This is a genomic window from Herbidospora solisilvae (assembly GCF_009901565.1).
GTDB classification, from domain to species: domain Bacteria; phylum Actinomycetota; class Actinomycetes; order Streptosporangiales; family Streptosporangiaceae; genus Herbidospora; species Herbidospora solisilvae.
Genome location: NZ_WXEW01000002.1, coordinates 228444 through 338101, shown reverse-complemented (window position 1 = coordinate 338101; position 109658 = coordinate 228444). Strand labels below are relative to the sequence as shown.

Genomic DNA, 109658 nt, shown 5'->3' with positions numbered 1-109658 from the left:
ACCGGCCAGGGCACGGCCAGCCCCACCGTCGCGACGTCGCCCGGACCACGCCCGATCGACCCGGCGAGGTCGGCCACCGCGCCGGCCGCGGCGTCGATCCAGGCCCCGCCGTCGCGCAGCCCCCGCCCGAGCGAGACGAGCCGCACCTGATCCCGGGGCCAGTGGGGTAACCGCGCGGCCACGGTGACGTGCCGGGCGCCGACCTGTATCCCGACCGCCACCCCGGTCACCGGGCGCAGCGCGACGGGCTCCTTCTTGCCGCCGTGGGCGATGTCGTCGTCGAGCAGCCGCTGCACCGCCGTGCTGACCGACGCGATCGACAGGCCGGTGCGCCTGGCCAGCTCGGTGCGCAGGCCGGAACGGCACATCAACGCCCTGATGACCTGGAGGACGCTGTCGCTCCTGGCCTCCGGGTCGAGTAGGTCACGTGTCTCGTGCACGGGCACCCCGCCGCCGAATTCGAATTACGAGTCGTGCCGCCTCGATCGTGACACAGCCCCTTCACATCGAAAAGCGATCACCATGCGCATCCGAGTCATGACATGTCGTGGTCATGAGTGTTTCGGTGTGGTTTCACCCCTTGACCCTCCCCGTAAAACGGGTGTAATCACAGATAAAACAACACACCCAAGGATAAAACCAACATCATGTACGCCGAGGAGCGACAGCAGGAGATCCTGCGCCGGGCCCGCGCCGCCGGGCGGGTCGACGTGGTGACCCTGGCCGAGGAGTTCGCCGTCACCACCGAGACCGTGCGCCGCGACCTGACCGCCCTCGAGAAGGCCGGGGTGCTGCGGCGCGTCCACGGGGGGGCCATCCCCGTCGAGCGGCTCGGCTTCGAGCCCGCGCTCGCGGCGCGCGACGAGGTCATGACGTCCGAGAAGGAACGCATCGCCAAGGCCGCCCTCGGCGAGCTGCCGCAGGACGGCGCGATCATCATCGACGCCGGGTCGACGACCCGGCGGCTGGCCCAGGAACTCCCCGCCGACCGCGAGCTGACGGTCATCGTGAACTCGCCGCCGCTGGCCACGATCCTGGCCGCGCGGGCCAACCTGAACGTCATCATGCTCGGCGGCCGGGTCCGCGGCCGGACCCTCGCCACCGTCGACGACTGGGCACTGCGGCCCCTGGCCGACATCCACGTCGACGTGGCGTTCATGGGCACCAACGGCATCTCCGTGGCTAAGGGCCTGACCACCCCCGACCCGGCCGAGGCCGCGATCAAGCGCGCGATGATCGCCTCCGCGCAGCGCAGCGTCCTGCTGGCCGACCACACCAAGTTCAGCGACACCTACCTGGCCCGCTTCGCGGCCCTGTCGGAGATCGACGTCGTGATCACCGACACCGTCCTCGACCCCCAGGTGGCCGCCGACCTGGCCCTCCACGGCCCGGAAGTGGTCCGCGCATGACTCCCCCACCTCCCCCGAAACCCGAGGTGACGCGCGCATGATCCTCACGCTGACCCTCAACCCCAGTCTCGACCGCACCGTCGACGTCCCCTCGCTGGCGCGGGGCGAGGTCATCCGGGCCGCCGCCGCGCACCTCGACCCGGGCGGCAAGGGCGTCAACGTCTCGCGTGCCCTGCTGGCCAACCACGTGCGCTCGTGCGCGGTGGTGCCCTACGGCGGCGAGGAGGGGCGGCGGCTGATCGAGCTGCTCGACGCCGAGGGCATCGACATGATCACGGTGCCGGTCGCCGGGACCACCCGGTCGAACATCACGCTCGCCGAGCCCGACGGCACCGTCACCAAGGTCAACGAGCCGGGCGCCACGCTCAGCGGGCGCGAGCTGGAGGAGATCGCCACCGCCGTGCTCGGCGCCGCGCACAGCGCGGACTGGGTGGTCGCCTCGGGCAGCCTGCCGCCCCAGGTCCCCTCCGACGTGTACGCCACCCTCTGCCGCCGCTTCCGCCAGGCCGGCATCAACGTGGCCGTCGACACCAGCGGCCCGGCCCTGCTGGCCGCGGTGCAGGCCGGTCCCCGGCTGGTCAAACCCAACCGCGAGGAGCTCGCCGAGGCCACCGGCTCCCCCATCGAGACGGTCGGCGACGCCATGGAGGCCGCCGCGAAACTGCGCGCGATGGGGGCGGAGACCGTACTGGCGAGCCTCGGACGTGACGGCGCCCTGCTGGTCGACGACGGAACCGTCTGGCACGGCGAGTGCGCGGCGGAGGAGCCGCGCAGCTCCGTCGGGGCCGGCGACGCGTTACTGGCCGGGTTCCTCGCCGCCGGGGCCCGCGGGAAGGCGGCCCTCGTCGAGGGGCTGGCCTGGGCGACCGCGGCGGTGCAGCTGCCGGGCAGCCGCATGCCGGGGCCCGGCGACATCAGACGTGATCGGGTGACCGTCAGCGAACCCGATCCCACGCGGCCGCTTTCGGGGGGCTGATCGCGGCCCGCTCGCCTGTCTCCGGGAGGCAGGTTCACACCGCGAGCCACGGCTCGCTCTCCCCTTTCCACCCCCCGAGCTCCCCGGAAAGGAGCACACATGACCACCGACTACACCCCGCCCGTCGAGGGCACCGGGATAAAGGCCACGATCCAGAGGTTCGGCGGCTACCTGGCCGGGATGATCATGCCGAACATCGGCGCGTTCATCGCGTGGGGCCTGATCACGGCCCTGTTCATCCCGACCGGGTGGATCCCGAACGAGATGTTCGCCGCCCTGGTCGACCCGATGATCAAGGTGCTGCTGCCGGTGCTGATCGGGTACACCGGCGGCCGCATGGTGCACGGCCAGCGTGGCGCCGTGGTCGGCGCGGTCGCCACGATGGGCGTCGTGGTCGGCGCCGAGGTGCCGATGTTCCTCGGCGCGATGATCATCGGCCCGCTGGCCGCGTTCCTGCTGAAGCTGTTCGACGGCGCGGTGAAGGACCGCGTCAGGGCCGGCTTCGAGATGCTCGTCGACAACTTCTCGGCGGGCATCATCGGCGGCGCCGTGGCGCTGCTGGGCGTGTGGGGCATCGGCCCGATCATCGAGAAGATCACCGAGGTGGCGGGCGACGCCGCCAACTGGCTCGTCACCCACAACGTGCTGCCGCTGGCCTCGATCATCATCGAGCCCGCCAAGGTGCTGTTCCTCAACAACGCCATCAACCACGGCGTGCTGACCCCGCTCGGCGCCGCCCAGGTCGCCGATGCCGGCAAGTCGATCCTGTTCATGCTGGAGACCAATCCCGGACCGGGTCTGGGCCTGCTGCTGGCGTACTTCTTCTTCGGTCCGCGCGCCCTGCGGCCGAGCGCCCCGGCGGCCATCATCATCCACTTCTTCGGCGGCATCCACGAGATCTACTTCCCGTACGTGCTGATGAAGCCCCGCCTGATCCTCGCCATGATCGCCGGTGGCGCCTCCGGCATCCTGGTCTTCATCGCGACGGGGTCGGGCCTGGTGGCCTCCCCCGCGCCGGGAAGCATCTTCGCCTATCTGGCCGTTACCCCGGCGGGCGGCTACTTCGGCGTACTCGCGGGCGTCCTCGTCGCCACCGGCGTGACCTTCGTGGTCGCCTCGGCGCTGCTCGGCTTCGGCCGGGGCGAGAAGGAGACCGCGGCGGAAGAGACCGAGCCCACCACCACTCCGCAGGAGGCGTGATCCCCATGGCCGGCATCGAGAGCGCGGCAGTCAAGAAGATCGTCATCGCCTGCGACGCGGGGATGGGCAGCAGCGTCATGCTGGCCTCCACGCTCCGCAAGCAGCTCAAGGGCAACGGCATCGAGGTCGTCCACTCACCAGTCGACCAGATCCCGGCCGACGCCGACGTCGTCGTCACCCACGCGGGCCTGGCCGCCCGCGCCCGCAAGTCGACGCCCGAAGGGGCGGTACTGATCCCGTTCCAGGTGTTCATCGGCGACCCGGCGGTGACGAAGCTGGTGAACGCCATCAAGAACGGCGGCGTGGTCGGTGGCTGACATCCCGCTCGACCCGAGCGCCATCAGGCTCGACTGCGTGGCGAAGGACCGCGACGACGCGATCCGCCAGTGCGGGGAGACGCTCGTGGCGGTCGGGGCGGCGGCGGAGCCGTACATCGCGGCGATGCTGGAACGCGAGCGCACGCTCTCCACCTACGTGGGCGAGGGCGTCGCGATCCCGCACGGCACGGTGCAGGCCAAGGAGGTCGTGCACCGCGACGCGGTCTGCGTGCTCCGCTTCCCCGCCGGCGTCGACTGGGACGGCGAACAGGTCAACCTGTGCGTCGGCATCGCCGCCAAGGGCGACGGCCACGTCCGCCTGCTGGCCAAACTGGCCGAGATACTCATGGACCCCGACGCGGCCGAGGCTCTGCGCGAGACGGCCGACGAGGCGGAGGTCCGAAGGCTTCTCATGGAGGGAACAGAATGAAGGTCGCGCGTTTCCACGCGCCCGGCGACATCCGGGTCGAAGACGCCCCGGAGCCGGTGGCGGGTCCGGGCGAACTCCTGATCCGGGTCCGCAACTGCTCCACCTGCGGCACCGACGCCAAGATCCTGAAGTTCGGCCACCACCACATCCGGCCCCCGCGCGTCATGGGCCACGAGATCGCCGGTGAGGTCGTGACCGGGACGGGCGCGTTCGAGCCCGGTGACCGCGTCCAGGTGATCGCGGCGATCCCGTGCGGGGAGTGCGGCGAGTGCAGGCGGGGCCGGATGACCGTCTGCCCCAACCAGGAATCGATGGGCTACCACTACGACGGCGGCTTCGCCGAGTACATGGTGGTGCCCGCGAAGGTCCTCGCCGTCGACGGCGTCAACCGCATCCCCGCCGGGGTCGGCTTCGCCGAGGCGTCGGTCGCCGAGCCGCTGGCCTGCGTGCTGAACGGCCAGGAACTCGCCCGGGTGGGCCCCGGCGACGACGTGGTCGTGATCGGCTCGGGCCCGATCGGCTGCCTGCACGTCCGCCTGGCCCGCGCGCGCGGAGCCCGGCGGGTGATCCTCGCCGACCTGAACCCCGACCGCCTGGAGATGGCGGCCGTCCTGGTCAACCCCGACGCCGCCCTGCACGGCGACGACGTGACCGAGGCGGTGCTCAAGCTGACCGAGGGCCGCGGCGCCGACGTGGTCATCACGGCCGCGGCATCGGGCGTGGCCCAGGAGCAGGCCCTCGGCATGGTCGCCCGCCAGGGCCGCATCAGCTTCTTCGGCGGCCTGCCGAAGGACAACCCGATCATCCGCCTCGACTCGAACCTCGTCCACTACCGCGAACTGACCATCGTCGGCGCGAACGGTTCGAGCCCCGCCCACAACAAGCAGGCCCTCGAACTCATCGCGACCGGCGCGGTCCCGGTCGCCGACCTGATCACCCACCGCCTGCCGCTCACCGACGTCCTGGAGGGCATCGACATCGTCATGCGCGGCGAGGCCATCAAAGTCACCGTGGAGCCGTGATGCCAGAGAGAACAGTGACCGTGGCCTCCTCGACGGGCCTGCACGCCCGCCCGGCCAAACTCTTCGTCCAGGCCGCGGCCGGAACGGGAGTACCGGTGAAGATCCGCGTCGGAGAGGGGAAGGCGGTCAGGGCCGACAGCATGCTCGCGGTCCTGTCGCTGGGCGCCACCCACGGAACCGAAGTGACGTTGTCGGCGGAGGGAGAGGGCGCGGAGGCGGCCTTGTCGACCTTGGCCGAACTGCTGGAACGGGACCTCGACGCGGAGTAGATCGAGGGGGACGGCCGGGCACCCATTCGGGGGGCGCCCGGCCGTCGGCGTTCAGTGCTCCTCGAGCCGGTCGTCGATGTACGTGACGACGTGGGTCCGGCAGGCGGACCATCTGCTGTCGTCGCGAGCCCTCACCGTGTAGACGGGGGTCTCAGGACAGGCGCCGCTGACCTTCCCGCTTCCCCACGTGCACCGCTTGGTGCTCTCCGCCCCCTCCGAGTAGTTGCGAGGGCTCCACTTCTTGATCTCGAGGACCGCCATGGGGGTTCTCCCTTCGGGTTGTGGTGTGCTGCCGAGCCGGGCCGCGATCCGATCGAGCAGCGCCAGGTCGTCATCGGACAGCTGTGTCATGGCACCGGCGCGCCGGGAATCCTCCGGCTGTACGTCCGTCGCGCCGGTGCCGTACCAATCCGCGGCGATCATCGCGGCCACGTCGTCCTTCGACGTGCCGAAGAGCTTGGCGATGCCCTCCCATGTCTCGGGCGCCGGCGGGCCCACCCGGGCCGACTTCGGTCCACCCCAGGCACCGTGGAGGGCGACGCTGTTCCACCATGAATCCGATCGCACGCGCTCGCAGCCCAGATACATGTCGACATAGGACATACCGGCTGCTTTCAGCGTTTGCACCCTCGCCCGGAACGGCTCGGGGGACTTGTTCACCATGCCCCCATCATCCAGAATTCTCATCAAGATCGCCAGAAGTAACAGCAAATTTCCATGGCGATCACCCAGGATTCTTGGGAAAGCGCAGAACGGCCGGGCACCCATTCGGGGGGCGCCCGGCCGTCTTCTGCATTGTCCGCCGATCAGGGCGAGGTTTCCCATAGAGCCGACATCGGCACCGCCCTCATCCCGTCGCCGAAGGGGAGCACGTCTCTGCCCGCGTACATCACGAATCCGGCGACGAATCGTTCGCCGGCCTTCCTGGAGAGGCTGCGGAGACCCTGGAAGTCCTCTGCCCGCACCGTCTCGGCCGCTTTGACCTCGATGCCGACGATCTCGCCGGACGCCCGTTCGAGGACGGCGTCGACCTCGACGCCGTCCCGGTCACGGTAGTGGTGGAGCCGGACCGGTTCTTCGCTCCAGGTGAGCTGGCGGGCCAGTTCCCCGAGGACGAAGTTCTCCATGAGAGGGCCGACGGGCGCGGTGATGTCGGTGACCCTCGACGGCGTCAGGCCGGCCAGGTGGGCGCCCAGTCCTGAGTCGACGACGAGCAGCTTCGGCGTGGCCACGGCCCTGGTGGTGGCGTTCGACGACCAGGCCGGGATACGCCGGACGAGATAGACCAGGTCGAGAAGGTCGACATAGCGCTTGACGGTGCTCCGCGGGAGGCCCAGATCGCGGCCGATGTTGTCGAGCACGAGCAGCCCGCCCATGCGGCCGCACAGGACGTTGAGCAGCCGCCGCATGTCCAGGGGCCGCTCGATGTCGGAGATCTGTTTCACGTCACGGTTGATGAGGTCGGAGACGTAGGACTCCAGGAACCGGGCCCGTCTGCGGTGGGTGGGGCGGTGGACGGCCTCTGGATAACCGCCGCGCAGGGCACGGTCGAGATAGTCCATCCGGCGGAGCGACGACGGCGGGAAGACGGTGTCGGCCCCTGAGCGGAAGACGGCGTCGACGAACCCGTCGGGGCGGCCGTCGATCTCTCCCTGGGAAAGCGGCCACAACTCGATGGTCTCCGACCTGCCGGGCAGCGCGTCGGGAAGGTCGTGCAGCCCCAGCAGCCGGGCGGAACCGGTGAGGAGATAACGGCCGGGACGCGGATCGGCGTCGACCTCACGCTTGATCGACAGCAGGAGATCGGGCACCCGCTGGATCTCGTCGATGACCAGCAACCCGTGATGGTGGACGACCCCGTCGGGGTCCTGACGTGCGGCGGCCCGGACGGCGGCCTGATCGAGGTAGATCTCGCGGGAGCCGGGGGTCCGCTGGGCGACCGAGAGGGCCAGGGTGCTCTTACCGACTTGCCGGGCACCGTTGATCACCACGACCCGGGTATCGGCGAGCGCCTCCCAGACCATCGCTTCGGCCCGCCGCGAATAGAGGGCGAGTTCATCCGTGTCCACTTGGCCGATGATATGGCCAAACGCCAATCTTGTGGCGGATCTGCCGGTGGTTCGATGGTCGATCTGCCGAAGGTGGTGTGGTCATTCTGCCGAGGCCGGCATGGTGGATCTGCCGCAAGCTACGTAGCTGATCTGCCGGACCTCCCACGGTCATCTGGCGGGACCTCTCGTGGTGGAGCGGAGTCGATTCCACGGTGGGGCCGCAGGGCCGCTGTGGGTGATCGCCGCACTGCTCCCAGCGAACCCGCCGCGTCAGTATTCGATCTACCGAGGCGACGGCGAGTCGCCTCAGGCCCTCGCCCCCTGGGCGGTGAGCTGGTCGAGGTTCCAGATCGTGATCTCGTACTGGTCGACCGCGCCCTCCCACATCGCGATGACCGCCTCGTTCAGCGCCTGGGGACAGTAGGCCAGGTCATCGGACACCGGGTCGGAGAACGCCTCGAGGTGCGCGAGCACCGCCCGCTCGTCAGGCTCGTCAGACGGAGGGATGAGGCTCCGGGGTGAGTCACCGATCGCGGTCGCGGCCTTGAGCGCCCCGAGAAGGGTCCCGTCGGAGGCGATGCGCGCCTGCCACAGTTGCCATTCCGGCTCCCCCGGGTGCCGGTCGAGCAGCGTGGCCAGATCGGCCCCCCGCACGATCCCCGGCTTGGCGAACACCGACACCGACGCGACCAGGCCGTCGTCGAAGTCGGCCGGGTCGACCTCGAAGAGGGAGCCGCTCGCGTCGAACACCAGGTCGGCGTAGCCGTCGAGGAGGATCAGCACCTGGGGATGGCTGACCGTCTCCTGCCCCGACAACGCCTCCCGGCGCACCCAGCCGGGGTGGCGGTCGAGCCCCGTCTCGTAAAGCCAGTTGCCGCCGTAGAACGCCCCGTAGGTCGCGGTGGCGTCATGGTCGGCGAGCGGGTGGCCGAGCAGGTGCCCGAAGGCGTGCGTCAGCGCGGATTCCCAGGCGGATGCCACAGTGATGAGGTTCCTATTCGTCGTCGCGGAGCCGGTCGTCGATGTATCAGAGCACAACCCACCGGCGCTTGACCCGGTCGGTCACCGTGTAGGCCGGCGGGCCGGCGGTGCACTGGCGGAGAAATCATCTTGCCGCCGCGTCGTGCCCTTTCAGGAGGAGGGGTAGAGCTCCGGCCACAACACGATCTCATGGCTTTCGACCAGGGACTTCGGGGCGGTCATGCACCACGCCTCGGTCACCAGCTCGAACAGCTCGTCGGCCTCGATCCGGTCGAGGTGGACGACCACCCACCCCGTCGACTCCGTGGTGAACTGCACCTCGAAGACGTCGGGCCGTTCGGCCACCAGGGCGGCCTGTTCTTCGACGGTCGACTTGAGGCCCACGGTCTGGGTGCGTTCCCACAGGTAGCCGAACCCCTTGCCGCGCACCTTCAGCGACACCCACTCGCCACCGAAGCCCTGTTTCACCTCGGGCAGATGGTCAAGCATCTTCAGGAACTCGTCCACGCTCACCGCCATGCCCCCTAGGCCTACCAGACCCCACCGACATTCTCAGCCGTCGAGCAGGCGCAGCAGGGCCGACAACTGCCGGCGCTGTTCGTCCGAAAGTACGGAGAAGACCTCCGCGGCGGCCTCCCGTCGCGCCACGCGCGCCTGCTCGTGGACGGCCAGGCCGGCGGGGGTGACGGAGACGAGGGTGGAGCGCCGGTTGGTGGGGTCGACGGAACGGGCGAGCAGGCCGGCCTCCTCCAGGGCGTCCACGACCGAGGTCAGGGAACGGGGGACGATGCCGAGCAGTTCGGCGAGCCGGGCCATGCGCAGCGGCTCTCCGGCGGAGACCAGAGCGCGCAGGGCGCGCGACTGGCCCGGGTTGATGCCGAGGGGTTCGAGGCGTTCGCGGAAGCCCCGCCGGATGCGGTGGTCGACCCGGTGGAGCAGCTCGAACAGTTCTCCGTCGGACAAAGCACTCGCCTCGTGGAATGAATGTGAGCTAACCTCCGTTTGAGTGTACATCATGGATAATGAACCCCGAGCGCCGTTGGGGCGCGTCATCCGCCTTTTCAGGCCCTACCGCCGCAAGCTGGGCGCGGTCGGGGCGCTGATCGTGTTGTCGTCGGTGGTGTCGCTGGCCTCGCCGTTCCTGTTGCGGGAGATCCTCGACGTCGCCCTGCCGAACCGCGACGCGCGGCTGCTGTCGCTGCTGGCGCTCGGCATGATCGTGATCGCCGTGACGACCAGCGTCTTCGACGTGCTGCAGACGTTCATCTCGACGACGGTCGGCCAGCGGGTCATGCACGACCTGCGCAAGTCCGTCTACAACCACCTCCAGCGCATGTCGCTGGCCTTCTTCACCAAGACCAAGACGGGTGAGGTCCAGTCGCGGATCGCCAACGACATCGGCGCGATGCAGGCCGTGGTGACGACCACCGCGACCTCGTTCATCTCCTACCTGACCTCGGTGCTCGCCACGATCGCGGCCATGGTGGCGCTCGACTGGCGGCTGACGCTGATCTCGCTCGGGCTGTTGCCGGTGTTCGTGGGGATCAGCCGGAAGGTCGGCAAGGAGCGGCGGCGGATCACCACGCAGCGGCAGGTCAAGATGGCGTCGATGGCCTCGATGGTGCAGGAGTCGCTGTCGATCAGCGGGATCCTGCTGGGGCGCACGATGGGACGTACCGGCACGCTCACCGACCGGTTCGCGGCGTCCTCCGACGACCTCGCCGACCTGGAGGTCCGGTCGTCGATGGCGGGGCGGTGGCGGCAGTCGTCGATCCAGATCGTGATGGCGGCCATGCCCGCCGTCGTCTACTGGGCCGTGGGGTGGACCGGCGCGGTGTCGGTCGGCACGCTGGTGGCGTTCACCACCCTGCAGACCTCGATGTTCCGGCCGTCGGTGCAGCTGCTGCAGCTCGGGGTCGAGGTGCAGAGCTCGATGTCGCTGTTCGGGCGGATCTTCGAATACCTCGACCTGAAGGTCGACGTCCACCCCGGCGACCGCACGCTCGACCGGGTCAAGGGCGAGGTGCGGTTCGAGAACGTCGACTTCTCGTACGGCTCGGCCCCCACCCTCACCGGAATCGACGTCGCGGTCCCGCCCGGCACCCGGCTCGCGATCGTGGGCGAGACCGGATCGGGCAAGACCACCCTCAGCTACCTGCTCCCCCGCCTCTACGACGTCACGGGCGGCCGGGTCACCATCGACGGCGTCGACGTGCGGGAGCTGACCTTCGAGTCACTGGCCGAGACGGTCGGCGTGGTCTCGCAGGAGACCTATCTCTTCCACGCCTCGGTGGCCGACAACCTGCGCTTCGCCAAGCCCGGCGCGACCGACGAGGAGCTGCACGCGGCGGCGCGGGCGGCCCGCATCCACGACCATCTCATGTCGCTGCCCGAGGGGTACGACACCCTCGTCGGCGAGCGCGGCTACCGTTTCTCCGGCGGCGAGAAGCAGCGCCTGGCGATCGCGCGCACCCTCCTGCGCAACCCTCCGGTGCTGATCCTCGACGAGGCCACCAGCGCGCTCGACACCCAGACCGAGCGGGCCGTCCAGGAGGCCCTCGACGAGCTGGCCGAAGGCCGCACCACCCTGACGATCGCCCACCGGCTGTCGACGGTCCGCGACGCCGACCAGATCATCGTGCTCGACGGGGGCCGCATCGTCGAGCGCGGCACCCACGAGGAGCTGCTCGCCCTGGGCGGCCACTACGCGGCCCTGGTCAACCGCGACGAACTCAGCCTGACAACGACTGAAGCGGCAGGTTGATCACCACGTAGGCGAGACCGGCGAACGGCACGGCCACCGCCAGCGTCCAGAAGATCTCCCGCACCGCATTGGCCAGCAGCGGCACGAGCAGGAACACCGCCAGGCAGGCCCACGCCTGCGGGGCGTACCCCAGGTTGAACGCGTAGTGCGCGGCCTCCATCCCGAAGACCCCCGCCAGCGCGGCCAGGCCGCAGACCCGCTGCCACCGCGCCACGCCGCGCCGCCACCAGAGTCCCGCGACCCCGAACACGGGCCCGGCCACGCAGGCGACGACCACCCAGACCAGCGGCCAGAACAGGCTCCCCATCCCGCCGCGCCCGAACTCGGCGAAGCCGTAGTACCCGGCGACGAGCCCCAGCTCGGCGGCGAGCCCGGCGAGAAGGGCACGCGGCAGAGCGGAGGGAGCGGGCGGCACCAAGCGGAGAAGCCCGGCCGGCGTGATGCCGTCGCCATGGGGCAACGATCCGGGCCCCGAGCCCGCGGCCCCCGCGCCGTGCTCCGAGGGCCCGAGGCCCCGACCCGTTCCGGCGGAACCGCGGCCCTGACCGAATGGTCCCGGCCCATACGAGGTGAACTCCCTGCCCTCAGCCCCGTCTCCCGGCCCGTACATGGTGAATCCCCGGGGCAGGGCCCCCGCCGCCACCGCTCCCGCCACGAACGCCGCCACCGACCACACGGCCCCCGAATTGGCGAGGTTGTTCCAGGCCCCCGGCAGCCAGCCCTGCGCCAGGTTGGTCAGCACCCCCAGCGCGAGCCCCGCCACCAGGGCGGTCGCCGCCGCCCGCCACCATCGCATCGGTGTCCCCCTCGGTCGTCCGTCGAGGCCGGAACTGTAGCGAAAGCGCCCCGAGATCTGCTCATTTGCCCCGCAAAATGGGATAATTCGGATGGTGAAGTTACGTCACGCTCTAGTCGTCCGAGGCGGCTGGGAGGGCCATGAGCCCGTCGCCGCCACCGATCTCTTCCTCCCGTACCTCGCCGAGCAGGGCTTCTCCCTCACGGTCGAGGACTCCCCCGCCCCCTACGCCGACCCCGATCTGATGGCGGGGGTCGATCTGGTCGTCCAGTGCTTCACGATGGGCACGATCACGCGCGAGCAGAGCACCGGCCTGTCCCAGGCGGTCGCGGCGGGCACCGGGTTCGCGGGCTGGCACGGCGGCGTCGTCGACTCCTTCCGCGCCGAGCCCGACTACCTCCACCTGACCGGCGGGCAGTTCGCCTGCCATCCCGAGGCGGGCGGGGAGACCTTCGTCCCCCACCGGATCGAGATCACCGGCCACGACCACCCGATCACCAAGGGCATCGCCGACTTCGACCTGGTCACCGAGCAGTACTGGGTGCTCACCGACCCGTACAACACGGTTCTGGCCACCACCACCCACGCCGCGCAGGGGCCGTGGAGCAGGCCGGTCACCGTGCCGGCCGTGTGGGTCCGCGAGTGGGGCGAGGGCCGCGTCTTCGTCGCCACGCCGGGCCACGACCTGGCCACCCTCGAGCACGACAGCGTGCGGACCCTGATCGAGAGGGGGCTGGCATGGGCGAGCCGGTGAAGGTCGGGATCGTCGGCTGCGGCAAGATCTCCGAGCAGTACACCGCGACCCTCACGAAGCTTCCCGGGCTGGTCCTGTACGCCGTCGCGGACCTCGACCCGGCCCGCGCCCTGGCCACCGCCACCGAAACGGGCGCGCGCTCGCTCAGCGTCGACGACCTGGTCGACGCCTGCGACCTGGTCGTCAACCTCACCATCCCGGCGGCGCACACCGAAATCGCGCTGCGGGCCATCGCCGGGGGCAAGGACGTCTACGGCGAGAAACCCCTGGCCGCCACCCTCGACGAGGCCAAGACGATCGTCGCGAAGGGCTCCGGGGTCAGGCTCGGCTGCGCCCCCGACACCGTGCTCGGCACCGGTTTCCAGACCGCCCGCCACCACCTCGACGCCGGTCTCGTCGGCCGCCCGGCGGCGGCCGTGGCGACCATGGTCACCGCCGGTCCGGAGCCGTGGCACCCCGATCCCGACTTCTACTACCGGCCGGGCGGCGGCCCGCTGCTCGACATGGGGCCCTACTACATCACCGCCCTGGTGACGCTGCTCGGGCCGGTCGTGTCGGCGATCGGGGCGGCGAGCCGTACCCGGGACGAACGGGTGATCGGCAGCGGCTACCGGCAGGGCGAGCGGCTCCCGGTCACCACCGACACGCACGTCACCGGGGTCCTCACGCACGCCTCCGGCGCCCTGTCGACGCTGATCATGTCGTTCGACGGCGCGGCCTCCCGCGCGCCCAACATCGAGGTGCACGGCGAGCTCGGCACGATGATCGTCCCCGACCCCAACCGGTTCGACGGCGACGTGCTGGTCCACCGGGTCGGCGGGGCGTGGGAGACGCTCCCGGTCACCGCCGGCTACCGGGACACCGGCCGCGGCATCGGCGTGTACGACCTCGTCACCGCCCCCCGCCCGCGCGCCTCCGGGGAACTGGCCCTGCACGTGCTCGACGTCATGGAGTCGCTGCTCCGCTCGGCCGCCACGGGGCGGGCGGAGACGGTGGAGAGCACCTGCGAGCGGCCGGAGCCGGTCGCCCTTCAGTCCCTCGTGTGATGGTCGGCGGCGAGTGACTGGTATTCGATGATGTCGTCGGCCGTGATCAGGCCGTCTTGGATGGCGCGGGCCAGCAGGGTCGTCTTCGTCGGGGCGGCCCTGCCGGTGCTGGCGTACTTCACCCGCGCGCGTTCGATGTACTGCTTCACGGTCGCCTCGGAGATGCCCATGCGGAGCGCGACCGACTGCTTGTTCATGCCCTGGAACCAGAGCAGCAGCGCCTCGCGCTCGCGGGCCGACAACATCGGCCGGGAGGTCTGCCCGTCGGCGGCGACCAGGGCCCCGGCCATCACCGGCGGCACGTAGGGCCGGTCGCGGCCGACGGCCACGATGGTGTCGACGCAGTGTTCCCTGGTCTCGGTCTTGGCGATGAACGTGGCCGCGCCCGCCCGGAGCACCGCCATCACGGTCGCGTCGTCCTCGTGCACCGAGTAGACGACCACCCGGCGCCCGGCGGCGACCAGTTCGGGGATGCGCGGCAGCGAGTTGACGCCGTCGAGTTCGAGGTCGAGCAGGATCACGTCGGCGTGCGCGCCCTCGCCGCCGAGGACGGAGTCGACGGTGTTGCCGCTGGCCACGATCTCCACCCGTCTCCCGGGGTCGGCGGCCACCCACGACCGGATGCCCTCCAGCACGACCGGCGTGTCCTCCACCACCGCGAGGGTCACGGGGCGGTCCAGCGGCTCTCTATCCACAGTTGGGTTCCTCCGTTCTCCGCCTCGACGCGGGTGGCGACGTTGGCGGCGCGGGACCCGTCGGCCGAGGGCAGCGACGGGGCGTCGGTGAGGACGCTGACGATGACCTCGCGCGGGGTCGCGACGAGGGTGACCCTGGCCTGGCTGCGGGCCCGTGCCATGCCCTCGATGGGCGCCTCGACCAGCGCGCGGCGGACCTCCAGCGGCAGCGGCGGCACCGTGCCGGCGGTCAGGAAGAGCACCACGACACCGCGCCGTTCGACGTCGAACGCGCAGGCCCGCAGTGTGTGCAGGAGCGGGTCGGGGGCGTCGTCGGTCTCGGCGATCAGGCGGCGCAGGCGGGCCGCGCCGACGGCGCTCTCGTGCCGGACGTCGGGGTCGGCCGGGTCGGCGCCCTCGGCGAGCAGGGTCAGCACGGGCGCGACGGCCGCGCGCACCTCGGCGTAGCGGGCCAGCCGGTCGGCGTGGACCTGGTCGGCCGCCTTCCGCGCGGCCTCGGCGCCGGCCGTCCGGTTGGAGTTCTCCACCGCCCACCGGGCGGCCAGGTCCAGGGCGTGGCCGCCGGCGCTCGCGCCCGCCTGGAGGAGGATCGCGCCGACGCTGACGACGAGGAACTTGCTCAGCGACCGCGCGTCGAGCGCCCCGGCCGACGCCAGCCCGGCCAGCGTGACGACCACGTTGGCCAGCAGGAACCCGCTCAGGTCGCGCAGCCAGGTCGGGCGGGGCCAGAACAGGATCATGGCCAGCCAGCCCACCGAGCCCCACCCCCAGTCGGCGGCGTTGACGACGTCGCCGGGCTCGCAGGCGGCCATCACCATCGCCGACACGACCAGCGTGACGACCGCGAGTGGCCACACGCCGGCGCCGAGCGGCCGTTCGCGCAGCAGGGCGACGCCGGCCACCACGCCGATCGCGGCGTACAGGACCCAGGCGAGCCCGGCCAGCCACGGGAACCGGTAGGACTCCCAGGTGCCGACGGTGCCGACGAGGTCGAAGCCGAGATGCCAGGCGGCGACGATCGACACGGCGGCGCGGCGCGCGCCCAGGCTGTAGTTGCGGCGGACGCTCGTCTCCGACGCGCTCACGGCGCCCACCGGAGGGTGACCCTGGTGCCCTGCGGGCCCGACTCGACCACGCCCCGGCCGCCGACCATCTCCATCCGGGCCAGGATCGACACCCGCAGGCCGTAGCGGTGGTCGGGCACGCGGGCCAGGTCGAAGCCCATCCCGCGGTCGCGGACCTCGACCACGACCTCGCCGTCGGTCTCGGTCAGCGTGACGACCGCGACGGTGACGTTGGCGTGCCTGACGACGTTCGCGATCGCCTCGGCGACGGCTTCGAGGAAGGCCTCGGCCACCTCCCACGGCACCGAGGCGGGCGTCAGCCGGGTGTGGACGGTCAGCCCCGACCGGGCCGCGACGGCGGTCAGCCGCTCGTGCAGCGGCACGTGGTCGGGCCCGGTGCCGCCGCCCTCGGACATGCGGTCGAGGTCGGCCAGGTGGCGGGCGGCGGTCTCGCGCAGCATGGGGGAGGTCGCGCCGATGCCGCCGGCGCCGATCATCATGAGGGTGGCCAGCACGCTGCCGTGCATGCGGCTGTTCTGGGCGCGTTCGTCGCGGCGGCGTTCGCGTTCGACGGTGGCCTTCTCCTCGGCGTCGCGGGCCGCCGCGAGCTCCCGGTCGGCGTCGGCCGCGCTCTTGCGCAGCAGGCTCATCAGCACGGCGGTCGCGCCCACCTGCAGCACGTGGATCCCGGCCACCGCGAACGCGCCGGAGCCGCAGAGGTGCGCGACGACCACCACGAGCCCGGCCGGCACGGCCGGACCCGTCCGCCACGCCAGGTTGACCACCACGATCGTCATGGTGACCAGCCCGCCGACCCAGCTCGCGCTGTCGCCGATGAGGGTGCCCGCGACGAGCTCTTTCTGGAAGAGGCACAACGCCGAGGTGATGAGCACCTCGACCGTGATCACCCAGGGCAGCAGGCCGTAGGTCCAGCCCGCCCAGGTGAAGAAGACGCTCCAGCACAGCAGCCCCGCCATGACCGGCACCAGCACCGTGGAGTCGACCGGCGGGGCGAGCCCCAGCAGCGCCGCCGTGACGGCGACGAGTCCCGCCACGCCCCGGATGACGGACCCGCAACGCGCGGTCACGCGGTCGAGGGCGGCCGTCGCGGGCATGCGGCCACCTGCGTCGAGCCGAACACCCAATGCCATCAGACGCCCCACTCGGAAGGCCGGATCATGACCGCGCCCTGAGAGTGTAAAGCGGTTCGTCCGGCTGTCAGCCGAATGACCGTCATAGGTACGCGTCTGTAACCCGGTCTAATTGAGACGATATTCGTCACCTGTGGAGGGCCGGGGAGCATGCAGTACGCGACGGAGAGCGAGATCCGCTCGACGATCACTTCGGCGCGCGTCACGGATCCGGGCATCGCGATCCAGTTCGACGACCGGGTGAGCCGCGGCGACCTGCCCGCCCTGGTCAGCCTGATCTCCAGCATCGTCCGGCTGTTCCTGGGCCTGGCCAAGAAGATCGACGACGAGACGGCCTCGCGGGTGGCGCGCTCCTACCTCGCCTGATACGCATGGGTTCATGACGCTTCACCCCAATCTGGACCCTGACCTGCGCGCCGCTCTGGAAGCGCTCCCGCCGCTCTCCTACGACCTGAACACCGCCGATCTGGCGGAGATCCGCCGGGCGCGGGCCGCCGCGTGCCTCCCGCCGGGCGCCGGGACCAAGGTGAGCGACGTCGACGCCGACGGCCTGCGGCTGCGCGTCTACCGCCCGGCCGGCGCGGGGGACGAGCCGCTCCCGTGCCTGTACTGGATCCACGGCGGCGGCATGATCATCGGACTGCCGGAGATGGACGACTCCCGGATCTCCCGGTTCGTCGAGGCGCTCGGCTGCATGGCGATCTCCGTGGACTACCGGCTGGCCCCCGAGCACCCCTACCCCATCCCCCTGGACGACTGCTACCGCGGGCTGCTGTGGACGGCCGAGAACGCGGCCGCGCTGGGAGTGGACCCCGACCGGCTGGCGATCGGCGGGAACTCGGCGGGCGCCGGCCTGGCCGCCGGGCTCGCCCTGCTGGCCAGGGACCGGGGCGGCCCCCGCCTGCGGTTCCAGCTCCTGCTGTGCCCGATGCTCGACGACCGCGACGACACGGCGTCGGCGGCCCAGTTCGAGGAGGCCGTGTCGTGGCCGCGCGGCAACAACAGGTTCGCCTGGAAGGCCTACCTGGGCGACCTCACCGACGTGCCGGTCTACGCCGCCCCCGCGCGCGCGACCGACCTGTCGGGCCTCCCCCCGGCCTACGTGGACGTCGGCGACCTGGAGGTCTTCCGCGACGAGGACGCCCTCTACGCGCTGCGCCTGGCGGCGGCCGGGGTGCCGGTCGAGTTCCACCTGTGGCCGGGCGCGTTCCACGGCTTCGCGGGCGCGCTGCCGGACACCCCGATCGGGCGGCGTTCGACGGCCGAGCAGATCGAGGCGCTGCGGCGCGGTTTTGTCGGTGGCGATATCTAGGCTGCCCGTGTGAACCGTACGGATCGGCTTTACGCCCTCGTCGAGGAACTGCGGGCCGTCTCGCCCCGGCCCCGGTCGGCCCGTGAGCTGGCCGAGAGGTTCGAGGTGAGCGTGCGCACCATCGAGCGCGACGTCGCCGCGCTCCAGGAGGCCCGCGTCCCCATCTACGCCGAGTTCGGCCGCCGCGGCGGCTACGTCCTCGACAAGCGCATGTCGCTGCCGCCGCTCAACTTCACCCCCGAAGAGGCGGTGGCCATCGCGGTCGCCCTCAGCCACGAGGAGCTGCCCTTCGCCGAGCAGGCCAGGAGCGCCCTGCGCAAGGTGATGGAGGCCATGCCCGACGGCGAGGGCGACCGCGCCAGGGCCCTGGCCGAGCGCGTGCAGCTGATCCGCGACGACGAGCGCCCCGCCGACCCGATCGCGACCGTCATCGACCAGGCCGTCCTGTCGGGCGGCGTGCTGCGCATCGGCTACGCCGACGCCAAGGGCGTGCCGACCGAACGCGAGGTCGAGCCGGGGGTGTTCGTCGGCAACCGGCGCGGCGAGTGGTATCTGGTGGGCTGGTGCCGGTTACGCGAGGCGGTGCGGGTGTTCCGCCTCGACCGCATCGCGGGCGCCGAAGCCACGGGCGAACGCGCCCCGGCCCGCCCGGCGGCGACCTTCGCCTCGGAGACCGGGATCTTGCGCCAGCCCGTCCTGAGCTGAACAGGCTCAGACGGCGAGAAGCGGCAGTCGGACCGTCACGATGAGCCCGCCGCCCTCCCGGGGCCGGGCCTCGGCCGTGCCCCCGTGGGCGCGCGCGATGGCCCGCACGATCGACAACCCCAGCCCGGCCCCGCCCGCCGACCCGGTCCGGTCGGGGTCGAGGCGGATGAAGGGGTCGAACAGCCGGCCCGCCTGGGCGGGGGCGATCTCGCGGCCGGTGTTCTCCACGGTCACGTACGCATGGCCCCCGCCGCTGCCGGTCCTGACGGTCACCTCGCCGCGGTCGTCGTTGTAGGTCACCGCGTTGTCGACGAGGTTGCGGATCATCCGCTCCAGCAGCACCCCGTCGCCCGCCACCGGGGCCGGGAACTGCCGCGCCACCGTCAGGCCGTGGGCCAGCAGCGACGGCCGGGCCAGTTCGGCCAGGTCGCCGGGCTCCCGCCCGGACAGGTCGCGTTCGCTCAGCGCCAGGGTGAGCAGGCCCTCGATGAGGCGCTCCTGCCGGGAGTTGGACGCCAGCAGCTCGTCGCGGACCGGCCGGAGCGCGGCGGGGATCAGCTCGTCCGGCATGGAGACCTGGAGCAGCGCGCGGTTGATGGCCAGCGGAGTGCGCAGTTCGTGGGAGGCGTTGGCGACGAAGCGGCGCTGGCCGTCGAAGGCGTTGTCCAGGCGTTCGAGCATCGAGTCGAACGTGTCGGCCAGGTCCTTGATCTCGTCGTGCGGGCCGGTCATCGAGATGCGCCGGTGCAGGGTGTCGGTCGACAGGCGGCGGGCCGTCTCGGTGACGTGCTGGAGGGGGTCGAGGGCACGTTTGGCGACGTACCACCCGACGGCCAGGCCGACCAGTCCGACGAGCACGGCGGCGAGCAGCGACCACCACACCAGCGAGCCCAGCACGGTCTCGTGGTAGTCCTCCACCTGCTTGTTGAAGAAGAACAGCTGCTTGTCGCCGGTGAGCGGCGGCAGGTCGTCGATCGGGAGCCGGATCGTCACGCGCCGCGTGAGCTGCCTGCTGACGACGATGTAGTTGATCATCACGAGGACCAGCGCCGCCGCGAAGAACAGGCTCCCGTAGACGAGGGTGAGCCGGGCCCTGATCGGCATGCGGTTCACAGGCGGTACCCGGCGCCGGTGATCGTCTCGATGACGGGCGGGTCGCCGAGCTTCTTGCGCAGGGTCATGACGGTGACCCTGACGGAGTTGGTGAAGTAGCTGATGTTCTCGTCCCAGGCCTTCTCCAGCAGGTCCTCGGCGCTTACCACGGTCCCCTCGGCCCGCAGCAGGATCTCCAGCACGGCGAACTCCTTGGGGCTGAGCGCGACGTACCGCCCGTCGCGGAACACCTCGCGGCGGGCGGGGTCGAGCCGCACCCCGGCCCGCGCCAGCACCGGCGGGTGCGCGAGCGGCACCCGCCGGGCCAGCGCCCGCAACCGGGCGACGAGTTCGGGGAAGTCGAACGGCTTGGCCAGGTAGTCGTCCGCGCCGATCGACAGGCCCTCGACCTTCGACCGCAGGTCGCCGGCGGCGGTGAGCATGATGATGCGGGCCGGGACACGCCGGGCGACCAGCTGGCGGCACACGTCGTCGCCGTGCACCGCCGGCAGGTCGCGGTCGAGCACGATGACGTCGTAGTCGTTGGTCAGCGCCCGTTCCAGGGCGGCGTCGCCGTCGTGCACGACGTCCACCGCCATCGTCTCCCGCCGCAGCCCGGCCGCCACGACCCGGGCCAGCACCTTCTCGTCCTCCGCCACCAGCACCCGCATGGTCCGCATCCTGCCGGTCCGGGGGTAAACACCGGTTAAGCGCCCTGTGTCATGCGCTCAGGGCGAGGGTGGGCGACATGCGGGCGGCCCGCATCGCCGGGTAGAGCCCGGCGACCGTCCCGACGAACAGGGTCGCCGTGAGCGCCCCGGCCGGCGCCCAGGCCGGCACCGTCGGGGGCAAGTCCATCCAGGTCGCGTACGCCACCGTCACCGCCGCGCCCAGCACCGCCCCGGCCACCCCGCCCAGGCCGGACAGCAGCAGCGACTCGGCGAGGAACTGGCCGCGCACCTGCCCCCGGGTGGCCCCCAGAGACCGGCGCAGGCCGATCTCCCTGCGCCGCTCCAGGACCGAGATGACCATCGTGTTGGCCACCCCCACGCCCCCGACGAGCAGCGCGACCGCGCCGATCCCCAGCAGCAGGCCGGTGAACGCCGAGTCGGCGGCGGCCCGCGCCGCCAGCGCGTCGGACGGCCGGCTGACCTCCACCTCCTCCGGGCTCTCCGGCGAGGCGGTGGCCGGGAGGACCGCCCGCACGGCGTCGACCTGGGCCGGGTCGGTCCGCGTGTAGATCGTGGTCGGGTGCCCGTCGAAGTTCAGGTACGTCCCGGCGGCGTCGAACCCGACGAGCGCCGACCGGTCGACCTCGGGCGCGAGCGGCGAGGGGGCGAGGATGCCGACGACGGTCCACCACCGGCCCCCGATCCAGAGCTGCTCGCCCACGGCGCGCACCCCGAGCCGCTCGGCGGCCACCGCGCCGAGCACGACGGCCCGCAGGGAGTCCGTGGCCTCGTTCAGCCAGACGCCCTTGGCGACCGGGGTCTGCAACGTCCGCAGCAGCTCCGGGGAGGCCGCCCGGGTGGTCAGCCCGCCGGTCGACTGCGGGTTGATCCGGTCGGTGCGGTAGACGGGTGTCCCGGTGTCACCGGTCGCGCCCGCCACCTCGACCGGCCCGACCGCCCCGACCATCGCGAGCGCGGTCTGCGGCAGCGCGGTCTGCTCGCCGAACAGGCTCTGGCCGGGGGTGACCCGCAGCAGGTTGGTGCCGAGCCGGTCGAGCTCGGCCAGCAGTTGCGCCTTGGACGACGACGAGATCCCGACGACGGCGACCATGGTCGCGATGCCGATGGCGATGCCGAGCGCCGACAACACCGCCCGCGCGGGCCGCACCCGCAGCCCGGCCGCGCCGACCCTGACCAGGTCGCCCCAGGTGAGCCGGGCCGGACGCAGCTCAGCCATCGGACACCACCAGGCCGTCGCGCAGCCGGATCCGGCGCGGCGCGGCGGCGGCCACGTCGGCGTCGTGCGTGATGATCACCACGGTGGTGCCGGCCGCGTTCAGCTCCCCGAGGAGGGTGAGCACCCCCGTGCCGGAGACCGAGTCGAGGTTGCCGGTCGGCTCGTCGGCGAGCAGCAGCGCCGGTTCGCCCACGACGGCGCGGGCCACCGCGACCCGCTGGCGCTCGCCGCCCGAGAGCTCGTTCGGGCGGTGCTCCAGCCGGTGGCCGAGGCCGACCCGGGCCAGCGCGACGGCGGCCCTCTCCCGGCGCTCGCGGCGGCCGACCCCGGCGTACAGCAGGCCGTCGGCGACGTTGTCGAGCGCGGTCACGCCGTCGGCCAGGTGGAACTGCTGGAACACGAACCCGATGCGCCGGGCCCGCAGCGCCGACAACTCCCGGTCCGACAACGTGGCGACGTCGTATCCGGCGATCGTGACGGTGCCCTCGGAGGGCCGGTCGAGGGTGCCGATGAGGTGCAGCATCGTCGACTTGCCCGATCCCGACGGCCCGGCGATGGCCACCAGTTCGCCCTGCTCGACCCGCAGGTCGACGCCGCGCAGGGCGCGCACGCCCCCCGGATAGGTCTTGGCCGCGCCGGCCAGCTCGATGACGGCGGTCATTCGGCGGGCACCTCGACCTTCATGCCCTCGGCCAGCCCGGCGCCCTCGATCTCGACCCGCCCGGCGGCGAACAGCCCGGTCGTGACCTTCGTGACCGTGCCCGCGATCCGCACGCCGTAGCCGCCCTCACGCAGCGCCAGCAGCGCCTCGACCGGCACCGAGAGCACGTCCTCGCGGGTCTCGCCGGTCAGCCCGACGTCGACCGGGGCCTGGTCGAACCGGCCGAGCCGCCCCTCGGCGGTGATCTCGACGTCGATCGTCGCCTCCCCGCCCTCCTGCGCGGGCGGCCGGGCGACGGTGCCGATCGAGGTGATCCGCCCCTTCCCGGTCCGCCCGTCGGGGGTCTCCAGCGTCACCGATGCACCGAGCCGGGCGAGCTGCTGGTCGGAGGCGGCGAGGTCGACGTGGACGACCCGCTTGGTGCCGGTCGTGGCGATGACCGACCGCCCGGCGGGCATGCCCGCCTCGGCGGTCACCTGGGCGACCCGCACCGCGCCGGAGGCGACCACCACCTCCTCGGGCCCGACCGTGCCGGTCTCGTCGAGGTTCAGGTCCTCCTGCCAGTCCTGTACGGCCTCATACGTGGACCAGGTGAAGTCGTCGTCGACCGTGCCGGGGTCGTAGCCGAGCGCCTTCAGGTTGCGCTCCAGCTGCCGGACGTCGCGCCCCGACGTGGTGGTGTCGAGGCGGCGGTACATGGGCGTGGAGCCGTACATCAGCACGACGGGCTTGCCGTCGACGGAGTAGAGCCGCTTGCCGCGCCGGACGACGGCGCCCTCCTCGGGCGTCCAGGTGACGGTGCCCCGGGCGGCGTTGGGCAGGTCGCGCCGGTTCTCGTAGCCGAGGGTGCCGCCGACGGTCTCGGCGTCGGCCAGGTCCCCGCGGGTGATCTCGGCCGTCGTCACCGCCGCCGGCGCGGGCGGCGGTGGCGTGTCGAGCGTGGCCGCCGCGACGCCGCCCCCGGCCAGAGCGGCGACCGCCACTCCCCCGGCGAGCAGCCCCTTCCTCACTTCGGGCCCCCGCCGGGCAGGTGCTTCTCGCAGATCGCCTGCGCCTTCTCCGCCTCCGGGGAGTCCATGACGTCCTTGGGCGCCCGGATGAGCATCCGGCCGCCGTCAACCTTCGGGTCGGGCATGTCGACGCCGTTGTCCCGCATGCAGTCGGTGTACTTCTGCACGGCGTCCGCGAACGCCGCGTCGCCCATCGGCGGCCCGCCCCCGATCGGCCGGAACTCCTCGCACTCCGCGTTGGCCTTCTCGACGGTCGCCGGGTCGACGCCCTCCTTGATCCGCACCCGGACGGCGTTGCCGCCGGGCTCGGGGTCGGGCACGTCGATGCCGTGCTCCCGCATGCACTGGGCGAACTTGACGGCGTCTCCGGACGCCGCCGGGCTGGGCGCCGCCGCCGCGGAGGCGGACCCGCCTCCGGCGGTCGCGACGCCGCTCTGCTGACCGGTTCCGCAGGCGGCCAGGAACAGCGGGACCGCCGCGACCAAGGCAATTCTGAATCGGGTCATGCGTGATTTCTAGCGAGACCCCGTTAAACACCCATTAAGCGAATTCGCTTATCCCATGTTTATGCAACAGAAAAGGCCCGTGGGGAAGACGGGCCTTTCTCTCGATCCTCGTTACTGCTGCGGCCGGTTGCCGAGCTGGCGGCGGAGCTGCTCCAGCTCGCGCTCCAGGTCGGCGACGTTCCGGTCCTGCGGCTGCTGAGGCTGGGGCTGCGGCTGCTGGCCGTAGGGCTGATGCTGCGGGATCGGTCCACCACCGTGCTGCCCGTGCTGCCCGTACTGGTTGCCCGGCTGCTGCCCCTGCTGGCTACCGTGCTGACCGCCGTGGGCCTGCTGGTAGGCCTGGTAGGGCTGCGACGGGGGCCGGTAGCGGGTCGTGCTCTCGGCCGGGGGCAGGGAGTGGGCGGGCGGCGGCTGGTAGGCCGGGATCTGCTGGGCCTGCGCCTGGTAGGGCGGGACGCCGTTGTAGACCGGGATCTGGGGGCGCTTCTTGCGCTTGGCCCTGCGCACCACCAGGCGGAGCAGCACCAGGCCGAGCAGGATCGCCACGAGCACCCCGGCGCCGATCAGCACCCAGAAGCCCGTCGACTGCGGCGACTCGTCCTTGCCCGCCGTGATGGCCTGCTGCGAGTTGGTGATGTACTCGGCGACCCACGGGTGGGTCGGGTGCAGCGCCTGGACCTCGCGGAAGATCGGCAGCGCCTCGGAGTAGTGCTTCAGGAAGAAGGCGTCCAGCGCGGTGTTCCAGCGTGTCGTGGTCGCCGACGCGGTCGGCTTGATGCCCTTCTCGTTCAGCTTCTCCTTGATCACCGAGATCGGGAGCACGAAGGACTCGTTCTCCGACGCCTCCCCGCCCTCGGAGACCGTGCCCGCGATGAGCATGCCGATGACGTCGCCGTCCTTGGAGAACACCGGCCCGCCGGAGTTGCCGTGGTAGGAGGGCGCCTGCGTCTGGATGTACGGCACCCCCTTGTCGGTCGTCCGCAGCGCGTTGTACGGCCCCTCGGTCAGCGCCGGGTCGAGCTTCGACTCCAGGCTGAAGAACGGGGTGTTGGTGACCAGCCCGGGGAACCCGCTGATGTACAGCGTCGAACCCACCTGCACGTCGGCGTCGTCGCCCAGCGGCACGGTCGGCAGGTTCTGCTGCCCGTTGACCTTGAGCAGCGCGTAGTCCTTGCCGGGGTAGCTCTCGCCGACGTCGACGAGCTCGGCCACGATCGGCTTGGCGGTCTTGTCGACGCCGCCGCCGGGGTGGGCCTGCAGCACCGCGATCTCCTTCTTGAGACCGTTGACCTGCATGTTGGCCGCGTTGAAGTTGATGAAGAGGTTCTCGGCGAGCTTGATCATCTCTTCGTCGGGCGAGAGGTCCTTGACCATCTCCAGGATCCCCTGGGCGTCCTCCTCGTAGAACTTGGAGAGCGCCTGCTGGGCGAAGACGTCGTAGAGCTCCTTCTCGCCCATCTCGACGCAGTGCGCACCGGTGACCATGTAGCCGTCGGGGGTGACCCACCAGCCGGTGCACATGCCGCCGACCTCGGCGTCCACGACGCGCTCCGGGGTGCCGGGCACGAGGTAGGCGCCCACGTTGGCGTTCATCTGCTCGAACATGTACTTGGCGATGGTCCGCTGGTCGGAGGCGACCTTGCCGGCCACGACGTCGGCGGTGATCTTGTCGACGAGGGCGTACAGGTTGGCCTCGTTGACGGCCGGGGTGGGCACGCTGACCTTGCCCGTGTAGGTGAGGCTGGTGAGCTGGACGGCGGGGTGGGTCTGCGCGGCCAGCCTGGTCCCGATCGGGACGTCGGGCGTCTCGTCCGCGTACGCGGGAGATGCGGCGAGCACCGACACCGCCGCAGTGGCGACGATGATTCTTCTGAGGTTCACGGCACTGATCGTCGGACAGCCGCCTTGTCCACCACTTGTGAGTGACTTGGGGTTTCCATTACCCGGGGGAAAACCCCAGGGCACACCCCGTGGCGGGCGTGTTGTCCCGTTCCTACCGTTGCGGTCATGGCAGAGCCGTCCCGCCCGCGGCCTCCCGTACCGCCCCCTCCTGCGGCCGCCGCCCGACGTGGTCGACGACCGCGCCGGCCGGCGGGTCCTCACCCAGGAGGGGGCCTCCTGCACCGGCCACGCCCTGGCCGCCGTCATCGCCTCGGCCGCCGCTACGACGGGTTCCACTAGACGGGAACCAGGTGTGTGTACCATCAGTACATGCAGACCGCCTTAGTCAAGATCACCGGAACCGTGCTGGTCACCGCGCTGATCGCCCACCCGCTCTACGCCCCCCACTGGGGCACGGGCATCCTCGGCGAGGTCACCGCCGCCGGGCCGGTCGGCGGGACGGCCTTCGTCGCGGTCTTCTTCGGCCTGGTCGCCCTCTACTGCCGGGCCCTGGAGCGCACCCTCGTCCTGGCGGGCGCCGACCGCCCCGGGGCGGTGTGGTGGATGTTCGCGATCCCGTACAACTTCACCGAGGACTTCTTCATCGTCGGGAGGGTCCGCGCCGCGCTGGCCGGGCGCGTCACGCCGGGGTTCCTGCGGTGGTGGTCGATCCTCGGGTACGGCTGGTGCGCCTTCCAGATCCTGTCGCTGCTCCCCGGCCTGCCCGGCTACGCCGGAGGGGCCGTGGCCGTCCCCCTGTGGGCGGCACACTGGATCATGACGTCCCGCCTCCGGCACACCCTGGGAACCTGATGCCGCTGCCTCGCTTCGACCGGCTGCCCGCCGGGTCCCGGGCCGCGATCCTCGCGGTCGCGCGCGCCCACTTCGCCCGTGACGGAAAGGACGCGGCCTCGTTCAACCAGATCATCGCCGACGCCCGCATCTCCAAGACCTCGGCCTACCACTACTTCGACGGCAAGGACGACCTGTGGTCGGCCGTCGTCGCCGACGCCTCGGCACGGGCGCTGCGTGTGCTCGGCCCGTGGCGGCCGGCGGAATCGGCCGACGACCTGTGGGAGCGGCTCCGCTCGGGTTCGGCACGCCTGTCGGCCCACCTGCGCGACCACCCCGACGACCGGGCCGTGCTGGCGGCGGGCGGCGGCTCCGGGAGCGACGGCTGGATCGCCGACCTGGTCGCCGACGCGACCCGCATCGGGCTGGTCGACGTGGTCCCGGGCATCGAGGCCGCCACGGCCGGGGTGTTCGCGGCCGTCGACCGGTGGGCCCTGGACCACCCGGACGAGCCCGACCCCGCCGGGCCGCTCCTCGTCCTGCTGGCCCGGCTCTGGGGGGTACCGGAAACGAAAAGGCCCCCGAAGCACTCGGGGGCCTTCTGAGAGACGGGTGGGCTCAGACGCCCATCGCCTCGGTGTCGTTCGACTCGGCGGTGGTGCCGATCTCGGTGACGCCGTTCTTGAGGTGATAGCGGGCGATCGCGTCCTTCAGCGTCTCCGGCTTGACCTCGCCGCGCTTGGCGAGCTGGGTCAGCACCGCCAGCGTGATCGAGGCGGCGTCGACGTGGAAGTGCCGCCGCAGCGCCGACCGGGTGTCGGAGAGGCCGAAGCCGTCGGTCCCGAGCGAGGTCCAGTCGCCCGGCACCCACTGCGCGATCTGGTCCTGTACGGCCCGCATGTAGTCGCTGACGCCCACGAAGGGCCCGGGTACGTTCGACAGCTTGGTCGTGACGTAGGGGACCTTCTGCTCGGCCTCAGGGTTCAGCAGGTTGTACTCCTCGCACGCGAGGGCGTCGCGGCGCAGCTCCGACCACGAGGTGGCCGACCACACCGAGGCGGCCACGCCCCACTCCTCGGCCAGCATGCGCTGCGCCTCCAGGGCCCACGGCCCGGCGACGCCCGACACCAGGATGTTGGCCTTGGGGCCGTCACCCTGCGACGGGGCGAAGAGGTAGAGACCCTTGAGCAGGCCCTCGACGTCGAGGCCGGCCGGCTCGGCGGGCTGCTGGTAGGGCTCGTTGTAGACGGTCAGGTAGTAGAAGACGTCTTCGGCGTTCTCGCCGTACATCCTCCGCAGGCCGTCGCGCACGATGTGGGCGACCTCGTAGGCCCACGCCGGGTCGTAGGAGATCGCGGCGGGGTTGGTCGAGGCGATGAGCGGCGTGTGGCCGTCTTCGTGCTGGAGGCCCTCGCCGTTCAGGGTGGTGCGGCCGGCGGTGGCGCCGAGCAGGAAGCCCCGGCCCATCTGGTCGGCGAGCTGCCACATCTGGTCGGCCGTGCGCTGCCAGCCGAACATCGAGTAGAAGATGTAGATCGGGATCATGTGCTCGCCGTGGGTGGCGTACGACGACCCGACCGCGATCGTGGAGGCCATCGAGCCCGACTCGGTGATGCCCTCGTGGAGGATCTGACCCTCGGTCGACTCCTTGTAGGACAGCAGCAGGTCGCGGTCGACCGCCTCGTAGGTCTGCCCGTAGGGCGAGTAGATCTTGGCGGTCGGGAACATGGCGTCGATGCCGAACGTGCGGGCCTCGTCGGGGATGATCGGCACGAAGCGGTGGCCGATCTCCTTGTCGCGCATGAGGTCTTTCAGCAGGCGGACGAACGCCATGGTGGTGGCGACGTTCTGCTTGCCCGAGCCCTTGGAGAGCTGCTTGTAGGCGTCGTCGCCCGGCAGCTTGAGGGTCTTGGCGCGCACGACCCGCTTGGGCAGGAAGCCGCCCAGCGCGTGGCGGCGCTCCTTCATGTAGGCGATCTCGTCGCTGTCGGGACCCGGGTGGTAGTAGGGCGGCAGGTCGCCCTCGAGGTCCTTGTCCGGAATCGGAAGGTAGAGCCGGTCGCGGAACTCCTTGAGCTCGGCCTTGCTCAGCTTCTTCATCTGGTGGGTGGCGTTGCGGGCCTCGAAGTCCTTGCCCAGCGTCCAGCCCTTGATCGTCTGGGCCAGGATGACCGTCGGCTGGCCCACGTGGTCGCGGGCCGCCTTGAACGCCGCGTAGACCTTGCGGTAGTCGTGGCCGCCGCGCGAGAGCTTGCGGATCTCGTCGTCGGACAGGTGCTCGACCATCTTGCGCAGGCGCGGGTCGCCGCCGAAGAAGTGGTCGCGGATGTAGGCGCCGTTCTCGACGGAGTAGGTCTGGAACTGGCCGTCGGGCGTGGTGTTCATCTGGTTGACCAGCACGCCGTCGACGTCGGCCGCCAGCAGCGGGTCCCAGTCACGGCCCCAGACGACCTTGATGACGTTCCACCCGGCGCCCCGGAAGTAGGACTCCAGCTCCTGGATGATCTTGCCGTTGCCCCGGACCGGGCCGTCGAGCCGCTGCAGGTTGCAGTTGATGACGAAGGTCAGGTTGTCGAGCTCCTCGCGGGCCGCCAGACCGATGGCGCCGAGCGACTCGGGCTCGTCCATCTCGCCGTCGCCGAGGAAGGCCCACACGTGGCTGCGCGAGGTGTCCTTGATCTTGCGGTCGTGCAGGTAGCGGTTGAACCGCGCCTGGTAGATCGCGCCGATCGGGCCCAGGCCCATGGAGACCGTGGGGAACTCCCAGAAGTCGGGCATCAGGCGCGGGTGGGGGTAGGAGGGCAGCCCCTTGAACCCGTGGGACAGCTCCTGCCGGAAGGCGTCGAGCTGGTTCTCGGTGAGGCGGCCCTCGAGGAAGGCGCGCGCGTAGATCCCCGGGGCCGCGTGGCCCTGGAAGAACACCTGGTCGCCCGACTCGCCGTGGTCCTTGCCGCGGAAGAAGTGGTTGAAGCCCACTTCGTAGAGGGACGCCGCGGAGGCGTAGGTGGCGATGTGGCCGCCCACGTTGGTGCGGGCGTTGGCCCGGGTCACCATGATCGCGGCGTTCCACCTGCTGTAGGCGCGGATCCGCCGCTCGACGTATTCGTCGCCGGGGAACCATGGCTCGCGCTCGGGGGCGATCGTGTTGATGTAGTCGGTGCTGCGCAGACCCGGGACGCCGACCTGGTGCTCACGCGCCCGTTCGAGCAGGCGGAGCATCAGGTAGCGCGCTCGGGTTCGCCCCTCCGTCCTGACGACGTTGTCGAGCGACTCAAGCCACTCCTGGGTCTCGCTTGGATCGACATCAGGGAACTGGCTGGGTAGGCCGTCACTGATGATCGAGAAACGCTGGCGTCCGGAAGCCACTGGGTCTCGCCTTCCGAGAATGGACTTTTGTCGGTCTAGGGTTCGGGTTCCATCCTGGCTGCTCCCTGCGGAAGATGCATCTCTACCGCGGGGTAACCGGGTGGTCTTTGGCCTAGACCACCGATGGTAGGACGATTTTCGCCCAAGCTTGCACATCCCGCCACCACCGGGTGTGCTCACTTCGTCAGCGTAACGTTTTGACCTAGGTTGTCCCTCACCTGGTCGCACGACCCCGATTTACGGGCAGGCCGCACCTTAGTATCCCGATGTGAGATCTCAGGTCATCGAGGTGCGGACGGGCTCCCGGGAACGGGTGCACGACATCACCGCGGAATGCGCGAGGTTCGTCGGAGACCAGGGAGGCGACGGCCTTCTCAACGTCTTCGTCCCTCACGCGACGGCGGGCGTGGCGCTGATCGAACTGGGCGCCGGCAGTGACGACGACCTGCTGGCCGCGCTGGGCGACCTGCTCCCGGCCGACGACCGCTGGCGGCACGCCCACGGCTCCCGGGGCCACGGGCGGTCTCACGTGATGCCGGCCCTGATTCCGCCCTATGCGACGGTGCCCGTCATCGGGGGGCGGCTGGCTCTGGGCACCTGGCAGTCGATCGCCATCGTGGATCTCAACGTGGACAACATGGAACGTCGTGTTCGTTTGTCCTATTTGTCCGAATCGTAGATAACGGTGCGGGTCACTGACCGTGGCGACCGTTGACGACGATGGGTCACAGCGTGTGGACTGTGCCGAACGATACCCGCAGCGGTTTCCGAGCGGGGTCGATCCGAGCAGGAGGGATGAGAGTGAGCGCGACCGCGGGTCAGGCGCAGGGCGAGCGCGGCCTGGCCGAACGACTTGGCCTCAAGCCGGGTCAGGTGGTGCAGGAGGTCGGCTGGGACGAGGACAGCGACGAGGCGCTTCGTCAGTCCATCGAGGAGCTGACCGGCAACGAGATGGTCGACGAGGACTATGAAGAGGTCGTCGACGTGGTGCTCCTGTGGTACCGCGACGGGGACGACGATCTGTTCGACATCCTGAGCGGTGTGACCACGGCGCTGGCGGACGGCGGCCAGATCTGGCTGCTGACCCCCAAGGCGGGCCGTGACGGCCATGTCGAGCCGAGCGACATCGGCGAGGATGCCACGACCGCCGGCCTCGCGCAGACCAGCAGCATCAGCGCGGCCAGAGACTGGTCGGGCACGAGACTCGTCTTCAAGGGCCGCCGCTAGCCGGCTGGGCCCCGTCCTGCCGTACGGCCGCCGCCGTACGGCAGGCTCACTACGGGCGGAGCGATCATGGACATGCTGACCGCCGGGTCTCCCGCGCCCGACTTCGAGCTGACCGACCAGCACGGCACGCCGGTCCGGCTCTCGGGCCTGCGCGGCCGGAAGGTGCTGCTCGTCTTCTTCCCGTTCGCCTTCACCGGCGTCTGCCAGGCGGAACTTCACGATCTGCACGGGTTCGGCGACACGGTCGTGCTGGCCGTCTCCGTCGACTCGATGTTCGCGCAGCGGGCCTGGGCCGACCGCGAGGGCTGGGACCTCACCCTGCTCTCGGATTTCTGGCCCCACGGTCAGGTCGCGCGTCTTTATGGTGTCTTCGATGAGGTGAAGGGGGTCGCCTCCCGGGGGACCTTCGTCATCGACGCCGAAGGCGTGGTGCGCTGGACGGTCGCGACCGCGATCGGGCAGCCGCGCGACGTCGCCGACTATCGGAAAGTCCTCAGCGAGCTGTAGGGGAGGCCGACATGCCCTGCTACCGATGCGGGGCCCGGCAGACCGACCCGGTTCGTGGCGCGAGCCCGTGGAGGCGCGGGGTGCGCTCTGACGCCCAGGTCCTGATCTGCCCGGACTGCCAGCGGGCCCACGATCTCGAACTCGACACCTGCTTCTCGTGCGGCTCCACGACCCTGGTCTGCCGCCTGGGCGAGGTGGAGTGCCGCTCCTGCGGCCACATCCGCAACGCCGGCGAGGGCGGCCCCCGGCGCGACCACCGGCGGCCCTCCGTGCCGGCCGAGCTGGCGGCGGAGGTGGAGGCGGCCCTGTCTCGCGTACTCGGCCGGTCGTGAGATTAGATGTCCGGATGAGTTACGTGGTCGCCCTGGATGTGGGCGGGACATCGATGAAGGGCGGCCTCGTCAGCGAATCGGGCGAGGTGACCGTTTTCCCCGGGCGTGCGACCGGGCGTGAAGACGGGCCCGAGGCCGTCGTCGCCAACATCCGGGCCTACGTGACCGAACTGGCCGCCTCGGGCGACGGGCCGCCGCGCGGCGTCGGCCTGGCGGTGCCCGGGATCGTCGACGCCGACACGGCCCTGTTCTCGGCCAACATCGGGTGGCGTGACGTGCCGGCGGCCGCGTTCGTACCCGAGGGGCTGCCGGTGAGCCTGGGCCACGACGTCCGGACGGCGGGCCTGGCCGAGAGCGTCTTCGGGGCCGGCCGCGACGTGACCGACTTCCTCTTCCTGCCCATCGGTACGGGAATCGCCGGCGCCCTGATCATCAAGGGCGAGCCCTACGGGGGCGTCAACGGCTGGGGCGGCGAGATCGGCCACACCCCCGTGTGGCCCGACGGCGAGCGGTGCGCCTGCGGCCAGACCGGCTGCCTGGAGACCTACGCCTCGGCGGCCTCGCTGGGCCGCCGCTACACCGAGCGGACCGGCAAGCCCGCCACGGCGGTCGACGTCATGGCCCAGGCGGGCTCCGATCCCCACGCCTACGCGGTCCTGGCCGACGCCGTCGAGGCGCTGGCGATCTCGCTGGCGTCGTACACGCTGCTCATGGACCCGGCGATGATCGTGATCGGCGGCGGCCTCGGCGAGGCCGGCGAGGCCCTGCTGACCCCGCTCAGAGACCGCATGACCGAGCGCCTGAGCTTCCGCAAGCCCCCGCCGCTGCGCCAGACGGCGCTCGGCGTCCGCGCGGGGATGCTGGGAGCGGGCATCCTCGGCTGGCGCGCGGCGGGAGTCCGCGACTGGGCCCCTCAGCTCGACCTGTAGTTCGTATACATGTACGGGTTGTCGAGGATCTTGGTCTCCGGGATGTCGGGGTTCATTCCGGAGAGCCAGGCGTCGCCCAGCTCGCTCATCAGGTGGTCGACCGTCTGGGTGACCGCCGCGCGGGCGGCGTCCACGCCCTCGACCCGGCCGTCGCGCTTCACGACCCGGCCGTTGACGAGCACGGTGTGCACGTCGCCGCGCTGGGCCTGGAAGGCGATGTGGCCGTAGGGGTTGAGGATCGGGAACATGACGGGCGAGGCGTCGTTCTTGATCAGGACGACGTCGGCCTTCTTGCCGGGCTCCAGGCTGCCGATCCTGTCCGACAGGCCCAGGGCCGCCGCGCCGCCGCGGGTGGCCCACTCGACGACCTGCTCGGCCCGCAGGTGGCAGTGGGTCACGGTCTCCGACCTGAGGTGGGCCTCCAGGTGCTCCCGGGACCGGTCGGCGCCCAGGGTGGCCCGCATGGCGGAGAACAGGTCGCCGCTCCACCACACGCTGGTGTCCATCGACAACGACACGGGGATGCCGTGGTGCCGGAGCTGCCACGTGGGCGGGTAGCCCTGCCCGGCGCTCTGCTCGCTCTCGGTCGAGACCGACACCGAGCCGCCGGTGGCGGCGATCCGGTGATAGGAGTCGGGGCTGAGGGTGGCCGCGTGGACGTAGGTCGTCTCCGGCGTCATGAAGCCGTTCTCGTACATGAGCCGGATGCCGTCGTCGTTGGTCGCGCCCCACACGCCCGCGTGGGTGGTGACCGCGAGCCCGAGGTCGCGGGCGGCCTCGAAGGCGGCCTTCTCGGGGAAGGCGGGGTCGCCGGTGACGTCGAAGGCGAGCTGGAGGCCCAGCATGTCGCCCCATGACCGCCGCCCTATGAAGTCGCGCAGGCCGGCGGAGGGCGCCCAGTCCCAGGGGGCCTGCTGGATGTTGCCGTACGCGAGCACGAACCGCCCGGGGACCGCCTCCAGCGCGTCGACGGCCGCCTCGGCGTGGTCGACGGTCTGGAGCCCGTGCGACCAGTCGACGGTGGTGGTGACCCCGGCGTCGAGGGCCTCGACGCCGCCCAGCAGGTTGCCCGCGTAGACGTCCTGGGGGCGGAACTTCCTGCCCCATTCGAGGTAGTACCAGACGAAGTACTGGGTGAGGGTCCAGTCGGCGCCGTAGCCGCGCATGGCGGTCTGCCACAGGTGGCGGTGGGTGTCGATCATGCCCGGCATGACGATGCCGCCGGACGCGTCGATCTCCTCGGTGCCCTCGGGCACCTCCAGATCGGGCCCGACGGCGACGATGTCCTCCCCGTCGGCCAGCACGTCGCCGCGCGCCAGCACGGTTCGCCGGTCGTCCATGGTCAGCACGAGTCCGTTGCGGAGGACGATGGGCATAAAGCTGCCTCCCAGAGTCGCGGACCGATGTCCGCCTGGCGGTCGCAGAAATGTGAATGCAACAATGCGAGCCCCCTACGCCGATGTCAAGACACGCGGGGCGGTCTAAAGTCGACCCATGCCACGCAAGGACACCGGACCCGACTTCATCGAGGCGCTGGCCAGGGGACTCGATGTGATCAAGGCGTTCGGCCCGCGCCAGCGGGTGATGACCCTCACCGAGGTCGCCACGGCCACCGAACTGGCCCGCCCGACCGCCCGCCGCATCCTGCTGACCCTGGAGGAGCTCGGCTACGTCAGGGCCGCCGAGGGGGGCTTCGCGCTCACGCCCCGGGTGCTGGAGCTGGGGGTCGCCTACGTCCACTCCATGGGCCTGTGGGAGATCGCCCGGCCCCACCTGGAGCAACTCTCGGCGCTGACCCGCGAGTCGTGCTCGATCGCGCAGCTCGACGGCTCCGACATCGTCTACGTCGCCCGGGTCGCGGTACCCAAGATCGTCACCCTGTCGGTCAGCATCGGCACCCGGTTCCCCGCGCTCCAGACGTCGCTGGGCAAGGTCCTGCTGGCGGCCCTGCCGACCGCCGAGGCCGACGCCGTGCTGGAGACGCCGAGCCAGTCGGGCATCACGCCCCGCTGGCGCCCCTCGGCCGAGGAACGCCACGCGGTGCTGCGCGCGGTCCGGGCCAGCGGCTGGGCGGTGACCGACGAGCAGCTCGCGCCGGGCATCCGCTCGGTGGCCGCGCCGCTGCGCGACGGCCACGGGAGGGTGATCGCGGCCATCAACGTGAACGCCCACTCGGCCGAGACCTCGATGGAGACGCTGACCGAGGAGTTCCTTCCCGCGCTGCTGCGCACGGCCGGCGCGATCGGCGCCGACGTGGCCCTCCACGAGTCCATCCCCCAGTCGGTCTCCCAGGTCTCCGCTTGACACCACCTTCGCCGCCCGACAAGACTCGGGCTCGCGGACACTTGTCCGCTTAACGGACGAAGGGATCTCATGGGCGCACTCGACGGCATCCTCGTGGCCGATTTCTCCCGGGTGCTCGCCGGGCCCTACGCCACGATGCTGCTGGCCGACATGGGCGCCGACGTCATCAAGGTCGAGGCGCCCGGCGGCGACGACACCCGCAACTGGCTGCCCCCGGAGCGCGACGGCGTCTCGACGTACTACCTGGGGGTGAACCGGGGCAAGCGCTCGGTCGCCCTCGACCTGAAGGACCCCGCCGACCAGGCCCTGGCCCACGAGCTGTCGGCCCGCGCCGACGTCTTCATCGAGAACTTCAAGCCCGGCGGCCTGGCCGCCTACGGGCTCGACTATCCGGCGGTCCGGGAGCGCAACCCCAAGGTGGTGTACGCCTCCATCACCGGCTTCGGCGCCGAGGGCGGCGCCCACCTGCCGGGGTATGACCTCATCGTGCAGGCGGTCTCGGGGCTGATGAGCCTCACCGGTTCGGCCGACGGCCCGCCCTACCGGGCGGGCATGTCGGTGTTCGACGTGATCACCGGCCTGCACGCCGTGTCGGGCATCCTCGCCGCGCTCTACGCCGGCGGCGGCCAGCGCGTCGAGGTCAACCTCATGTCGTCGGCCCTGTCGGCGCTGGTGAACCATTCGAGCGCCGTGGTGGCCGGGGAGGTCACCCCCCACCGGATGGGCAACGCCCACCCGTCGCTGTTCCCCTACGAGCCGCTGGAGTGCGCCGACGGCGACCTGATCGTCGCCGCGGGCAACGACGGGCAGTTCCGCAGGTTGTGCGAGGTCCTGGGCGTGCCCGAACTGGCCGACGACGCGCGCTTCGCGCGTACCAGAGATCGCACCGCGAACCGGGCCGAGCTGAAGCCGCTGCTGGTCGCGGAGCTGCGGAAGCGGACGCGAGCCGACCTGTTCGCCGAGCTCAGCGCGGCGGGGGTGGCCTGCGGCCCGATCAACACGGTGACCGAAGGGGTCGCGCTGGCCGAGAGCCTGGGCCTGGAGCCGGTGGTGGAACCGGGCGGCGTGCCGTCGGTGCGGCACCCGATCCGCTTCTCCGGCACTCCCGCCGGCTACCGGCTGCCGCCGCCCGCCTTGGACGAGCACGGGGACGAGATCAGGAAGTGGCTGCGATGAACTTTCCCACCGGCATCGGCACGTCCGACGCCGACTCCATCAGCCTGCTCGGGCACGACCTGGCCCACGACCTGATGGGCAAGGTCGGCTTCGGGGAGCTGGCCTTCTGGCTGGTGGCCGGACGCCGCCCCACCCCCGGGGAGACCCGGGTGTTCGAGGCGGTCCTGGTCGCCCTGGCCGACCACGGCTTCACCCCGACCGCCATCGCGGCCCGGCTGACGCTGCTGAGCGCCCCCGAGAGCGTCCAGGGGGCGCTGGCGGCCGGGCTGCTGGGCGGCGGCTCCCGGTTCCTCGGCGTGACCGAGGACGCCGGGCGGTTCCTCCACGAGCTGGTCGAGTTCTCCAACGGGGACGACTGCTGGGACAACGTGGCGCTGGAGGCCGTACGGGAGGCACGGGCCGAGAAGCGGCTGATCCCCGGCCTGGGACACCCGGTGCACAAGGAGGAGGACCCCCGCACGCCGGTGCTGTTCGCGCTGGCCCGCGAAGAGGGGGTCTTCGGCCCCCATCTGGCGCTGTTCGAGGCCATCGGGCGGGTGCACCCCGAGGTGCTGGGCCGCAGGCTGCCGCTGAACGGCGCCGGGGTCTGCGGGGCGGCCCTGGCCGACCTCGGCCTCCCGGTCGACCTGCTGCGCGGCTTCGCCCTGCTGGCCCGCGCCGCCGGCCTGCTCGGTCACCTGGCCGAGGAGCGCCGCCGCCCCATCGGCATGGATGTCTACCTGACCGTCGACCGGAACGCGACGTACGAACCGTAGAGAAGGTGTTCCATGGCAACACTGGCCGCCGTGATCGCGTCCACGCACCACCCGTTCTACTACAAGGCCAGCACCGCGCCCCCGGAGGAGCGCCCGCCGTTCGCCGACGAGTGGGTCGCCAAGATCACCGCCTTCCGTGAGACCCTGACCCGGGCCCGCGCCGACGTGCTGGTCATGGTCGGCTCCGACCACTTCCACCAGTTGTGGCTCGACAACATGCCGCAGTTCCTGGTGGGCAAGGCGCCCTTCTACGACGCCAACTGGTACAACGAGGAGCGCGAGTTCGGCCTGCCCCGCATGCTGCTGCGCGGCCACGAGGAGCTGTCGTCCCACATCCTGCGCGGCGGCCTCGACGAGGGCTTCGACCTGGCCTTCTCCAACGAGCTGCGGATCGACCACAGCATCACGTGCCCGATCATCACGCTGCGCCCCGAGGCCGACCTCCCGATCGTGCCGATCTACACCAACATCTTCGCCCCGCCCCTGCCGAGACCGGCCCGCTTCGTGGAACTCGGCCACGCGATCAGGCGCCTGATCGACACCTGGCCCTCCGACCTGCGGGTCGCGGTCATCGGCACCGGCCACCTGTCACTCGAACTCGGCGGCCCGAGGCAGTTCGGCCCCCACGGCCCCGACCCGGAGTTCGACCGCAAGGCCGTCGAGTGGATCGCCTCCGGCGACATCGAACGGGCCCTGGCCGAGGTCACCCTCGACTCCCTGTGGACGCCCGGCAACGCCACCCACGGGTTCATGGACTTCATGCTCATGATGGGCGTGGCCGGAGAGGGCGCCAAGGCCGACTACGCCGACTCGCTCGACCTGTTCCACACGATGGAGGCCTACTTCACCTGGTATCCGAACGGGGTCCCGGCATGAGCAAGTACCTGCTGAACAAGTTCCTGTTCACCGTCGACCGCGACCCCGACCTGGTCGAGCGCTACCGCGCCGCGCCCCACGAGACGGTGGCGTGGTGGGAGTCGACGATCGCCAACGAGATCCTGAACTGCCACGGCGGGGAAGCCAGCACGTGGTTGTCGTTCGACCCGGTCGAACGTGAGGCGCTGACCTCCCACGACTACGTTCGCCTTTTCGAACTGGGCGCCCACCCGTTCCTGACGCTGACGCTGTTCATCGCGATGTTCGAACGCGACTACGAGGAGCCGCTGGCGTTCCAGAAGGAGTACGCCGCCCGGCTGTCCCACTTCTCCCTCCCCTATCCGGACATCGCCACATGAGCTCACCGATGCGGGCGGCCCTGATCGAGTCCTGCGGCCGCCCGCCGGTGGTGGGGAGCGTCCCCCGGCCTCTTGCGGGGGCCGGGGACGTTCTCGTGACCGTGACCTGCGCGCCGATCACTCCCCTGGACCTGCTGTGCGCGACCGGTCTGTCGTATTTCGGGGAGCCCGCGCTGCCCTATGTGCCCGGGGTGCAGGGGGTCGGGGTCACGCCTGACGGGGAGCGGGTGTGGTTCCCCACGTCGGCCGGGATGGCTCCGGGCGACGGAAGCCTGGCCGAGGTCTGCGCGGTGCCCTCTGCGGATCTTGTCCGCGTGCCGGACGGGTGCGACGACGTCGTGGCGGCGTCCCTGGGCCTGTCGGCGGTGGCGGCGTGGCTGGCGTTGACGTGGCGGGCGCGGCTGGAGCGCGGGGAGCGGGTGGTGGTGCTGGGAGCCGGCGGGGCGGTGGGGCAGGTGGCGCTGCGGGCGGCCCGGCTGCTGGGTGCGGGTGACGTGGTGGGGGTGTCCCGGGCGCCTCGGCCGGGGTGTATCGCCCTGGAGCCTGTCTCGACCTTGGCCGGCCGGCTTCGCGAGGTTGTCGGGGCGGCTGACGTGGTGATCGATCCGGTGTTCGGGGAGCCTGCCTTGGCGGCTCTGCAGGTGCTTGCCCCTGGGGGGCGGCTGGTGAACCTGGGCGGGTCGGCGTCCGATTCGGCGACGTTGTCGTCGGCTGTGTTGCGGAGCCGGGCGGTTTCGGTGCTGGGGTACTCGAACAATGCCGTCAGCCGGGAGCAGAGGGCTGCTGCGCTGGGGGCGGTCTTCGGGCATGCGGCTCGGGGGGAGCTGGCGGTTGATCACTATGTGGTCGGGCTTGATGACGTTGGGGCGGCTTGGGAGGGGACGCGGGACGGGCGTGCGGTCGTGCGGGTTACCGAGGTGCCTTAGGGCTGGGGAGTGCCGTAAGGTGTAAGCGGTCCGGGGCGGTTAGCTCAGCGGTAGAGCACTCGCCTTACAAGCGAGGGGTCACTGGTTCGAACCCAGTACCGCCCACAAATAGCCCTTCACCTGCATGATCAGGTGGAGGGTTTTGTCTTTCCCAATCGCCGCATTGCTGAGCGACCACCCGCCTGATCAAGATCGTTTGCTTACGCCCCCGACCCCCTCCCCCACCACGGCGGCAGCAGCTACACCTATCGGATCTACGACCGGTAAGGGAAATCCTCTACGTAGGCGTGACCGACGACCTGTTTCTTCGAATGGTCAGCCACAGACAGAATTCGGCCTGGTGGTACGGCGCTCACCGCATCGCCTGGGATCAGTACCCCACCAGGCAGGCAGCGGAGATCGCCGAGTACCGCGCCATCCGCGACCTTGTCCCGTTGCACAATGTGCGCGATAACGGCCGGCGAGCATTCGCGGCCCGAATGGACATCGCAGACCATACGACGGGACATGTGGAAGCGACTTGGGCAGACGCTCCGCGCAGCGCGCGTCGCACTCAGAAGTCAGTCGCCGCCAATGCCCACGTAGAGCCCGCCGAGTACCGCGCACTGGAACAGGGCGAGTCGACGTCGTTCAGGCGGGAACTCCGGCTCGGAGTCGAATACGCCCTACGCCGGCGTGAAGGATCTGTCGAAGCGGTCCTCTCCGGAGGCGAGCCAGCGCCTATCACGGACGAGGAGTGGGGCGGACGTCTTCGCCAGGCCCATGACGCCATCGCGATCGAGGATCGAATTTGATGCGCCTCTCCGACGCCGCGGCCGCCAGGGAACCGACATCGCTTCCTTCCGTCGAGACTGCGAGCCGAGAACAAGTCCGACAACTGCGGTCACGACCATCTCGGCGTGCAGTTCGGGATCGCATGCAGGTCAGGGGTTCGCGCAACTCCGGTCTCCGGAAACGCCCACGAAGAAGGACATCCTGTCAACGACGTGGCGCCCTTTACCTCTGTGACCTGCGTCTGCATTGGGGCTCAAGCGCCCACCAAGTTGCGTGGAAGTGATCCCCAAGGGCCCCCCTGTCTACTGAGATCCGTCAACAAGGACACCTCGACAACAGGAGATCCCCATGCGCACGCTCAAGCGCGCCGCCGCCCTCGCCGCCACCGCCGCTGTCACCCTCACCACCTTCGCCGTCCTCGCGGCCCCCGCCAACGCCCAGCGCGGCGAGTGGTACCCCTGCACGATCGACGGCAAGCCGATGTGGTGCATGGACGTCTAAACGGCCGAGCCTCCGGCGATCCGGACAAACCAGCGTTTCGCCACTTGAACCGATCGTCGGTTGGCTGCAGACACGAGCCCCGTCCCAACTCGCGCTTGGGTCGGGGCTCGCCGTTTGTACTCTGCCGCGACCAGGGAGCTCCCGCGAATCGCGGGGAGTTCGATGTGAGGCCGGGTGGGTCGCCGGTGTCGGTGCGGACGGTCACGAAGTGGTCGGCGGCGGTGCGCAGCTCGGGCTTCTCGTCCTCGTCGGTCATGAAGCTGTACCGGACTGCGCGCTTCTCGACCCTCGAACCGGATGCCGCCCGTGATCAGGAACGTCGTCGATGTTGTCGGTGCCGCCGGGGATCACGGTCCCGAGGCCGTGCCAGGCCGGGGTGGAGGTGTAGAGCTCGGCCTGCCCCAGGGTGGTGTCGAGGCCGTCCTTGCCCCGGTATTCGGCGCGGTCCCACGATGCGGTGCGGCGGACGCCCTCCCGGGGAATCAGTCAGAGAAGGACCGGACAGTCAGGGGTCCAGCGCATTGCGTTGTTGCCGTGGTAGCTGGACTCGTCCATGTCGGCGATCTCGGCCCTGATGCGAGCGAGAGCAGCGCGCTCCCGGGCGTCCTCACTCGGGACGGCGCGGAAGGCCTCAGGCAGGACCGTCAAGGATCGATGCGGTCGACGCGGAATGCGCGGATCGCGGAACGCAGCCGGTCGTAGGCGCGGACGCCGGCGTGCCCGGCGTCGGAGTAGCTGATGGCGTGCGGCTCGATCACTCGGGTGGTCCAGTCGCCGTTCCCGGCAACGTAGGTGATCATCACCAAGGCGCTGGTCCCGGATCGCCGCCTCAAGCTGGTCGACCGGATCGCCCTCGGAGACAGGCATGATGCTCGTCGACAGGACGTGGCGGGTGCCGTCGCAGCAGTGGCGTCGTCTACTACCTGCGTGACCGCGCCGCGCGTTTGAACAGGCCCGGCGGGCAAGAGGGTGACGACCCGCGACAGAGTGGTAGCACTTTTGCGCACCCTTAGACCACATGTGGTTGAACTCGTGATGTCGCCGGGTGGCCTAGGTGGGCCTGATTGTCGGGCCGGTCTCGGCGAGGCGGCCGTCTATGACCGCACCGCTGGCCGCCGCTGATTACCTGGTGCGCTCAGTGCGGTCGTCGTACTCTTCGCGGGCGGTGATGACTTCTTCGATGTGCAGCACGGACCACTCCGTAAGCGCCTTCAGCGGTTCCCGTAGCGTCTGGCCGAGCGCGGTCAGCTCATACTCCACGTGCGGCGGCACCTCTGGGTAGACGGTCCGGCTGACCAGCCCGTCGCGTTCGAGGGTGCGCAGCGTCTGGGTGAGCATCTTCTCGCTCACGCCCGCCAGCGCCTGCCGGAGATGACCGAACCGGGAGGTCCCGTTCCGGCCGAGTTCGCCCAGTACGAGGACCGCCCACTTGCTGCCGATCTGGTCGAGCAGGTCCCGCGACGGGCAGCCGCGCTCGTACGGATCGAATGACGGCATGGGCCCGGTCGCATTCTCGACAGCAGCCATACGGCTCACCTCAATGCTTTCGCTGCGGTAAGTACCCTACCAAGAAGTGGCTACTCCCCAACAGAGAGTGTGCAGGTCATTCTGTGTTCCATCCTGTGGCGGACGGACCGCGGCAGGCGTGCGAGGCACGCGCGGAAGGAAGGAATGACCATCATGCCGATCGTCGTCACTGGAGCCACCGGCCAGCTGGGCAGGCTCACCGTCGAGGCACTGCTGCGGCGCGGGATCCCGGCCGCGGACATCATCGCGACCGGCCGGGACATCGCCGGGATCAAGGATTTGGCCGACCGAGGCATCACCGTACGCCGCGCCGACTTCGCGGACACGGACGGCCTGGCCGAGGCATTCGCGGGAGCGGACAGGCTGCTGCTGATCTCGGCCTCGGTCCCCGTGGGCGAGCGGGTCGCCAACCACCGCCGCGTGATCGACGCCGCGGCATCCGCAGGCGTGTCGCTAGTGGCGTACACGAGCACGACGCACGCGGACACGGCCACCACCGTCATCGGTGCCACGCACCGCGAGACCGAGGCGTATCTGCGGGACCGCGGAATCCCCAGCGTGCTGCTGCGCAACGGCTGGTACTTGGAGAACTACACCAGCCAACTGCCGCAGATCCTGCAGAACGGCGCGGTCGTCGGCGCCGCAGGCGAGGGGCGGATCAGCGCCGCGTCCCGCGCCGACTACGCCGAGGCCGCAGCGGTCGTCCTCACCACTGAAGGCCACACCGGCGCCGTGTACGAGCTCGGCGGCGACGAGTCCTTCACCCCGACCGAGCTCGCCGCCGCGATCTCCGCTGCGGCCGGAAAGCGGGTTACCTACGCTGACCTCCCGGTGGCCGACTTCGCCCAGGTACTGGGCGCCGCGGGCCTACCCGCCGAGCTGGCGGAGGTCCTCGCTGACGCTGACCGCGGTATGAACCGCGGCGAGATGTACACCGACTCTGGCGACTTGCGCCGCCTGATCGGCCGCCCGCCCGTGACCCTGGCCGAGGCACTCGCGGCCGCCCCGCATTACTGAGGTTGAACTCGTGATGTGGCCGGGTTGCTCAGGTAGGTCCTGATTGCCAGGCCGGTCTCGGCGAGGCAGCCGTCTATGAGTTCGCTGCGTGGATGTGCCGTAGGCCGCGCCGGATGCGCTGGACGAGGTGTTCAGGGGTACTGAAAGCGACGATGGAGAGCCGGCCGCGTCGCAGGAGGGAACCAGATCCCCTCGACCGGGTTGAGGTCGGGTGCGTAGGGCGGCAGATAGTAGATGGTCAGCCAGTCCCGGGCCTCGGCGAACTTTTGCAGGTCGGCGGCCTTGTGGACGTTGAGGTCGTCCCAGACGAGAACGATCGGGCCACCGAGCTGCTGGTGTGCTGCGATCAACAGGTCCCGGTAGTCGCGCCAGGAGAAGTTCTTGCGCCCATCGCGACGGCCGTCGTCATGGCGGGGCCGGTAGATGAGCCTGGAGCGGCGACCGGGTTCGTAGCAGGTCAGCGCGGCGATGGAGATCCGTCTGCGGGAGCGGCCGCGGACCCGCGCCACCGGGGTCCGGCCGCGCTGTGACCAGGTCGTCGCGTGCGGCGGCGTCATGGAGAATCCGGCTTCGTCCTTGAAGACGAGCCAGGCTCCACGGGCCGCCGCGAGTCTTCCGTGCAGGGCCACACCTTCTTGACCCTCCCGGCCACCACCCCGTCGTCCCGCTCCATGGCCCGTCGGGCCGGGACCTGCCAGGACCAGCCGTTACGCGCCAGCGGTTTCCGCACGCCCTGGATCGTGTAGGCCATGTGAAAGCGCCGACCGATCACCGTCTTCCCTTCTGCCGGACGGACTGCCAGACGCAGATGGCGAGCTGCTCGTTCCCCCGCCGGATTCGGCTCGGCACCCGGCCGAAGGCGACTTCGCGGAGACGACCATCGGACGCGAATGCGGCCCTCGCCAACGAGGCGAGGGCCGCTATCAGGGCTGACTAGTGCTTCTTGTCCTTGTAGGACGGCTGCGTCTGCACGTTGAAGTCGTCCATCTTCACGCTGTTGGCCTGGTTCGTACGGGGGTCGTTGATCTTGAGCACATCGAAGCCCCGGGTGAACTCGGAACCGTAGATGTAACCGTTGTAGTAGTAGGCCGACCAGTAACCGTCGCCGAGGTTCTCACCGGGACCGCGCTCGAAGTAGCCGATCTCGTGCGGGTTGGCGGAGTCGGTGAAGTCCCAGATCGAGACGCCTCCCTGGTACCAGGCCTGAACCATGATGTCGCGGCCCTTGACCGGGATCAGCGAGCCGTTGTGGGCCACGCAGTTCTCGGTGTCGGCCTGGTGGCGGGCGATCTTGAAGTAGCTGCGGAAGGTCATCTGACCGTCCGCGATGTCGAAGATGGCGTCCGCGCCGCGGTTCGGTCCGATCGCCTCGTTGCAGGTGGCGGCGCTGCCGCCGCCCAGCTCGTCGGTGAAGATGACCTTGTCGCCCTCGTTGTTGAACGTGGCCGAGTGCCAGAAGGCGAAGTTCTCGTCGTCACGGACGACGTCGAGAACGGCGGGGGCCTCCGGGTTGCGGATGTCCAGCAGGATGCCCTCGCCCATGCACGCGCCCGCCGCGACGCCCTTCTCCGGGTACGCGGTGATGTCGTGGCAGCCGCTGGTGGCCGACGTGCGGTAGGGGTAGGGGAGGTTCTCGCCCGGGTTGCCACCGTCCGGGAACAGGTTCGGCGTGGCGACGACCGAGGCGGCGGTCGGGTCGTTCAGCGGCACCTTGACGATCGAGATCAGGTCATGGGGCGGCTGGCAGTCCGGGAAAGACGCCGACGGGCTGTAGCTGGAGATGTACAGGTAGACGCTCGCCTTGTCCGTGCCGGGGACGAGCGTGTGGGTGTGCGAACCGCAGTTGGTCTCGATCGACTTGACGTAGCGCGGGTTGGCCTTGTCGCTGATGTCGAAGACCCGGATGCCCTCCCACGACGCCTTGTTCGCGGCCGACTGGCTCACGCTGGTGCAGGAGTCGTCGCTGCGGGAAGAGTCGACGGAACCGAACAGCAGGTTGCCGTAGACGGAGATGTCCATCTGCGACCCGGGACACAGCACCGAGCTGACCAGCTTCGGCTTCTTCGGGTGCTTGATGTCGTAGACGGAGAAGCCACCGTAGTTGCCGACGTAGGCATAGTCGCCCTGGAAGGCGATGTCGGTGTTGATGGTGGTGAGCAGGGAGTCGGGTCGCGGCAGGTTCGCGACGTGCTGAACGTTATCGCTCATGTCGATAGCGCCAGGGGGCAGGATGTCAGCGGCCTGAGCCGGTGTCGTGGAGAGCGTAAGCGCTCCGGCGGCACCGAGCACGGCGAGTAAACGCCCAACTCTGCGGAGGGGGGACATTGAGGGAACCTCCGGGTAAAAGGTGGAAAACACCCCTTATGGTTTCTTTACTCAGGCTCTCAAGCAAGTCGTCAATATGTCACATATTTCCTACGATCCGTCTCCTTTACTGTCACAAGCCCAGGCCGTAGGTTCCTCGGGAGGACCGAAAGGGGGACGGGTGCGCACATCTCCCCTCATCATGACCAGGCACAATCGCTCCGCGACCACAGCCGGAAGGACCGAAATGCGCAGAGCTCCTGCCGTCATCACGAGCCGCGTTCCCGCCCCGAGCGCCGATCCCCATGTGCTCAGAGCTCTCCCGCTCCGCCAGGCCGGGACCACCGCGGTCAAAGCTCTCCTGAGCATCGCGGGGGCCACCCTGCTCTTGACCGGCTGCTCGTCTCCCACCGACCCGGCCAAGGTCATCACCGACGCCCCGGTCATCGTCCCCGGCAAACCGGGCGAGGTCGCCGCCACCCTCACACCCGGCCAGACCTTCGCCCCCCTGCCCTCCCCCACGATCAACGCCACCGACGTCCGCTATGTCCAGGACATGATCGTCCACCACCGCCAAGCCCTCGAAATGGCCGCGCTGGCCCCCGACCGCGCCCAATCCCCCCGCCTGAAGTCCCTGGCCGACCGCATCTACGACGCCCAGGGCCCCGAGATCAAGGCCATGACCACCTGGCTAGAAGAAGAGGGTCTGCGCGAACCCGACCACCACGCCGACCACGCCACGATGCCCGGCATGGCCACCCCCGCCCAGCTCACCGACCTCCGCAACGCCAAGGGGGAATCCTTCGACACCCTCTTCGTCACCCTGATGATCGCCCACCACAAGGGCGCCATCACCATGGCCGAAACCCAATTGATCAACGGCTCCCACGACCGCGTCCTCACCTGGGCCCAGGACGTCGTCGCCGAGCAGAGCGCCGAGATCACCCGCCTCCAACGCCTGCTCGGCTAGAAGACCGCTGAAGATCTGGGTGGCGTGTGGCGCCCTGCACCTGTGCTGACCTCGGTTCCTCAGACGGGTGCGGAGACCGATGTCCAGGTCCCGCTCGTGCGAGAAGCGCGGCGGCGCGGGGGTGGAGCCAGGCGTTGTTCGCCGGTTGCCCCGTGCGACGATCCAGGCGCTCTCGGCCCGGTGATGCGGTCGTCATCACGATCGCCGAACGCCTCGGGTTGAGGGAGTCGCCACCGTCGGCCAAAGGCACTTCAGGGTGGTCCGGCCGCGCCATGTCGAGGCGTTCACGCTGCTTCCCGCCCCCTCGCGCTCCCCCCGGCCGCTACGCGTCCTGACGTCGCTTCCGCTCCGGGTCGCTGCGCTTCGGGCGACGGGCGCTCGCAGTGACGGACGAAGTTCGGGGATCTACTGTCACTTCGCATCGGTGACGTGACACCGGTCAACGGGGAGCACGTCCACCGCGTCTTCCCCCATGTGTCCAATCGCTGGCTTGAGATCATGTTCCTCGCCATAGCCCTGATCGGTCTCGTGGCCCTCGTGGCCTTGGTGGTCGCCGGATTGGGGGTCATCTTCCGCTCTACGACACCGACCGTCGAGCCCGGTCCCGTCCTCGTTTCCACACCCCCACCGGATCAGCAGCGCCGCTGAGGAGGCTCTCCTAAGTCGCAGGCGTCATGATCCGCTCCGTCTCTTGAGACGGAGAACGACAGGGCCCTGTCACCGGGGACGTTTGCCCTTTCCTTTACGGCTGGCCGGCACGGCCTTGCCGCGGGAGCCGTTCTGGGCGGGTTTCCGCGCCTGCCGTTGTGCCGGTTTCTCCGCCGGAGCGGCGGCGGCACGCCCCCGGGAGCTGTTCACCGTCCGGCCCCGTACGACGCCGATGAAGTCTTCCACCAGGTCGGTGGTGGCGTCCGTCGGCCAAGCCAGGGCGACCTGGGACTGCGGCACGTCCGTCACCGGCCGGTAGGTGAGATCCCTGCGGTGGTGGAGGCGGGCGAGCGACTGCGGGACCAGGAGAAGGCCGCTGCCGGCGGCCACCAGTTCGATCGCGTCCGCCGTCGTGGCCGGCCGGGTGAACGCGGGCAGGCCAGGGCGGTCGGTCCACTCGATGGTGTCGTCCAGAGGATGGAAGACGTCCTCGTCGGTCAGGTCGGCGACAGACACCTCGTCGGCTGCGGCGACCGCGTGGTCCTTGGGGACGACGACCACCGTGGTCTCCACGTACAGGGGGATCACGCTGAGGCCGTCGCGGTCGACCGGGAGCCGGACGAATCCCGCGTGGGCGCCGCCGTCGCGCAGGAGTCGCACCACCTCGGCCGCGGGGGCGGCGAGCAGGGTGATCGGTACGTCCGGCGTCCTCTCGATCCAGACGTTGACCCATTTCGCGGGGGTCACCCCGGGTGCGTACGCCAGCCGGAACACCCTGCCGGTCTGCCCATCAGTCACCGCCTCAGGGTATCGATGTCCGGCAGACCCGTTCCGACTGACTATTCTCGACGCCATGACCTCGTCCAAGCCGAAGACCGTCCAGACGATGAAGCCCGAGACCGCGGCCAAGAAACTGGACGTCCTGTTGTCGGCCACTCCCGCCGAGTTCCAGGAGGGCGTCGTCTCCAGGGACGAGCTGAACGCGCTGCAGTCCTCGCCTCCGGCCTGGCTGGTCGACCTTCGGCGCAACGGGCCGCATCCCAAGCAGGTCGTCGCCGCGAAGCTCGGGGTCTCCATCTCCGGTCTGATCAGAAGCGGGATCACCGAGCCGCTCACCACCGCCGAGATCGAAGCGCTGAAGGCGGAGAACCCGGCGTGGCTGGAGCACGAGCGGGCCGTCCAGAGGGAGGCCCGCAAGGAGGCACTCCGCCTCAAGCAGCGCTAGTCACCCGTTTCCGGTCGAGCAGGCGGTGTCGGTGGCCGGCAGTTCACCCGTGATGAGGTAGTGGGTGACCGTGGCGTTGAGGCAGGCGTTCCCGTAGTGCGGGAACGGGGCGTGGGTGTGGGCGTCGATCGTGACCAGGCGTGACCCGCGAATGCGCGCGGCCACGGCCCTGCTCACGGACGGCGGCACCGCCACGTCCCGCAGGGCCGCGACGACCAGGGCGGCCGGCGCGCTGTTGCCGTCGAGTCGCACCGTTTCGTCCTTGGCGGGCGGCCAGAACGCGCAGGGGTTGATGTTGGCGTTGCCAGGGCCGAACAGCGGGTGGCGGTTCCGCTCGGCGGCGATGTCGCGCAGGTAGACGCGCGGGTCACGCGGCCAGGGGGCGTCGGCGCAGCGGTAGGCGATGTTGGTGGCGGTGTGGTGGTCGGCGGGCACGCCGGGCACGCCCTCGGGCCGCGGAGGGCGGATGGGGAACGGCAGGAAGGGCTCCCGTCCGGCCGCGACGGCGGCGAAGGCCGCGGCGACGACGCCGAAGGCGCGCTCGTCGTAGATCCCGGCCACCAGCAGGGCGCCCAGCTCGCCGACGGTCCAGGCGTGCGCGCCGATGACGATGGGCGCTCGGGCGGCCCGGTCGAGGATCCCGGTGAGCGTGGCGTGCACCTCGGCGGTGGTCTCCCCCAGGCCGTATTCGGCGTGCCGGGCGGCGGCCCAGGCGGCGAGGGCCACCGTTCCCTGCTCGAACGCGGGAGTGCGGCCCATCTCGTAGGGCCGCCAGATCGTGTCCGCGTTCACCGGGCTGTCCAGGACGAACCGGTCCACGCGGTGCGGGAACAGCGTGCCGTAGACGGTGCCGAGCAGGCCCGCGTACGAGCCTCCCAGGTAGGAGATCTTCTCCTCGCCGAGGGCCGCGCGGATGAGGTCCATGTCGCGGGCGGCGTTCGCGGTGGTGGCGTGCGGCAGGGCCCAGCCGGAGGCCCGTACGCAGTCTTCGGCGTACCGCCTTGCCTCGGCGGCTTCGGCGGGGAAGCGTCCGGGGGTCGCGGGGCGTACCCAGAACCCGCCGGGCTCCTCCTCGGGTTGCCCGCAGCCGATGGGCGTGCTGCGCTCGACGAATCTCATGTCGAACCCGATCAGGTCATACCGGGCGCGGACCTCGGCGGACAGCGCCGGGGCGAGGCTCACGGGCAGCGGGACGCCGGGGCCGCCGGGTCCGCCGCCGGTCGTGAGCAGAACGCCCCGGCGCCGCGCCGGGTCGGTGGCGGGCAGCCGGGAGATGACGACGGAGATGGTGCGGCCGCGCCGGCGGCTGTGGTCGAGGGGGACGGTGACCCGTGCGCAGCGCAGGTCCGGCGTGCTCACTCCGGCGCACGCCTCCCACCGCAGCCCCTTGCCGCCGGTGGCGGTGCCGGGTGCGGCGACCGCGGGGGCGGCCAGGGTCGCGGCGGCGGCCGGTGCGAGCGCGGCGGCCGTCACGGCACGGACGAGGCGCGCGAACCGCCCCCGCCCGCGTGCCCGCGCCTCGCCCGGCACGGTGCGGCGGTGTGTCACCGAAGCCCCGGCGTCCCGGGAGGCGAGGGGCTGGGTCACCCGGGGTGGGCGGGCGCCGTCCGTGGAGTCGTCCGTCATGCCGTCACTCTCCGTCCTTCGTGCGTGCACGTCCGCGCGGTGCTATCGGGTGGTGCAGACCGTGCCGTTGATCCGGAAGACCGTGGGCGAGGGGTAGGCGCCCTCGTTGGCGCCGACGAAGCCGGCCGTGACCGAGCCGCCCGCCGGGATGGTCGCGTTCTCCGGAGCCGGGGTGAACTCCACGTCCTGGGAGCCGGTCGTCCAGGTGCCGCCCCACCCGCTGCCGACCCGCTCTCCGGACACGGGGAAGCGGAACGCCAGCCGCCAGCCGGTGAGGTCGGCGGCCGCGCGGTTGGTGACGGTGACCTCGGCGCGGAACCCGCGCCCCCATCCCTGCGTCACCCGGTAGCGGACGGCGCAGGCGCTGTCGGCGGGGGTGGGCACGGTGAAGGTGACCGGTGCGGAGGGGCGGGAGGTCCGGCCGGCGTGGTCGCGGGCCAGCACGTTGACGGTGACGGTCTCGCCGGGCGCGAGGCCGGTCAGGGGCAGTGAGGTGCGGCGGGTGACGCCGAGCAGACGGGCCTGCGCGCCCACCTGCCGGTACACCTCGTATCTGTCCGCCCGCGGCCCGGAGGAGGGCCAGCTGACGGTGGTCCCGGCCGCGGTCGGCGGTCCCGGCGCGGGCGGTCCGGCCTGGGGGCCCTTCGCGGGTTTCAGGGTCACCGTCATGATCGAATACGGCGGCAGCGTCTGGGCGTCCGGGCGGCCCTGTTCGGACCGGACGATCGCGCCCGCGCCCCGCGTGAACGTGTGGGTGACCGGGGTGCGGCCGTCGGGGACGAAACCTTCGTAGCGGATGCGCACGGGGTAGGCGGTGCCGGGGTCCCGGTTGACCAGCACCACGGCCAGGTCGCCGTCGGCCTGCCACACGGCGTGCGCGGCCACCTCGGGCCGGTCGCCGGCCGCCTTCACCAGCCCGTCTCCGGGGCGGACGGCCGTACCGAGGATCTCGATGCCGTGGTAGGCGGGGAAGGGCGTGTTGGCCGGCGGCTGGCACACCTCCTGCGCGTCCGGACCGCTCTCGGGCGGCGGCGCGCACTGGCCGCTGGAGAGGAGGCCGAAGTCCTGGAAGTCGGGCTCGCCGTCGACCGTCCCCACCTTCTCGACGGCGTTGTGGGTGTTCCACCAGTCCACGGTGAACACGCCGTTCTCCAGCGCGGTCAGGTAGGTGTCGGTGGCGAACAGCGCCGCGGCGTGGACGTTGCGGCCGATGTTGGAGGCCGTCTCGGTGAGCGCGAGCGGCACGTCCCGTCCGGCCAGGGCGACGACGTCGGCGCGTACCTGGGCGAGCATCTCGGCGAGCATCGGCGGCGCGGCGAGCATGCCGGGGACGTCGTCGCCCGGGGTGACGACGCTCGTGCCGGGATACCAGTGCACAGTGAAGAAGTCGATCTCGGGGGCGACGATCGGGATGACGGTGTGATTCCAGTTCGCCGCGTCGCCCTCGGCGACCACGCCGTCCGGCCAGCTGCCGGGGAGCGTGAGCACCGCGCCGATCTTGATGTGCGGATCGGCGGCCTTCATCGCCCGCACGAACTCCAGGGTGGTGCGGGCGTAGGCGGTGGGGCTCTTGTCGGGGTGGTCGTCGGCCTCCCACTGGGCCCCGTAGTGGCCGTTGCCGTACAACTCGTTGCCGATCTCCCAGTACTTCACCCCGTACTTCTTGGTCACGTTGGCGTACCGCACCCAGGCGGCGGCCTCCTGCGGGGTGCCGGTGCCGTAGTTGGCGATGAGCACCGCCTGCGCCCCCGTGGCCTTGACCGTGCCCATGAACCGGTCGAACTCCGTGTTCGGCGCCACGTATCCGCCGGGAGCGGTGTGGGTCTCCCAGTGGTACAGGTCGCCGTAGGACCCGCCCGGGTACCGCACGGCGCCGATGCCGGCCCTGCGGTACAGCCTCACCACCTCGGGGTCGTTCATGCGCGCGTCCCAGATCGCGGCGTTGGCGCCGACGGCGGCCCGGTGGACGGTGCCGAGCCCGGCGCGGGTGTCGACCGTCACGGTGACGGTGTCCGGGGCGGCGGGCGGCGCCTGCCGGACCGCAGCGGTGCCGGTCCCCGCGGACCAGACCGACGCCACGGCGACGGCGAGCGCCGCCGGGAGAACGAAAAGGGCCTTCCGTACGGGCATGGGTCTCCCTGCCGTGAAGGACGGTTCGCGAGCGACACCCGGGGATGCCGGGCCCTGACGATCACCTGGCGGCCGGGCCGTGTCAAGCAGGCGACGCCGGTCCGATCATGCGGGCCTGGTCAGGCGGATCATGCGCCCGTGATCGTTTTCAGGGTGCTTTCATGGCGCGCCGGACTGCAGGGCCGTCGCCGAGCGACGCCGATCAGCACCTCCTACCGGACCCGTCAGAATGGCTCCGGGAGGCGGTGACCATGGGCAAGCTGGTGCGTGACGGGATCCCCGACCTCATCCGCCGGACCGGCGGGGACCCCGAGGTCTCCGTGCTGGACGACGACGCCTACCGGCAGGCCCTCCAGGCCAAACTGGCCGAGGAGGCCGGCGAGCTCGCCGAGGCCGCCGGTGAGGAGGTCGCCGAAGAGCTCGCCGACCTCCTGGAGGTGCTCAGGGCGATCGCCGACGTCCACGGCCATTCATGGCGGCACGTCGAGCAGGTCGCGGATGCGAAACGTGCCCGGCGCGGCGCCTTCGCCGCGCGGCTCTACCTCCACTGAGACGCGAACTCGGCCACCACGCGGGTGAACTCCCCGGGCTGTTCGAGATGGCCCATGTGGCCGCTCTCCTCCAGCACCGCCAGACGCGAACCCGGGATGATCTCGTGGGCCAGGCGTGCCCACCGGGTGCCGCCGAAGAAGTCGTGCACGCCGGAGACGATCAGTGTGGGCACCGCGAGCGAGCGCAGCTCCTCGCGCACGTCGAACGGCGCGGGCTCCTCCCCGCGCATCGGGTCGATGTCACCTATGCCGCTCGGGGGCGCGGGTGGAACAGCCGCAGTCGCCGGACCCGTCCCTCGCGGAGGTGGTGCAGCCACACCAGGCTGGGCGGGCAGTGCGCGGGATCGTCGGGCGGGCTGATCAAGTCGGCCCGCCAGATGCTCAGGTCCGGACCGGCCACCACCTCGACCAGGCGCTGCCGGACCCCCGCGGCCAGATCGGCCTCCATGCCCCGGATGGCGAAGGCGCGGTCGTCGCCTTCCCGTTCGCCGCCCGGTCCGATGAACTCGACGTCGGGCCGCCAGTGTTCCCGCACCACGTCGGCGAACGCGCCGCGCTGGGCGGCCGCCAGGATCTCCTCGGCCTCCCGGCGGCGGGTCCTGGTCAGCGCGGCGGCGTCGTCGTGGGCGAGGTCGGCCGTGTTCGCCAGGGCGGCCGCGAGTTTCGTCCGGGCCTGGCTCAGCCGGCTGCGGACGGTGCCGACGGGCACCTCGCACAACGCGGCGATCTGGTCGTAGGAGGAGACGTCGCTGAAGTAGCGCAGCAGGGCGGCCAGCCGGACGGGTTCGGAGAGGCCGGCCATGGCGTGCCAGACCCAGTCGCGCAGGGCCCGGCGCTCCAGCAGCTCCTCCGGGGTCGGGTCGTGTGACGGCAGGTCGCCGTCCGGGAACGGCACGGGGCTCGCCGCCCGCAGCCGCGCGCGGCAGGCGTTGCGTGTGATCGCCTTCAGCCAGGGGCCCGCGGCGGCCGGGTCGCGCAGGTCGTCGATCCTGCGCACGGCGACGAGCATGGCGTCCTGCACGGCGTCCTCGGCGTCGGGGCCGTGGCCCAGGACGCTCAGCGCGACCGCGTGCATGCCGGCCCGGTGGCGGGAGAGGAGCAGGCCGAGACCGGTCACGTCACCCGCGACGGCGGCCCGCACCAGTTCCTCGTTCGAAAGCGGCACCTTGCCCCCCCTTCAGGCCTCTGACCTGGGCAAGCTTAGGGGGACCGGTGTCCGCGCGAGGAAGGCGGGCGAGCTGGACGTCCGCTCAGTGAGAAGGAAGCGCAGGTAGTGGCGTTCGACGCTCGAACGGCCTGGGCCAAGATCGTACGGAGACGACCATGAGAGGTGCATTCTGCGGCAACGCCGTGTTGGCCTGGGGTTCAGGTGAGGCTCCAAAGCTCTACCGGTCGGGGACACACCGCCTGGCCGTACCGCAGGAGTTACCAATGAGCATTTCTCGTCGCCAGATCTTCACCGGAAGCGCCGCCACCGCCGTCGGCCTCGCCGTCGGGGGCGTGCTGCCGACCCTTGGCGCGACCCCGGCGTCGGCCGCCTCCAGCACCGGGACCGCCGGGCGGCCGCTGCGTCCGTTCCCGCCGCTGAAGGACGACCCCAACGGCATCCTCGCGCTGCCCGAGGGTTTCTCCTACAAGATCGTCACCCGTGAGGGCCTGACCGACATGTCGTTCGGCCAGGGCAAGACGCCCGGCATGCACGACGGCACCGGTGTCGTGGGCATGAAGCACTCCGGCCTGACGTTCATCCTGAACCACGAGTCGGCGCCGCACGCCGTCACGCACGGCGTCCCGCACGTCCCCGGCACCGTCTACGACCCGGGCGCGCCGAACGCGGGCGGCTGCACCGTCGTCACCACCGACCCCGAGGGCAACCTCACCGGCCAGTGGGTCGGCATCTCCGGCACGATCCGCAACTGCGCCGGCGGCGTCACGCCGTGGGGCACCTGGCTGACCTGCGAGGAGTCGTCGAACCGCGCGGGCAGCACCTGGTCGGCCGGCGGCCAGACCGGCACCTACCAGAAGGACCACGGCTACGTCTTCGAGGTCTTCCCCGACCCCTCCGGCGCGCAGCTGCCCAAGCCGATCAAGGCGTTCGGCCGCTTCGACCACGAGGCCCTCGCGGTCGAGCCGAAGCAGCGCCGCGTGTACCTGTCGGAGGACGCCAGCGGCCCCAACGGCCTCTTCTACCGGTGGACGGCCAGCCAGGGCCGCCTGGAGAAGGGCATCGCCGACCAGCTCGGCGACACCGAGGGCACCCTTGAGGCGATGCAGATCCGCCTGGACGACGGCAGCATCGTCCCCGACGTCGCCTACATCACCTCGGCGCAGCTCGGCCGCCCGTTCAACGTGACGTGGGTGCCGGTCCCCGACCGCGACGCGAAGACCACGCCCACCCGCCTCCAGTTCGCCGACGGCACCGTCACCCGCGGCAAGAAGTTCGAGGGCGTGTGGAGCAACGGCGACGGCTGCTACATCGTCAACAGCTACGCCTACGCCACCGCCGACCTGCCCCCGGACGCCGCCAAGCACGACGGCATGGTCTGGTTCTACGACTACAAGGACGAGACCATCACCCTCGTCACGTACTTCCCGCACAACCCCTTCTCCGAGGGCGAGGGCGTGAACCCGAAGTACGCCGACATGACCTTCGACGGCCCCGACAACGTGACCGTCACGCCGTGGGGCACGCTGGTCCTGGCCGAGGACGGCGCCCGCGCCTCCCACGTGCTCAGCTCGGTCCCGGGCGGCCCCACCTACGCGATCGCCCGCAACCAGCTCCAGATCGGCACCAGCAACGGCAACCCGACCTACTCGGAGTTCACCGGCCCGACCTTCTCCCCTGACGGCAAGGTCCTGTTCGTGAACATCCAGACCCCGGGCATCACCCTCGCCATCACCGGCCCCTGGCAGGACTACCTGCGCTGACGCGCGGCCAGATAACGGTCGAACTCGTCGGCGGCGCGGACGCCGTGCGCCATGACGGCGTCGTAGACGTCCGTGCCGCCGACGACGTCGGGGTACTCCGGCCTGGTGTGCCAGAGGTGCTTCAGCCGGAGGATCGCCAGGCGCTGCTCCGGGGTGACCTCCCGGGCGAGCCGTTCGGCCTCGGCCCGGGTGGGCCGGTCGACGGCGTGCAGCCAGACGGTCAGGTCGACCTTCCAGATCCCGCCGGGTGCCTGGTGGCGGCAGACGGCGTAGTGGCGTTCGTCCACGGGGTTCGGCGTGGGCCGGCGGTCGCCGCGCTCGTCGCGGTAGTCGACGGCGACCAGGCCCGGCAGCCCGGCCAGGGCGGTGAGGACGCCGGCGGTGGTGGCGTGCGGGGCGGTGAAGACGACGTCCAGGTCCCGCCAGACCATCAGCCCGGAGACGACGCTCCCCACGGGCTCCGCCGGGCCGAACCCGGCGAACGCGACGTCGAGCCGGAGCGCCTCCAGCACCTTCCGGCCCTCGGCCTGCAGCGCGTCGGCGGTGGCGAGGAGTTCGGCGTCACTGATCACATATGCGGTTATACAGGTCGAGGAGACCCCCATCCGGCATCGTGTCAACCGTGGTGGGCGCCGCTCAGATCCACTGAACGCGGACGATGTAGATCTCCCGCTGCGGTTCGAGAACGACATACGTGATCAGCCCGCGTTCCCCGAAAGGCATGATCCGCATGTTGCCGCCGGGCTTCCCCGGGTTCTGCGGACCGCCCGCCCAGGGCGCCAGCTCTATGAGCTCCAATACGCCCGCGAGATGATGTAAGGCTTCCTGCGGGGGTGCCGCGATCTGGGCCTGGGCCGTCGGGTCCGGCTCGCCGATCACGTACACCTACTGGCCGGCCCCTCGTTCGGCGAGCAACTCGCGCCACGTCTTGTTTCCGCGCGGCGGGGCCTGACCCGCGTCCGTCAGCTCCTGGGCCCGGGCGGCTCGCTCGTACATGTCCCGGCGGCCCACCGGGTCTCTGACGGAATCGCAGGCGATCAGCCACCACGTGTGGACGAACTCGTTCAGCCGCCCGAGATCCAGGCTCGCCCGTACTTCGGTGAGGACGTGATCGAGCCCGGCGTCGAAACCCTCTCGATCCTGCGGCACGACCAGTGCATGACGGATGGCGCGCAGGTTCTTCTCCGGGAGGGGAGACGACTCGTGTGGTTGCGCGCTCATGGCTTGAGTCTATGTACCCGCGGTCGACGCGCCGGCGCCTTTGCCGATCCGTCTCCTTATGCGCGCTTAACATCTATAGCCCTAAAGTACTAGGAGACTAGATAAATGGAGCGCTTAGTGATCGAGTTCCACCTGGACGGCAGGTCCGGCGTCTCGTCCTACCTGCAGCTCGTCCACCAGGTCCGGCAGGCCATGCGCCTCGGACTCCTCCGCGAGGGCGACCAGCTCCCCACCGTCAAAGAGGTCGTCGCCCAGCTCGCCATCAACCCCAACACCGTCCTGAAGGCCTACCGCGAGCTCGAACACCAGGGCCTCGCCGCGGCCCGGCCGGGGGTCGGCACGTTCATCACCCGGACCCTCACCGACGCCTCCAGCCGGGCCGCCCAGGCGCCCCTCCGGCAGGACCTGCGGCGCTGGCTCGCCAAAGCGCGCAAGGCCGGGCTCGACGACGAGTCCATCGAGGCCCTCTTCATGACCACGTTCCGTTCCGCGGCCCAGGAGGACATCGCGTGACCCCCGTCTTAGAGGCCCGGCAGCTGGGGAAGAGGTACGGCAGGCGCTGGGCCCTCCGCGACTGCACGCTGGAGATCCCGAAAGGCCACGTCACCGGCCTGGTCGGTCCCAACGGAGCGGGCAAGACGACGCTCCTGAAGCTGGCCGCCGGGCAGCTCACCCCGTCGGAGGGCGACCTGCGGGTGCTGGGCGAGCGGCCGGGGACCACCCTTCCCAAGGTCGGTTTCGTGGCTCAGGACACCCCCGTCTACGCCGGTCTCACCGTCCAAGACCATCTGACGCTGGGCGCCAAGCTCAACACGGCCTGGGACGCCCGGCTCGCCGAAGACCGCGTCGCCGAGCTCGGCCTGAACCCGAACCAGAAGGCCCGCAGGTTGTCGGGCGGCGAGCGGGCCCAGCTGGCCCTCACGCTCGGCCTGGCCAAACGGCCGGAGCTGCTGATCCTCGACGAACCGGTGGCCTCGCTCGACCCGCTCGCCCGCCGCGAGTTCCTCCAGGCGCTGATGGAGGCGACGGCGGCCGACGAGTTCGGCGTGGTCCTGTCGTCCCATCTGATCGCCGACCTGGAGCGCGTCTGCGACTTCATCGTCGTGCTGGTCGACTCCCGCGTGCTGGTGGCCGGTGAGGTCGACGAGCTGCTCGCCACGCACCACCGCCTGACCGGGCCGCGCCGCGACCAGGACCGGCTGCCCTCCGATCAGTACGTCGTCTCGGCCCGGCACACCGACCGGCAGAGCACCTACGTCGTCCGTACCGGCGAACCGATTCTCGACCCGGCCTGGGTCGTCACCCCGCTCACGCTGGAGGACCTCGTCCTCGCCTACATGGAACGGCGTCCCGTCGCCGGCCGCAGGGCCGGGCTGGAGGTGCTGCGATGATCTGGCTGACCTGGCGGCAGTTCCGCGGTTCGGCCGTGCTGACGGCGGCGGTGGTCGCCGTGGGCGCCGCGGTGCTGGCGCTGACCGGGCCCGGCCTGGCCGACCGCTACGCGCGGGGCGTCGCGGCGTGCGTGACCGACGGCACGTGCGACCGCTTCTTCGACCGCTTCTTCGACGAGTACCAACTGCTGTTCGTCCTGGTCGGCTTCGCGCTGCTGGCGCTGCCGGCGTTCCTCGGGCTCTTCTGGGGGGCGCCGCTGATCACCCGTGAACTGGAGACGGGCACCCATCTGCTGGTGTGGAGCCAGGGCGTCAGCCGGGTGCGCTGGCTGGCCGTCAAGCTGGGGCTCATCGGGCTGGTCGCGGTGGTCATGGCCTGCGTGGCGGGGTTGGTCGTCACGTGGTGGTCGCGGCCGCTCGACGGCTCGGCCGTGCCGGAGCTCGCGCAGATGACCCCGGTCGTGTTCGGCGCGCGGGGGGTGGTGCCGATGGGGTACGCCGCGTTCGCGTTCGTGCTCGGGGTGACCGTCGGCATGCTGGTGCGGCGCACGCTGCCCGCCATGGTGCTCACCCTGGTCGTCTTCGCGGCCGTGCAGGTCGCGATGCCGACGCTGGTCCGGCCGCACTTCACGGCGCCGGTCACGACGGCGCACGAGCTCGGCATCGTCAACGTCGGCGGGCTGCACGTCCGGCAGGGCGGCGGCGAGGTCCGGATCGCGGTGCAGGCGGCCGTGCCCGGCGAGGGCGGCGCGTGGGTGTTGTCGAGCACCCTGCTCGATCCCTCCGGGAGAACGGTGGCGGCCGACGGGCAGGACGCGCCGGTCGCGGTGTCGGGCACGTCGGGACCCTGTTCGCCGCAGGGCAGCCGGGCGGGTCTCGACCCCTGCTGGACCGAGCTCAACAGGCTCGGCTACCGGCAGCAGGCGGTCTACCATCCGATCGCGCGGTTCTGGCCGTTCCAGTGGATCGAGACCGGCATCTACGCCGTGCTCACCCTGGGTCTGACCTGGCTCTCCTTCTGGCTGATCCGGCGACGGCTGTCATGACCAGGGCCGTGGCGGCGGGGCTGCTGCTCCTGCTGGCGGTCGCCTGTACGACCCCCGAACCGCCCCGCGCCGAGGCGGGCGCCCCCGAGAACGCCGCCTGCGCGCCGCCCCAGGGCCCGCCCGGCGAAAGGCTTCCCACCACGATCGACGTCGTCGAGCAGGCCTACTTCTGCATCCTCGGCGGGTACTACCGGGCGCCCGCCATGGACCACCGTGACCTGCTCGTCGCCGGGTTCGCCGCGCTGACCCGGGCGATGCCCGAGGCGCCGCTGTCGCTGCCGGCGCTGACCGGCGACCGGCGGGCCGACTGGGCGGCGTTCGAGGCGGCGTACCGGAAGACCACCGACCGGGAGGACCTGGCCGTGGTCACCCTGGAGGCGATGGTGGCGGCGCTCGACGACAACCACGCCCGCTGGGCGCACGGCCCGGACCGGCCGCCCGGCTACTACGACGGCGACGGCTACGGGCTGGGCCTCCAGGTGAGCGGAGACGACCCGGTGTTCGTCTCGGTCGTGGAGGGCGGCGCGGCGCGCGAGGCCGGGCTGCGGCCGGGCGACGTGGTCGAGAACGCCGACGACCCCGAACTGCTGCGGCCGAGGTATCCCGACGCCCGGCCGGTCGAGCTGCGCCTGCGGCGCGGCGACCGCCGCTGGAGCGTCACCCTCACGCCCGGCCTCTATCCGCGTGACTGGGCCACGCTGCGGACGGTCCAGGCGCGGCTGGTCGACGACGCGGTCTACGTGCGGGTACGCGGCTTCTCCCCCGACGCGGCGAACCGGGTGTTCCGGTCGATCGACCGATTGCGGGCCGGCCGGAGCGTCAGCGGGATCGTGCTCGACCTGCGCGGGAACGGCGGCGGCAGCCCGCTGGAGGCGACCCGGCTGGTGAGCGCGTTCGTCCACGGGAAGGTCACCTCCTACCTGTGCAGGGCCGACGATAGATGCGAGCCGGGTCAGACCGACGACACGGTCCCGCTGGTCGGCCTGCCCGTCGTGGTGCTCGTCGACCGAGGGTGCGCCTCGGCGTGCGAACACTTCAGCTCGGCGGTCAAGGACCACCGGGCCGGGACGCTGGTCGGCACCCGGACGGCGGGCCTGATCTCCGGCCCCGCGCAGCCGTTCCTGCTCCGCGACAACACCGTCCTGAGCTTCCCCACCCGGCGACATCTCGGCCCGGACCGGGAGATCGTCGACCGGATCGGGGTGGCGCCCGACCATTTCGTCCCGCCGACCCCCGAAGACGCGGCGGCCGGGCACGACGCCGCACTCGCCAAGGCCCTGACCCTGCTGGACGGATGATGAGACGAACCCTCGCCGTGCTGCTCCTCCTGACCGCCTGCTCCACCCCCGCCCCACCCCGCTCGGCCGCCCCCTCGCCGCGGCCGCCCGAACCCGCCACGCTGGCCGCGCCCACCGGGGAGCATCCGGTCGGCACGACGGTCCTGCACCTGACCGACGCCTCCCGGCCCGACCCGTGGAACCTCGACGCCAAGGCCAGGGAACTCCGGGTCACCCTGTGGTATCCGAGCGGGCGGGGGGAGGGCGGGCGGGCGGCGTACATGAGCCCCCGGGAGTCGGAACTCACGCTGGCGGGCTCCCGCGCCGCGAGCGTGCCGCCCGACATCCTGAGCAGAACGGTCGTGCACGCCACCACCGACGCCCCCGCGAAGGGCCGCTTCCCCCTGGTGGTCCTGTCGCCTGGCTTCACCAAACCGGTCAGCAGCCTGACGTCGCTGGCCGAAGACCTGGCCAGCCGGGGCTACGTCGTGGCCGGCGTCGACCACACCTACGAGAGCCCCGCCACGACCCTCGCCGACGGCGCGGTGGCCGAGTGCCTCGCCTGCGACAGCGACACCGACCCGGGCTTCGGAACGGGCGTCGTCGCCAACCGGGCCGCGGACGTCTCCTTCGTCCTGGACGAACTCCTGGCCGGGAAGCCGGCCCTGATCGACCCCACCCGGATCGCCATGGCCGGCCACTCGATCGGCGGCGCGAGCGCCCTGGCCGCCATGGCCGCCGACAAACGTGTCGACGCCGGCGTCAACCTCGACGGCACGACCTACGCCCGCCTCCCCCGCGGCCTCGCCCGCCCCGTCCTGTTCGTCGGCACCCCCGAGCACGCCCCCGGCGGCCGCGACCCCTCGTGGGACCGCGACTGGACGCTGCTCACCGGCTGGAAACGCTGGCTGGTGGTGACCGGCGCCGACCACCAGTCGTTCACCGACCTCCCCCAGCTCCAGGGCGCCCTCGACCTGAAACCACCACCTGGAGCACCGAGCGCGGCCCGCCTGGCCGAGATCACCCGCGCATACGTGGCGGCCTTCCTGGACGAACACCTGAAGTCACGCCCGCAACCCCTCTGGAAGGGCCCGTCGGCCCGCTATCCCGAGGTGGAACTCGGATCATAGGGTCGCCTCCCATGGAGACATGGGAGGCCTTTGAGCGGTCAGGGGCACGGCCTGAGACGTCTGTCGATCCAACCGGCAGGGACCGTTTGGGCCGCCCGGAAAACGGGCCCTAACTCGATTGCGTAACGCACGGCAACCGCCTCATCCGTCCCGACGTCAACTTGGCGCATCCCAGGAAACGGAGTGAGGCTATGGCCAACCAGTTCGGACCTCCCCCGCACAATCCCCATCCTGGTTTCGGGCCGGCGCAGGCCGGCCCGCACGGTTACGGCGCCCCGGTGCCGGAGCAGCCGCACGGCTGGGCGGCGTCTCCTTCTGTGCCCCCTGGACAGGCGCCCTACTACGGCCAGCCCATGTACCCGCCTCCGCCACCCCCTCCGCGGAAGCGGAAGGGCCCGCTCGCCTTCATCGCCGCCGGCCTCTTCGTCGTCCTGGTCGCCTGTAACGCCCTCACCGACGGCAATCGGGTGGAACGTTCCCCGGGTGCGTCCGCCCCTCGGCCGACCCCGATCACCGAAGAGGAGAACGCGGAGCCGGCCGAAAGTCTCTCGGCCGACCAGGCGGCGCCCACCAAGGCCGCCAAGACCCGGAAGGCCGCCGCTGTGGAGAAGCTCCCGCTCCCCAGCGTGGTCGGCATGAACCTCCAGCTGGCGCAAGACACCATGCAGGCCGCAGGCTTCTTCCTGCTCCGCGACCGCGACGCCACCGGCCAGGGGCGTTTCCAGGTCAACGACCGCAACTGGGTGGTCGTACGCCAGGTCCCCGCCGCAGGCCGCAAAATCGACCCGGCGACATTCGTCACACTGTGGGCGAAGAAGATCGGCGAATAGCAACCACGAAAGGGCGGGCACGAAGCCCCGAGACCGGCCGACATTCCACGGCACCGCGCCAGGCCCGCCCTCTGGTACTACGGACGAATGACGCGCAGCCGCAACTACCAGGTTCTCGCCGCCGCCAAAGCCGTCGCCCGCGCGCTCGGCCACGATCCCGCCGACGCGAACCTCCTCGCCGTCGAGCTGGCCGCCGAAGGCCGGCTCGACTGGGAGAACAGCGAGCTCCTGCTGCTGGCCCTGGAACGCCTCGCCGACCTGGTGGGGCCCGCGGGCGCGGCTGAGATCCTCGGCGTGCCTCCCGGCGAGTTCCGCGAGCTGGCCGCGCGTCCCGACTTCCCGCCTGCTCTGTACGACCTGGCCTCCGGCCGCCTCTGGGCCAGAAAGGACGTCACCGCCTGGCGGCGGGATTGAAGTTCGGGGTACGAACCAATATGGTTCGTGATACGAACTATCAGGCTGGGGGGTGGACGTCGTCGTCCCAATCGAGGAACACCGTGCCCACCGTGTTGTCCCTGACGACCCGCCCCAGCAGGTCGGCCAGCATCCCCTGCTCCCCCGCCCCGAGCGCCCCCGGCACCCGGGCGACGCGGTCGCACGTCTCGGTGTAGAACGTCTCGGCCGTGGCGGCCCCCTGGTCGGTGAGGGCCACCAGCACCGCCCGGCCGTCGGACGGGTCAGGCTCGCGCCTGACGAGCCCGCGCTGCGACGTCCGGTCGACGAGTTCGGTCAGGCTCGACTTCGCCAGGCGCAGGGTCGCGCCCAGGTCGTTCATGCGGTAGGGGCGGCCCATCAGGACGCACAACAACTGGCCCTGTTGCGGGGTCAGGCCGTGGTCGCGCGCCGATTCGGCGTAGACGGCGGAGATCAGGAACGACGCCCGCACCAGTGCCGCGACCACCCCGAGATTCTCTTCCTGGCCACCCATGCGGGCCAAACTAGTACGGAAAGAAGCAGCCCATGTGGTTCGGCATCGGTGTCTCCAGCGCGGCCCCGGCGGCCGTGACGACGTTGCGCGAGGTGGTCAGGGCCGACGCCGACGGCCTCGACCTGTTCAGCGTCTCCGACCATCCCTACTACGGCGACCGCCTGGACGCCTACGCCGTCGTCGGCACCGCCCTCGGGGCGACCACCCGGATCTCCGGCCTGGTCAACGTCACCAACCTGCCGAGCAGACCGGCCCCGATGCTGGCCCGGACGGTCACCTCCCTGTCGGCGCTGACCGGCGGGCGGATCGTCCTCGGCATGGGCGCCGGCGGCCTCTGGGACGACATCGCCCGCCTGGGCGGCCCGCGCCGCAGCCCCGGCGAGGCGGTCCGCGCCCTGGCCGAGGCCATCACCCTGATCCGGGCCCTGTCGGGCGGCGGCGACCGGGTGACCTTCGACGGCGAGTTCTACCAGGTCACCGACCTGGCCCCGGCCGAAGCGCCGACCCCGCCGATCTGGACGGGCTCGGGCGCCCCCCGGTCACTGGCCGTGACCGGCAGGCTCGCCGACGGCTGGATCCCGGGCCACGCGGCCGACTGGCTCAGCGAACGGTTCCGGACCTCCCGCCCGTTGATCGACGAGGCGGCGACGGCGGCGGGACGCATCCCCGCCGACGTCGCGACCGTCTACAACCTCCCCGGCCGGATCACCCCCGGCCCGCTCGACGCCGTGCGCGACGGCGAGGGCAGATGGATCGGCGGCTCCCCCGGCCAGTGGGCCGAGGAACTGACCGGAGCGGTGCTCGAACACGGCGCTGGGGGCTTCGTCTACTTCCCGCCGGGCGGCCCGTCGGGCGAGACGATGAGACGACGCTGGGCCGAAGAGGTCGTGCCGCGGGTGCGCGCGGCGGTGGGCCGGTCCGCCGAGTCTCACTGAGGAGGCTGCCGGCCCACGCCGCCGCAGGGAGTGCAGCTCACCCACACCTCTTCGCCGCCCTCACCTCTGGACGTGCGGCAGATCGGCGGCAGGTCGTCTTTCGCCATGCGATTACGTTGCGCATCTTTCCGGTTACCGAACGGCCATGGCCGAAACTTCAGGCCGCCTGCCGCAACGGTTCGGGCCGCGCGGCCCGCGTCATCCGCCACGTCGGCCCGGCGACCGGGGCGCGGGCCGGCCGGTAGAAGAAGTGGGACCCGCCGAGCTCCTCCTGCTGGCAGGCCCAGCACCGCCCGTCGTACCAGGCGAACCGGTTCTGCCGCGCGCCACACTCGACCAGCCAGCACGACCCCACCGGCACGTGCCAGCTCGCGGCGTCACCCGGGCCCGGCGCCTCCAGCACGATCACGTGGACCTGCTCCCACCACCCGGCGCCGCCGGCGATGGCCAGGGTGGCCCGCAGCTCCACGGGCTTGGCCAGCCGCTCCCAGTGGGGGCCCTTCACCTCGGCCCAGGCGTTCAGCGCCGGCAGGTAGAAGTCGGGCACGTAGACGGCCCCGCTCGGCAGCCGGATGGCGAGCGGTTCGTACTGCCAGTAGACGCCCAGGGCGTCGAGGGTGGCCGCCCAGTCGGCCTCCAGGGTCGAGCGGAACATGACGCCGTTGTAGACGAGCGGCACCGCGCTGATGTCCATCCCGGCACCCTGTCACCGCCGCGACCGGCCGCGACCGGCGCCGGGGCCTCCTGTGGACAACTAGTCGGAGACCTCCAGCCGGACGCGCCGGAAGCCCCGGCCCTTGCTCTCGATCTTGGCGACCCGCACCCGGCCGATCTGCCGGGTGGAGGCGACGTGGGTGCCGCCGTCGGCCTGGCAGTCGAGCCCGACGATGTCGACGATCCGCACCTCTTCCACGTCGTCGGGCACCAGGTTGGCCGCGGTGCGGATGATGTCGGGGATCGCGAACGCCTCGGCCCTCGGCAGCACCCGCACGTCGATGCGCCGGTCGGCCTCGATCTCGGCGTTGCAGGCGGCCTCGACGGCCTCCTTGAAGCCGGGCGGCACCTCCGGCAGGTTGAAGTCCATGCGCGCGGTGCCGACCACGCCGGGCGTGGTGGCGACGTCCATGTTGCCGCCGGTCACCAGCGACCCGTAGTCGCGGAACACCACGCCGCAGAGCACGTGCAGGCCGGAGTGGGTGCGCATCAGGGCGCTGCGCCGCTCGTCGGCCAGGGCCGCCCGTACGACCGTCCCGGCCGCCGGCAGCGGATCGCCCTCGGCGGGGATGAGCACGAGGTCGTCGCCCTTGCGCACCCCGGCGATGCGGGTCTCGACGCCCTGCCACAGGAGGGTGCCCTGGTCGGCGGGCTGCCCGCCGCCGCCGGAGTAGAAGGCCGAGCGGTTCAGCACGATGCCGTCGGGAGTGGCGTCGAGCACTGTGGCCTCCCAGTCGCGCAGGTCCTGGTCGGTGAGTTCGAGCCGTTCCGTCCGCATGCGCGGCAGCCTAATGGGTGGATCAGAGCGGCAGGGCCGACGTCATCTCCGAGAGCCGCTGCTGGTCGGGCTCGGGGTAGCGCTCGTCGAGCACCTCGGCCCGGGTGATGCGGTCGACCCGGAACACCCGGACGTCCTCGCGTAACCGGCACCACGCCACCAGATACCAGAAGCCGCCGCGTCCGCCGAGCATAATGCTGGGCTCCAGGTCGCGGGTGCTGACCTCGCTCTTGCTGTTGAGGTAGTCGATGCGCAGCACCCGGCGGTCGGTCAGCGCGCGGTCGATGGCCCGTTTGACCTCTTCGGCCCCGTCGATGGTGTAGCCGCCCGGGTCGAGCCGGATCGGCACGCCCTCGCCCTGGAGCCGGGCGATGTCGCGGATCACCGTCCGTTTGCTCACCCCGAGCCGGTCGGCGAGGTCTTTGGCCGACAGCTGCCCGTTGCTCCGTAACTCCTCTACCAGCGCACGTCGACGGTCCATAACGCCGACGTTACGCGCCGTGAACGACGAATCCTGATATTTCCCACCTAACTCAGCGGCCATATACCCGTATTGACCACCCGTTCCGGTTCCACACCACACAGGGCGGCGCGCTCACATCCGTACACGAGCCAGTCGAGCTGCCCCGGAGCGTGGGCGTCGCTGTCGATCGCGAACACGCAGCCCATCTCGTAGGCGAGCCGCAGCAGCCGTTTGGGCGGGTCGAGCCGGTCGGGCCGGGAGTTGATCTCGACCGCGACCCCGAACCGCCGGCACGCCTCGAAGACGATCTCGGCGTCGAAGCGCGACTCCGCGCGCAGCCCGCCGCGCCTGCCCCCGGCCTGCACGATCCGGCCGGTGCAGTGCCCGAGCACGTCGACGTGGGGGTTGGCGACGGCGGCGACCATCCGGCGGGTCATCTCTTCGGCGTCCATCTTCAGCGCGGAGTGCACCGAGGCGACCACGCAGTCGAGCCGGGCCAGCAGGGCGGGGTCCTGGTCGAGCGACCCGTCGGCGAGAATGTCGACCTCGATGCCGGTACGGATCTCGAATGGCGCGAACCGCTCCCGCAGCCCCTCGATCACCTCGATCTGCTCGGCCAGCCGCTCGGCCGACAGGCCGCGGGCCACCGTCAGCCGGGGCGAGTGGTCGGTGATCGTCAGGTAGGAGTGCCCGATGGCCCGCGCCGCCTCGGCCATCTCCTCGATCGGCGACCCGCCGTCGCTCCACGTCGTGTGGCTGTGCAGATCGCCCTTCAGCGCCTGCCGGAGCCGGGCGGCGGCCTCGGAGAGGTCGGTGCCGGACGTCGCCTCCAGACGGCGCAGGTAGGTGGGGGTCTGGCCGGCCAGCGCCTCGGTGATCGCCAGCGCGGTCACCTTGCCGACGCCGGGCAGCTCGGTCAGCGTCTCGGCGAGGGCGCGCTCCTCCAGTTCCTCGCGCGGCAGATCCTCGACGACCTTGGCGGCGCCCCGGAAGGCGCGGACCCGGTAGGTGGGTTCACCGGCCCGTTCGAGCAGGAACGCGATTTGGCGCAGGGCGTCAACAGGCTCCATGTCGAAGACGTTATCAACCGGCCAGTATTGATGTTTGTACCGTTCAAACAGACACCGATAGGCTTGCCCGACCTCAAGGAATCATGGAGCCTTATGGCCGCCTCACCCCCACCACCGGGACCTCCGACGTTCCCCATGGCCGGCGGTCCGCCGCCGAAGAAGAACAAGAAGGCCTCCACCGCCGTCAAGCTGGGCGCGATCGGTGTGTTGTCGGTTCTGGTCGTCGGCTTCTGCGCGGCCGTCGACGACGACTACGAAGAGGTCGACGCTGACTGCGTCGACATGAACAACCCGCTGCCCGACGGGTCCTACCCGATCGTCGACGACGACCTGTGTGACGACGACGGCCGGGTCTACCACGGCTCCCACGGCGCCTACGGGTGGTATTACGGCGGCGTCCGCAGCGGCGCGCACATCCGCGGCGGCACCACGCTGCGGCCGTCGAACGCGCAGATCTCCACCCGGTCGGGCAAGGTCATCCAGCGGGGCGGCTTCGGCTCGCGCAGCGGCGGCGGCAGCTGACCCGTGCGCAGGGAACGGTCCGCACCCCGGCACGGCTGGGAGACCACGGTCGAGAGCCACGGGCTGGCCTACCACCGCTCCGCCCACCCGAGCGGCGTCGACCGGCCCTACTGGGACGAGAGCGTCCACTACGTCTTCTCGATGGACGAGGTGCTCACGCTGGAGGCCCAGGTCGAGGAGCTCCACCGCATGTGCCTGGAGGCGGTCGACCACGTCGTGGTCACCGGGCGGTTCCACGACTTCGCCGTGCCGCCCGAGTGGACGCAGGCGATCAAGGACTCCTGGTACCGCCGCGAACCCCACCTGTTCGGCCGCTTCGACCTCCGCTACGACGGCTCCGGCCCGGCGAAGCTGCTCGAATACAACGCCGACACCCCCACCAGCCTGCTCGAGAGCTCCGTCGTCCAGTGGTACTGGCTGCAGGACGTCTTCCCCGACGACGACCAGTGGAACTCCATCCACGAACGCCTCGTCGACCGCTGGAAGGCCATCGCCGCGACCCTCCCGACGGGCCCCTCCCACTTCGCCTGGACGAGCCTCGACACCTCCGGCGAGGAGGCGATGACCCTCGGCTACCTCCAGGAGACGGCCACCCAGGCCGGGCTGGCCACCGTCTCCATCGCCATGGAGGACATCGGCTGGGACGCGCTCAACCGCCGGTTCGTCGACGTCGAGGAACGGGTCATCCGCTCGCTCTGCAAGCTCTATCCGTGGGAGTGGATCGTCCACGAGCCGTTCGGCGCCCACGCGCTGCGGCTGATGCCGTCGATGACCTGGATCGAACCGGCGTGGAAGATGCTGCTGTCGAACAAGGCGCTGCTGGCGGTGCTCTGGGAGCTGTTCCCGGGCCACCCCAACCTGCTGCCGGCCTACCTCGACGGCCCCCGTGACCTGGCAGGATTCATCCGCAAGCCGCTCTTGGGGCGCGAGGGCGCCTCGATGACGATCCTGTCGCCCGACCACTCCCTGGAGACCGGAGGCGCCTATGGCGCCGAAGGGTTCGTCTTCCAGGAGTTCCAGGCCCTGCCCGACTTCGACGGCCAGCGGCCGGTCCTGGGCGCCTGGGTGGTGGAGGACGAGTCGGCCGGGCTCGGCATCCGCGAGACCGCCGGCCTGATCACCGACGACACCTCGTCGTTCGTCCCCCACAGAATCAACGGCTAACACCCCCCAATAGGAGCAGGGTCAATGTTCACCACTTCTTCCTTCGGCGAGGTCCTCGGCAACGGCGCCCTGGCGATCGCCGCCTACGCCGTCCTCGGTGTGCTGCTGCTGATCGTCGGCTTCTACGTCATCGACATGGCCACGCCGGGCAAGCTCAGCAAGCTGATCCGGGAAGACCGCAACCCCAACGCGACCGCCCTCACCTCGGCGGGCCTGGCGGCTGTCGGGCTGATCGTGGCGGCCTCGATCTTCTCCTCCGGCGGCCGGCTCCAGGAGGGCCTGATCGCCACCGCCGTGTTCGGCGTGCTCGGCATCGCCGTGCAGACGCTCGGCATGTTCGCCTTCGACAAGGTGGCCGGCATCTCCATCCGCGCCCTGGTCGCCGAGCCGACCCTCCAGCCCGCCGCGATCCTGCTCTCGGTCACCCACGTCGCCATCGGCCTGATCACCGCCGTCGCGGTCATCTGACCCCGCGTCCGATTCCTTCAAGACGGTCCCGTACGCGGTCTCGTACCGTCGGACCATGGCAATCCAGTTCAACGTCATCGGCCTGGTCGTCAGCGACATGGGCCGGTCGCTCGCCTTCTACCGCCGCCTCGGCCTGGACCTCCCGGCCGAGGCCGACGGCGAGCCCCACGTCGAGGTGACCCTGCCCGGCGGCTTCCGCCTCTGCTGGGACACCGAGGAGACCATCAAGTCGTTCGACCCCGAATGGACGCCGGGCCCCGGCCGGACGGGCCTCGCGTTCCAGTGCGACGACGCGGCCGAGGTCGACACGACCTACGCCGAGATGGCCGAGTTCGGCCACCTCCCGCCGTGGGACGCCTTCTGGGGCCAGCGCTACGCGGTCCTGACCGACCCCGACGGCATCAGCGTCGACCTGTACGCCCCGCTAGATCCGTCAGCGTGACGCCGGTCAGCGCCCGGACCTCCCGCGCGAGGTGGGCCTGGTCGGCGTAGCCCTCGTCGTGGGCCACCTGGGCGAACGCTCCCCCCGCCCGCACCCTCTCCAGCGCCCGGTTCATCCGCAGGATGCGGCCCAGCGTCTTCGGCCCGTAGCCGAAGGCGCGCAGGCAGAGCCGGTGGAAGCGGCGTTCGCCCAGATCGAGGCGGCCGGCCGCGGCGGCCACGCCAAGCCCGCCGCCGATCAGCCCCACGGCGGCCCGCACCAGCGGATCGGGCCGCAGGTCGGCCGCCACCGCCTCGATCCCCCCGCCACCGCTCAGCCGGTTCTCCAGGGCGCGCACCCGGCGGACCGGCCAGATCTCGTCGAGCGGAACCCGGCGGTCGCGCAGCTCATGAGCCGCCACGCCGAGCAGCTCCGGCAGGTCTCCCGGCGCGAACCGCAGGCCGGTGTAACCGGCTCCGGGGACGACGGAGGTGACGTAGGCCACCGCATCGGGCCCGGCCACCACGAGCCGGCCCGACGTCCAGAGCAGATCCATGCAGCCGTCGGGGAGGATGCGGCGCTCGCCCTCGGCCGACGCGGGAGGCGTCTGCCAGACGACCGCGCCGGGGATCACCGACGGCCGTTCCCGGTACACCGTCCCAGCTTGCCACGGCCCCACCGTTGGCGAATCCGCGCAGGCGACCTGGCACGCTATAACCGTGAACGACAGGGTGCGTGAAGACACGGCGCGGCGGCTCGACCGCGCGATGGGGAGTCTGGGCACCGCCGCGATGGCCCGCATGGAGGAGCAGCTCGCCTGGTACCGCGCCCTGTCGGCCGAGGACCGTTCCTGGGTCGGCCTGGTCGCCCAGGCCGGGATCGCCGCCTTCGTCGAGTGGTTCGGCCACGCCGGGCAGGGCCGCCCGACCCCGAGCATCGAGTTCTTCGGCACCGCGCCCCGCGAGCTCAAGCGCAGCGTCTCCCTCCAGCAGACCGTCGACCTGGTCCGCATCGTGGTCGAGGTGGTCGAGGCCGAGGTCGAGGAGCTCGCCGCGCCCGGCGGCGAGGAGGTGCTGCGCAACGCGATGTTGCGCTACACCCGCGACGTCGCCTTCGCCGCCGCCCAGGTCTACGCCCGCGAGGCCGAGGCCCGGGGGTCGTGGGACGCCCGGCTGGAGGCCCTGATCGTCGACGCGCTGGTCCGGGGCGAGGTCGACGACGGCCTCCACTCCTGGGCCGCCGCCCTCGGCTGGACCTCCGCCCCCGTGGTCGTCTTCGCCGGGCACGCCCCGGGCGACGACCCCCAGAGCGTCATCGACGGCCTGCGCGACCGGGGCCGGCGGGCGGGCCACGACCTGCTCGCCGGGGTCCAGGGCGACCGGCTGATCGTGATCGTCGGCGGGGCCGACAGTATGAAGGAGGCCGCCCGCCTGGTCGTGCCGAGGTTCGCCGCCGGCCCGATCGTGATCGGCCCGGAGGTGCCCGACCTGCACGCCGCCGCCCGGTCGGCGCGGGCCGCCATCGCCGGGTTGCGGGCCGCCGCCGGGTGGCCCGACGCGCCCCGGCCCGTGCTGGCCGACGACCTGCTCGCCGAACGGGCCATCGACGGCGACGAGGACGCCCGCGCGGCGCTGGTCGAGAACGTGTTCAAACCGCTGGCCGGCACCCCGCTCCTCGACACCCTGGCGACCTACCTCGAACAGGGCACCTCGCTGGAGGCGACGGCGCGGCTGCTGTTCGTCCATCCGAACACGGTGCGTTACCGGCTCAGGAAGATCGCCGAGCTGACCGGCTACACCCCGACGGAGGGGCGGTCCGCATTCACCCTTCAGGTTGGGTTGATACTCGGTCGACTGACCGTAATCTGACCGCCGTCTATTAATTGCGGAGAAACCGGAACTGTAGGGATTCCACAACAGAGGCGGGCAGAAGTTCGTTCGGATCCCCAGCTCTGTGTCGAAGGGCTACAGGGCAGGGTGGTACCGTGCTCGTCATCGTCGCGCCGGGACAAGGCGCCCAAACTCCAGGCTTCCTGAGTCCGTGGCTGGAGCTCCCCGGATTCCGTGACCGTCTGTCAGCATGGTCCGAGATCGCGAAGCTCGATCTCGTCGCCTACGGCACCACCGCCGAGGCCGAGGAGATCCGCGACACGGCCGTCGCGCAGCCCCTTCTGGTGGCCGCCGCGCTGGCCGCCTTCGAGGAGCTCGGCGTCACCGCCGACCTGGTCGCCGGCCACAGCGTGGGCGAGTTCGCCGCGGCCGCCCTGGCCGGTGTGATCACCGCCGACCAGGCCGTCTCGCTGGTCGCCGAGCGCGGCCGGGCGATGGCCGAGGCCGCCGCCGTCACCGCGACCGGCATGACCGCCGTCCTGGGCGGCGTCGACGTCCTCGACGCCCTCGCCAAGCACGGCCTGACCCCCGCCAACAACAACGGCGCCGGTCAGATCGTCGCGGGCGGCACCCTGGAGCAGCTGGAGGCCCTCCAGGCCGACCCGCCGCAGCGGGCCCGCCTGCGCGCCCTCGCGGTCGCCGGGGCCTTCCACACCCACCACATGGCTCCGGCCGTCGAGCGGCTGCGCGCCGCCGCGGCCGACGTCGCCCCCGCCGACCCGGCGATCCGGCTGCTGTCCAACGCCGACGGCGCGGTCGTCATGTCGGGCCGCGACGCCCTCGACCGCATGGTGAACCAGGTGAGCAACCCGGTCCGCTGGGACCTGTGCATGGAGACCATGGCACGCGAAGCCGGCGAGACCCCCGTCACCATGATCGAACTGCTGCCCGGCGGCACCCTGACCGGCCTGGCCAAGCGCGGCCTGCCCGGTTCCGTGACCGTCGCGCTCAAGACCCCCGCCGACCTGACCCCGGCCCTCGACGCCGCCAAGGAGGCGATCAAGTGAAGCTGCCCGCGGGGGCGCCGGGCGCCAAGGTGCTGGCCTTCGGCCACTACCAGCCGGCGAACGTGGTCACCAACGACGATCTCGCCAAGATCATCGAGACGAACGACGAGTGGATCCAGAGCCGGGTCGGCATCAAGGAGCGCCGCTTCGCCGGTCCCGAGGAGTCCGAGATCGACCTGGCCGTGCAGGCCGGCGGCAAGGCGCTGGCCGCGAGCGGCCTGGCCGCCGCCGACATCGACCTGGTGATCGTCGCGACCTGCACCCCCGAGGCCCCGATCCCGAACCTGGCCGGGCGGGTCGCCCACCGGCTCGGCATCGAGGCGCCGGGCGCCTACGACCTCAACGCGGCCTGCGCGGGCTTCTGCTACGCCCTCGCCTCGGCCAGCGACTCGATCCGCGCGGGTTCGGCCAAGAACGTGCTGGTCATCGGCACCGAGAAGCTCACGCAGTGGGTCGACATCAACGACCGCGCCACCTCGGTGATCTTCGCCGACGGGGCCGGCGCGGCGGTCGTCGTGCCGTCCGAGACCCCGGCCATCGGCCCGGTCGTCTGGGGCAGCGCGGGCGACAAGGCCGACGCCATCATGATCCAGGACCGGTCGTCGTCCCTCCACCAGGAAGGTCAGACGGTGTTCCGCTGGGCCACCACGGCCCTTCACCCGGTGGCCAAGGAGGCTTGCGAGCGTGCGGGCGTGGCTCCCGCCGACCTGGCGGCGTTCGTGCCCCACCAGGCGAACCTGCGCATCATCGAGGCCATCGCGCGCAAGCTCGGCGCCGAGAAGGCCGTCGTCGCCCGCGACATCGTGCTGGCCGGCAACACCTCGGCCGCGTCGATCCCGCTCGCGCTGTCGCGCATGATCGAACAGGGCGAGGTGCCCTCGGGCGGCCTCGCGCTCCTCCTGGGCTTCGGGGCGGGCCTGACCTACGCCTCCCAGGTCATCGAGATCCCTTAATGCCTGTACGGTCTTCGCCGTACGAAAACCCAGAAACACCACTCAAAGGAGAGAAATGGCAGCCACCGAGCAGGAGATCCTGGCAGGCCTCGGCAAGATCGTGAACGAGATCACCGGGATTCCCGCGTCCGAGGTGACGCCGGAGAAGAGCTTCGTCGACGACCTGGACATCGACTCGCTGTCGATGGTCGAGATCGCCGTGGCGGCCCAGGACGAGTTCGGCGCGGAGATCCCCGACGACCAGCTCAAGCACCTGAAGACCGTCAAGGACGTCATCAACTTCATCCAGAACTGAGTTCCCCAGCGCAACCGTTCGACCGTAGAGGAGTGCAGCCAAAGTGAGTACCAACCGGGTGCGAGTCGTCGTCACCGGACTCGGCACGACGACGCCCCTTGGTGGAGACGTCGCCTCGACCTGGGCGGCGCTCCTCGACGGGCGGTCGGGCATCCGCACCCTCACCGAAGACTGGGTCGACACCGTCCCGGCGAAGTTCGCCGGCATCGCGGCGGTCGACCCCGGTGAGGTGCTGCCCCGGCCCGAGGCCAGGCGTCTCGACCGCTACGAGCAGTTCGCCCTGATCGCCGCCCGCCAGGCCTGGCAGGACGCCGGCGCCCCCGAGGTCGAGCCGACCCGGCTCGGCGTGGTCGTCGGCTCCGGCATCGGCGGCATCAACACGATCCTCCAGGCCTACGACACCTACCGTGACAAGGGATGGAACCGGCTCTCGCCGTACACCGTCCCGATGCTCATGCCCAACGGCGCCGCGGGCTGGATCTCCATCGACCTGGGCGCCCAGGCGGGCACCCACGCGGCGGTCAGCGCCTGCGCGACCGGCGCCGAGTCGATCGGCCAGGCCATCGAGATGATCCGCTCCGGCCGCGCCGACGTCGTCGTCGCCGGGGGCAGCGAGGCGGCCATCCACCCGCTGAACATGGCCTCGTTCGCGGCCATGCGCGCCATGTCGACCCGCAACGACGAGCCCCACCGCGCCTCGCGCCCCTTCGACAAGGGCCGCGACGGGTTCGTGCTCGGCGAGGGCGCCGGCATCGTCGTCCTGGAGTCGGAGGCTCACGCGAAGGCCCGCGGCGCCAGGATCTACGCGGTCGCGGCCGGCGTCGGCATCACCTCCGACGGCCACCACATCTCCGCGCCGGAGCCGAGCGGCATCGGCGGCAAGACCGCGATGCTGACGGCCATCGCCGACGCGGGCATCAGCGCCGCCGACGTCCGCCACGTCAACGCCCACGCCACCTCGACGCCGGTCGGCGACGAGATCGAGGCGCGGGCGATCCGCGAGGCGCTCCCCGGCTCCCCGCTCGTCACCTCGACCAAGTCGATGACCGGTCACCTGCTGGGCGGCGCGGGCGGCATCGAGTCCGTCTTCACGATCCTGGCGCTGAGCGAGCGCATCGTGCCCGCCACCGCGAACCTCGACGACCCGGCCGACGGCCTCGACGTGGACATCGTGCGCGGCGAGCCGCGCAAGCTCCCCGACGGGCAGCTCGCCGCGATCAACAACTCCTTCGGCTTCGGCGGCCACAACGTCGCCGTCGCCTTCACCACTGCTTGATCAGCGCTCTGAGAGGGACGCAATGACTGTCGTTGACAACAGGGTGGTGACCGCCGCCTCCGACCAGGAGGCGGCCGACCCCCGCGATCCCGTCGTCCGGCTGGGCCACCTGCTCGACGAGGGTTCCATGCGGCTGATCTCGCCGCAGGACAAGAGCGGGGCCCTGGCGGTCACCGGCCGCGTCGAGGGCGTCCCCGTCGTGGCGTTCTGCAGCGATGCCCGCGTCCAGGGCGGCGCGATGGGCGCCGAGGGCTGCGAGCACATCGTCCACGCCTACGACGTGGCGGTCCGCGAGCGCGTGCCGATCATCGGCGTCTGGCACTCGGGCGGCGCCCGCCTCGCCGAGGGCGTGGAGTCCCTCCACGCCGTGGGCCGCGTCTTCGCGGCCATGACGAAGGCGTCGGGCATCGTGCCGCAGATCTCCGTCGTGGTCGGCGCGGCGGCCGGCGGCGCGGCCTACGGCCCGGCGCTGACCGACATCGTGATCCTCGCCGACGAGGGCCGCATCTTCGTGACCGGCCCCGACGTCGTCCGTTCGGTGACCGGCGAGACGATCGACATGGCCTCGCTGGGCGGCCCCGAGCCCCACAGCAAGCGCAGCGGCGTCGTCCACATCGTGACCAAGTCGGAGCCCGAGGCCCTGCTGAAGGCCCGCCAGGTCGCGACGCTGCTCGGCCACCAGGGCCGGGTCCGGCTCGGCGAGGTCGGCGAGGTCGACTTCTCGACCCTGCTGCCCGACAACGTGCGCCGCGCCTACGACGTGAAGCCGCTGGTCAACGGCCTGCTCGACGAGCCGGGCGTGGAGCTCCACCCCAAGTGGGCGCCCAACATCGTGACGACCCTGGGCCGGCTCGGCGGCCGGACCGTCGGCGTCATCGCCAACAACCCGATGCGCCTGGGCGGCTGCCTCGACTCGACCTCCGCCGAGAAGGCGGCCCGTTTCGTGCGCATGTGCGACGCGTTCGGGGTGCCCCTGGTGGTGCTGGTCGACGTGCCCGGTTACCTGCCGGGCGTCGGCCAGGAGCACGACGGCGTCGTGCGCCGCGGCGCCAAGCTCCTCCACGCGTTCGCCGAGGCCTCGGTGCCGAGGGTGACGCTGGTGACCCGCAAGTCCTACGGCGGGGCCTACATCGCGATGAACTCCCGCGCCCTGGGCGCGACCCGCGTGTTCGCCTGGCCGACGGCCCAGATCGCGGTCATGGGCGCGGTCGCGGCGGTCCGCATCCTGAAGCGGCGCGAACTGGCCGCCGTCCCCGACGAGGAGCGGGCCGACCTGGAGAACCGCCTGGCCGAGGAGCACGAGAAGATCGCCGGCGGCCTCGACCGCGCGGTGGACCTGGGCGTGGTCGACGAGGTCATCAAGCCGGAGGAGACGCGGGGGGCCATCGCCAAGGTGATCGCCCGCGCGACGCCGGCGCGGGGGGCCCACGGGAACATCCCGCTCTAGTTTCTCTGTACGTCGTGAGCGCCGCTCCTGCCGGTTGGCGGGGGCGGCGTTCCGGCGTTCTAGGCAGGCCGGGCGGGCGGAGAGCTTCCCCAGCCGTGCGAGAGAGGGCCGGGGCAAGGTCTCTGAAACGCCCGTTTCGGCCGGCGCGCTGCCTGCAACGTCCGTCGGCCAGGGCGGGGTCCCTGAAACGCCGGTCGGCTGAATCTACGACGGTGTCTTGAGTCGGGCGGTTGCCGCCGCCCGAATTTCGGGATATCGGGCTGAGGGAGCGCTACTCGGAGCGCTTCCTGCGGGGTGCGGCCGAGCGGGGTGGCAGGGCGCGCATGTGGTCGCGAACGCGGTTCATCAGCGTGCCCAAGGTCTCCACGTCGGCCTCGGCCAGCGGATCGAAGAGCATGCTCCGGACGACCTCCGCATGGCCGGGCAGGACGTGTTCGACCAGGTCGCGGCCCTTCTGGGTGATGGCGACCTGGATCGCGCGTTCGTCGCCGGGCGACGGGCCGCGTTCGATCAGGCCTGCCTTCTCCAGGAGCCCGGCCTGGTAGGTCAGGCCGCTGCGGCTGTAGACGACGCCGTCGGCGAGTTCCGTCATGGTCAGTGCGCCGGGGCCGTGGGCGAGCCGGGCGAGCAGCTGGAACTGGACGGAGCTGAGGCCGCCCTCCTCGCGGAGCTGCTGCTCGACGTGGTGCTGGAGGAGGCTGACGGCCTCCATGAGGGCGAAGTAGGTGCCCAGCTGCCGGGCGTCGAGCGTCACCCGTCCAACGGTACCGGCCTCTCCGCGATGTGACCGAGCTCACACTTCTGGCGGGATTGCTTTGAACTCGAAGCAAGTTATTCGAATTCGAAGCAACTAGCTACGGAGGAACCATGAAGGCCATCCGCTTCCACCAGTACGGCCCCAGCGACGTCCTCGCCCATGAGGAGACCGACCGTCCGGCGGCCGGACCCGGCCAGGTCGTCGTCAAGGTCGCCGGAACCTCGTTCAACCCGGTCGACGCCACGATCCGCGCCGGATACCTGCGCGAGGTGTTCCCCGTCGTGTTCCCCGGCATCCCGGGCATCGACGTGGCCGGCACCGTCGCCAAACTCGGCGCCGACGTGACCGGCTGGGCCGTGGGCGACCCGGTCGTCGCGCTCCTGCCGATGTCGGGCGGCGCCGCGGCCGAGTACGTGGCCGTCCCCGCCGGCCTACTGGCCAAAGCGCCCCACTCGGTCGACCTGGCCGACGCCGCGGCGCTCCCTGCGGTGGGGCTGACCGCGTACCAGGCGCTGTTCGAGCACGCGGCCCTCACGGCCGGCGACACCGTTCTCATCAACGGCGGGGGCGGGGCCGTGGGGGGATACGCCGTCCAGCTCGCCGCGGGACACGGCGCCACCGTGACCGCGACGGCCGGGCCGGGGTCGGCCGCCCGCGTCCGCGACCACGGCGCCGCCGAGGTGATCGACTACACCCGCACGCCGCTCGCCGAGGCGGTGGCGGGCCGCCGATTCGACGTGATCCTCAACCTGGTGCCCACCGGTTCCGAGGAGACGGCGGCCCTGGCTGAGCTGGTGGCCGACGGGGGTGTGCTCATCAGCACGACCGGGCCCGTCCCGGAGGGTGTGGGACGCGGCGTCCGGGCGGTGCGCATGTTCGTCCGCAGTGACACCGCCCAGCTCACCGACCTCGTGGCCCGGGTCGACGCCGGGACCTTGCGAATCCACGTCGCCGCGCGCCGCCCGCTGACCGATCTGGCGGCCGTACACGACGAGGCGGTCACTGGTCGGCTTCCCGGCAAGACGATCCTGTACCCGGCCTGACGACACGACGCCCAACCGCGCGGGACAGGGGTCGGGTGCCCGACCTGCACCACTTGAGGGCTACGCCCCTCTGCCCGCGAAGGTGGCGAAAGGGTGAGCCTCCCGTCACCCGCGTCCCCAGTCGTGCATCCGCAATCAGGCAGACACCTGAACCGAAACGATTCCACTAAGCGAGGAGAAGTCCGAAACAGGCCCGATGCGGGGACGCCTGAAACTGCCGCTCGAAAGGACGGGCAATACCGCCACCTACCCACAAGAACCTCAATACGAGCGACGAGAACCCACGAATGCCCGCTACATGAGACCGCAGTAGCGATGAGCGGGAGGGCACAAATCCGTGCGTTGTTACACTGACGCGCACGTCGCGGGAGGCCACGGCCAGGTAAGGCCAATCCAGCCGATGGCCGGCAGGACACACGCAGACACCTCAACGCCCGGCGGCAATCGCGGCGAGAGGTGGCGGCCGGGTAAGACGGCCCCGGCCCGTGGTCGTGACGAAGGACGGCAGGGCGCGCGGCCAGATGTCGTGCGCCCTTTCGCCCGCTAGACGGCCGCGTGGAGCCAGCGGACCGGAGCGCCCTCGCCGGCGTACCGGAAGGACTCCAGTTCCTCGTCCCACTGCTTGCCGAGCAGTTTGTCGAGTTCGTCCTCCAGGACCACGCGTCCCTGGCTGGCCATCAGCATGACGTTCCGGAGGCGGTCCTCCGGGATGAGGATGTCGCCGTTGACGCCGATGGTCGCCGTGAAGGCTCCCAGGGCCGGCGTGTACGCATGGCGGGAGCCGTCGCAGCCCGGCGACGGGTCTTCGGTGATTTCGAAGCGGATGCGCTGCCACCCCATGAGCGAAGAGGTGATCTTGGCGGCGACGCCGGCGGGCCCCTCCCATTCGGCCTGGGCGCGCAGGGCGCCGGGCGCAGCGGGCTGGGGCGTCCACGTCAGGTCGACGGGAACGCCAAGAATGCCTGCGACGGCCCACTCGATGTGTGGGCACAGCGCAGGCTGAGCCGAGTGGACGTACAGGACGCCACGAGCAGCAGCCACCGGACCTCCCGATTCGTACGAGGTGCGCCTTCCCCAACGGCCTCATACTGGGATGATCACAAGTGACTCTAGGAGAGACTACCGTCCGTCGCGGCGAGGCACCAGAGGAGGGTCATACCGATTCCCGCTTGGCCGCCCGGCGAATCGGTCTCTCCTGAAGGCGTAAATCGGCGCGATCGTGGAAGTTGGCCATCCTTCCGGAATTCCGCGATCTCACCGGACCGCGCCGGACACCATGGTTAGAGTTGCTCACGCAACGCTCCTCTGTCAGCACAGTCGGTGAGGCTGGTGCGGAAAGGGTCAGTGACGCGTGCTTTTCGAGGTCCACGACGAATCGATCCCTCTTGATCTGCTCGACGACCACGCATGGTCCGAGCTGGTCGCCAGCTTCAACGGTCAGATGTGGGCCGTGGCGCGGGCGGCGGGCCTGGGGGCGGCCGACGCGGCCGACGCCGTACAGGGAGCGTGGCTCCGGCTGGTCGAGAGCGTCGACCGCATCCGCGACCCGCGGGCGGTCGGCGCGTGGCTGATGACGACGACGCGGCGCGAGGCGCTGCGGCTCGGCCGCAAGGCCGGGCAGGAGTTCCCGGCCGACCCGCCGGACCTCTACGAACATCCCACCCTGGCGGCGCCCGACCCGACGACGGAGATCGTCGAGGCCGACTACGGGCGCACCCTCTGGTCGCGCGTGTCCCGGCTCAGCGAGCCGTGCCGGACCATGCTCCGGCTCTTCGCCCTCAATCCAGATGTACGGTATGCGCAGGTCGCAGCCCGAATGCACCTCCCGGTCGGGAGCGTGGGGCCGACCCGGGCGCGGTGTTCGGCCAAACTCCGGACATTACTCGCGGAGGATCCCCTTGAGTGCTGACGAGGCCGCGCTGGAGACGTACATGCTGGCGGCGATGCGCCTGGCGGCCCAGGCCGACCCCGCACCCGGACGCCTCGCCGCCGACGCCATGGCCGCGCTCGCGATGCGCCTGCCCGGCTGCGTCGTCGCCACCCCGGCCGACCTGACGGCCGCCTCCGGCGCGCGGGCGGGCGGCAAGCCCCAGATGCACCGGTTCGCGGCCGGCGACACGACCCTCGACGTCGAGACGACCATCACCGAGGGCCGCCTGGAGATCGCCGGCCAGGTGAGCCCGCCGCCCGCGCCCAGCGCCTACGTGGAGGTCCGCACCCCTCACCTGACGAAGGTCCGGGTGCCCTCGGCCGACGGTCAGTTCGCCGTGGCCGGCCTCCCGCCCGGCTGGGTGAGCGTGGCCTATCACCGCCCGAGCGACGCCCCGGTGGTCACCCGCTGGCTGCGTGTCCGCGCCTGAGTCCTACGGCCCGTTCGCGGCGGCCCGGCGCGCCGACATCCTGGCGGCGTTCGACGTCCATCTGACCGCCGAGGACCGCCTGTACGAGTCCCCGGAGCGCCTGGCCCTCACCCGCGCCGAGTTCGCCGCGGCCCTCGTCGGAGCACGCCTGCCCGGCGAGGCCCGGATGCTCCTGGAACTGGCTCTGCCCGACCTGACCTCGACCCGCCCGGCTACCGCCCATGCCCGGCTGCTGCTGGCGACGGTGGAGTTGCTGACGGGAGACGTCCGGCGAGCCGAGGACACGGCATCGACGGCGCTGACGGAGTTCCGTCGGCTGGGGCGGGCGACGTGGGAACCGAGGGCACGGGACGTGCTGCTGCGGGCGCGGCTCGCGCAGAGGGCGGAGAGCGGGCTTGAAGACGGGCCTCCACAGAGGCGGCCGACCCAGGCGGACGGGAGCGGGCTCGGAGGCACGGTGTCGGCTGGGCTGCCGACTCACAGGACCAGACTCGATGACGTGTTGCGACAGGCCGCGTCAGGTTTCCACGACGGGCTGTCAGCCGGGTTGGGTGCTCGGGCGGACGAAACCGGGCCCGATGACGGGCTCCTCGGCGAGTGCGCGGCCGGGGCCGACGAGTTGGAGGCTGCAGGATGGCGGTCGGAGGCCGACGAGTTGCGGCTGTTCGCGGTGTCGGCGTTCGTGCGCCGATGCGGTCGTGGGCTCGGCGGGCTGGTGGTGGCGCAGCGGATGCTGGACCGGGTTCGGGACGGGTCGGGTTGTGTGGCCACGCGGTTCCACGCCGAAGCGTTGCGGCGATGGGCAGGCGGCGATCTCGGCGAGGCGCTCGAACTGGCCCAACGAGGGTTCACCGAATCGCTCCGGGAGATGGCACGGCTGGCTTCGGACACGGCTGCGGGGAGTGTCACCGAGACGCCGGGTTCGACGCCTCTGCCGATGAGTCGGCATCGGGATACGAAGGCTGGAGATCCCGGCAGGAACGCCACTCCCGCTTGCGGCGAATCCATCCGGCTACCAGACGAAATTTCCAAGCGATATGGCACGGGGACGGATCCTGCGGGGTTCCACCGCACGACGCCGCCACCGATCTCGGAGTCGGGCCAAGCCATGCGCATGTCCCGAAATTTCGGGACGTCGACGCTCGGCGCCGTCCCTCACGTGAAACGGCTCGCCGATGAGCGCTGGCGCGTCTCCCGGGTGGCCGAGGAGATCGCGACGCTCGGGCTGGAGCTGGTCATCAGGCAGCAGAGCGCCGACAAGGTGCTGCTCTGGTCGGAGCGGTGGCGGGCTCTCGTCAGCGGCGCCGAGCCGGTGGCCGGGCGACCAGAGGTGCTGGTCGAGCTGGTACGCGACCAGGACGCCCTGCACGCCGTCGTCGCCCACGGCGACCGGGTCTCGCTGCATGACCTGGGGTCGTTGTCGGCGGTCACCGAGGCGATGGTGCGGATCCGCTACAACCTCCGCAGGAGGAACCTCCGCGACACCCGTCCGGAAGGCGAGGAAGGGCTGTCACCCGGACTCATGCGGGAGCTGTCGACCCTCGACGAGGCCCTGATCCGGCCGCTCGGGCTGCCGCCGGGAGCGGTCAGCATGGTCCCCACCGTCGCGCTGCACTCCCTGCCCTGGTCGCTGTTGCCGTCGCTGCGCGGCCGGGCCGTGTCGGTCGCGCCGTCGGCCGCGCTGGCCGTCGCGCGCCGGAGGGCCGGCGGCCCGGTGGTTGCGCTCGCGGGGCCCGATCTGGCCCATGCCGAGGAGGAGGTGGCGGCGGTGGTGGGCGTACACGAGAAGGGAGAGCGGGTGCCCGCCACGCGGGGCGCTCTGCTGGCGGCTCTCGGGCGGGCGGGCATCGTGCACATCGCCGCCCACGGCATCTTCTCCGGGCGGCGGCCGATGATGTCCAGCATCCTCCTGGACGACGGCCCGCTGCTGGTGCACGAGTTCTTCCGCCTGACGCGGGTGCCGCCCCTCGTGGTGCTGTCCTCATGTGACGCCGGCATGGCCTCGGCCCCCGCCGACGGCGCGGCGTTCGGGCTGGCGGGAGCCTTCCTCGACCGAGGAGCGAGCACGGTGATCGCGGGCATCGTCCCGGTCCGCGACGACGAGGCGGCCCGCCTGATGGTGGAGTTCCACCGGCTGCTCGCCCAAGGGGAGCCCCCGGCCCAGGCCCTCGCGGCGGCGGCCACGACCACCGACGTGCCGGGATTCGCCTGCTTCGGCACCGGTTGATCATCAAGGCGACGAACCGCCCCACTATCAAGGGGAATCAACCCCTACTGCAGGCCGGGAAGCTCCAGGTCTGCGAATACGGCCTTGTGGTCGGTGTCGGAGAGAAGGTGGACCGAGAAGGCGTGGAATGCCGTCCGGTCGTCGGCCAGGACGTGGTCGATGGTCACCGGCGGGATGGGCAGCCCGTGGAAGTCACGAGGCAGCGCCGGCCACGTCGTGAGAAGGCCCTCGCCGGTAGCTTCGGCCGCGTCGCGGTATCCCGAGTCGAGCAGGTCGCGAACTCTGGCATGGTCGACCGTCGCGTTGAAGTCGCCGATCAGGATCTTGGCCGCCCCGCCGGGCCGTGGAAGCGCGTCGAGGCCGTCGCCCCAGCACCGGTGCAGCCGCCCCGTGTAGGGCGCGCACGGATGCACCGACACAATCTCGACCTTCACGCCGTCGACGTTAAGAAGCCCCATGAGCTGCCCGAATCCGCCGAAGTCGAGCAGCCCCACCCGCGTAGCGGGAAAGCGTGAGTAGATCCCCGACCCGCGTGTCCCCGGCCGGGCCTCCGTCACCCGGTGCGGCAGCAGGGAGTCGACGCCCGCACGCCCCATCTCCTCCACGGCCGAAGGCGTGAGTTCCTGGAAGGCCACCACGTCGACCCGAAGCTCCCGCACCAGCCGCACGACCTCCTCGGCGGGCGCCCCGCCCGCCAGCAGGTTCACCGCCAGCACCCGAAGGCGCGGCCCTCCCCCACCGGAAGGGCTCTCCCCCACCATCCGCGGCCCCACGATCACCGCGAACACCAGGCACACGACCAGCGCCGCCCCGCCCGCCACCCACCGGCGGGCCAGCAACGCCAGAACGAGCGCGACCGGCGACGACAACGCCACGTAAGGCGTGAACGCCACCAGTTGCACCCACCCGAACGCCACGTCACTGGGAAAGAGCCATAACCCCGCCCAGACGGCGAACACGGCGACGATCAGCCAGATCGCCGCCGTCACCCAGCCGCGCCGTCGAGCAGGGTCGGAGACGCCGCTCAGGACCTTTCCACCGGACGGGCCGGGTCGGTGATCCACTCGGACCACGATCCGGCGTACAGGGAGGCCGTCATCCCGGCCGACTCCAGGGCCAGCACCTCGTGAGCCGCCGTCACGCCGCTTCCGCAGTAGGCGCCCACCGGCACGCCCTCGACGACGCCGAGGGTGTTGAAGCGCTCGCGCAGGAACTCGGGACGGTGGAAGCGGCCGCCGGGCTCCAGGTTCTCGGTCGTCGGGGCGTTCACGGCGCCGGGGATGTGCCCGGCCACGGGGTCGACGGGCTCGACCTCGCCCCGGTAGCGCTCGCGCGCGCGGGCGTCGAGGAGGACGCCGTCGTCGGCGAGGATCGCGGCCTGGTCGGCGGTGATCAAGGGCATGCCGCCGGGGCGGGCGGTGAAGTCGCCGGGGACCACGTCGGGCGTGTCTTTGGACAAGTCTCCGGTCCACGCCTTCAGGCCGCCGTCGAGCACCCGGACGTCGCGGTGCCCGAAGTAGCGCAGGCACCACCACGCGCGGGCGGCGGCCAGGGCGTTCCAGTCGTCGTACACGACGACCGGGCGGCCGTCGGAGACGCCGAGCGACCGCATGGACGCCTCGAACGCGGCGGCGGAGGGCAGCGGGTGACGCCCGCCCTTGCCGGCGGGGGCGGCCAGGACGGTGTCGAGGTCGCAGTAGACCGCGCCGGGGATGTGGCCGAGGGCGTATTCGGCCGGGCCGGGCGGGCCGCCGAGGCGCCAGCGCACGTCGAGGACGGTGACCCCGCCCAGCGCGTCGGCGAGGTCGGCGGCGGTGATCAGTGGGCTCATCGGCGGATCTCCAGGAAGGGCACGTTCTGTTCGGCGGGAGTGAGCGACCCGTGATAGCCGGTCATCGACCACTCCAGCGGTTCTTTTCCGGACGACGCGATCACACACTCCTCGTCGGCCACGGCGACGACGTCGCCGACCCGGCCGAGCAGGGCGGGGTCGACCGGGCCGAACCAGCCGGCGTCGACCGCCTCCTCGCGGGTGGCGACCCTGGCGCGGTCGCCGAGCACCGAGCGCCACGTCTGGAAGACCGCGCCGGCCGCGCCGGGGACCGTGTAGAGGTGGCGCAGCCGGGCCTCGCCGCCGACCAGGGCGACGCCCTCGGTGAGCTCGGGGTGGTGGTCGAGGTCGACCTTGTCGGTGGCGTTGATCATGCCGTGGTCGGCGGTGACGTAGAGGACCCCGCCGGGCGGCAGCGCCGCGGCGAGGCGTTCGGCCAGGCCGTCGACGATCGTGAGCTGGTCGAGCCATTCGGGCGAGCCCCAGCCGGTCATGTGGCCCATCGCGTCGAGCTCGCCGTAATAGCAGGTCACATAGGCCCTGCGGGTCGCGCGCAGGGCGGCGTGCACACCCGCGACCCGCTCGTCGAGGGTGTCGGCCGGGACGTAGCGCACGCCCCGGTAGACCGCCTCGGTGAGACCGGTGCCGTCGAAGGCGGCCGGGGCGACGTAGGAGGAGGCGACGTCGAGGCGGGCCAGCCGCTGGAAGACGGTGTCGACGGGCTGCCAGGTCAGCGGGTCGACGGGCGGGCCGTCGGTCTTCCAGCGCAGGCAGTTGAGCAGCCGGTTCTCGCCGGGCACCGCGACGGTGATGCCGAGCATCCCGTGGTTGCCCGACAGGACGCCGGTCCCGATGGTCGCCAGGCTGGTCGGAGTCGACGACGGCAGGCCGGCCGTCAGGACCCGGGAGAGCGCCGCAGACAGGAACGGCGCCCGGGACGGGTGGGCGGCGAGCAGGTCGGCGCCCATGCCGTCGACGATGAGCAGGCACACCTTCTCGGCCGGGTCGAGCCCCAGAGTGCCGCCGCCGGCTCCGTCGAAGGTGGCGTGGACGGAACCGGCGATGTCGGCGAGGGTGGCCATCACGTGCGCGCCGTCGCCTCCGACAGGGCGCGGGCGAAGGCCAGGACGTGGCGCACGGCCTCGGGGCCGTCGGCGGCCTCGCTGACGCGGAGCTGGAGGTCGTCGGCGGTGATCGAGCCGGTGTAGCCGTGGTCGGCCTCGCAGTTCTCGTCGCCGCAGGTGGCGGGTTCGAGGTCGACGTGGGAGATGGCGCCCCAGCCGATGGTCAGCGTGACCTCGCTGGGGGCGACGCCGGGCGAGTAGGACGCGGGGTCGGGGACGAGCCGGGTGAGCGCGACGGACTGGACCCGGCTCAGCCGGACCGCCTCGGTGGTCGTCGACGCGTGGGAGGCGGGGTTTCCCTCGGCGGGCGGGTGTTCGTCGGTGTGGCAGACGAGCAACCGGGTGGGCGACAGCACCAGGACCGTGACATGCCGGCGCACTTCCATGGCCGGGTCGAACGTGGCCTCGTGGTGGACGACGTAGGCGCTGACGCTCTCCTTGCCCAGGGCGGAATCGACGGCGTCGGCGACCAGGTCGGGGTAGTAGCCACTTCGGTCGATGGCCTCGCGCAGACCTGCAGCCGAGACTCGGGTATCCCTCATGGGACCATCCTGCCCTGTCAAGCACCCTGATTTCACCGGGGCTGTCAGGATGGCAATCGTCGCGGACCCACGTCCGGCCGGGGCCCGGTGACGGCCTTCAGCACCGCCCGTGCGCCCAATACGTGGACACCGTTCTCACCCACCAAGACCGGGTCCAGGCGCAGCGCCGCCACCTGCGGATGCGCGTCGGCCAGCCGCCCGATGCGGCACAGCAGCTCCTCCAGATCGGCCACCGCCACGGGCGGATAACCGTGCGCGCCGAACAGCAGCGGGGCGGCCTTGGGCGCCCGGACCAGCGCGGCGGCGTCTTCAGCTGTCAGCGGAGCGAGCCGGTGGGCGTCGTCGCCGAGCAGCCGGGCGGCGATCTCGCCGAGCCCGAACGACACGACGGCCCCGAAGTCGCGGTCCTGCACCGAGGTGATCACCGTCGGCACGGCCGGCTGCGGCGCCATGCGCTGGACCGCCAGCCGGGGCCCGAACACCTCTTCCAGGTCCGTGTACGCCCGCGCCACCGCGCCCGCGTCGGGCAGCGCCAGGCGGACCGTCCCGGCGCGGCCGGTGCCGTCCCACTTGACCACCACGGGATAACCGAGCCGCCCGGCCGCCGCGACGGCCTCCTCGGGCGAGGTCACCGTCTCCGACGGCCAGACCTCGACGCCGTAGGCCCGCAGGAGATCGGCGGCGTCGATCTCGACCGGCTCCTCGGCGGCCCGGCAGACGATCTCCCGGGCGCCGGCCACGTCGATCCCGCCGAGTTCGGGGACGGCGCCCTCGACGCCGCGGCGCCACTGCGCATGGCGTACTGCCAGGGCCAGGGCCCGCACCGCCTCCTCGGGCGCCGGATAGGACGGGATCGAGCCCCGTGCGGGACCCTCTCCCGGCGCGCGCAGCGCGGCCGGGACCCCGGCCTCGCCCCGGAAGGTGGCCAGCACAGGCTTGCCGCCCTCCCCCGCGACCCGCACCAGCTCGGCGGCGACCTCGGCGTCGGGGCCGGGGCCGGGCGGCATGTAGACGACCACGGCGGCGTCGACGTCCGGGAGGACCGAGGAGAGCGCCGCGCCGAACTCCGCGGCCCCGGCGCGGGCGCCGAGGTCGGCGGTCGAGGGGACCAGGCCCGCGCTGACGCAGGCGTGGGCGGCCAGCCGGGCCAGGGCGTCGGAGTTGCTGACGATCCCGACGCGCGGCCCTTCGGGGAGGGGCTGGCAGGCGAGCAGCTGGGCGACGTCGAAGAGCTGGGTGAGGTCGTCGACCCGGATCACCCCGGCCTGCTCGAACAGCGTCGACACCGCGCCGTCGGGCAGCCCGAACTCGGCGGCCTGCGACTTCACCGCCACGATCGGCTTGGTGCGGGAGATGCGCCGGGCCAGCCGGGTGAACTTGCGCGGGTTGCCCATCGACTCCAGATAGAGGAGGACGACCTCGGTCGCGGGGTCCTCCTCCCAGTACTGGAGCAGGTCGTTGCCGGACACGTCGGCCCGGTTCCCGGCGGAGACGAAGGTGGAGATGCCGAGGCCGCGCTGGTCGACGCGGTGCAGCAGGGCGGTGCCGAGGGCGCCCGACTGGCTGAAGAAGCCGATGCGCCCGCGCGCGGGCAGCCGTTCGGCCAGGGTGGCGTTGAGCCTGATCGACCGGTCGGTGTTGGCGATGCCGAGGCAGTTGGGCCCGACGACCCGCATGCCGTAGGCGCGGGAGATGCGCACCAGCTCCTGCTCGCGCGCCAGCCCCTCCTCGCCCGTCTCGGCGAAGCCGCTGGAGACCACGACCAGGCCCTTCACCCCCTTCTGGGCGCACTCCTCGACCACGTCCAGCACACTCTCGGCCGGGACGGCCACGACCGCGAGGTCGACCTCCCCGTCGATCGCGGCCATGTTCTTGTACGCCCGCACCCCCGCGACCGCCCGCACCTCCCTGTGCACCGGGTAGACCGGCCCGGTGAACTCGGCCCGGAGCAGGTTGCGCAGCACGGTCTGCCCGATCCCGCCCGGCTCCCGGCTGGCCCCGATGACGGCGACCGACTCGGGCTTGAGCAGCCGGGCGATCGACCGCGCCTCGGCCCGGTGCTCCCGCCCGGTCACCACCTCGACGGAGTCGGGGGTGCTCGCGAGGTCGAGGGTCATCCGGACGACGCCGTCCTCGAACGTGCTCTGCGCGGTGTATCCGGCCTGCCGGAACATCTGGGTCATCCGGTGGTTGGCGGGCAGCACGTCGGCGATGAACGTCCGGATGCCGCGCTCGCGGGCGGCGGCGCGCAGGTGTTCGAGCAGCACCGCGGCGAGCCCGCGCCCCTGATGGGCGTCTTCGACGAGGAAGGCCACTTCCGCGTGGTCGGCGGGCTTGACCCGGTCGTAACGGACGACCGCCACCATCTCCGTTCCGATGGTGGCGATGAGGGCGAGCCGGTCGTTGTAGTCGACCGTCGTGAAGCGGGTCACCTCGCGGTCCGAGAGGCGCGGACGGGGGCCGAAGAAACGGAAGTAGATGGACTGGGCGGAGAGGCGGGAGTAGAAGGAACGCAACAGTTCGGCGTCATCGGGGCGGATGGGCCGCAGGTGAGCGGTGCCGCCGTCGGAAAGGACGACGTCGGCCTCCCAGTGCCGCGGATACGCGAGTTCCACCTTTCGAGGGTATCTGTGCACAAACGCGGTGGTTGGGCAACGGATGTGCATCGACTGTGTACGAGTGTCCGCCTCACCCCCCACGAAGCTTGCGGAAGCTGTTAAGTTTCCGGGGTCAGCGTCGAATTGCAGTAAGCAAGGTGGTGACATCATGACGCGGGTCGTCGTGGTGGGCGATCTCATGACCGACGCGGTCGCCCGCGCCAGGTATCCGCTCGCCCGGGCAAGCGACACTCCGGCCGTGGTGACCATGCACGGTGGCGGCTCCGGAGCCAACATCGCGTCATGGCTCGCCGTCGAGGGTTCCGAGGTCGCCTTCATCGGCCGCCGCGGCGCCGACATCACCGGCCGAAACCGCGACATGGAGCTGATGGGCTACGGCGTCGACGCCCGGCTCGTCATGGATCCCGAGCGCCCCACCGGCACCTGCGTCGTCCTGGTCACCCACAAGGGTGAGCGCACGATGCTCTCCGACCCCGGCGCCAACGCCGCGCTGTCGCCCGAAGACCTGCCCCGCGACCTGTTCACGCAGGGCAGCCACCTCCACATGTCGGGTTACACGCTGATCTGCGAGGGCTCCCGCGACGCCGGTCTGGCCGCCCTCGACCTGGCCCGCCGGGCGGGCATGTCGATCTCGGTCGACTGCGCCTCCTCCGCGCCGGTCGAGCGCACCGGCGCCGAGCCGTTCCTCGAGTGGACCCACGGCGCGAAGCTGCTGTTCGCCAACGTCGACCAGGCCAAGGTGCTGACCGGCCGCGACGAGCCCGAGGCGGCGGCCAAGGTGCTGACCGCCTGGTTCCCGCAGGTCGTGATCAAGTGCAACGCCGACGGCGCGCTCTGGTACAGCAACAACCGGTCCGAGGCCGTCAAGGTCCCGGCCGAGCAGGTCGAGCGGGTCGTCGACGGCACCGGCGCGGGCGACGCGTTCGCCGCCGGGTTCCTGCCGAGCTGGCTCGACGGCAAGCAGCCGGCCGACGCCCTGGCGGCGGGCAACACGCTGGCCGCCAAGTGCCTGGCCAACCTGGGCGCCCGCCCCCGCCTCTAGCCGAAAGTACGCCCGACCGCCGGCCGTTGGAACGATCACGCCGGAGCCGTTGGCGCGATGTGAACGGGTGCCCCTGATCGCGATGATCTGCGGCATGACCGTCAGACGTCTGTGGATGTTGCCCACCGGGCTCGTGCTGCTCGCCCTCGTCCCCTCACTGGCCGGTGGGCTCCGCCTGGCCGAACTGTCCGGCGGCGGGCCCGTCACGCCGGACAATGTCCGTTTCTTCGACATGCCGCTGCCCGTCGTGGCCCACATCGTCGGCGCGGTGATCTACGCCCTGCTGGGGGCGTTCCAGTTCGTCCCGTCACTACGGCGAGGCCCGTGGCACCGGCGGGCCGGGCGGGTGCTGGCGGTGGCCGGGCTCACGGTGGCCCTCAGCGGGATCTGGATGGCCCTCTGGTACGACCTGCCGGAGACCGACGACGGACTGCCCATGACGATCATGCGGGTGGCCGTCGGCGGGGTGATGGCCTTCGCCGTCGGGTACGCCGTCCTGGCGGTCCGCCGGCGGGATTTCACCACCCACCGGGCCTGGATGATCCGCGCCTACGCGCTGGCGATGGGCGCCGGCACCCAGGCGTTCACCCATGTGCCGTTCGCCGTCGCCGGGGTCACCCCCGACGACACGGGGCGGTTCGTCGCGATGGCCGCCGGATGGGCGATCAACGTCGCGGTCGCCGAGTGGGTCATCCGGCGTTCCTGATCCGGCCCGTCTCGTAGGCCCACATCGCGATCTCGACCCGGTTCCGGGCGCCGAGCTTGGCCATGAGGCTGGCGACGTGGGTCTTCACCGTGCTGACCGAGATGTGGAGTTCGTCGGCGATCTCGTGGTTGGTGCGGCCCCGGGCCACGGTCGTGATGATCTGCTCCTCCCGGTCGGTCAGCGGCTCGAACGGCTGGACCGGGTCGGCCGTGCCGGCGAAGGCGCGCAGCAGGCGGGCGGTGACGCTGGGCGCGATCAGGGCGTCGCCGCCGGCGGCGGCCCTGATGGCCTGCGCGAGCAGCGCCGACCCGGCGTCCTTCAGCAGGAAGCCCCTGGCCCCGGCGCGCAGCGCGGCGTAGACGTACTCGTCGAGGTCGAAGGTGGTGATGACGACCACGGCGACCTCCTGGGACAGCTCGCGGGTGGCCTCGATGCCGTTCATGCCGGGCATCCGGATGTCGAGCAGGCACACGTCGGGCCTGAGCCGGCGGGCCAGCTCGACCGCGCGGCGGCCGTCGGCGGCCTGGCCGACGACCTCGATGTCGTCGTGGGCCTCCAGGATCATCACCAGGCCGGTCCGGACGATCTCCTGGTCGTCGGCCACGATCACGCGAATGGTCATGCGGTCCTCGGGAGCACGGCGGTGACGGTCCAGCCACGGCCGGGGGCGGGGCCCGCCTCGCAGGTGCCGCCGAGGAGGGTGGCCCGTTCGGCCATGCCGAGGAGACCATAACCGTTCGCACCGGGCGCGGGCACCTCTCCGTCGTCGGTGACCCGCAGCGTGACCCGGTCGCCGTCGGCCGTGACGAGCACGTGGATGCGGGTGGCGCGGCGGGCGTGCCGCCGGGCGTTGGTGACCGACTCCTGGGCCAGCCGGAAGATCGCGGCGTCGGTCGGGGGCGGGAGGGTGCCGAGGTCGCCGCGCACCTCGACGTCGACGGGGACGCCGGAGCCCTTCTGGAGCTCCGCCAGATCGGCGACGCCCCGGGCCGGGTCGAGGTCGGCGGGGTGGCGCAGCACCCGGACCATGGTCCGCATCTCGGCCAGCGCCCGCGACGCCTCGGCCTCGATGACCTTCAGCGCCTCCACGGCCGCGTCCGGGTCCTTGTGGGCGCGGGCGAGCCCGGCCTGGGCCCGGATCGCCATCGCCGACACGTGGTGGGCGACGGTGTCGTGCAGGTCGCGGGCCAGCCGTTCGCGTTCGAGCAACTTCACCTGCTCGCGGTCGCGCTGCTGGACCCGCACCCGGAACCGGACGGCGATCCCGGCGAGCAGCGCGATCGAGACGACGGCGGCGGCGCCGACCAGGTCGGCGGGCCCCGGGACCGACAGGGCGACGTTGCCGAGCATGACGGCCGCGCCCGCCAGGACCTCGCGCCCCGACCCCCACCGGCCCAGCGTGTAGGGCAGGATCAGCAGGAACACCGCCGTGTGGGTGTCGTCGGGGCGGCCCATCAGCACGTCGGCCACGAGGGTGCCGCCGAAGGCGAGCACCACCACGAGCAGCGGACGGGCCCGCCGCCACCACAACGTCGCCACCAGCACGAGCGTCAGCGCCACCACCGGCCGGGGCAGCTCCGGCCGCAGCACCCCTTCGAGCACCACGGCCGGCACCAGCAGGGCGATCAGCGCGTGGTCACGCCAGACCCGCTTGGGGGGAGGCGGAACAGGACGCGGCTCGTTCCACACGCCGTCATGGTACGAGTTCGCACTCGATCGCGGATCGGCCCGAAGTACTACCGTTTCCGAGGGTCACCGTGCCCGTCCGGCCCCGGTGTTCGATCGTGTACGTCCCCCGGAAGCCCGTCAGCGGGATCCGGCCCTCCTCGTCGGTCCGCATGGTCGTCTCGGGCAGCCACCACTCGCCCCTGACCAGGTTCTGGAGGGCGTGGTAGGAGGGCTTGGGGCTGCCGTCGGCCCGGACGAAGCCGCCGGGCGCGCCCAGCCACTCGCCGTCCTGGATGCCCCAGTAGGTGATCGCCCGGACGGCCGGGTGGCCGACCAGGGTGCGGTAGTGGCGCACGATCTCGTCGGCCTGCCGCTCCTCGCCCTCGGGCGTGGAGGGCCAGTCGTCGATCTGGTAGTCGTTCAGGTCGACGATCTCGGGGGGCATCAGGTGCCCGGACACGATGGTCGTCTCGGTGAAGTGGATCGGCAGGCCGTACCGGGAGAAGCGGTCGAGGGTCTCCAGGGTGCGCTCCTCGCCCCAGTAGCCCTGGTGCATGTGGCTCTGGAGGCCGAGCGCGTCGATGCGGACGCCCGCTTCGAGCACGCCCTCGATGAGGCACTCGTAGGCGGCCGACATGTCGAAGTCGTTGAGGAGCAGGGTCGCACCGGGGTTGGCGTGGCGGGCGGCGTCGAACACCATCCGGATCATGGGGATGCGGCCGATGTCGCGGCACAGGCGGGTGATGCCGTTGTCGTACCTGTCGAAGATCGGCATGATGACGACCTCGTTGATCACGTCCCACATGTCGATCACGCCGGCGAAGTCGGTGACCTCACGGGTGATGCGGGCGACCTGGGCGGCGGCGATCTCGCCGTTGTTGAGGCCGAGCAGCCAGTCGGGGGCGAGGGTGTGCCAGGCCAGCGGGTGGCCTTTCACGGGCACCCCGCGGTCCTTGAAGAACGAGGCCATCCCCATCAGCTTCTCGGTCTGCGGGTTGCCCATGTCGCCTTCGAACTGGGCCCAGTAGAAGGGCAGCGTGGCGAAGTTGAACAGCCCGAACCAGTGGTCGGCCAAGGGGATGTCGCGTTCGAATCCGGTGCAGCCGAACAGGAACTCGTGATCGGTCTGCCTGACGAGAACGTCCTGCCCGGCGACGGGGATCTGGTCGGCGGTGACGGTGACGAGGGCGTCCGCGACGCGGTGGGAGGGAAGCACCCCTCCCCTATACCTATGTGGCGGTCGCCAACACCAGGGGGAGCACAACCGGTGCGCCCGCGTGGCGGATCTGTGCGGCGGCCAGCGTCAGCGTCCAGCCGGTGTCGGACCGGTCGTCGACCAACAGGACCGGCCCCTGGGCTTCGGCGATCTTCGCGGCGAGGTCGCGGGGCATGGCCAGGGTTCCCCTGATCGCCTGGACCCGCTGGTTGCTGTTGAACTGCCGGCCCGGAGCGCCGTCGCGGTAGCCCAGTTCTCCCAGGTAGGACAGGCGGCCCACCTGCGCGAGGCGCTCGGCGAGGCTGCGTACCAGCCGGGGTTTGGAGACCGAGGGGACACTGACGACGGCGACCGGCCGCTGCTCCCAGCTCCAGCCCTTCAGCACCTCGACGACGGCGGCGAAGACGTCGTCCGGCACATCCTGGTCGGGCCCGGCGAGCAGTTCCCTGAGCCGGGTGCCCCAGCCGATGTCGGTCAGCCGGCCGAGCGCGCGGCCGGTGCCGGCCGACAGTTCCGGCTTGATGCGGCCTTTGAGCTCTTCGAGGCCGGTCGGCCACTGGCGGCGGGGTTCGAGGTCGACGCCGGGCCGCACGAGCCGGTCGTGGGCGCTTTTCACGGCGGTCTCGGCGACGCCGGCGTCCCACCAGGCGCCGGTGCAGTTGTCGCAGCGGCCGCAGGGGGTGGCGGTGTCGTCGTCGAGGTGGCGGCGCAGGAACATCTCGCGGCAGCCGTCGGTGGTCAGGTAGGCGAGCATGGCCTCCTGCTCGGCGGTGCGCTCGGCGGCGACCCGCTTGTAGCGGTCGGCGTCGTAGGCCCACTCTTCGCCGGTAGCCTCCCAGCCGCCCTTGACCCGGCGGACCGCGCCGTCGACGTCGAGGACCTTGAGCATCATCTCCAGCCGGGTGCGGCTGAGGTCCACCCGGCTCTCCAGCGCGGCCGTCGAGAGGGTCTGGTCGCCGAGCGCGGCCAGCGCGGCCCTGACCTGGTGCTCCGGCGGGAACGCCAGCGAGCCGAAATAGGCCCAGATGTCGCGGTCTTCGGTGCCGGGCAGCAGGATGACCTCGGCCCGCGCCACCCCGCGCCCGGCACGGCCGACCTGCTGGTAGTAGGCGACCGGCGACGGCGGCGCCCCGACGTGGACGACGAACCCGAGGTCGGGCTTGTCGAACCCCATCCCGAGCGCCGAGGTGGCCACGAGCGCCTTGACCCGGTTGGCGAGCAGGTCGTCTTCGGCGGCGAGCCGCTCCGACGGCTCGGTCTGCCCCGAGTAGGCCGCCACCGGGAACCCCTGCTCGCGCAGGTAGGCGGCGATCTCGGAGGCGGCGGCGACGGTCAGCGTGTAGATGATCCCCGAGCCCGGCAGCTCCTTGAGCGCGGTCGCCAGCCAGGCCAGCCGCTTCTCGGGCCCGCCGGGGGTCACGACGGACAGGCGCAGGCTGTCGCGTTCGAGCGGCCCCCGGAGCACGAGCGCGTCGCCGAGCTGCTCGGCGACGTCGCGGGTCACCCGCGCGTTGGCGGTCGCGGTCGTCGCCAGCACCGGCACGCCGGGCGGCAGCTCCTCCAGGAGGGTGCGCAGCCTGCGGTAGTCGGGCCGGAAGTCGTGGCCCCAGTCGGAGATGCAGTGGGCCTCGTCGACCACCACGAGCCCGGCCGACTCGGCCAGCTCGGGCAGCACCTGGTCGCGGAACTCGGGGTTGTTGAGCCGCTCGGGGCTGACCAGCAGCACGTCGACGAGCCCTTCGGCGACCTGGCCGTAGATCTTCTCCCACTCGCCCGGGTTGACCGAGTTCACGCTGACGGCGTGGATCCCGGCCCGCTCGGCGGCGGCGATCTGGTTGCGCATCAGCGCCAGCAGCGGCGAGATGATCACCGTCGGCCCCTCGCCGAGCTCGCGCAGCAGCGCGGTGGCGATGAAGTAGACCGCCGACTTGCCCCAGCCGGTGCGCTGCACCACCAGCGTGCGCCGGCGGTCGAGGACCAGCGACTTGATGGCGGTCCACTGGTCGTCGCGCAGGGTCGCGTGGTCGCCCGCGAGGGCCCGGAGGCGCTCCTCGGCCTCCTCGCGCAGCATCTCCTCTTCGCTCACGGTGTCCTTAGTACCAGTAAATTCCCCATGTGGACGTCACCACCTGGTACCTCGAACAGACCGACCCCTCCGATCTGCGCCCCGCCCGGCCTCCGCGCGACGACGTCGACGTCGTCCGGGCCGAGATCCCCTCCGCCGATTTCCACCGTTTCCTCTACTCGGCCGTGGGCGGCGGCTGGCAGTGGACCGACCGCCGCGACTGGACCGACGAACAGTGGCTCACCTGGCTCGACCTGGGCGTGGAGACCTGGGTGGCCTATCTGCGCGGGACGCCCGCGGGGTACATCGCCCTGGAGCCGCAGGGCTCCTCGGTGGAGGTCGCCTATTTCGGGCTTCTCCCCTTCGCCATCGGCCGGGGCATCGGCGGGCATCTCCTGCACGCCGGTGTCGCAAGGGCCTGGCAGCTCGCCTCCGAGCGGGTCTGGGTGCACACCTGTTCCCTCGACTCCCCGGCGGCCCGGGGAAACTACGAGGCCAGGGGATTCCGCCTGTACAAGACGGAAGTCTCGAAGGTCTGAGTCGCGGGCGTCGGTGGGGACCGGCAAAATGTTCGACATGGCCCGACGAACCACCAGCCCCCCGCCCGACGAGGACTTCGAGGAGCGGATCGTCGACATCGACGTGTCCGCGGAGATGCGCACCAGCTTCCTGGAATACGCCTACAGCGTCATCTACCAGCGTGCGCTCCCCGACGCCCGCGACGGGCTCAAGCCCGTGCAGCGCCGCATCCTCTACTCGATGAACGAGATGGGGCTGCGCCCCGACCGGGGCCACGTGAAGTCGTCCCGCGTCGTCGGCGAGGTCATGGGCAAGCTCCACCCCCACGGCGACGGCGCGATCTACGACGCGCTGGTCCGCCAGGCCCAGCCGTTCTCGATGCGGCTGCCCCTGGTCGACGGCCACGGCAACTTCGGCTCGCCCGACGACCTGCCGGCCGCCATGCGCTACACCGAGGCCCGCCTGTCCGACGCGGCGATGCTGATGGTGCAGTCGATCGACGAGGACACGGTCGACTTCAAGCCCAACTACGACGGCCAGGAGACCGAGCCCTCGGTCCTGGGCTCGGCGTTCCCCAACCTGCTGGTCAACGGCTCGACGGGCATCGCCGTCGGCATGGCGACCAACATGGCCCCCCACAACCTCGTCGAGGTCGTGGCGGCCGCGCGGCACCTGCTCAAGCACCCCGACGCGACGCTCGACGACCTGATGAACTTCATCCCGGGCCCCGACCTGCCCACGGGCGGCTACATCAACGGCCTGTCGGGCATCCACGACGCCTACCGGACCGGCCGCGGCACCTTCAAGATGCGGGCCACCGCGACGATCGAGAACGTCACCCCGCGCCGCAAGGGCCTGGTCGTCACCGCGCTCCCCTACAACGTGGGCCCCGAGCGTGTCGTCACCAAGATCAAGGAACTGGTGACGGCCAAGAAGCTGACCGGCATCGCCGACCTCAAAGACCTCACCGACCGGCACAAGGGCCTCCAGCTGGTCATCGAGATCAAGAACGGCTTCAACCCCGAGGCGGTGCTCGAGGAGCTCTACCGGCTGACGCCGATGGAGGAGACCTTCGGCATCAACAACGTGGCCCTCGTCGACGGCCAGCCGCGCACCCTGGGGCTGCGCGAACTCCTCTCCGTGTACGTCGAGCACCGCCTCGACGTCGTCCGCCGCCGCTCCCTCCACCGCCGACGCAAGCGCGAGGAGCGCCTCCACCTGGTCGAGGGCCTGATCGTCGCCCTGCTGAACATCGACGAGGTCATCCAGGTCATCCGCACCTCCGACGACTCGGCGGCGGCCCGCGGCGGCCTGATGGAGCGCTTCTCGCTCAGCGAGATCCAGGCCAACTACATCCTCGACACCCCGCTGCGCCGCCTGACCCGCTACGACAACCTGGAGCTCGACAAGGAGAAGGCGACGCTGACCCGCGAGATCGCCGAGCTCACCGAGATCCTCTCCTCCGACCTGAAGCTCCGGAAGGTCGTCTCCGACGAGCTGGCCCAGGTCGCCAAGACCTACGGCACCCCCCGGCGCACCCTCCTGCTGGAGGGCGGGGTGGCCGCGCTCGCGCCGGTGCCCCTGGAGGTCGCCGACGACCCGTGCCTGGTCCTGCTCTCCTCCACCGGTCTGCTGGCCCGCACGGCCGACGCCTCGCCGCTGCCCGCCACGGGTGAGCGCACCGTCCACGACGTGCTCGTGTCGGCCGTGCGCTCGACCGTCCGGGGCGAGGTCGGGGTGGTGACCTCGCTCGGCCGCATGATCCGGGTCAGCGTGGTCGACCTGCCGACCCTCCCGGCCTCGGCCAACCCGCCCTCCCTGGCGGGCGGCCACCCGGTGGCCGAATACGTCTCCCTGGCCGCCGACGAGACCGTGGTGGGCATCGGCTCCCTCGACCCCGACGGCCCCGGCCTGGCCCTGGGCACCGAACAGGGCGTCGTGAAGCGGGTGGTCCCCGACTACCCGGCCAACCGCGACGAGTTCGAGGTCATCACCCTGCGCGACGGCGACACGGTCGTGGGCGCGGTCGAGCTGACGTCCGAAGACCACGACCTGGTGTTCATCACCTCCGACGCCCAGCTGCTGCGCTACTCCGCGACCAACGTCCGCCCCCAGGGCCGCCCGGCGGGCGGCATGGCCGGCATCCGGGTGGAGCCCGGCGCAAAGGTCATCTGGTTCGGCGCGATCGACCCCGCGCGCGAGTCCCGCGTGGTGACCATCGCCGGCTCGTCCACCGCCCTGCCCGGCACCCAGATCGGCGGCGGCAAGATCTCCGACTACGCCGAGTTCCCCCCGAAGGGCCGCGCGACGGGCGGCGTCCGCGCCCAGCGTTTCCTGAAGGGCGAAGACGTGCTCCTGCTGGCCTGGGCCGGTCCCGGCCCCGCGAAGGCCGTCTCGTCGGTCGGCAAGCCGGTGCCCCTGCCCGAGGAGATCGGCCGGCGCGACGGTTCGGGCGTGCGGCTGACCCACACGGTGGCGGCGATCGGCGGGGCCCTGTAAGGGAGATCCTGGAGGCCGCCGACCAGACGGGCCGGCCGAAGCCGCTGTGGCACCTCACGGCGGCTTCTCGGTCAAGGACGCGGTCGAGACCGGCGGGTCAGGACAGCTTGGTCTCGTAGGCGTCGCGGAGGTCCTGCCAGCCGTGGGCGAGGGCGTCGTCGCCGACGACGCGGCCCTTCGGGGTGCCCGCGAGGAGGAGGTCGGCGGTGTCGAGGCAGACGTGCCAGCCGGCCGCGTTTCGGGCCGCCCAGTCCGGGCCCGGCATGGTGTGGGAGAGGCGTAGGCGGGTGCCCGACTCCGTCGGCTCCAGCTCCCAGCGCAGGAGGTCGCCGCCCCACGTGTATTCGAGCAGGTGGGGGCGGTCGGCCTTGAGGATGGTCTCCTCGGTGCCTGCGCCGTCCATGACCAGGGTGGCGGCGCCGGGTGTGGCGAGGTCGCGGTCGGGCTCGAAGGGGGCCCATTCCCTGAGCTGACCGGGTTCGGTCAGCGCGGCCCAGACCTTCTCGGGCGGGTGGCGGAGGTCGCGGGTGAAGACGAGGGTCCAGCGGCCGTCGTCTGCCGGGCGGGCCGTGACGTCTGCGAGTTCCATGGCCTACTCCTGCCGGTCGAGGTGGGCTTCGAGGGCGTCGAGGCGGTCGTCCCAGAGGCGGCGGTAGGGCGCCAGCCATTCGTCCAGGGCCGCCAGCGGACGCGGTTCGACGCGGTAGATGCGCTGCTGCGCGGCCGTGCGCGAGGAGACCAGCCCGGCCTCCCTGAGCACCTTGAGGTGCTTGGAGACGGCGGGCTGGCCCATCGACAACTCCCGCACGAGCTCCCCGACGCTGCTCTCCGACCGGCGCAGCCGGTCGAGAATGCGGCGGCGGGCCGGCTCGGCGAGCACGGCGAACACGTCCACCCTCTTATATTCCCATTCAGGAATATAAGCGGTCAATCACAGAGGCAGAACAGGTGGCCGGCCGGGTCGAGGTAGACGACGAAACCCTCCTCGTTCCCCGGCTGATGGTGGTGCTTGACGGCCCCCAGCGCGACGACCTTCTTCCCGGCCTCGGCCAGGTCGTCGACGACGACGTCGAGGTGGGCCTGCTGCGGGTGGTCGGCCTGCGGCCAGACCGGGGGGACGTAGTTCGGGGCGTGCTGGAACGCCATGTGGACCGGGCCGCCGTCGCCGATGGTGACCCAGTCGCCGTCCTGCTTCACGATCTCCCAGCCGAGGAGTTCGGCGTAGAAGTCGGCGAGGGCCTTGGGGTCGGGGCAGTCGTACACGAACGAATGAAGGGTGGCGATGGCCATGGACGTCTCCTGCTTTCCCGTAACAATGTAACCGGCTAAGAACTTATACCGGTGTCGCCGGATATGCCAGGCAATTACCCCACCCGTCGAGGCCCACGCCGGTTCCCCGTCCCACCTGCCCCCACCGCCCCGATGGTCACCACCTCAGATGCACGCTCCCACGCCCAGCGACTCCGGGAAGGGTCACCCGCTTCGAGGCGTCGATTCGCGACACGCACCGGCCCCGCCCGACTTCTTGCGTCCTTCGCCGGCTCCGATGAGCGCCCCGGGGCTCTCCGAACTCGAGAACACGGACCCACCATGCCGACCTTCGGACCACACCCCATGCCCACCGCCCGGGAAATCGAGCCGCCGACCAGACACCGGCGCCGAACCGCCCCCGCGCCTCGACCACGCGTGCCGCGCTACCTCGCCAGGGCCTCCAGGAGTTGCGCCGGGTCGCCACCCGCCCACTCCGCCAGCAACTGCGCTTCGCGGTCACCCGGTTCGAACGCGTCGGGCTTCAGCATCCCCGTCTCGCGCAGCGCCACGATCGACGGGTCGTCCTCCGGCAGCGTGTCGACATAACAGGCGGCGTCGATGAGCGCGAGGGCCAGGCGGGCGTTGCGGCCCTCGTCGGACGGCTCCACGCGGTCGAGGCGGTGCCGGGCGCGGGCGCGGAGATGGTCGGACAGGGGCGCGGTGGTGCTCATGCTCTCGGGTCTCCTCAGACGGTCGGCGACTTTACGTCACGGATAATTACCTAGGGTGACACGAGTTCGAGAGTGCTTCATCGCATTGGTAGACCCCGGGAAAGGTCACGAATGCGGTCTGCGGGAACATTCGGTACATGAACGGTGCCTTCGATGATCTGCTCTCGGCCAACGAGACCTACTCCGCCACGTTCACGGGTTCCGGCCTGACCGGTACCGCCGCCCGCGGACTGGCCGTCGTCACGTGCATGGACTCCCGCATCGACCCGCTCGGCCTGCTGGGCCTCAAGCCGGGCGACGCCAAGATCCTCCGCAACGCGGGGGCCCGCGTGACCGACGACGTGCTGCGTACCCTCGTCGTCGCCGTGTTCGTGCTCGGCGTCAACCGCGTCCTGGTGATGCCGCACACCGACTGCGGCATGACGAAGGTCACCGACGACGACATCCACGACCTGGCCCTGGCCCAGGGGGTCGACACCCGGAGCCTGGACTTCCACACCGTGCCCGACCAGAACGCCGCCCTGCGGCACGACCTGATCCGCATCCGCACCAGCCCGTTCCTCGACGGCGTGGTGTCCGTCGGAGGCGCGATCTACGACGTCCGGACCGGGAAACTGACGCCGATCGAGGAGCTCCGCCGGGACGCCGCCGCTTAATGACGGAACTCGACCGGATTCTCCGGTTCAAAGAGGATCACATCCGCTCCCAGGCCGACGACGTCCAGGAGCACCTCTTCGGTTTCGCGGTCCGCAATCTCCGGTACGCCGCCTCGCACCACCACAACAAGGTCGTGATCACCGGCCCGACGGACGCGCCGGAGATCCTGGCCCTGGCCGACCACACCCTCGGCGGGGCGGCCCACCGCCTGGTGGAGATCCACCACGAGCCCACGGCGCTGGCCATGGCCGGGGCACTGGCCGAAGCGGGCTACGACCACGAGTCGAACCTGCTGATGCTCCACCAGGGCGCCCCACCGCCTCCGGCGCCCGGCGTGGAGACCGTGACCCTGGCCGACCTCCACGAGCCCGTACGGGCGAGCTGGGCCGCCGAGCTCCCGCAACTGACCCCAGAGGAACTCGACCAGCTCACCGAACGCCGCGCCACCCTCCTCCAGGACGGCTACGAGACCACCTTCCTGGCCGTGCGGGACGGAGGGACCATCGTCTGCCACGGCGACCTCTACATCCACCGGCCGTCGGGCACCGCCCAGTTCGAGGACCTGTCGACCCACCCGGACCACCAGCGCCGGGGCCACGCCCGAGCCGTCGTGACGGAGGCGATCCGCCGAGCGGGCGACCTGACCCTGTTCCTGGAGGCCGACGAGACCGACTGGCCCAAGGACTTCTACGGCCGCCTGGGCTTCACCCCGGTCGGCCGAACCCACCACTTCCGCCGAATGCCGTAACGCGACGGGCCGCTCACCCCGGGGAGCGGCCCCACCACCGAAGCCTGGCCCCTGGCTGATCCCGACGGCCGGCACGCGGCCCAGACCAGCCCGTCAAAGCGATGCCGACCCCTCACCACGGCACCGACGGCCAAGCCCTCAGCCTGCTTCGGTGCGGCCTGTCGATCTCGGTGGCGACCCGATCAAGTCGGCACTGGCCTGCCCACCTCGACGCAGGACCCCGACGTCAAGCGACCGCCCGCACAACGCGAAGACCTGGCCGTCCGACACGGGGTGGTCCAGGTCGTCACAGGCGTCGAGCCGGGGTCAGGCGTCGATGTGGTCGCGGTCGATGTCGGAGGCCGAGCTGACGATGAACTCGCGCCGGGGCGCCACATCGCTCCCCATCAGGAGGTCGAAGATGCGCTCGCCCTCCTCCACGTCTTCGATCCGGATCCGCCGCAGCACCCGGTGGCGCGGGTCCATGGTCGTCTCCGCCAGCTGGTCGGCGTCCATCTCGCCGAGGCCCTTGTAGCGCTGGGGCGGTTCCTTCCACTTCTTGTTCCGCTTGCGCAGCCCGGCCAGCACCTTGTGCAGTTCGGCGTCGGAGTAGCAGTAGATGTACTTCTCCTGCCCCCGCCCAGGATTGGTCAGCTCCACCCGGTGCAGCGGCGGCACGGCGGCGAACACCCGCCCGGCCTCCACCATCGGCCGCATGTAGCGGTGGAACAGCGTCAGCAGCAGGCACCGGATGTGGGCGCCGTCGACGTCGGCGTCGGCCATCAGGATGATCTTGCCGTAGCGCGCCTGCTCGATGTCGAACGTACGACCCGAACCGGCCCCCACGACCTGGATGATCGCCGCGCACTCGGCGTTCTTCAGCATGTCGCTGACCGACGCCTTCTGCACGTTGAGGATCTTGCCGCGGATGGGCAGCAGCGCCTGGAACTCCGAGTCGCGGGCCAGCTTGGCGGTGCCCAGCGCCGAGTCTCCCTCGACGATGAACAGCTCACTGCGGTCGACGCCGTCGCTGCGGCAGTCGACCAGCTTCGCCGGCAGCGCCGAGCTCTCAAGCGCGGTCTTGCGCCGCTGGTTGTCGCGGTGTTCGCGGGCCGCGATGCGCGCTTTGGCCGCCGCGACGATCTTCTCCAGGACGGCCCTGAGCTGCTGCTTGGCCCCGCGCGGCGGGTTGGTGAAGGTCTCGCGGAGCTCCCGCGAGACGACCGTCGAGACGATGCGGGTCGCCGCGGAGGTGCCGAGCACCTCCTTGGTCTGGCCCTCGAACTGCGGCTCGGCCACCCGCACGGTCACCACGCCGGTCAGACCTTCGAGGATGTCCTCTTTGGTCACGCCGTCGTCGTTGGCCCTGAGCAGCCGGGACTCACGCAGTAACTCGTTCATGGTCCGGACCAGCGCCCGCTCGAAGCCGAGCACGTGGGTGCCGCCCTTGGGCGTGGCGATCACGTTCACGAACGACCGCACGGTCGAGTCGTAGCCCTTGCCCCAGCGCACCGCGACGTCGACGACCATCTCGCGCTCGACCTTGGTCGGCGTCATGTGGCCCTGCTCGTCGAGCACCGGCACGGTCTCGTGGAAGTGGCCCTGGCCCTGCATGCGCAGCACGTCGCAGACGGCCTCGTCGCGGGCCAGGAACTCGGTGAACTCGCTGATCCCGCCGTCGAACCGGAAGGTCTCCTCGGAGCCCTCCTCGGTACGGCTGTCGCGCACCGACAACGTCAGGCCGGGCACCAGGAACGCGGTCTGCCGCAGCCGGACGTGGATCTCGTCGAGCGAGACCTCCGCCTCGGGCAGGAAGATCTGCCGGTCGGCCCAGAACCGCACCCGCGTGCCCGTGACCCGCGAGCCGAGCGGCCCGCCGTCGCGCAGGCCGGACTTCTTCTTGAACTTGGCCGACGGGCCCGCGCCGTCGAAGATCCCGGGCACGCCGCGCCGGAAGCTGATCTCGTGGACCCGCCCGTCGCGGTCGACCTCGACGTCGAGCCGGGAGGACAGGGCGTTCACCACCGAGGCGCCCACGCCGTGGAGGCCGCCGGAGGCGCCGTAGGACCCGCCGCCGAACTTCCCACCGGCGTGGAGCTTGGTGTAGACCAGCTCGACACCCGCGAGCCCGCTCTTGGGCTCGACGTCCACGGGGATGCCGCGGCCGTCGTCACGCACCTCGATCGAGCCGTCTGGATGGAGCTCCACCTCGATGAGGGAGCAGTATCCGGCCAGCGCCTCGTCGACGCAGTTGTCGACGATCTCCCACAGGCAGTGCATGAGCCCGCGGCTGTCGGTCGACCCGATGTACATACCTGGGCGCTTGCGGACGGCTTCGAGACCTTCCAGAACCGACAGATGACGAGCCGTGTAACCCGTCTCCGCTACCGTCACTCCAGCTCCCACGCTCAACAGTCGAACACGCGTACGCAGCTTAGCGCTAGGCGTGGTTTTACGCCTACCAGCTTGCCAGCTGTCGAGGGCTTCTCGTTACCTGCGGTGTGATCCACGTCACCTTTCGGAACATTCCGCTCTCGGCGTAGTCAGGAGGTGATTGGGAACGCCCGCATCCGGTTAGATGTTGTCCCAAGTGACTGTGACGCCAACATCCCCGGTCAACGGGGTGACCCGAAAGGCGATACGTGACTGGAGCTCTCGCCCCCACCAAGCCGCTGACCGCCCTAGACCGCTGCGACCGATGCGGCGCTCAGGCCTACATTCGCGCGACTCTTCCGGTAGGCGCCGAACTCCTGTTCTGCGCACACCACGGCCGACAGCACGTGGCCGCACTGCGCGACAAGGGCGCTGAGATCCAGGACGAGTCGGCCCGACTCAGTTCAACCCCCGCCTCCGCCGCTCCCGACGAGCGGTGATCCGGCGGCCGAAATCGACGGCGACGGCGTGACCAGGCTCTCCCTGGTCACGCCGTCGTCTTTTCTCCGTTACGGCTCCGCCCACCCCGGCACCGCCCGCCGCCCCCATACCCCCCGCATCCGGCGCCGACCGGCCGCGCCACTCCCCCGCCGCGACGACGTTCGGATTCCCCCTAGGCTGGGCGCGTGCTGATCCTCCTGCCGCCCTCGGAGGGCAAGGCGGCCTCCGGCCGGGGTCGTCCCGTCGATCTCGACTCGCTGAGCTTCCCCGAGCTGACCTCCTCCCGCGAGAAGGTCCTCGACGCGCTCATCGACCTCTGCCACACCCCCGAGCAGGCCCACCAGGTCCTCGGCCTGCCCCCCGGCCTCGCCGACGAGGTCGGCCGCAACCGCGGCCTGCGATCAGCCCGCACCGTCAAGGTCTCCGACCTCTACACCGGGGTCCTCTACGACGCCCTCAGCCTCGCCACACTCGACTCCAAGGCCAGGGCCCGCGCCACGAAGCGAATCGTCGTCTTCTCGGGGCTCTGGGGGGCGCTCAGGCTCGGCGACCGGGTCCCGCCCTACCGGCTCTCGATGGGGGTCCGCCTCCCGCCCGTCGGCGGCCTGGCGGCGTTCTGGAGGCCCAGCCTCGCCCCGGTCCTCGACGAGGGCGCGGGCCTCGTGGTCGACCTCCGGTCGTCGACCTACGCGGCGGCCTGGAAGCCCAGAAGGGAGACGGTCGCGGTCAGGGTCCTCAGGCACGACGGAACCGTCGTCAGCCACATGGCCAAACTGACCCGGGGTCAGATCGCCCGGTCGCTGGTGGAGAGCCCCGCCTCGGCGAAGGACGCCGGCGAGCTCGCCCACCTGCTGACCCGGCTCGGTCATGCCGTCGAGCTCCACCCGGGCAGGCTCGACGTGGTGCTCAGTTCGTGATCACGTTCAGTTTGTGGCAGGCTCGCTGGAACTGGTTCTCCGGTTCCCCGCCGAGGTGTGACCACGGCAGCCTGCTGAACCGGCCGCCCGTCCGCGTGAGATGTCCCCTCGCCGGACGTCGCAGATCGGACAGGAAGAACGCGGCCCCGAAGGCGTTGTGGGCCTCGATCGATCGTGGGTGGGCGGGCCCGATCCGGCGCTGCGACCACTGGCCCGCCGCGGCGACGATCTCCCGTTGCGCGTCGAAACTGAACCAGGCGCCACGCGACATGGGAGTGCGGTCGGCGGCGACGTTCTCGAAGTGGGCCAGGGGGATCAGGGCGGGGAGGGGGCTACCCTCGGGGGCGTGGGCGACCACCGTACGGGCGAACTCCAGCATTTCGGTCGCGGTGCCGCCCCAGCCGGGCGACAGCGTGATCAGCCGGGCCACGTTGGCCGGATAGAGCGTCGGCCAGCGGCGGGCGCATTCGTACCAGACCGAGTCCTTGTCGCTGCGCGGCCGTTCGAGGCCGACGGCGAGCCAGAGCATCGACTCCCACGGGACCGGATCGGCGGGCATCAGCCCCGCCGCGGTCACGAGCGGCTGGCGGGCCGACTCCATGGCGGAGTGGTAGGCCTCCAGCCGGCGGGCCTGCACGGCCCGCGCCTTCACTTCGGGTTTTATCTCGAACGCTTCCTCGATTCGGGTCCGGCCGAGCCACAGCCATAAATCGGGATTCGACTGATCGCGGGCGATGAGGCTTTCGATGCCGCGGCTCATTCCGATCGCCGCGCGCGAGAGTGCCTCGACCCGCAGGGCGCGCACCTCGGGATCGCCTCTGGTAGCGGCCAGGAGGGGGATGGCCGCCTCGACGTTACGGCGCTGAACGGCCAGAACCGCCTCGTCCAGCATGATGTCCGCCCATGGGCGGTCCGGGATCACTCGTGGCCCCCGAGCACGTGCTCGATCCACTTCGATTACTCCCATGGGGCGGCAGCATAGAAGTGAGGAGTTGGCGAGGCGCAACTTTCATGTTACGCCCGCGTAAAAACAGAACGTAAATACGGCCCGGCACGCAATATGCGCACCGGGCCGTCTTTACGGATATCCGTTAGTCGAGGTAGTCGCGCAGGACCTGCGAACGCGACGGGTGACGCAGCTTCGACATCGTCTTCGACTCGATCTGGCGGATGCGCTCACGCGTCACGCCGTAGACCTTGCCGATCTCGTCGAGGGTCTTGGGCTGACCGTCGGTCAGCCCGAACCGCATCGAGACGACGCCCGCCTCGCGCTCGGACAGGGTGTCCAGAACGCTGTGGAGCTGCTCTTGGAGCAGCGTGAAGCTGACGGCGTCGGCCGGGACGATGGCCTCGGAGTCTTCGATCAGGTCACCGAACTCGCTGTCGCCCTCTTCGCCGAGGGGGGTGTGCAGCGAGATCGGCTCGCGGCCGTACTTCTGGACCTCGATGACCTTCTCGGGGGTCATGTCGAGCTCGCGGGCCAGCTCCTCCGGGGTGGGCTCGCGGCCCAGGTCCTGGAGCATCTGGCGCTGCACGCGGGCCAGCTTGTTGATCACTTCGACCATGTGGACCGGGATGCGGATGGTCCGCGCCTGGTCGGCCATGGCCCGGGTGATCGCCTGCCGGATCCACCACGTGGCGTAGGTCGAGAACTTGTAGCCCTTGGTGTAGTCGAACTTCTCGACGGCGCGGATCAGACCGAGGTTGCCCTCCTGGATCAGGTCCAGGAACAGCATGCCACGGCCGGTGTAGCGCTTGGCCAGCGAGACCACCAGACGGAGGTTGGCCTCCAGCAGGTGGTTCTTGGCCCGGCGGCCGTCTTCAGCGATCCACTCGAGCTCGGCGCGGACGTCGACGGGGAGCTGGTCACCGTCGGCGCCCAGCTGCTCCTCGGCGAACAGGCCGGCCTCGATGCGCTTGGCGAGCTCGACCTCCTGCTCGGCGTTGAGCAGGGGGACCTTGCCGATCTGCTTCAGATAGTCCTTCACCGGGTCGGCGGTGGCGCCGGCGGCGGCGACCTGCGCCACGGGGGCGTCATCGTCGTCGTCGGTGAGGATCAGGACCTCTTCTTCGACCTTGGCGACGACCTCGGCGCCCTTGGGCTCGTCGGTCGTCTCCTCTTCGGAGTCGCCCTCGCCCTCGGACTCCTCGCTCTCCACGTCGACCTCGACGTCTTCGATGTCCTCGATGTCGAAGTCTTCGATGTCGACGTCTTCGATGTCGTCGTCGTCTTCGGACAGGTCGGCCGACTTGGGCTTCGGCTCGGCCTTACCTGCGGGGGCGGCGGGACCCGTGGCCGGCGCATCGGCCTTGGGCTTCCCGGCGGGGGCGGTCTTCTTCGCGGACGCGGCGGGCTTCGCAGCCGGGGCGGCCTTCTTGGCGGCCGGCTTCTTCGCGGCCGGAGCGGGCGCCGGATCGGTCACCACGGCAGTGACGGTCTCGGGCTGCGACTCCTTGGCGGCGGCGGCCTTGGTGGACGTCTTCTTGACGGGCGCGGCCTTGGCACGGCTCTTCGCGGGGGGCTTCGCCTTCTTGGGCCCCGCGGAGTCTTCGGCGGTGAGCCTGACGATGATGCCCTCTTTGCTGAGGCTGCGCAGGATTCCAGCGACTTGCGGTACCGGAATGTCCGCTTCCTCGACCGCCCGGCGGACATCCTCGGCTTCGAGGAAACCCTGCGAGCGCCCACGCTCGAGGAGCTGCTGAATCACTGGCTCGTTCAGCTCCGACGGCTTCGAGCGAGTCGAACTTGCAGGCGACACGAACACCTCTCGAACGAACGCATGGCGAGAATGGACCCAGGTGGTTGCTTCTTTTCCGATGGCGAGGCCGCGCGGAGGGCGACAAACCATTCTGGCACGCCGCGACACCCCGTACGGCCACCTCCGGCCGGTTGCCCTCCACCCTAGGCCGACCGAGACACTGGTGCGTACGGAAGCCGGTCACCGATACCCGAAAGCAACCCTTATGACTGATTCATTCAGTCACTCTTCGTGGCAGCGGGGACATGAACCGCAAGCACCGTGACGTCATCATCCTGTTCATACCCGGACAACATCCGGTCCACCAGGAAATCAAGCAACATATGGGGACTTGTCAAGATCTCCTCAGGAGCTTCGGCGACGACCGCGGAGAGCTCCCGCAGACCCGCGTCCAGGCCCCGCTTGCGGTTTTCGACGAGACCGTCGGAGTAGAGCACCGCCGTGTGGCCGGGCGGCACGGCGAACCGGAACTGCTTGCGGCTGGTGGCCCACCCGAGCGGGGTGCCGGGCTGGTCGCTCTCCTGGAGGATCGCGGTGCCCTGCGGTGAGA

122 protein-coding genes and 1 tRNA gene (2 of these 123 cut by a window edge) are annotated in these 109658 nt (G+C 71.1%); 65 read left to right on the top strand and 58 right to left on the bottom strand.

Annotated elements, in window-relative coordinates:
- Positions 1 to 440, bottom strand: partial view of an ROK family transcriptional regulator gene (locus GT755_RS07345; RefSeq protein ID WP_161478955.1) — the 5' portion only. The gene continues 688 nt to the left of window position 1, outside the view; 440 of the gene's 1128 nt are visible here — the first part of the coding sequence; it begins with the start codon at positions 438 to 440; its stop codon lies beyond the left edge, outside the window.
- Between the two features lie 207 nt (positions 441 to 647).
- Here GT755_RS07345 and GT755_RS07340 point away from each other — a divergent pair, with 207 nt between their 5' ends.
- The 7 genes from GT755_RS07340 (at position 648) to GT755_RS07310 (ending at position 5623) form a co-directional block, all read left to right on the top strand.
- Positions 648 to 1409: a DeoR/GlpR family DNA-binding transcription regulator gene (locus GT755_RS07340; RefSeq protein WP_161478954.1), complete on the top strand. Its 762-nt coding sequence runs from the start codon at positions 648 to 650 to the stop codon at positions 1407 to 1409.
- A 37-nt stretch (positions 1410 to 1446) separates the two neighbouring features.
- Positions 1447 to 2385 (top strand): 1-phosphofructokinase, encoded by a 939-nt coding sequence (pfkB, locus tag GT755_RS07335; protein WP_161478953.1) that lies wholly within the window; start codon positions 1447 to 1449, stop codon positions 2383 to 2385.
- A 99-nt stretch (positions 2386 to 2484) separates the two neighbouring features.
- Positions 2485 to 3585: a PTS mannitol transporter subunit IICB gene (gene mtlA / locus GT755_RS07330; protein WP_161478952.1), complete on the top strand. Its 1101-nt coding sequence runs from the start codon at positions 2485 to 2487 to the stop codon at positions 3583 to 3585.
- 5 nt (positions 3586 to 3590) lie between these two features.
- Positions 3591 to 3902 (top strand): PTS sugar transporter subunit IIB, encoded by a 312-nt coding sequence (locus GT755_RS07325; RefSeq protein WP_161478951.1) that lies wholly within the window; start codon positions 3591 to 3593, stop codon positions 3900 to 3902.
- On the top strand, positions 3895 to 4332 hold the full coding sequence (locus GT755_RS07320) for a PTS sugar transporter subunit IIA (protein WP_161478950.1): 438 nt from the start codon (positions 3895 to 3897) through the stop codon (positions 4330 to 4332). The genes GT755_RS07325 and GT755_RS07320 overlap by 8 nt, the downstream gene beginning before the upstream one ends.
- Complete coding sequence (locus GT755_RS07315) at positions 4329 to 5354, top strand: zinc-dependent dehydrogenase (protein ID WP_161478949.1); 1026 nt, start codon at positions 4329 to 4331, stop codon at positions 5352 to 5354. The genes GT755_RS07320 and GT755_RS07315 overlap by 4 nt, the downstream gene beginning before the upstream one ends.
- Positions 5354 to 5623, top strand: a complete 270-nt coding sequence (locus tag GT755_RS07310) for an HPr family phosphocarrier protein (protein WP_161478948.1) — start codon at positions 5354 to 5356, stop codon at positions 5621 to 5623. Before GT755_RS07315 ends, GT755_RS07310 begins: the two co-directional genes overlap by 1 nt.
- A gap of 51 nt (positions 5624 to 5674) precedes the next feature.
- Here GT755_RS07310 and GT755_RS07305 read toward each other — a convergent pair whose 3' ends face one another.
- From GT755_RS07305 to GT755_RS07285, 5 genes are all read right to left on the bottom strand, one after another.
- The gene (locus tag GT755_RS07305; protein WP_161478947.1) at positions 5675 to 6286 is read right to left on the bottom strand and encodes a hypothetical protein; all 612 of its coding nucleotides are present in this window, start codon (positions 6284 to 6286) and stop codon (positions 5675 to 5677) included.
- A gap of 143 nt (positions 6287 to 6429) precedes the next feature.
- Entirely contained in the window at positions 6430 to 7692 is a 1263-nt protein-coding gene (locus GT755_RS07300; RefSeq protein WP_328794225.1) for an ATP-binding protein, read from the bottom strand.
- Between the two features lie 288 nt (positions 7693 to 7980).
- A complete protein-coding gene (locus tag GT755_RS07295; RefSeq protein ID WP_161478946.1) occupies positions 7981 to 8655 on the bottom strand; it encodes a hypothetical protein in 675 nt (224 codons plus the stop codon).
- A gap of 150 nt (positions 8656 to 8805) precedes the next feature.
- On the bottom strand, positions 8806 to 9174 hold the full coding sequence (locus GT755_RS07290; protein ID WP_202609748.1) for an MmcQ/YjbR family DNA-binding protein: 369 nt from the start codon (positions 9172 to 9174) through the stop codon (positions 8806 to 8808).
- A 33-nt stretch (positions 9175 to 9207) separates the two neighbouring features.
- The gene (locus tag GT755_RS07285; RefSeq protein WP_202609747.1) at positions 9208 to 9618 is read right to left on the bottom strand and encodes a MarR family winged helix-turn-helix transcriptional regulator; all 411 of its coding nucleotides are present in this window, start codon (positions 9616 to 9618) and stop codon (positions 9208 to 9210) included.
- A gap of 76 nt (positions 9619 to 9694) precedes the next feature.
- Between GT755_RS07285 and GT755_RS07280 the strand changes: the two genes are divergently transcribed.
- Entirely contained in the window at positions 9695 to 11419 is a 1725-nt protein-coding gene (locus GT755_RS07280) for an ABC transporter ATP-binding protein (RefSeq protein WP_328794224.1), read from the top strand.
- Here GT755_RS07280 and GT755_RS38445 read toward each other — a convergent pair.
- Complete coding sequence (locus GT755_RS38445) at positions 11388 to 12215, bottom strand: DUF6518 family protein (RefSeq protein WP_202609746.1); 828 nt, start codon at positions 12213 to 12215, stop codon at positions 11388 to 11390. The genes GT755_RS07280 and GT755_RS38445 overlap by 32 nt on opposite strands.
- 94 nt (positions 12216 to 12309) lie before the next feature.
- On the opposite strand from GT755_RS38445, the gene GT755_RS07275 reads away from it, so the two are divergent.
- Positions 12310 to 12969, top strand: a complete 660-nt coding sequence (locus tag GT755_RS07275) for a ThuA domain-containing protein (RefSeq protein ID WP_456319067.1) — start codon at positions 12310 to 12312, stop codon at positions 12967 to 12969.
- On the top strand, positions 12954 to 14015 hold the full coding sequence (locus GT755_RS07270) for a Gfo/Idh/MocA family protein (RefSeq protein ID WP_161478941.1): 1062 nt from the start codon (positions 12954 to 12956) through the stop codon (positions 14013 to 14015). The genes GT755_RS07275 and GT755_RS07270 overlap by 16 nt, the downstream gene beginning before the upstream one ends.
- Here GT755_RS07270 and GT755_RS07265 read toward each other — a convergent pair.
- From GT755_RS07265 to GT755_RS07255, 3 genes are read right to left on the bottom strand one after another with little or no spacing between them, the layout of a single operon-like run.
- Positions 14000 to 14683, bottom strand: coding sequence for a response regulator (locus GT755_RS07265; RefSeq protein ID WP_161478940.1), 684 nt, complete (start codon positions 14681 to 14683; stop codon positions 14000 to 14002). The two genes, GT755_RS07270 and GT755_RS07265, sit on opposite strands and share 16 nt — an antisense overlap.
- Positions 14680 to 15795: a hypothetical protein gene (locus GT755_RS07260; protein ID WP_161478939.1), complete on the bottom strand. Its 1116-nt coding sequence runs from the start codon at positions 15793 to 15795 to the stop codon at positions 14680 to 14682. Before GT755_RS07260 ends, GT755_RS07265 begins: the two co-directional genes overlap by 4 nt.
- The gene (locus GT755_RS07255; RefSeq protein WP_161478938.1) at positions 15792 to 16925 is read right to left on the bottom strand and encodes a sensor histidine kinase; all 1134 of its coding nucleotides are present in this window, start codon (positions 16923 to 16925) and stop codon (positions 15792 to 15794) included. The genes GT755_RS07260 and GT755_RS07255 overlap by 4 nt, the downstream gene beginning before the upstream one ends.
- 150 nt (positions 16926 to 17075) lie before the next feature.
- Here GT755_RS07255 and GT755_RS07250 point away from each other — a divergent pair, with 150 nt between their 5' ends.
- From GT755_RS07250 to GT755_RS40995, 3 genes are read left to right on the top strand one after another with little or no spacing between them, the layout of a single operon-like run.
- A complete protein-coding gene (locus tag GT755_RS07250; RefSeq protein ID WP_030454513.1) occupies positions 17076 to 17291 on the top strand; it encodes a hypothetical protein in 216 nt (71 codons plus the stop codon).
- Positions 17292 to 17304: 13 nt separating this feature from the next.
- Positions 17305 to 18237, top strand: coding sequence for an alpha/beta hydrolase (locus GT755_RS07245; protein WP_161478937.1), 933 nt, complete (start codon positions 17305 to 17307; stop codon positions 18235 to 18237).
- A 9-nt stretch (positions 18238 to 18246) separates the two neighbouring features.
- Positions 18247 to 18942: a helix-turn-helix transcriptional regulator gene (locus tag GT755_RS40995; RefSeq protein ID WP_161478936.1), complete on the top strand. Its 696-nt coding sequence runs from the start codon at positions 18247 to 18249 to the stop codon at positions 18940 to 18942.
- Between the two features lie 6 nt (positions 18943 to 18948).
- On the opposite strand, the gene GT755_RS07235 is transcribed toward GT755_RS40995, so the two are convergent.
- The 7 genes from GT755_RS07235 to GT755_RS07205 all read right to left on the bottom strand — a co-directional run bounded on the left by GT755_RS07235 (position 18949) and on the right by GT755_RS07205 (position 26000).
- Entirely contained in the window at positions 18949 to 20046 is a 1098-nt protein-coding gene (locus tag GT755_RS07235; protein ID WP_235966317.1) for a sensor histidine kinase, read from the bottom strand.
- A 5-nt stretch (positions 20047 to 20051) separates the two neighbouring features.
- Positions 20052 to 20705, bottom strand: a complete 654-nt coding sequence (locus GT755_RS07230; RefSeq protein WP_030454518.1) for a response regulator transcription factor — start codon at positions 20703 to 20705, stop codon at positions 20052 to 20054.
- Between the two features lie 49 nt (positions 20706 to 20754).
- On the bottom strand, positions 20755 to 21942 hold the full coding sequence (locus GT755_RS07225) for an ABC transporter permease (protein ID WP_161478935.1): 1188 nt from the start codon (positions 21940 to 21942) through the stop codon (positions 20755 to 20757).
- Positions 21935 to 22603 carry an ABC transporter ATP-binding protein gene (locus GT755_RS07220; protein WP_161478934.1) on the bottom strand — a complete coding sequence of 223 codons (669 nt, stop codon included), beginning with the start codon at positions 22601 to 22603 and terminating at the stop codon, positions 21935 to 21937. The genes GT755_RS07225 and GT755_RS07220 overlap by 8 nt, the downstream gene beginning before the upstream one ends.
- Entirely contained in the window at positions 22600 to 23613 is a 1014-nt protein-coding gene (locus GT755_RS07215; protein WP_328794222.1) for a peptidoglycan-binding protein, read from the bottom strand. The genes GT755_RS07220 and GT755_RS07215 overlap by 4 nt, the downstream gene beginning before the upstream one ends.
- The gene (locus GT755_RS07210; RefSeq protein ID WP_161478933.1) at positions 23610 to 24119 is read right to left on the bottom strand and encodes a hypothetical protein; all 510 of its coding nucleotides are present in this window, start codon (positions 24117 to 24119) and stop codon (positions 23610 to 23612) included. Before GT755_RS07210 ends, GT755_RS07215 begins: the two co-directional genes overlap by 4 nt.
- Before the next feature lie 111 nt (positions 24120 to 24230).
- On the bottom strand, positions 24231 to 26000 hold the full coding sequence (locus GT755_RS07205; protein WP_161478932.1) for a S1 family peptidase: 1770 nt from the start codon (positions 25998 to 26000) through the stop codon (positions 24231 to 24233).
- Positions 26001 to 26330: 330 nt separating this feature from the next.
- Here GT755_RS07205 and GT755_RS07200 point away from each other — a divergent pair, with 330 nt between their 5' ends.
- Positions 26331 to 26813, top strand: a complete 483-nt coding sequence (locus GT755_RS07200) for a hypothetical protein (protein WP_161478931.1) — start codon at positions 26331 to 26333, stop codon at positions 26811 to 26813.
- Complete coding sequence (locus GT755_RS07195; RefSeq protein WP_161478930.1) at positions 26813 to 27397, top strand: TetR/AcrR family transcriptional regulator; 585 nt, start codon at positions 26813 to 26815, stop codon at positions 27395 to 27397. Before GT755_RS07200 ends, GT755_RS07195 begins: the two co-directional genes overlap by 1 nt.
- Before the next feature lie 13 nt (positions 27398 to 27410).
- Here GT755_RS07195 and aceE read toward each other — a convergent pair whose 3' ends face one another.
- Positions 27411 to 30158: a pyruvate dehydrogenase (acetyl-transferring), homodimeric type gene (gene aceE / locus GT755_RS07190; RefSeq protein WP_161478929.1), complete on the bottom strand. Its 2748-nt coding sequence runs from the start codon at positions 30156 to 30158 to the stop codon at positions 27411 to 27413.
- 268 nt (positions 30159 to 30426) lie between these two features.
- Between aceE and GT755_RS07185 the strand changes: the two genes are divergently transcribed.
- The 5 genes from GT755_RS07185 to GT755_RS07165 all read left to right on the top strand — a co-directional run bounded on the left by GT755_RS07185 (position 30427) and on the right by GT755_RS07165 (position 33153).
- Entirely contained in the window at positions 30427 to 30837 is a 411-nt protein-coding gene (locus tag GT755_RS07185) for a secondary thiamine-phosphate synthase enzyme YjbQ (protein ID WP_030454529.1), read from the top strand.
- A gap of 122 nt (positions 30838 to 30959) precedes the next feature.
- Positions 30960 to 31385 carry a DUF3052 domain-containing protein gene (locus tag GT755_RS07180; protein WP_062334571.1) on the top strand — a complete coding sequence of 142 codons (426 nt, stop codon included), beginning with the start codon at positions 30960 to 30962 and terminating at the stop codon, positions 31383 to 31385.
- Between the two features lie 66 nt (positions 31386 to 31451).
- Positions 31452 to 31892 (top strand): peroxiredoxin, encoded by a 441-nt coding sequence (locus GT755_RS07175; RefSeq protein ID WP_161478928.1) that lies wholly within the window; start codon positions 31452 to 31454, stop codon positions 31890 to 31892.
- Between the two features lie 80 nt (positions 31893 to 31972).
- The gene (locus GT755_RS07170) at positions 31973 to 32224 is read left to right on the top strand and encodes a hypothetical protein (RefSeq protein WP_235966186.1); all 252 of its coding nucleotides are present in this window, start codon (positions 31973 to 31975) and stop codon (positions 32222 to 32224) included.
- 14 nt (positions 32225 to 32238) lie between these two features.
- Complete coding sequence (locus GT755_RS07165) at positions 32239 to 33153, top strand: ROK family protein (RefSeq protein ID WP_161478926.1); 915 nt, start codon at positions 32239 to 32241, stop codon at positions 33151 to 33153.
- On the opposite strand, the gene GT755_RS07160 is transcribed toward GT755_RS07165, so the two are convergent.
- Complete coding sequence (locus GT755_RS07160) at positions 33138 to 34529, bottom strand: amidohydrolase family protein (RefSeq protein ID WP_161478925.1); 1392 nt, start codon at positions 34527 to 34529, stop codon at positions 33138 to 33140. The genes GT755_RS07165 and GT755_RS07160 overlap by 16 nt on opposite strands.
- Before the next feature lie 118 nt (positions 34530 to 34647).
- Between GT755_RS07160 and GT755_RS07155 the strand changes: the two genes are divergently transcribed.
- The 9 genes from GT755_RS07155 (at position 34648) to GT755_RS07115 (ending at position 40824) form a co-directional block, all read left to right on the top strand.
- Positions 34648 to 35457, top strand: coding sequence for an IclR family transcriptional regulator domain-containing protein (locus GT755_RS07155; RefSeq protein WP_161478924.1), 810 nt, complete (start codon positions 34648 to 34650; stop codon positions 35455 to 35457).
- Positions 35458 to 35526: 69 nt separating this feature from the next.
- Positions 35527 to 36633, top strand: coding sequence for a CaiB/BaiF CoA transferase family protein (locus tag GT755_RS07150; protein WP_161478923.1), 1107 nt, complete (start codon positions 35527 to 35529; stop codon positions 36631 to 36633).
- Positions 36630 to 37388, top strand: a complete 759-nt coding sequence (locus GT755_RS07145; protein ID WP_202609744.1) for a citryl-CoA lyase — start codon at positions 36630 to 36632, stop codon at positions 37386 to 37388. The genes GT755_RS07150 and GT755_RS07145 overlap by 4 nt, the downstream gene beginning before the upstream one ends.
- 12 nt (positions 37389 to 37400) lie before the next feature.
- A complete protein-coding gene (locus GT755_RS07140) occupies positions 37401 to 38264 on the top strand; it encodes a DODA-type extradiol aromatic ring-opening family dioxygenase (RefSeq protein ID WP_062353650.1) in 864 nt (287 codons plus the stop codon).
- On the top strand, positions 38261 to 38623 hold the full coding sequence (locus tag GT755_RS07135) for a hypothetical protein (protein ID WP_161478921.1): 363 nt from the start codon (positions 38261 to 38263) through the stop codon (positions 38621 to 38623). Before GT755_RS07140 ends, GT755_RS07135 begins: the two co-directional genes overlap by 4 nt.
- Before the next feature lie 95 nt (positions 38624 to 38718).
- On the top strand, positions 38719 to 39549 hold the full coding sequence (locus GT755_RS40450; RefSeq protein WP_328794221.1) for a quinone oxidoreductase family protein: 831 nt from the start codon (positions 38719 to 38721) through the stop codon (positions 39547 to 39549).
- A 33-nt stretch (positions 39550 to 39582) separates the two neighbouring features.
- Positions 39583 to 39654 (top strand) — tRNA-Val (locus GT755_RS07125).
- Positions 39655 to 39836: 182 nt separating this feature from the next.
- Positions 39837 to 40343 (top strand): hypothetical protein, encoded by a 507-nt coding sequence (locus GT755_RS07120; protein ID WP_161478919.1) that lies wholly within the window; start codon positions 39837 to 39839, stop codon positions 40341 to 40343.
- Between the two features lie 328 nt (positions 40344 to 40671).
- Positions 40672 to 40824: a hypothetical protein gene (locus GT755_RS07115; RefSeq protein ID WP_161478918.1), complete on the top strand. Its 153-nt coding sequence runs from the start codon at positions 40672 to 40674 to the stop codon at positions 40822 to 40824.
- A gap of 486 nt (positions 40825 to 41310) precedes the next feature.
- On the opposite strand, the gene GT755_RS07110 is transcribed toward GT755_RS07115, so the two are convergent.
- The 3 genes from GT755_RS07110 to GT755_RS07100 form a co-directional block, all read right to left on the bottom strand.
- Positions 41311 to 41472, bottom strand: coding sequence for a hypothetical protein (locus GT755_RS07110; protein ID WP_161478917.1), 162 nt, complete (start codon positions 41470 to 41472; stop codon positions 41311 to 41313).
- On the bottom strand, positions 41469 to 41624 hold the full coding sequence (locus tag GT755_RS07105; protein WP_161478916.1) for a WYL domain-containing protein: 156 nt from the start codon (positions 41622 to 41624) through the stop codon (positions 41469 to 41471). Before GT755_RS07105 ends, GT755_RS07110 begins: the two co-directional genes overlap by 4 nt.
- A gap of 322 nt (positions 41625 to 41946) precedes the next feature.
- Positions 41947 to 42351 carry a winged helix-turn-helix transcriptional regulator gene (locus tag GT755_RS07100; RefSeq protein ID WP_068897377.1) on the bottom strand — a complete coding sequence of 135 codons (405 nt, stop codon included), beginning with the start codon at positions 42349 to 42351 and terminating at the stop codon, positions 41947 to 41949.
- Between the two features lie 153 nt (positions 42352 to 42504).
- Here GT755_RS07100 and GT755_RS07095 point away from each other — a divergent pair, with 153 nt between their 5' ends.
- Positions 42505 to 43368, top strand: a complete 864-nt coding sequence (locus tag GT755_RS07095) for an SDR family oxidoreductase (protein ID WP_202609743.1) — start codon at positions 42505 to 42507, stop codon at positions 43366 to 43368.
- 131 nt (positions 43369 to 43499) lie between these two features.
- Here GT755_RS07095 and GT755_RS07090 read toward each other — a convergent pair whose 3' ends face one another.
- From GT755_RS07090 to GT755_RS07080, 3 genes are all read right to left on the bottom strand, one after another.
- Positions 43500 to 43997, bottom strand: a complete 498-nt coding sequence (locus GT755_RS07090; protein WP_328794220.1) for a transposase — start codon at positions 43995 to 43997, stop codon at positions 43500 to 43502.
- A complete protein-coding gene (locus tag GT755_RS41530; RefSeq protein ID WP_407929401.1) occupies positions 43922 to 44140 on the bottom strand; it encodes a helix-turn-helix domain-containing protein in 219 nt (72 codons plus the stop codon). The genes GT755_RS07090 and GT755_RS41530 overlap by 76 nt, the downstream gene beginning before the upstream one ends.
- A 161-nt stretch (positions 44141 to 44301) precedes the next feature.
- A complete protein-coding gene (locus tag GT755_RS07080; protein WP_161478913.1) occupies positions 44302 to 45693 on the bottom strand; it encodes an LVIVD repeat-containing protein in 1392 nt (463 codons plus the stop codon).
- A gap of 226 nt (positions 45694 to 45919) precedes the next feature.
- On the opposite strand from GT755_RS07080, the gene GT755_RS07075 reads away from it, so the two are divergent.
- Positions 45920 to 46642 carry a DUF305 domain-containing protein gene (locus GT755_RS07075; protein WP_161478912.1) on the top strand — a complete coding sequence of 241 codons (723 nt, stop codon included), beginning with the start codon at positions 45920 to 45922 and terminating at the stop codon, positions 46640 to 46642.
- A 429-nt stretch (positions 46643 to 47071) separates the two neighbouring features.
- The gene (locus GT755_RS07070) at positions 47072 to 47290 is read left to right on the top strand and encodes a hypothetical protein (RefSeq protein WP_161478911.1); all 219 of its coding nucleotides are present in this window, start codon (positions 47072 to 47074) and stop codon (positions 47288 to 47290) included.
- A gap of 69 nt (positions 47291 to 47359) precedes the next feature.
- Here GT755_RS07070 and GT755_RS07065 read toward each other — a convergent pair whose 3' ends face one another.
- A complete protein-coding gene (locus GT755_RS07065; protein WP_328794218.1) occupies positions 47360 to 48088 on the bottom strand; it encodes a LysR family substrate-binding domain-containing protein in 729 nt (242 codons plus the stop codon).
- A gap of 55 nt (positions 48089 to 48143) precedes the next feature.
- Here GT755_RS07065 and GT755_RS07060 point away from each other — a divergent pair, with 55 nt between their 5' ends.
- Entirely contained in the window at positions 48144 to 48515 is a 372-nt protein-coding gene (locus tag GT755_RS07060) for a DUF5997 family protein (protein ID WP_161478910.1), read from the top strand.
- Here the strand turns inward: GT755_RS07060 and GT755_RS07055 are convergent, their stop codons facing one another.
- Together GT755_RS07055 and GT755_RS07050 are read right to left on the bottom strand one after the other, a co-directional pair.
- Entirely contained in the window at positions 48516 to 50141 is a 1626-nt protein-coding gene (locus tag GT755_RS07055) for an alpha/beta fold hydrolase (RefSeq protein ID WP_161478909.1), read from the bottom strand.
- A gap of 42 nt (positions 50142 to 50183) precedes the next feature.
- Positions 50184 to 52271: a cellulose binding domain-containing protein gene (locus tag GT755_RS07050; protein WP_161478908.1), complete on the bottom strand. Its 2088-nt coding sequence runs from the start codon at positions 52269 to 52271 to the stop codon at positions 50184 to 50186.
- A gap of 251 nt (positions 52272 to 52522) precedes the next feature.
- Between GT755_RS07050 and GT755_RS07045 the strand changes: the two genes are divergently transcribed.
- Positions 52523 to 52822, top strand: a complete 300-nt coding sequence (locus GT755_RS07045) for a nucleoside triphosphate pyrophosphohydrolase (RefSeq protein WP_161478907.1) — start codon at positions 52523 to 52525, stop codon at positions 52820 to 52822.
- Here the strand turns inward: GT755_RS07045 and GT755_RS07040 are convergent.
- Positions 52810 to 53052 (bottom strand): alpha/beta fold hydrolase, encoded by a 243-nt coding sequence (locus GT755_RS07040; protein WP_161478906.1) that lies wholly within the window; start codon positions 53050 to 53052, stop codon positions 52810 to 52812. The two genes, GT755_RS07045 and GT755_RS07040, sit on opposite strands and share 13 nt — an antisense overlap.
- 14 nt (positions 53053 to 53066) lie before the next feature.
- On the bottom strand, positions 53067 to 53987 hold the full coding sequence (locus GT755_RS07035) for an RNA polymerase sigma factor (protein WP_202609740.1): 921 nt from the start codon (positions 53985 to 53987) through the stop codon (positions 53067 to 53069).
- Positions 53988 to 54253: 266 nt separating this feature from the next.
- Between GT755_RS07035 and GT755_RS07030 the strand changes: the two genes are divergently transcribed.
- Positions 54254 to 55750: an alkaline phosphatase PhoX gene (locus tag GT755_RS07030; protein ID WP_161478905.1), complete on the top strand. Its 1497-nt coding sequence runs from the start codon at positions 54254 to 54256 to the stop codon at positions 55748 to 55750.
- Here the strand turns inward: GT755_RS07030 and GT755_RS07025 are convergent.
- From GT755_RS07025 to GT755_RS07015, 3 genes are all read right to left on the bottom strand, one after another.
- Positions 55738 to 56322, bottom strand: a complete 585-nt coding sequence (locus GT755_RS07025) for a hypothetical protein (RefSeq protein ID WP_161478904.1) — start codon at positions 56320 to 56322, stop codon at positions 55738 to 55740. The genes GT755_RS07030 and GT755_RS07025 overlap by 13 nt on opposite strands.
- A gap of 64 nt (positions 56323 to 56386) precedes the next feature.
- Positions 56387 to 56635, bottom strand: coding sequence for a hypothetical protein (locus tag GT755_RS07020; RefSeq protein ID WP_161478903.1), 249 nt, complete (start codon positions 56633 to 56635; stop codon positions 56387 to 56389).
- Positions 56636 to 56971, bottom strand: coding sequence for a DUF6247 family protein (locus GT755_RS07015; protein ID WP_161478902.1), 336 nt, complete (start codon positions 56969 to 56971; stop codon positions 56636 to 56638). It lies immediately after the preceding gene.
- 105 nt (positions 56972 to 57076) lie between these two features.
- Between GT755_RS07015 and GT755_RS07010 the strand changes: the two genes are divergently transcribed.
- The 7 genes from GT755_RS07010 (at position 57077) to GT755_RS06980 (ending at position 63059) form a co-directional block, all read left to right on the top strand.
- Positions 57077 to 57484 carry a GntR family transcriptional regulator gene (locus tag GT755_RS07010; protein ID WP_202609739.1) on the top strand — a complete coding sequence of 136 codons (408 nt, stop codon included), beginning with the start codon at positions 57077 to 57079 and terminating at the stop codon, positions 57482 to 57484.
- The gene (locus tag GT755_RS07005; RefSeq protein ID WP_161478901.1) at positions 57481 to 58362 is read left to right on the top strand and encodes an ABC transporter ATP-binding protein; all 882 of its coding nucleotides are present in this window, start codon (positions 57481 to 57483) and stop codon (positions 58360 to 58362) included. The genes GT755_RS07010 and GT755_RS07005 overlap by 4 nt, the downstream gene beginning before the upstream one ends.
- Positions 58359 to 59408, top strand: coding sequence for an ABC-2 transporter permease (locus GT755_RS07000; RefSeq protein WP_161478900.1), 1050 nt, complete (start codon positions 58359 to 58361; stop codon positions 59406 to 59408). The genes GT755_RS07005 and GT755_RS07000 overlap by 4 nt, the downstream gene beginning before the upstream one ends.
- Positions 59405 to 60706, top strand: a complete 1302-nt coding sequence (locus GT755_RS06995) for a S41 family peptidase (RefSeq protein WP_161478899.1) — start codon at positions 59405 to 59407, stop codon at positions 60704 to 60706. Before GT755_RS07000 ends, GT755_RS06995 begins: the two co-directional genes overlap by 4 nt.
- The gene (locus GT755_RS06990) at positions 60706 to 61815 is read left to right on the top strand and encodes an alpha/beta hydrolase family protein (RefSeq protein WP_161478898.1); all 1110 of its coding nucleotides are present in this window, start codon (positions 60706 to 60708) and stop codon (positions 61813 to 61815) included. Before GT755_RS06995 ends, GT755_RS06990 begins: the two co-directional genes overlap by 1 nt.
- 191 nt (positions 61816 to 62006) lie before the next feature.
- Entirely contained in the window at positions 62007 to 62645 is a 639-nt protein-coding gene (locus GT755_RS06985; protein WP_161478897.1) for a PASTA domain-containing protein, read from the top strand.
- Positions 62646 to 62732: 87 nt separating this feature from the next.
- Positions 62733 to 63059, top strand: a complete 327-nt coding sequence (locus tag GT755_RS06980; protein WP_161478896.1) for a hypothetical protein — start codon at positions 62733 to 62735, stop codon at positions 63057 to 63059.
- A 40-nt stretch (positions 63060 to 63099) separates the two neighbouring features.
- On the opposite strand, the gene GT755_RS06975 is transcribed toward GT755_RS06980, so the two are convergent.
- Positions 63100 to 63573: a MarR family winged helix-turn-helix transcriptional regulator gene (locus GT755_RS06975; protein ID WP_161478895.1), complete on the bottom strand. Its 474-nt coding sequence runs from the start codon at positions 63571 to 63573 to the stop codon at positions 63100 to 63102.
- A 32-nt stretch (positions 63574 to 63605) separates the two neighbouring features.
- On the opposite strand from GT755_RS06975, the gene GT755_RS06970 reads away from it, so the two are divergent.
- Positions 63606 to 64508, top strand: a complete 903-nt coding sequence (locus GT755_RS06970; RefSeq protein WP_161478894.1) for an LLM class flavin-dependent oxidoreductase — start codon at positions 63606 to 63608, stop codon at positions 64506 to 64508.
- Positions 64509 to 64665: 157 nt separating this feature from the next.
- Here the strand turns inward: GT755_RS06970 and GT755_RS06965 are convergent, their stop codons facing one another.
- The 4 genes from GT755_RS06965 to GT755_RS06950 are packed head-to-tail and all read right to left on the bottom strand — an operon-like array spanning position 64666 to position 67533.
- Positions 64666 to 65202, bottom strand: coding sequence for a PDDEXK family nuclease (locus GT755_RS06965; protein ID WP_161478893.1), 537 nt, complete (start codon positions 65200 to 65202; stop codon positions 64666 to 64668).
- Between the two features lie 60 nt (positions 65203 to 65262).
- On the bottom strand, positions 65263 to 66000 hold the full coding sequence (locus GT755_RS06960; RefSeq protein WP_161478892.1) for an alanyl-tRNA editing protein: 738 nt from the start codon (positions 65998 to 66000) through the stop codon (positions 65263 to 65265).
- A 22-nt stretch (positions 66001 to 66022) separates the two neighbouring features.
- Entirely contained in the window at positions 66023 to 66481 is a 459-nt protein-coding gene (locus tag GT755_RS06955; protein ID WP_161478891.1) for a helix-turn-helix transcriptional regulator, read from the bottom strand.
- Between the two features lie 47 nt (positions 66482 to 66528).
- On the bottom strand, positions 66529 to 67533 hold the full coding sequence (locus tag GT755_RS06950; protein WP_161478890.1) for a PHP domain-containing protein: 1005 nt from the start codon (positions 67531 to 67533) through the stop codon (positions 66529 to 66531).
- Positions 67534 to 67668: 135 nt separating this feature from the next.
- On the opposite strand from GT755_RS06950, the gene GT755_RS06945 reads away from it, so the two are divergent.
- The 4 genes from GT755_RS06945 to GT755_RS06930 are packed head-to-tail and all read left to right on the top strand — an operon-like array spanning position 67669 to position 70129.
- On the top strand, positions 67669 to 68055 hold the full coding sequence (locus GT755_RS06945) for a hypothetical protein (RefSeq protein ID WP_161478889.1): 387 nt from the start codon (positions 67669 to 67671) through the stop codon (positions 68053 to 68055).
- A gap of 3 nt (positions 68056 to 68058) precedes the next feature.
- Complete coding sequence (locus GT755_RS06940) at positions 68059 to 69219, top strand: glutathionylspermidine synthase family protein (protein WP_161478888.1); 1161 nt, start codon at positions 68059 to 68061, stop codon at positions 69217 to 69219.
- A 24-nt stretch (positions 69220 to 69243) separates the two neighbouring features.
- Entirely contained in the window at positions 69244 to 69687 is a 444-nt protein-coding gene (locus tag GT755_RS06935) for a DUF350 domain-containing protein (RefSeq protein WP_161478887.1), read from the top strand.
- Positions 69688 to 69742: 55 nt separating this feature from the next.
- On the top strand, positions 69743 to 70129 hold the full coding sequence (locus GT755_RS06930) for a VOC family protein (RefSeq protein WP_161478886.1): 387 nt from the start codon (positions 69743 to 69745) through the stop codon (positions 70127 to 70129).
- Here GT755_RS06930 and GT755_RS06925 read toward each other — a convergent pair.
- Positions 70089 to 70763 (bottom strand): helix-turn-helix domain-containing protein, encoded by a 675-nt coding sequence (locus GT755_RS06925; RefSeq protein WP_161478885.1) that lies wholly within the window; start codon positions 70761 to 70763, stop codon positions 70089 to 70091. The two genes, GT755_RS06930 and GT755_RS06925, sit on opposite strands and share 41 nt — an antisense overlap.
- Before the next feature lie 112 nt (positions 70764 to 70875).
- On the opposite strand from GT755_RS06925, the gene GT755_RS06920 reads away from it, so the two are divergent.
- From GT755_RS06920 to GT755_RS06895, 6 genes are all read left to right on the top strand, one after another.
- A complete protein-coding gene (locus GT755_RS06920) occupies positions 70876 to 71976 on the top strand; it encodes a PucR family transcriptional regulator (RefSeq protein ID WP_062349167.1) in 1101 nt (366 codons plus the stop codon).
- 116 nt (positions 71977 to 72092) lie between these two features.
- Positions 72093 to 73004, top strand: coding sequence for an ACP S-malonyltransferase (locus GT755_RS06915; protein WP_161478884.1), 912 nt, complete (start codon positions 72093 to 72095; stop codon positions 73002 to 73004).
- The gene (locus GT755_RS06910) at positions 73001 to 73957 is read left to right on the top strand and encodes a beta-ketoacyl-ACP synthase III (RefSeq protein WP_161478883.1); all 957 of its coding nucleotides are present in this window, start codon (positions 73001 to 73003) and stop codon (positions 73955 to 73957) included. Before GT755_RS06915 ends, GT755_RS06910 begins: the two co-directional genes overlap by 4 nt.
- Positions 73958 to 74012: 55 nt before the next feature.
- Positions 74013 to 74252 (top strand): acyl carrier protein, encoded by a 240-nt coding sequence (locus tag GT755_RS06905; RefSeq protein WP_062334723.1) that lies wholly within the window; start codon positions 74013 to 74015, stop codon positions 74250 to 74252.
- Between the two features lie 43 nt (positions 74253 to 74295).
- Positions 74296 to 75528, top strand: coding sequence for a beta-ketoacyl-ACP synthase II (fabF, locus tag GT755_RS06900; protein ID WP_161478882.1), 1233 nt, complete (start codon positions 74296 to 74298; stop codon positions 75526 to 75528).
- A 22-nt stretch (positions 75529 to 75550) separates the two neighbouring features.
- Positions 75551 to 76975: an acyl-CoA carboxylase subunit beta gene (locus GT755_RS06895; RefSeq protein ID WP_161478881.1), complete on the top strand. Its 1425-nt coding sequence runs from the start codon at positions 75551 to 75553 to the stop codon at positions 76973 to 76975.
- Positions 76976 to 77246: 271 nt separating this feature from the next.
- Here the strand turns inward: GT755_RS06895 and GT755_RS06890 are convergent, their stop codons facing one another.
- On the bottom strand, positions 77247 to 77729 hold the full coding sequence (locus GT755_RS06890) for a MarR family winged helix-turn-helix transcriptional regulator (protein WP_328794215.1): 483 nt from the start codon (positions 77727 to 77729) through the stop codon (positions 77247 to 77249).
- A gap of 113 nt (positions 77730 to 77842) precedes the next feature.
- On the opposite strand from GT755_RS06890, the gene GT755_RS06885 reads away from it, so the two are divergent.
- The gene (locus GT755_RS06885) at positions 77843 to 78775 is read left to right on the top strand and encodes an NADP-dependent oxidoreductase (RefSeq protein ID WP_161478880.1); all 933 of its coding nucleotides are present in this window, start codon (positions 77843 to 77845) and stop codon (positions 78773 to 78775) included.
- A gap of 543 nt (positions 78776 to 79318) precedes the next feature.
- On the opposite strand, the gene GT755_RS06880 is transcribed toward GT755_RS06885, so the two are convergent.
- Positions 79319 to 79816, bottom strand: coding sequence for a DUF3145 domain-containing protein (locus tag GT755_RS06880; RefSeq protein WP_161478879.1), 498 nt, complete (start codon positions 79814 to 79816; stop codon positions 79319 to 79321).
- A gap of 310 nt (positions 79817 to 80126) precedes the next feature.
- Here GT755_RS06880 and GT755_RS06875 point away from each other — a divergent pair, with 310 nt between their 5' ends.
- Genes GT755_RS06875 through GT755_RS40990 form a run of 3 tightly spaced genes read left to right on the top strand, consistent with a single transcriptional unit; the run spans position 80127 to position 83362 of the window.
- Positions 80127 to 80684, top strand: a complete 558-nt coding sequence (locus tag GT755_RS06875) for an RNA polymerase sigma factor (RefSeq protein ID WP_051760487.1) — start codon at positions 80127 to 80129, stop codon at positions 80682 to 80684.
- Positions 80674 to 81135, top strand: a complete 462-nt coding sequence (locus tag GT755_RS06870; protein WP_202609738.1) for a hypothetical protein — start codon at positions 80674 to 80676, stop codon at positions 81133 to 81135. The genes GT755_RS06875 and GT755_RS06870 overlap by 11 nt, the downstream gene beginning before the upstream one ends.
- Entirely contained in the window at positions 81122 to 83362 is a 2241-nt protein-coding gene (locus GT755_RS40990; protein WP_161478878.1) for a CHAT domain-containing protein, read from the top strand. The genes GT755_RS06870 and GT755_RS40990 overlap by 14 nt, the downstream gene beginning before the upstream one ends.
- 44 nt (positions 83363 to 83406) lie before the next feature.
- Here the strand turns inward: GT755_RS40990 and GT755_RS06860 are convergent, their stop codons facing one another.
- From GT755_RS06860 to GT755_RS06840, 5 genes are read right to left on the bottom strand one after another with little or no spacing between them, the layout of a single operon-like run.
- Positions 83407 to 84426 carry an endonuclease/exonuclease/phosphatase family protein gene (locus GT755_RS06860; RefSeq protein WP_161478877.1) on the bottom strand — a complete coding sequence of 340 codons (1020 nt, stop codon included), beginning with the start codon at positions 84424 to 84426 and terminating at the stop codon, positions 83407 to 83409.
- The gene (locus GT755_RS06855; protein WP_161478876.1) at positions 84387 to 85193 is read right to left on the bottom strand and encodes a sulfurtransferase; all 807 of its coding nucleotides are present in this window, start codon (positions 85191 to 85193) and stop codon (positions 84387 to 84389) included. The genes GT755_RS06860 and GT755_RS06855 overlap by 40 nt, the downstream gene beginning before the upstream one ends.
- A complete protein-coding gene (locus GT755_RS06850) occupies positions 85190 to 86275 on the bottom strand; it encodes an alkaline phosphatase family protein (protein WP_161479327.1) in 1086 nt (361 codons plus the stop codon). Before GT755_RS06850 ends, GT755_RS06855 begins: the two co-directional genes overlap by 4 nt.
- Positions 86275 to 86859 (bottom strand): DUF5998 family protein, encoded by a 585-nt coding sequence (locus tag GT755_RS06845; protein WP_030454595.1) that lies wholly within the window; start codon positions 86857 to 86859, stop codon positions 86275 to 86277. The genes GT755_RS06850 and GT755_RS06845 overlap by 1 nt, the downstream gene beginning before the upstream one ends.
- A 44-nt stretch (positions 86860 to 86903) precedes the next feature.
- On the bottom strand, positions 86904 to 89474 hold the full coding sequence (locus tag GT755_RS06840; protein ID WP_328794214.1) for a bifunctional acetate--CoA ligase family protein/GNAT family N-acetyltransferase: 2571 nt from the start codon (positions 89472 to 89474) through the stop codon (positions 86904 to 86906).
- A 151-nt stretch (positions 89475 to 89625) separates the two neighbouring features.
- Here GT755_RS06840 and GT755_RS06835 point away from each other — a divergent pair, with 151 nt between their 5' ends.
- A complete protein-coding gene (locus tag GT755_RS06835; protein ID WP_161478874.1) occupies positions 89626 to 90519 on the top strand; it encodes a carbohydrate kinase family protein in 894 nt (297 codons plus the stop codon).
- 94 nt (positions 90520 to 90613) lie between these two features.
- The gene (locus tag GT755_RS06830; RefSeq protein WP_161478873.1) at positions 90614 to 91225 is read left to right on the top strand and encodes a DUF2306 domain-containing protein; all 612 of its coding nucleotides are present in this window, start codon (positions 90614 to 90616) and stop codon (positions 91223 to 91225) included.
- Here GT755_RS06830 and GT755_RS06825 read toward each other — a convergent pair.
- Genes GT755_RS06825 through GT755_RS06810 form a run of 4 tightly spaced genes read right to left on the bottom strand, consistent with a single transcriptional unit; the run spans position 91209 to position 96180 of the window.
- Entirely contained in the window at positions 91209 to 91847 is a 639-nt protein-coding gene (locus tag GT755_RS06825; RefSeq protein WP_161478872.1) for a response regulator, read from the bottom strand. The genes GT755_RS06830 and GT755_RS06825 overlap by 17 nt on opposite strands.
- On the bottom strand, positions 91844 to 92914 hold the full coding sequence (locus GT755_RS06820) for a sensor histidine kinase (protein WP_161478871.1): 1071 nt from the start codon (positions 92912 to 92914) through the stop codon (positions 91844 to 91846). Before GT755_RS06820 ends, GT755_RS06825 begins: the two co-directional genes overlap by 4 nt.
- 4 nt (positions 92915 to 92918) lie before the next feature.
- The gene (locus GT755_RS06815) at positions 92919 to 94109 is read right to left on the bottom strand and encodes an endo-1,4-beta-xylanase (RefSeq protein WP_161478870.1); all 1191 of its coding nucleotides are present in this window, start codon (positions 94107 to 94109) and stop codon (positions 92919 to 92921) included.
- A 13-nt stretch (positions 94110 to 94122) separates the two neighbouring features.
- Positions 94123 to 96180 carry a RecQ family ATP-dependent DNA helicase gene (locus tag GT755_RS06810; RefSeq protein WP_161479325.1) on the bottom strand — a complete coding sequence of 686 codons (2058 nt, stop codon included), beginning with the start codon at positions 96178 to 96180 and terminating at the stop codon, positions 94123 to 94125.
- Between the two features lie 44 nt (positions 96181 to 96224).
- Between GT755_RS06810 and GT755_RS06805 the strand changes: the two genes are divergently transcribed.
- Both GT755_RS06805 and GT755_RS06800 read left to right on the top strand, forming a co-directional pair.
- Entirely contained in the window at positions 96225 to 96713 is a 489-nt protein-coding gene (locus GT755_RS06805; protein WP_328794213.1) for a GNAT family N-acetyltransferase, read from the top strand.
- Positions 96714 to 96750: 37 nt separating this feature from the next.
- Entirely contained in the window at positions 96751 to 99192 is a 2442-nt protein-coding gene (locus GT755_RS06800; RefSeq protein ID WP_161478869.1) for a DNA gyrase/topoisomerase IV subunit A, read from the top strand.
- A gap of 97 nt (positions 99193 to 99289) precedes the next feature.
- On the opposite strand, the gene GT755_RS06795 is transcribed toward GT755_RS06800, so the two are convergent.
- The 4 genes from GT755_RS06795 to GT755_RS06780 all read right to left on the bottom strand — a co-directional run bounded on the left by GT755_RS06795 (position 99290) and on the right by GT755_RS06780 (position 101174).
- Positions 99290 to 99781: an SRPBCC family protein gene (locus tag GT755_RS06795; protein ID WP_161478868.1), complete on the bottom strand. Its 492-nt coding sequence runs from the start codon at positions 99779 to 99781 to the stop codon at positions 99290 to 99292.
- A gap of 3 nt (positions 99782 to 99784) precedes the next feature.
- Positions 99785 to 100087, bottom strand: coding sequence for an ArsR/SmtB family transcription factor (locus GT755_RS06790; RefSeq protein ID WP_030454606.1), 303 nt, complete (start codon positions 100085 to 100087; stop codon positions 99785 to 99787).
- Positions 100088 to 100119: 32 nt separating this feature from the next.
- On the bottom strand, positions 100120 to 100482 hold the full coding sequence (locus GT755_RS06785; RefSeq protein ID WP_161478867.1) for a VOC family protein: 363 nt from the start codon (positions 100480 to 100482) through the stop codon (positions 100120 to 100122).
- Between the two features lie 404 nt (positions 100483 to 100886).
- Complete coding sequence (locus GT755_RS06780; RefSeq protein WP_161478866.1) at positions 100887 to 101174, bottom strand: hypothetical protein; 288 nt, start codon at positions 101172 to 101174, stop codon at positions 100887 to 100889.
- A 137-nt stretch (positions 101175 to 101311) separates the two neighbouring features.
- On the opposite strand from GT755_RS06780, the gene GT755_RS06775 reads away from it, so the two are divergent.
- Positions 101312 to 101830 carry a beta-class carbonic anhydrase gene (locus GT755_RS06775; RefSeq protein WP_161478865.1) on the top strand — a complete coding sequence of 173 codons (519 nt, stop codon included), beginning with the start codon at positions 101312 to 101314 and terminating at the stop codon, positions 101828 to 101830.
- On the top strand, positions 101830 to 102579 hold the full coding sequence (locus GT755_RS06770) for a GNAT family N-acetyltransferase (RefSeq protein WP_161478864.1): 750 nt from the start codon (positions 101830 to 101832) through the stop codon (positions 102577 to 102579). The genes GT755_RS06775 and GT755_RS06770 overlap by 1 nt, the downstream gene beginning before the upstream one ends.
- Positions 102580 to 102885: 306 nt before the next feature.
- On the opposite strand, the gene GT755_RS06765 is transcribed toward GT755_RS06770, so the two are convergent.
- Positions 102886 to 104964 (bottom strand): DNA gyrase/topoisomerase IV subunit B, encoded by a 2079-nt coding sequence (locus GT755_RS06765; protein ID WP_285583471.1) that lies wholly within the window; start codon positions 104962 to 104964, stop codon positions 102886 to 102888.
- A 236-nt stretch (positions 104965 to 105200) separates the two neighbouring features.
- Here GT755_RS06765 and GT755_RS39260 point away from each other — a divergent pair, with 236 nt between their 5' ends.
- A complete protein-coding gene (locus GT755_RS39260) occupies positions 105201 to 105431 on the top strand; it encodes a DUF7455 domain-containing protein (RefSeq protein ID WP_030454612.1) in 231 nt (76 codons plus the stop codon).
- A gap of 186 nt (positions 105432 to 105617) precedes the next feature.
- On the top strand, positions 105618 to 106349 hold the full coding sequence (locus GT755_RS06755) for a YaaA family protein (RefSeq protein WP_161478862.1): 732 nt from the start codon (positions 105618 to 105620) through the stop codon (positions 106347 to 106349).
- Here GT755_RS06755 and GT755_RS06750 read toward each other — a convergent pair.
- From GT755_RS06750 to GT755_RS06740, 3 genes are all read right to left on the bottom strand, one after another.
- Positions 106339 to 107241, bottom strand: coding sequence for a hypothetical protein (locus GT755_RS06750; RefSeq protein WP_235966183.1), 903 nt, complete (start codon positions 107239 to 107241; stop codon positions 106339 to 106341). The genes GT755_RS06755 and GT755_RS06750 overlap by 11 nt on opposite strands.
- A gap of 199 nt (positions 107242 to 107440) precedes the next feature.
- On the bottom strand, positions 107441 to 109108 hold the full coding sequence (locus GT755_RS06745) for an RNA polymerase sigma factor (protein WP_161478860.1): 1668 nt from the start codon (positions 109106 to 109108) through the stop codon (positions 107441 to 107443).
- Positions 109109 to 109326: 218 nt separating this feature from the next.
- Positions 109327 to 109658, bottom strand: the final stretch of a protein-coding gene (locus tag GT755_RS06740; protein WP_161478859.1) for a SpoIIE family protein phosphatase. Its footprint extends 1765 nt past the window's final position; the window shows 332 of its 2097 coding nt (coding positions 1766–2097); the start codon falls outside the window, past its right edge — the gene reads right to left on this strand; its stop codon occupies positions 109327 to 109329.

Coding starts and splice junctions, on each gene's coding strand:
- GT755_RS07340 (WP_161478954.1), top strand. CDS start 648: ATGTACGCCGAGGAGCGACAGCAGGAGATCCTGCGCCGGGCCCGCGCC.
- pfkB (WP_161478953.1), top strand. CDS start 1,447: ATGATCCTCACGCTGACCCTCAACCCCAGTCTCGACCGCACCGTCGAC.
- mtlA (WP_161478952.1), top strand. CDS start 2,485: ATGACCACCGACTACACCCCGCCCGTCGAGGGCACCGGGATAAAGGCC.
- GT755_RS07325 (WP_161478951.1), top strand. CDS start 3,591: ATGGCCGGCATCGAGAGCGCGGCAGTCAAGAAGATCGTCATCGCCTGC.
- GT755_RS07315 (WP_161478949.1), top strand. CDS start 4,329: ATGAAGGTCGCGCGTTTCCACGCGCCCGGCGACATCCGGGTCGAAGAC.
- GT755_RS07310 (WP_161478948.1), top strand. CDS start 5,354: ATGCCAGAGAGAACAGTGACCGTGGCCTCCTCGACGGGCCTGCACGCC.
- GT755_RS07305 (WP_161478947.1), bottom strand. CDS start 6,286: ATGGTGAACAAGTCCCCCGAGCCGTTCCGGGCGAGGGTGCAAACGCTG.
- GT755_RS07290 (WP_202609748.1), bottom strand. CDS start 9,174: ATGGCGGTGAGCGTGGACGAGTTCCTGAAGATGCTTGACCATCTGCCC.
- GT755_RS38445 (WP_202609746.1), bottom strand. CDS start 12,215: ATGCGATGGTGGCGGGCGGCGGCGACCGCCCTGGTGGCGGGGCTCGCG.
- GT755_RS07270 (WP_161478941.1), top strand. CDS start 12,954: ATGGGCGAGCCGGTGAAGGTCGGGATCGTCGGCTGCGGCAAGATCTCC.
- GT755_RS07255 (WP_161478938.1), bottom strand. CDS start 16,925: ATGGCATTGGGTGTTCGGCTCGACGCAGGTGGCCGCATGCCCGCGACG.
- GT755_RS07250 (WP_030454513.1), top strand. CDS start 17,076: ATGCAGTACGCGACGGAGAGCGAGATCCGCTCGACGATCACTTCGGCG.
- GT755_RS07245 (WP_161478937.1), top strand. CDS start 17,305: ATGACGCTTCACCCCAATCTGGACCCTGACCTGCGCGCCGCTCTGGAA.
- GT755_RS07235 (WP_235966317.1), bottom strand. CDS start 20,046: ATGCCGATCAGGGCCCGGCTCACCCTCGTCTACGGGAGCCTGTTCTTC.
- GT755_RS07230 (WP_030454518.1), bottom strand. CDS start 20,705: ATGCGGGTGCTGGTGGCGGAGGACGAGAAGGTGCTGGCCCGGGTCGTG.
- GT755_RS07225 (WP_161478935.1), bottom strand. CDS start 21,942: ATGGCTGAGCTGCGTCCGGCCCGGCTCACCTGGGGCGACCTGGTCAGG.
- GT755_RS07220 (WP_161478934.1), bottom strand. CDS start 22,603: ATGACCGCCGTCATCGAGCTGGCCGGCGCGGCCAAGACCTATCCGGGG.
- GT755_RS07210 (WP_161478933.1), bottom strand. CDS start 24,119: ATGACCCGATTCAGAATTGCCTTGGTCGCGGCGGTCCCGCTGTTCCTG.
- GT755_RS07200 (WP_161478931.1), top strand. CDS start 26,331: ATGCAGACCGCCTTAGTCAAGATCACCGGAACCGTGCTGGTCACCGCG.
- GT755_RS07195 (WP_161478930.1), top strand. CDS start 26,813: ATGCCGCTGCCTCGCTTCGACCGGCTGCCCGCCGGGTCCCGGGCCGCG.
- GT755_RS07175 (WP_161478928.1), top strand. CDS start 31,452: ATGGACATGCTGACCGCCGGGTCTCCCGCGCCCGACTTCGAGCTGACC.
- GT755_RS07165 (WP_161478926.1), top strand. CDS start 32,239: ATGAGTTACGTGGTCGCCCTGGATGTGGGCGGGACATCGATGAAGGGC.
- GT755_RS07160 (WP_161478925.1), bottom strand. CDS start 34,529: ATGCCCATCGTCCTCCGCAACGGACTCGTGCTGACCATGGACGACCGG.
- GT755_RS07155 (WP_161478924.1), top strand. CDS start 34,648: ATGCCACGCAAGGACACCGGACCCGACTTCATCGAGGCGCTGGCCAGG.
- GT755_RS07150 (WP_161478923.1), top strand. CDS start 35,527: ATGGGCGCACTCGACGGCATCCTCGTGGCCGATTTCTCCCGGGTGCTC.
- GT755_RS07145 (WP_202609744.1), top strand. CDS start 36,630: ATGAACTTTCCCACCGGCATCGGCACGTCCGACGCCGACTCCATCAGC.
- GT755_RS07140 (WP_062353650.1), top strand. CDS start 37,401: ATGGCAACACTGGCCGCCGTGATCGCGTCCACGCACCACCCGTTCTAC.
- GT755_RS07135 (WP_161478921.1), top strand. CDS start 38,261: ATGAGCAAGTACCTGCTGAACAAGTTCCTGTTCACCGTCGACCGCGAC.
- GT755_RS07115 (WP_161478918.1), top strand. CDS start 40,672: ATGCGCACGCTCAAGCGCGCCGCCGCCCTCGCCGCCACCGCCGCTGTC.
- GT755_RS07105 (WP_161478916.1), bottom strand. CDS start 41,624: ATGATCACCTACGTTGCCGGGAACGGCGACTGGACCACCCGAGTGATC.
- GT755_RS07100 (WP_068897377.1), bottom strand. CDS start 42,351: ATGGCTGCTGTCGAGAATGCGACCGGGCCCATGCCGTCATTCGATCCG.
- GT755_RS07095 (WP_202609743.1), top strand. CDS start 42,505: ATGCCGATCGTCGTCACTGGAGCCACCGGCCAGCTGGGCAGGCTCACC.
- GT755_RS07080 (WP_161478913.1), bottom strand. CDS start 45,693: ATGTCCCCCCTCCGCAGAGTTGGGCGTTTACTCGCCGTGCTCGGTGCC.
- GT755_RS07075 (WP_161478912.1), top strand. CDS start 45,920: ATGCGCAGAGCTCCTGCCGTCATCACGAGCCGCGTTCCCGCCCCGAGC.
- GT755_RS07060 (WP_161478910.1), top strand. CDS start 48,144: ATGACCTCGTCCAAGCCGAAGACCGTCCAGACGATGAAGCCCGAGACC.
- GT755_RS07055 (WP_161478909.1), bottom strand. CDS start 50,141: ATGACGGACGACTCCACGGACGGCGCCCGCCCACCCCGGGTGACCCAG.
- GT755_RS07050 (WP_161478908.1), bottom strand. CDS start 52,271: ATGCCCGTACGGAAGGCCCTTTTCGTTCTCCCGGCGGCGCTCGCCGTC.
- GT755_RS07045 (WP_161478907.1), top strand. CDS start 52,523: ATGGGCAAGCTGGTGCGTGACGGGATCCCCGACCTCATCCGCCGGACC.
- GT755_RS07040 (WP_161478906.1), bottom strand. CDS start 53,052: ATGCGCGGGGAGGAGCCCGCGCCGTTCGACGTGCGCGAGGAGCTGCGC.
- GT755_RS07030 (WP_161478905.1), top strand. CDS start 54,254: ATGAGCATTTCTCGTCGCCAGATCTTCACCGGAAGCGCCGCCACCGCC.
- GT755_RS07015 (WP_161478902.1), bottom strand. CDS start 56,971: ATGAGCGCGCAACCACACGAGTCGTCTCCCCTCCCGGAGAAGAACCTG.
- GT755_RS07010 (WP_202609739.1), top strand. CDS start 57,077: ATGGAGCGCTTAGTGATCGAGTTCCACCTGGACGGCAGGTCCGGCGTC.
- GT755_RS07000 (WP_161478900.1), top strand. CDS start 58,359: ATGATCTGGCTGACCTGGCGGCAGTTCCGCGGTTCGGCCGTGCTGACG.
- GT755_RS06995 (WP_161478899.1), top strand. CDS start 59,405: ATGACCAGGGCCGTGGCGGCGGGGCTGCTGCTCCTGCTGGCGGTCGCC.
- GT755_RS06990 (WP_161478898.1), top strand. CDS start 60,706: ATGAGACGAACCCTCGCCGTGCTGCTCCTCCTGACCGCCTGCTCCACC.
- GT755_RS06985 (WP_161478897.1), top strand. CDS start 62,007: ATGGCCAACCAGTTCGGACCTCCCCCGCACAATCCCCATCCTGGTTTC.
- GT755_RS06980 (WP_161478896.1), top strand. CDS start 62,733: ATGACGCGCAGCCGCAACTACCAGGTTCTCGCCGCCGCCAAAGCCGTC.
- GT755_RS06975 (WP_161478895.1), bottom strand. CDS start 63,573: ATGGGTGGCCAGGAAGAGAATCTCGGGGTGGTCGCGGCACTGGTGCGG.
- GT755_RS06970 (WP_161478894.1), top strand. CDS start 63,606: ATGTGGTTCGGCATCGGTGTCTCCAGCGCGGCCCCGGCGGCCGTGACG.
- GT755_RS06965 (WP_161478893.1), bottom strand. CDS start 65,202: ATGGACATCAGCGCGGTGCCGCTCGTCTACAACGGCGTCATGTTCCGC.
- GT755_RS06960 (WP_161478892.1), bottom strand. CDS start 66,000: ATGCGGACGGAACGGCTCGAACTCACCGACCAGGACCTGCGCGACTGG.
- GT755_RS06955 (WP_161478891.1), bottom strand. CDS start 66,481: ATGGACCGTCGACGTGCGCTGGTAGAGGAGTTACGGAGCAACGGGCAG.
- GT755_RS06950 (WP_161478890.1), bottom strand. CDS start 67,533: ATGGAGCCTGTTGACGCCCTGCGCCAAATCGCGTTCCTGCTCGAACGG.
- GT755_RS06945 (WP_161478889.1), top strand. CDS start 67,669: ATGGCCGGCGGTCCGCCGCCGAAGAAGAACAAGAAGGCCTCCACCGCC.
- GT755_RS06935 (WP_161478887.1), top strand. CDS start 69,244: ATGTTCACCACTTCTTCCTTCGGCGAGGTCCTCGGCAACGGCGCCCTG.
- GT755_RS06930 (WP_161478886.1), top strand. CDS start 69,743: ATGGCAATCCAGTTCAACGTCATCGGCCTGGTCGTCAGCGACATGGGC.
- GT755_RS06920 (WP_062349167.1), top strand. CDS start 70,876: ATGGGGAGTCTGGGCACCGCCGCGATGGCCCGCATGGAGGAGCAGCTC.
- GT755_RS06905 (WP_062334723.1), top strand. CDS start 74,013: ATGGCAGCCACCGAGCAGGAGATCCTGGCAGGCCTCGGCAAGATCGTG.
- GT755_RS06895 (WP_161478881.1), top strand. CDS start 75,551: ATGACTGTCGTTGACAACAGGGTGGTGACCGCCGCCTCCGACCAGGAG.
- GT755_RS06885 (WP_161478880.1), top strand. CDS start 77,843: ATGAAGGCCATCCGCTTCCACCAGTACGGCCCCAGCGACGTCCTCGCC.
- GT755_RS06855 (WP_161478876.1), bottom strand. CDS start 85,193: ATGAGCCCACTGATCACCGCCGCCGACCTCGCCGACGCGCTGGGCGGG.
- GT755_RS06850 (WP_161479327.1), bottom strand. CDS start 86,275: ATGGCCACCCTCGCCGACATCGCCGGTTCCGTCCACGCCACCTTCGAC.
- GT755_RS06845 (WP_030454595.1), bottom strand. CDS start 86,859: ATGAGGGATACCCGAGTCTCGGCTGCAGGTCTGCGCGAGGCCATCGAC.
- GT755_RS06835 (WP_161478874.1), top strand. CDS start 89,626: ATGACGCGGGTCGTCGTGGTGGGCGATCTCATGACCGACGCGGTCGCC.
- GT755_RS06830 (WP_161478873.1), top strand. CDS start 90,614: ATGACCGTCAGACGTCTGTGGATGTTGCCCACCGGGCTCGTGCTGCTC.
- GT755_RS06825 (WP_161478872.1), bottom strand. CDS start 91,847: ATGACCATTCGCGTGATCGTGGCCGACGACCAGGAGATCGTCCGGACC.
- GT755_RS06810 (WP_161479325.1), bottom strand. CDS start 96,180: ATGCTGCGCGAGGAGGCCGAGGAGCGCCTCCGGGCCCTCGCGGGCGAC.
- GT755_RS06800 (WP_161478869.1), top strand. CDS start 96,751: ATGGCCCGACGAACCACCAGCCCCCCGCCCGACGAGGACTTCGAGGAG.
- GT755_RS06795 (WP_161478868.1), bottom strand. CDS start 99,781: ATGGAACTCGCAGACGTCACGGCCCGCCCGGCAGACGACGGCCGCTGG.
- GT755_RS06785 (WP_161478867.1), bottom strand. CDS start 100,482: ATGGCCATCGCCACCCTTCATTCGTTCGTGTACGACTGCCCCGACCCC.
- GT755_RS06780 (WP_161478866.1), bottom strand. CDS start 101,174: ATGAGCACCACCGCGCCCCTGTCCGACCATCTCCGCGCCCGCGCCCGG.
- GT755_RS06775 (WP_161478865.1), top strand. CDS start 101,312: ATGAACGGTGCCTTCGATGATCTGCTCTCGGCCAACGAGACCTACTCC.
- GT755_RS06770 (WP_161478864.1), top strand. CDS start 101,830: ATGACGGAACTCGACCGGATTCTCCGGTTCAAAGAGGATCACATCCGC.
- GT755_RS06750 (WP_235966183.1), bottom strand. CDS start 107,241: ATGCTGGACGAGGCGGTTCTGGCCGTTCAGCGCCGTAACGTCGAGGCG.